Source organism: Nocardioides marmoriginsengisoli (assembly GCF_003725695.1).
GTDB classification, from domain to species: domain Bacteria; phylum Actinomycetota; class Actinomycetes; order Propionibacteriales; family Nocardioidaceae; genus Marmoricola; species Marmoricola marmoriginsengisoli.
In genome coordinates this window covers 1-111245 of sequence record NZ_RJSE01000002.1, presented here as the reverse complement: position 1 = coordinate 111245, position 111245 = coordinate 1, and the positions used below count along the sequence as shown (strand labels likewise).

The following is a 111245-nucleotide window of genomic DNA, read 5'->3' as shown; positions in this document are numbered from 1 at the left end:
AGGTCCGCCGACTGCACCGCGACATCGACGTTCTGGTGCGAGGCCTCCTCGGCCAGGATCGCCCGGAGCTTCTCCGGCGCGGCGCCCGAGACGTGCAGGTTGATCGCCGTGACCGGGTAGCGCGCCATCCGCTCGATCCGGTCGATGTTCGCGCCGATGTCGGCGATCCGGCCGGCGATCGCGGCGACTGCCGCCGAGCGCAGCGGGGTGCCGAGGACGGTGACGTGGCTGCGCCCGACCGGTCGGGGCTTGTTGTCGCCCGCGCCGCGTTCGACCTCGACGTTCATGCCGAGGTCGTCGGCCACCTTCTCGATGGCGTCGCGCAGCGGCTTCCACTCGTGCGGGGTGCTCACCAGCAGTCCGAGCACCAGTCGCCGGCGGAGGACGATCTGCTCGATGTCGATGACCTCGACGCCGAACCGGGCCAGGGTGGAGAAGACTGCCGAGGTGACACCCGGACGGTCCTTGCCGGTGAGGGTGATCAACAGGGTTTTCGGCCGCTCGTCGGCTCCGGGGCTCTGGCTCATGACGCAAGCAGGCTAGCGGAGCAGACGGCCACGATGGCGCGCCGGGCGGCAACGTCGAGATCCGTGAGACAGCGCGCCCGGGCACCGACCTCGTGTGCCGAGATCGCGCCGCCGTCGTCGGTGCGGGCCAGCTCGACGATCTCCAGGCAGAGCGTGGCCCGTTCCAGGGTCTCAATCGCCTGCGGAGGCGTGCGTCCCGGTACGGCGAGGCCCGGACGGTGCCGGAGGTTCATCAGCAGGTCCGGGATCTCCGGGCTCCAGCTGGCCACGTCGAGGCGGACCAGCTCGTTGGTGGCGTGCAGCAGCACCTGGCGGAGCTGACGACCCTCCTCGGCCGGATCGAGGAGCGGCGCCGGCGTCGCGGGCGTGCTCCGCCACAGGACGGTCCGGGCGTCGAGGACGGGGATCAGGCCCTGCGAGCCGATCAGCACCGCCTCGCCGGCCTCGACCGCCTCGGCGTTGAAGGGAGGCGGGCCGCCGAGTCCGAGCGGATCGCCGGCGGTGGGTAGCGCGAGCCGGGCACTGGTGCCCAGGCCAGTGACGAGGCTCGGCAGCTGTTCGAGCCGCACCGGTCCGTCGGTGCCCGGCCAGCCGAGCACCAGGTGCTGGGGGTCCTCGGCCCGAACCTCGACGGCGAAGTCGTCCACGCCGACCGTGCCGTCCAGGCAGGCGTTCAGCCAGAGGCTGAGCAACGCGCTGCGGGGGAGGGTCACGCGTCGAGGCTATCGAGCGCCCGAGCTCGCTCGAGGCCGAGTGGGCGAGATCGCGCTGCCGAGCGGAGCGAGGTACACGCGTCGAGGCTATCGAGCGCCCGAGCTTGCTCGAGGCCGAGTGGGCGAGATCGCGCTGCCGAGCGGAGCGAGGTACACGCGATGAGGGTAGTCACGCTAGGTTTGGTCCCGAATCGGGGAGCCCGCGACCGCTTGCACTGAGGGATTGATGAACACCGTTCTCGAACTGGCCGACGTGACCGTCCGCCGGGGTCAGGCGACGCTGCTCGATGCGATCAATTGGACCGTGAACGAGGGCGACCGCTGGATCGTCCTCGGTGCCAACGGCGCCGGCAAGACCACCTTGGTGCAGCTCTGCTCGGCCCAGATCCACCCGACCTCCGGGGTGGCCGGGATCCTCGGTGAGGTCCTGGGTGCCGTCGACGTGTTCGAGCTGCGCCCCCGGATCGGCTACACCAGCGCCGCCATCGCCGAGCGGATCCCGCGCGACGAGATCTCCCGGGACGTGGTCGTCTCCGCGTCGTACGGGGTGGTCGGCCGGTGGCGCGAGCAGTACGACGACCTGGACCACGACCGGGCGCGGGCGCTGCTCCTGGAGGTGGGAGCCGGCAAGCTGCTGGACCGGACCTTCGGCACCCTGAGCGAGGGCGAGCGCAAGCGGGTCCAGATCGCCCGGGCCCTGATGACCGACCCCGAGCTGCTGATCCTCGACGAGCCGGCCGCCGGTCTGGACCTGGGCGGCCGCGAGGACCTGGTCTCGACCATGTCCGTGCTCGCCACCGACTCGCTGTCGCCGGCGATCGTCCTCGTCTCGCACCACGTCGAGGAGATCCCGCCGGGCTTCACCCACGTGCTGATGCTCCGGGACGCCAAGGTCGTGGCGGCCGGACCGCTCGCCGAGGTGATGACCGAGGCCAACCTGTCGACCACCTTCGGGATGTCGCTCCAGCTCAGTGTCGAGGACGGCCGGTACGCCGCGCGACGACGTACCCGACGGCACCTGGTCTAGGGTTTCGCCATGGACTGGATTCGCGACCACGCGTGGGAGAGCTGGCTGATCGCCGCGATCGTGCTCGGCAGTCTTGAGCTGCTCAGCATGGACCTGGTCCTGATCATGCTCGCCGGCGGTGCGCTGAGTGCCATGGGCGTCGCGCTGCTGGGCGGCCCGTTCGTCGTGGCGATGCTGGTCGGGATCGGCGTGTCACTCGGCCTGCTGGTGCTGCTCCGCCCGGCGATGGTGCACAAGCTGCACGCCGGTCCGACGCTGGCGATCGGCGCCGAGGCACTGATCGGCAAGCGCGCCCTGGTGCTCGAGCCGCTCAGCCACGCGGCGCCCGGCCGGGTCAAGATCGGCGGCGACGTCTGGACCGCGCAGCCGTTCGACGAGGACGACCAGATCGAGGCGGGCGCGCAGGTCGACGTCGTCTCGATCAGGGGCGCGACCGCGTACGTCGTACGCCTGCAGACCCCAGCCTGATCACCCGACGAGAGAATCGAGACACCGATGTTCCTTCTTGTCCTGTTCCTGGTCCTGGCGCTCTTCGCGATCATCGTGCTCGCCAAGACCATCCGGATCATCCCGCAGGCGCGGGCCGGCATCGTCGAGCGGTTCGGCAAGTACCGCGCGACGCTGTCCCCGGGCCTCAACATGGTGACCCCGTTCGTGGACCGGGTCCGCTACGTGATCGACATGCGCGAGCAGGTGGTCTCGTTCCCGCCGCAGCCGGTGATCACCGAGGACAACCTGGTGGTCTCGATCGACACCGTCATCTACTTCCAGGTCACCGACCCGGTCGCGGCGACGTACGAGATCGCGAACTACATCTCGGCGATCGAGCAGCTCACCATGACCACGCTCCGCAACATCGTCGGTGGCATGACGCTCGAGCAGACGCTGACCTCCCGTGAGGACATCAACCGCGGGCTGTCCGGGGTCCTCGACGAGGCGACCGGGCGCTGGGGTGTCCGGGTCGGCCGGGTGGAGATCAAGGGGATCGACCCGCCGCCGTCCATCAAGGACTCGATGGAGAAGCAGATGCGGGCCGACCGTGACAAGCGCGCGGTCATCCTCACGGCCGAGGGTCAGCGCCAGTCGTCGATCCTGACCGCCGAGGGAAACAAGCAGGCGGCGATCCTCAACGCCGAGGGTTACCGCGAGTCGCTGATCCTGAATGCTCAGGGTGAGCGCGAGGCCGCGATCCTCAAGGCGCAGGGCGAGGGGCAGGCCATCCTGACCGTCTTCCAGGCGATCCACGACGGCCAGCCGGACCAGTCGCTGCTGGCCTACCAGTACCTGCAGATGATGCCGAAGATCGCGGAGGGCCAGGCCAGCAAGCTCTGGATCGTGCCGTCCGAGTTCACCAAGGCGCTCGAAGGTCTCGGGTCGACCATCGGCGACGTCGCCGGGATCCCGACCGAGACGGGCGGGCCGCGGGTTCGCGTCGACATGGGTGCGTCCGAGGCCGTCGAGGTCAGGGGCAGCGGCGAGCTCGCCGGCGCCCACGAGAGCGTCGAGGCGGCGCTGCGGGAGGCCCAGCAGGTCGCCAGCGACGTACCGCCGCCGGTCGAGCCGCCCGTGGACCCGCCGGCAGCGCCTGACGCAGGGCAGCAGCCTCCGCAGCAGTGACCTGGTTCGAATGCGTCACGATCCTGCTCGCGGGGGTCGCGGCCGGGACCATCAACACGGTGGTGGGGTCGGGAACGTTGATCACGTTCCCGACCCTGCTGGCGTTCGGCGTGCCGCCGGTGACCGCGAACGTCTCGAACACGATCGGGCTGGTGCCTGGATCGCTCTCCGGCGCGTGGGGCTACCGGGCTGAGCTGGCCGGGCAGCGCGGCCGGCTGCTCAAGCTCGGCTGTGCGTCACTGCTCGGCGGGATCATCGGGGCGGTGCTCCTGCTGGAGCTGCCGTCGTCCGCGTTCGACGCGATCGTGCCGGTCCTGATCGGGCTCGGCGTCGTGCTGGTGATCCTCGGTCCGCGGATCTCGGCGCGGGTCGCGGCGCGCGCGGCCGAGCGCGGCGGGCTGCCCGAGCACGGCGCCGGCTGGGTCTGGCCGGCCGTGGCCGGGACCGGCGTGTACGGCGGGTACTTCGGGGCAGCCCAGGGGGTGCTGCTGCTCGCCATCCTGGGGATCGGGGTGGACGACACCCTGCAACGGCACAACGCGACCAAGAACATCCTGGCGGCACTGGTGAACGGGGTCGCCGCGGTGATCTTCATCGTGGTCGCGGACGTGGACTGGAAGATCGTCGGCCTGATCGCGGCCGGCGCGATCGTGGGCGGTCAGGTCGGCGCGAGCGTCGGACGGAAGCTGCCGCCCCAGGTGCTGCGCGGGTTCATCGTGGTGGTGGGGATCGCGGCGCTGATCGGGTTCTTCGTCTGAGCCGGCGCGTCAGTCGGTGTTGGTGAAGGAGCGAAAGCGGTTCAGGAGCGCCCCGTCGAGGCCCTGACCGGCGAGCGCGTCGTCCGGGACGCGACGGAAGAGCCAGAGCAGCAACGTCGCGGGGTCGACCGGCGCAGGAGTCGACCCTGACCGGATCTCGTGGCGCAGGGTTCCGGGCACGTCACCGTCCGAGATCGTGATCACCGCCTCCCCGCCCGGGCGGGCGACTCCCAGCGAGATCGTCGTGCCTATCGGGTCGGCCATCGCCGGCCAGCGCGTGTTCGCGACGCTGTGGGTGAGGAACTCCTCGACCGCGTCCATCGCGACCACCGGGTCCATCGACCACGAACCCGTCCCCGCCGCGTTCACCGCGTCCCAGTGGTGCACGGCCGCCTCCTGCACCTGGTGACGGGTGACGAACCAGACGTTCTCCTCCAGGCCCCACGTCCAGCACGGCGCCGACTGGTCGGCCGCCTCCAGGCTGGCGAGCAACGTCTCCATGCCGGCGAGGAGCGTCAGGATCAGCTCGTCGTCCGGGGGACGGGTGTCGTCGGCCCCCTCCTGGTCCTCGTCCGGTAGCTCGGTGGGCAGCTCGGTCACGACCTGGTTCCAGAACCGGTGGACCGAGGCGAGGTGCCAGACCAGGTTCGCCATCGACCAGTCGGGGCAGTGCTCGATGCGCTTGTCCAGGTTGCCCTCGGCCGCTGCGGCCAGGCCCTCGGTGTGCGTCCGGATGGCGGCGGTGCAGTCGGCGACCGAGAGCGTCATGGTCAGCCCCGGGAGAAGAGGCCGATGGCGCCGGCGATCATCGCGCCGACGGCGGGCGCCACCAGGCCGATGCCGGTCTGGTTGGTGACCGCACCGCTGCGCATCGCGTCGTACCCGGCGAAGGCGTCGGCGCCGTCGACGGCGATGCCGACCGCGACCAGCTGGCGCCGGGCCTTGCCCTTCGAGGCCAGCGTCACCGCGCCGAGGACGATCTCCCGGGAGGCGAACATCCGGGTCATGTAGGGCAGCTGCTTGTTGTTCTCGCCGTCGAGGCGGAACACCTTGCTGGCGAGGTCGGGGGCGGCGAGGGCGCCGACGCCGATGACGATGCGGCCGAGGGCGAGTCCGGTGACAGGGTTCATGCCTAGAACCTAGCCATCGACGTACGCCGAGAGAAACACCGCCATCTCGTGGAAGACGACTTTTCGCACCTCGGGGCGCGACAGGGTCACGTCGTGCAGGGCGCCGTCGACCTGGGCCAGCGTGACGTGCCGGCCGAGCAGCGGAGCGCGGCGCCGGATCTGCTCGACGTCCAGCACGATGTCGGTCCGGTGGATGTCCGGGTGGTGGATCGAGTTCGGCTGGGTGGATCGTGACGAGGAGAGCACCAGGATCGGCGCGGGCACCTCGATGCCGCGGGAGATCCGGATCTGTCCCTCGCGGATCGCCCGGATCCAGCCCGCGTAGATCGGCCAGGACTCGAGCGGCTTCCAGGCCAGGTTGAAGTCCCACTCGCCGCCGTGGTCGCGGTGCAGGCTGCGGCCGTAGAACCCGTCGACCTTGCGGGGGATCTCCAGCTCGGGCTTGCGGGCGCCCAGGCGACGCAGCACCGGGACCGTCAGCTTCCGGGTCACCGGGTCGCCCTGCATGTCCAGCCACGGGGCGTTCAGCACCATCCCGTCGATGTCGAGCTTCCGCTCGGCGGCCCACAGCGGCACGGTCAGGCCGCCGGTCGAGTGCGCCGAGAGCACCAGGTGCCGGTAGTTGGCGCGGATCGCGTCGTACGCCTGGTCGAGCTCCTCGTGGTACGTCGCCAGCGACTCGACGTAGTTGGGCGTCTGGTGCGGCAGCAGCGAGCGCCCGTGCTTGCGCAGGTCGAGGGCGTAGAAGTCGTAGCCCCGCCGGCACCAGAAGTCGGCGACCGGCGTCTGGAAGAAGTAGTCCGCGAAGCCGTGCACGTGCAGCACCGCCTTGCCCGTCGGCGGCCCTTCGGCAGCGCGGTGCACGAGGGTCGCGACGACCTCGCCCTCGGAGTCCGGTTGGAGCGGCAGCGTGCGGGCGACGTACGGCGCTCCGAGGATGTCAGTGCTGGTAGGTGCCATGGAGGATCGCGCGACCGAGGGTCTTGAAGGCCAGGTTGAAGCTCACCACGGCGGCCGAGGCGTCCGAGTCGACGCCCAGGGTCGGCTCCTGCACCGCGTGCACGACGAAGTAGTAGCGGTGCACCTGGTCGCCCGGCGGGGGAGCCGCGCCCATGAACGCCTTGGGGCCGCCGTCGTTGCGGCACTGGAACGCGCCGCCCGGGAGGTTCGCGCCCAGCGCGCCGGCACCGGCCGGCAACGACGTGACGTCCGCCGGTACGTCGACCAGCACCCAGTGCCAGAACCCGGACGGGGTCGGGGCGTCCGGGTCGAAGCAGGTGATCGTGTAGCTCTGGGTGCCCTCGGGCGCGCCGGACCAGCTCAGCTGCGGCGAGGTGTCGCCGAAGGCGTTGACCTGGTCGTCCTTGAGCGGCTGGCCGTCGGTGACGTCGGCGCTGGTCACGGTGAAGCCGGCGACCTGGGGGAGCAGGCTGTACGGATCGGGATGTACCGGGCGTTCGATGCTCATGCGGCGACATTAGTCCGCTGGCTGAACCCAGGTAAGCACTTGGCCGGGGTGTTCAGCAGAATGGTCCCGTGACCGACTATCCGACGTACCCGTCCGGACTGAGGCTCGCGGGCCGCAAGGTGGTGGTCGTCGGGGGTGGCCAGGTCGCTCAGCGACGCATCCCCAGCCTGATCGCGGCCGGCGCCGAGGTGCTCGTCGTCTCGCCGGAGGTCACTCCGGCGATCGAGGGCCTGGTCGGTGGCGGCGAGGTGATCCTCGAGGCCCGGGCCTTCGTGGACAGCGACCTGGACGGCGCCTGGTACGTGATCGCCGCGACCGCCGACGCCGAGGTCAATGCGCAGGTGCTGGCTGCTGCCGAGGCCCGGCACACGTTCTGCGTGCGCTCCGATGACGCCCAGGCCGCGACCGCGTGGACGCCCGCCGTCGGCCGGCACGGGGCGGTCACCGTCGCGGTGCTCGGGGACCGGCGCGGCTACCGGGACTCCGGCAAGACGGCCGCGCTCCGCGACCGGATCCTGGACCGGCTCCAGGACGGCTCGCTGGACGCGCTGCCGGATGTCAAGGTTCCCGGCGTCGTGCTGATCGGCGGCGGCCCCGGCGACCCGAACCTGATCACCGTCGCCGGGCGCAAGGCGCTGATGGAGGCGGACGTGGTCGTGGCCGACCGGCTCGCTCCGCGCGAGCTCCTCGGCGAGCTCAGCCCGGACGTCGAGCTCGTCGATGTCGCCAAGCTGCCCCGCGGGCGCTCGGCCCAGCAGGAGGAGATCAACCGGATCATCGTCGAGGCGGCGCTGGCCGGGAAGCGGGTGGCCCGGTTCAAGGGCGGGGACAACTTCGTCTTCGGTCGCGGCTACGAGGAGATCCTGGCCTGCCGCGACGCCGGCGTACCGGTGACGGTGATCCCCGGGATCAGCAGCCCGATCGCGGTCCCGGGCATTGCGGGCATCCCGGTCACGCACCGGGGCGTCACCCACGAGTTCACGGTGATCTCCGGGCACCTGCCGCCCGGGCATCCCGAGTCGCTGGTCGCCTGGGACGGCGTCGCCCGGATGCGCGGCACCGTGGTCCTGATGATGGGCGTCGAGAACGCTCCGGTGATCGCCGAGACCCTGGTCGAGCTCGGCCGCGATCCGCGGACCCCGGTCGGCATCGTCTGCGACGGCACCATGCCGACCGAGCGGACCGTGCTGTCCAGGCTCGGCACGGTCGGCGCCGACATCGCCGAGCACCAGGTCAAGGCGCCGGCGATCATCGTGATCGGGGACGTCGTCGCGGTCGCGCACCCGGATCACTTCGCCGGCGGCTGACCGTGCCGCGGCTGATCCCGATCGACGATCCCGGCGACCCGCGGCTGGCGGACTACCGCGACCTGCGCGACGTCCAGCTGCGTCAGCACTTCGAGGTCGAGCACGGGGTGTTCCTCGCCGAGGGCGCCAAGGTCGTACGCCGGGCGGTGACTGCCGGGTTCGAGCCGCGCTCGTTCCTGATGGCACCGCGCTGGCTGGACGACCTGGACGACGTGCTCGAGCCCTCGGGAGCCCCGGTGTACGTGCTCTCCGAGGCGCTGGTCGAGCAGGTGACCGGCTTCCACGTGCACCGCGGCGCCCTGGCCTCGCTGGTACGACGCCCGCTGCCGTCGGTCGACGAGGTGCTGGACGGCGCGCGCTCGGTGCTGGTGGTCGAGGACGTCGTCGACCACACCAACATCGGCGCGATCTTCCGCTCGGGGGCGGCCCTCGGCTTCGACGCCGTGCTGCTCTCGCCGCGGTGCGCCGACCCGCTCTACCGGCGCTCGGTCAAAGTAGGGATGGGCGCGGTGTTCACGATGCCGTGGACCCGCCTCACCGACTGGTACGACGCCCTGCCGTCGCTGTCGGCGCGGGGATTCACCACCGTCGCGCTGACCCTCGCGCCGGACGCCACCCCGATCGAGGAGGCCGTCGCCGGCGTGGATCGGCTCGCGCTCGTCCTGGGTTCGGAAGGTCCCGGCATCTCCGACCGCTGGCAGCAGGCCGCGGACCGCCGCGCGATCATCCCGATGGCCCCGGAGATCGACTCCCTGAATGTCGCGGCCGCCACCGCTGTCGCCTGCTACGTCTCCACGCGTCGTTGAACAGGCCCGTTCTGTGCGTTGAGCAGGCCGGTCCGGACTGTTGAAATGCGCCTTACGTCTCGTTGACGCCGAGGGCGCTGCTGCACCCCTAGATTGACGGCCCGTTGAACCGACCAACCGGGCCTCTTGAACGGGTAAGTCGGGCCTCTTGAACGGGTCAGGCGGGCCAGCCGGGGGGATAGGACTCGGCCTCGGACTCCATCTGCTTGGTGAGCTTCTTGCGGAGCCGGGTGGAGAGGCGGTCGCCGAAGACCATGCCGGTGGTGTGGTCGGTCTCGTGCTGGAGGCACCGGGCGAGCAACCCGTCACCCTCGTACTCGACCGCGTTGCCGTCGAGGTCGAGTCCGGTCACCCGGGCGTAGTCGGGGCGGGCGCAGGCGACGAACGCGCCGGGGAAGGAGAGGCAGCCCTCGTCGCCGTCGTCGAGGCTGCGGTCCCGGCCCTCGGGGAGCTGGAGCACCGGGTTGCAGACGATGCCCTGGTGGGAGACGTCGTTGTCGTCGGGGCAGTCGAAGACGAAGATCGCCAGGTCCTCGCCGATCTGGCAGGCGGCCAGGCCGACGCCCTGGGCGGCGTACATCGTCGCGACCATGTCCGCGGCGAGCGCTCGCAGCGAGGCGTCGAAGGTGGTCACCGGTCGGGCCGGTCGGTGCATCACGGCCTCGCCCCAGCGGGTGATCGGGCGGACGGTCCCGCCGGTCGGGAGTACGGAGGCAGCATCGGCGGACATGGCCTCAACCCTAGAACGGCGATCTCGTGACCGGCGCCACGCCCCCGGGTGTAGCAATACGTGTAACTCGGAGTTACAGTTTCCCCATGGCATTCGACCCCGTGAAGAGCGTGCTCGCCGCCGGCGGCAAGCACGGACTCAGTGACAACGAGAAACGTGACCCGATCGGCCTTGCTGTCGTCGCGCTGAACAAGTTCGCGCAGAGCGACCTCATCGACCGGCTCGGCCTCCGCAAGACCAGCGAGCAGACGGTGTTCCGGGTGACCAGCGCGGGCTTCAAGACCGCCAGCGCCGCCGGACGCGCGTTCGCACGGGTGGGCGGCAAGGGCGGTGGCAAGCGGGTCCCGTCCGCGCAGGCGACCGGTCTGTTCGACCTGACCCCGAGCGAGGACGAGCAGATGCTCGTCGACGTGGTCACCGACTTCGCCGACGAGGTGGTTCGCCCCGCCGCGGCCGAGGCCAACGAGTCCTGCGTCGCCCCCGAGGAGCTGCTGAAGGCGTCCCTGGAGATCGGCCTGCCGATCCTCGGTGTCGCCGAGGATCTGGGCGGCATCGCGACCGAGCGCTCCGCGGTCGCGGGCGTCCTGGTCCACGAGGCGCTCGCGAAGGGCGACATGGGCCTGGCCGTCGCCTCGCTCGCCTCCGGTGCGGTCGCCACCGCGCTCTCGCTCTACGGCACCGACGAGCAGCAGTCGACCTTCCTGCCGGCCTTCGCCGGTGACGAGGTGCCGGCCGCGGCCCTGGTGCTCGCCGAGCCGACCGCGCTCTTCGACCCGCTGACCCCGGCGACGACCGCCACCCGCAAGGGTTCCGGATTCGTGCTCAACGGCCTGAAGTCCGGCGTCGTCCGCGGCGCCGAGGCGGAGCTGTTCCTGATCGGTGCCGAGCTCGACGGCAAGCCGCAGCTGTTCCTCGTCGAGTCCACCGCTCCGGGCATCACCGTGGTCTCCGACCCGTCGATGGGCGTCCGGGCCGCGGGCATCACCCGCCTGGAGCTCAAGGACGTCGCGCTCGAGGAGATCGCGCTCTTCGGCGACGAGGCTACTTACCGCGAGGTCGTCCAGAACTCCCGGCTCGCCTGGTGCGCGCTGTCGCTGGGCACTGCGCAGGCCGTGCTCGACTACGTGACGCCGTACGTGAAGGAGCGGCACGCGTTCGGCGAGCCGATCGCGCACCGCCAGTCGGTCGCGTTCAAGGTCGCCGACATCGCGATCGAGCTGCAGGGCATGCGCCTGGTCACCTACAAGGCGGCTTCGCGGGTGGCGCAGGGCAAGGACGCGTCCCGTGAGATCGCGCTGGCCCGCCGCCTCTGCGCCGAGCGCGGGATGGGCATCGGCAACGACGGCGTCCAGCTGCTCGGCGGACACGGCTTCGTCAAGGAGCACCCGGTCGAGCGGTGGTACCGCGACCTGAGAGCCATCGGAATCCTGGAAGGCGGTGTCCTCGTATGAGCATCAACCTCGAGACCCCGAAGAAGATCCGCCCGCTGATCGATCAGGCCCACCAGGTCGCGATGAACATGCTGCGGCCGATCTCCCGCAAGTACGACGAGGCCGAGCACGAGTACCCCAAGGAACTCGACATGCTCGCCGCGATGATCGACGGGCTCGCCGACTCGGGCGCCTCCGAAGGCGCCGGCGCGGCCGGTGTCCGGCGCGACGAGAAGGCTGCCGACAAGGGCAACAAGAACGGGGCCAACCTGGCGTCGGTGCTCTCCGTCCTGGAGATGTGCTGGGGCGACGTGGGCCTGACCCTGTCGATGCCGCGCCAGGGCCTGGGCAACTCGGCGATCGCGTCCGTCGCGACCGACGAGCAGCTCGCGCGCTTCGGCCCGACCTGGGCCGCGATGGCGATCACCGAGCCGTCCTTCGGCTCCGACTCGGCGGCCATCTCGACCACGGCCGTCAAGGACGGCGACGAGTACATCCTCAACGGCGAGAAGATCTTCGTGACCGCCGGCGAGCGCGCCGACAGCGTGGTCGTGTGGGCCACCCTGGACAAGTCGCTCGGCCGGGCCGCGATCAAGTCGTTCGTGGTCCAGAAGGGCACCCCGGGGATGAAGGTGGAGCGGCTCGAGCACAAGCTCGGCATCCGCGCCTCCGACACCGCGGTGATCATGTTCACCGACTGCCGGGTGCCGGCCGAGAACATCCTCGGTACGCCGGAGATCGACCTCAAGGGCGGCTTCGCCGGCGCGATGGCGACCTTCGACAACACCCGCCCGCTGGTGGCCGCGATGGCCGTCGGCTGCGCCCGGGCGTCGCTGGACCTGACCCGCGACGTGCTCAAGAACGCCGGCATCGAGATCGACTACGACAAGCCGGCCTTCAGCCAGTCGGCCGCGGCGGCGACGTTCCTGCAGCTCGAGGCGGACTGGGAGGCGGCGTACCTGCTGACCCTGCAGTCGGCCTGGATGGCGGACAACCGGGAGCCGAACTCGATGGAGGCCTCGATGGCCAAGGCCAAGGCCGGCCGGATGGGCAGCGACGTCACGCTGCGCTGCGTCGAGCTCGCCGGCACCCTGGGCTACTCCGAGACCGACCTGCTGGAGAAGTGGGGCCGGGACTCGAAGATCCTGGACATCTTCGAGGGCACCCAGCAGATCCAGCAGCTGATCGTGGCGCGCCGGATCCTCGGGCTCACCTCGGCCGAGCTGAAGTAGTCAGCCGACCAGCACCTCAGCGCCACCGGACGCCCCGACCACGAACATGGTCGGGGCGTTCGCGTTGGCGCCGGCGAACCCGTCGGCCACGGAGATTCGTACGGCGTCCAGCAGTCCGTCCGGGACCAGGGCGATCGCGCAGCCGCCGAACCCACCGCCGGTCATCCGCGCGCCGAGGGCGCCCGCTTCCAGCGCACGCTCCACGGCTAGGTCGAGCTCGGGGCAGGAGACCTCGTAGTCGTCCCGCAACGAGGCGTGCGACGCGGTCATCAGGGCGCCGGCTTCCTTCCAGTCGCCGACCTGCAGAGCGGTGACGAACCCTTGGACGCGCTGCTGCTCGGTGGCGACGTGCCGGGCGCGCCGTCCCAGCCTGCCGCCCGGGAGCGCGTCGATCTGCTCCGCGGTCGCGTGCGCGAGGTGCGTCAGGCGCAGGTGCGTCGCCGCTGCCTCGCAGTCCGCCCGGCGCGCGGCGTAGGCACCGTCGACCAGCGCGTGCCGGACTGCGGTGTCGATCACCAGGAGGCTCAGGTCCGGCGGCGCGAACGGCACCGGCGTCCGAGTGCCGGTCGCGAAGTCGAGGAGGAGCGCGGTCCCCGGCTCGGCGTACAGGGCGATCGTCTGGTCCATGCCGCCGGTGGGGACGCCGACATGGTCGTTCTCGGCACTGATCGTGGCGGCGCACAGCTCGTCCCGGGTGCGGCCGAGGCCGAGCAGGTCGTCGACGGCGAGCGCCACGCTGCAGGTCAGGGCCGCCGAGCTGGAGAGGCCGGCGCCGACCGGGACGTCGGAGGAGATGCTGATGTCGAGCGGTTCCTCGACCCCGAGGGCAGCCAAGACGCCGTCGACGTACGCGGTCCAGCCGGGTGTCGCGCGGTCGCTCCGGCGGGCACCGGTGCCGACGGCCACGCTGGCCGTGGTCGTCCGGTCGAGCGCGATCGGCAGGCACGACCCGCCGTTGTAGTCGAGGTGCTCACCGATCAGGTTCACCCGTCCGGGCGCGCGGGCGACGACGGTCCGGCTCATGGCGCCATCCTGCCCCACCGGTACGGCGGTAGATTCGCGACGTGCGCTTCCTCTCCGAGACCCTGCCGGCCCATGACCTGACCTACGACGACGTGTTCATGGTGCCGCGCCGCTCCGCGGTGTCCTCGCGCTACGACGTGGACCTGTCCGCCTCCGACGGCACCGGTACGACGATCCCGCTGGTCGTCGCGAACATGACCGCCGTCTCGGGGCGACGGATGGCCGAGACGATGGCGCGGCGCGGCGGGTTGGCGGTGCTCCCGCAGGACATTCCGCTCGACGTGGTCGCCGAGGTGGTCGCCTGGCTGAAGACCCGGCACCCGGTCTTCGAGACGCCGATCACCCTGGCGCCGTACGAGACGGTGAGCGACGCGCTCGCCCTGCTGCCGAAGCGTGCGCACCGGGCGGCGATCGTGGTCGAGGACGGCAAGCCGGTCGGGATCGTCACCGAGGCCGACTGCCAGGGCGTCGACCGGTTCACCCAGGTCGGCCAGGTGATGACCACCGACATGGTGACGCTGACCGACGACGTGCAGCCGCGCTCCGCGTTCGACACGCTGGCGGCCACCCGGCACCGGCTGGCGCCCGTCGTGGACGGCTCCGGGGCGCTGGTCGGCCTGCTCACGCGTACCGGTGCGCTGAGGTCCACGATCTACGGGCCGGCGGTGGACGCGGCCGGGCGGCTCCGGGTGGCGGCAGCGATCGGCGTCAACGGCGACGTCGCGGCCAAGACCGAGCGCCTGGCCGAGATCGGCGTGGACACGCTGGTCGTCGACACCGCGCACGGCCACCAGGAACGGATGATCGAGGCGCTGAAGGCGGTGCGGTCGGTGGCTCCGCGGGTGCCGGTCGTCGCGGGCAACGTGGTGGCGGCCGAGGGCGTCCACGACCTGGTCGACGCCGGCGCGGACATCATCAAGGTGGGAGTCGGTCCCGGTGCGATGTGCACCACCCGGATGATGACCGGGGTCGGCCGCCCGCAGTTCAGCGCGGTGCTGGAGTGCGTCGAAGCCGCCAAGGAGCACGGCAAGCACGTCTGGGCCGATGGGGGAGTGCGGCACCCGCGCGACGTCGCCCTCGCGCTGGCCGCGGGAGCCTCCCAGGTGATGATCGGTTCGTGGTTCGCCGGCACCTTCGAGTCGCCGGGAGACCTGCAGCGCAGCGCCGACGGTCGCGCCTACAAGGAGAGCTTCGGGATGGCCTCCGCCCGGGCGGTCGCCAACCGGACCGCCAGCGACGACGCGTTCGAGCGCGCCCGCAAGGGGCTCTACGAGGAGGGCATCTCGTCGTCGCGGATGTTCCTGGACCCGAAGCGCCCGGGGGTGGAGGACCTGATCGACGAGATCTGCTCGGGCGTCCGCTCCGCCTGCACGTACGCCGGCGCGCACGACCTGGCCGAGTTCGCCGGGCGCGCGGTGATCGGGATCCAGTCGGCCGCGGGCTACGCCGAGGGCCGGCCGCTGCCGGGTGGTTGGTGATGGCGGCGTTCCTGGTCGTCGCCGCGCTGCGCTCGGAGGCGGCGTACCTGCCTGAAGGCGTGCCGGTGGTGATCACCGGGATCGGCAAGACCAATGCGGCGATCGAGACCACCCGGGCGCTGCTCGCGTACGGCGACACGGCCGACCTGATCGTCCTCAACGTCGGCACCGCGGGGGCGCTCCAAGACGGTCTCACCGGGCTGCACCGGCCGAGTAGCGTCCTCAACCACGACCTGAGCGCCGACGCGATCCGGGCGCTGGGCATCGACCCCGAGGAACGCGTCGACCTGCGGACCGGTGACGGCACCGTGCTGGCTTCCGGCGACGTGTTCGTCAGCGATCCCGCCGTACGGGCGCGGCTGGCGCAGCACGCGGACCTGGTCGACATGGAGGCCTACGGCGTGGCGCTGGCCTGCCGCCGGCTCGGTGTCGACCTCGAGCTGGTCAAGCACGTCTCCGACAACGCTGACGAAGGCGCCTTCGACTGGCCGAGCGCGGTGGACGCGAGCGCCCAGGTCCTCGGCGCGTGGGTCACGCAGCGGCTAGGCTCGGGCTCATGAAGACCCGACTCAACTGCCCCTGCGGCGAGTACATCACCGGTGCCGACGAGGACGAGCTCGTCGAGAAGGTCCAGGCGCACCTGAAGGCCGAGCACGAGGGTCGTGAGTACGACCGCGAGGCCATCCTTTTCATGGCCAGCTGATCCTTCGAGACCGGCGCTGCGCGCCGTCCTCAGGGACCGACTACTTGTTGCGCTCGCTCGTCGAGCGCCCGAGCTGACGGACCTCCTCGTCCATCAGCGGCAGCAACCGCGGCACCTCCTTGAGGGTCGCCCGGTCGCCGAGCTTGGAGGACAGCAGGTTGCGGCGCGCCCGGATCAGGCCGACCCAGCCGGGCACGTAGATGCGCCGCTGACGTCGTTCGATGCCCCGGACGAACGCGGTGACGCACGCGTCGACGTCGGTGGTCTTGCTCAGCGGCCCGGGCAGCTTCTTGATCATCTCGGCGAACGCGGTCAGGTCCTTCTTCGCGTCCTGGACCAGGGGAGTGTCGATCCAGGACATGTGCGCGACGCCGACGTCGACTCCCTGGTGGGCGACCTCGAGCCGGAGTGCGTTGGCGAAGTGCTCGACGCCCGCCTTGCTGGCGTTGTAGGCCGCGAGACCGGGGGCAGCGGCGAAGGCCGCGAGCGAGGAGACCACCAGGACGTACCCGTTCCGCTCGACCAACGCGGGAAGCGCGGCGCGGACGGTGTGGAAGACCCCGAGGACGTTGATGTCGAGCACCCGCCGGAAGGTGGCCGGGTCGACGCCCATCACGGAGCCGTAGCTGGCGATCCCGGCATTGGCCAGAACGACGTCGATGCCGCCGAACTTCGTCACCCCGGCGGCGACGGCGGCCTCCATCGCGGCCAGGTCGGTGACGTCGGCGAGGACGGTCAGCGCGCTGTCCGATCCGAGCTCGGCGCCGAGGTCGTCGAGCGGGGCCTGGTCGACGTCGGTCAGCACGACGCGGCCGCCCTTCGCCACGATCGCGCGGGCGGTGGCGGCGCCGATCCCGCGGGCGCCACCGGTGATCAGGACGGTCTTGTTCTTGAGGTCGGCCACGGCCCCAATCTAGCGGTGACCGGGGTCACGGGGCAGGGGTGACGCTGGTCATGGGCCACGCGGGGAACGGTGATTTCGGGGTGACGGCGGTCACCCGGAATTTTGATCCGGCCACGGTTGCCGTGTCTGACTAGTCGGCGGTGCTTGCAACAGCAAGCACCGTTTCGCTTGTCAGGAGAACCTTCCCATGCTGGACAGACTTCGCACCTTGAAGCCTGCCGCCGCCCGCACCGTCGCGGCCGGCGTGGTCGCGCTCGGCGTGTCCGTCGTCCCCGGTACGACGCCGCCGGCGCACGCCGACCAGGTCGTCGACTACCGGGTGCTGCCCGGAACCGTGCTGACCCCGCTCCCGCCGACGTGGGTCCTCCCGGTGCGCGGCTACCGGCTGACCGGCCGTTTCGGCGACGTCAGCGGGCTGTGGAGCTCGGTGCACACGGGGCTGGACTTCGCCGCGCCGGCCGGTACGCCGATCCGGGCGGTCGGTGCCGGCGTGATCACCAGCGCCGGGTACGACGGCAGCTACGGCCAGAAGACCGTCCTCACCCTCGCGTCCGGCACCGAGCTGTGGTTCTGCCACCAGAGCGCGGTCGACGTGGTCGTGGGGCAGTGGGTCGTGCCGGGTCAGGTGATCGGCGCGGTCGGCTCCACCGGGAACGTGACCGGACCGCACCTCCACCTCGAGGTGCGCCCCGCGGTGGACGACCCGATCGATCCGGACGCCTGGCTGCACCGGCACGCGCTGCGCCCCTGAGCCGGTCGCCGGCGACTACTTGATGATGATCTTGAAGACGTCGCCGCGTCGCATCGTCACGACGGCCCGCTTCGCCCAGGCCCGGTCGAAGGTCTGCCCGTTGACCCGCTGCAGACGTGCGTGCAGCTTGTCGATCGCGACCTCGACGTCCTCGTCGGCGGTGGCCAGGACGATCTCGTTGACGATGTCGCTGACCTGCCGGCCGATCCGCGCGCGGCGCTTGTCGTCCGCCGGTGTGGACTTGCCCTTCGCCATGTCCTGATTCTCGCACGGGACGCTGGTGCCGCCGGGACCGTAGTGTCGTCGGCATGAGTGACGAGGGTGCTTCCCGTTTTGCCGCCGCTGCGACCGCGGCGCAGGAGGCGCTCGGGGCGCATGCACGCGCTGTAGCGGGTGCGAGCGGGGACCACGACACCGTGGTCCGGGCCGGCGAGGAGCTACTGCCCGTGCTCCTCGAGTACGTCGATGCACAGTTCGAGCTCACCGGGATCGGCTACCCGCTCGGGATCCTGATGGAGCTCGAGGACGAGGAAGTCGACGAAGGAGATGCCGAGGAGTGGCCGGTGGAGGGCATCTCCGTTCTCCAGCGCCACGACTACGTGGTCACGGACGAGGACGCCGTCCTCGCTGCCGGGAGGCAGGCGTACCTCCAGGCCTGGCCGGAGGACGACGAAGCAGCGGCCGCTGCCGACGTGAACCATGTGGGCCGAGCGCTCTACCAGGTGGCCCACGCCGAAGGCTGGGGCAGCCTCCGCAAGGTACCCGGACTGGCTCCCGTGGGCGGGTTCACCGGCGTGGTCCGGCAGGACGAGCTGCTCGGCCCCGACCCCGACGACTGGGCGGCCGAGGTGCTCGACGAGGATGCCGAGCTTCTGTACTGCCAAGAGGACGTCTTCCGGGCGCCGTGATGGTCTCCGCTCAGGCGCTGGACACGAGGTGGAGAGTGGCGGCGTAGTCGTCGCCGACATCGATGCGCGTGATGTCGTCGAGATCGAACGTGCGGGGTTTCTGGAGCCATTCGGCGGTGGCACTGATCTCGCGGATCGTCAGGACGTCCAGATCGGTGGAGATCACCGAGCCGATCCAGCAGGCGTCAGGTTCCCGGAACTCCGTGAAGACCGCGAGAAGCGGACCTGCTGCAGCGGCGGCGTCGGTGATTGCGGACGCTGTATCGCCGAGGCTGATCTCGGCTTCGGGCGACGCAGGCGGCCAGAGCCCCTTCAACTTCAATGCCTTCTCTTCAAGGTGCTCGCTGGCTACATGAAGCTGCACGGCTTGAATGTCCCTGATGCGAAGGAGCGTCCAACCATCTGGCTGGGCGCCGCCGATGTGGGTCGCGACGAGAACCCACTTCTTGCCGTGTCCGACGACGAACCCGCGAATGGAGTCCGAGTTGGGAATCCAGCGGCAGATCCACACGAGGAGGTGTTCGGCCCGGGCGCGTTCGAGGCGTTCGCGGATCGCCGCCTTGTCGATCGGCGGCTTCCTGGGCTTCGGGGACATGCGCCAAAGGATGCCTGAGCTGCGGCGCGTGGTCATGGCATTTTCTGCGGGTAGCAAGTGCGCTGAGATGAAGGAGCCCAGGTCCCTGCTGGGCTTACGAAGAGGCTGAACCGTTCTGGCAGAGCCGCACCTAGCCGATCCTCGATGGACATGACCCGTCCGTGCCCCTTGAACCCCGGTGTTACGCGGGAAATGGCCCGAAAATGACTGAAGCCCCACCGAAAGGTGGGGCTTGAATCATGGTGTCCGAGGGGGGACTTGAACCCCCACGTCCGTTAAAGGACACTAGCACCTCAAGCTAGCGCGTCTGCCATTCCGCCACTCGGACGAGCGGGCGCAAGACTAGCAAAGTGCGGCCCCAGTTCCGAATCGGGGTGCCTGCCGCTCGCACTAGTCTCGGCGCATGGATCGCCCGCCTGCCCCGGACCTTGCCTGGAAAGACGCTGACCTCACCGCGAAGCGCTTCCGGATCTCCTACGCGGCCCGCCCGGAACCCCGGCTTCCCGTGGTCGAGGGACTGCTCGCAGGGGCGGCCGAGGTCGACCTGACGCCGCCGCCGGGGATGCCGAAGGCGGGGCACTCCAAGAACGCGCAGGACGGCGTCGGGTTCCGGACGCGGCTCAAGGCCCGGGTGGTGCACCTGCGGAGCGGGGAGTCGTCGATCGCCCTGGTCGCGCTGGACCTTTTGGCCGGCTCCGCGCTGATCCAGCAGGCCGTGGCCGAAGCGGTGGCCGACACCGACGTACCGCTGTCGGGGATCTTCCTAGCGGCGACGCACACGCACGCCGGACCGGGGCAGTACAGCGGCAGCTCCTTCTACAACGACTGGGCCTCGAACCGGCCCGGCTTCGACCCGGGGTACGCCGGGTTCCTGGTGGCGCAGCTCACGAGTGCGGTCCGGGAGGCGGTCGCTTCCCGGAGGCCGGCGACGGCAGCCATCGGCAGCACGGAGGTCTGGGGGCTGACCCGGAACCGCTCCCTCGGCGCGTTCGTGCGTAACCCGGACCTGGCCGACCGGCGGATCGAGGACCAGCGCAAGTACGCCGCGATCGATCCGCGCCTGCACCTGCTGCGGGTGGACGACGCCGACGGCCCGCTCGCTTCGTTCAGCTGGTTCTCCATCCACGGCACCGGGATCAGCCACCACGATCCGTCGTACAACGCTGACGTCTGGGCCTACGTCAACGGCGAGCTCGAGCAGCGGGTGTCCGGTAGGCGCCGGCTGATCAGCGGCGCCGTGGTGGCGTCGCACGGCGATATGACACCCGCGGTGCGGCCGGGGATGCTGGTCTTCCCGGAGGCCGAGCGGGTCGGTCGGGGCATCGGAGCGGCCGCTGCGGGCCTGCACGCCAAACTGGGGGAGCGGTTGACGGCCGACCTTCCGGTGGCGGTGGCGCTGCGCCAGCTCGACACCGCGGACGTCATCGACGGCCTTCAGCTCGCCTCGCCGCGGATCGGCTGGGCCAAGACCGCCGGCGCGGGCGAGAACACGACACCGGTGCTGCACCTGATCCCGCCGTTCAAGGCCGGTCATCCCCGCCGTCCGCGCGGCCCGCACGCCGAGAAGCGGATCGCGGGCACCGAGCTCGGCCACGGGCGCTTCGTCGGCCGTCCCGAGGACTTCCCGACGATCATCCCGGTGCACCTACTGCGGCTCGGCGACACGGCCGTCGTCGGGCTCCCGTTCGAGACCACGGCCGAGGCGGGTCGTCGGATCGGTGCCGCCGTGCTCGACTCGGACCTGGACGTCACCGCCGCCTTCGTCTCCTCGCTGGTCGACGACCACACCGATTACCTGACGACGCCCGAGGAGTACACCGCCCAGTACTACGAGGGCGCCTCGGTGCTCTTCGGCCCGCAGCAGCAGGAATGGGTGGCCGGGCAGGCCCGGGAGCTCGCGTCCGACCTGGCGGCAGGTGTCCGGACACCTCCGCGTGACCGGACCTTCGACTTCGCGGTACGGCGCTACCTGGCTGCTGCTACCGGCGTCGCCGCGGAGCGGACGGTCGGGGCGGTCCGGTTCATCGAGGCCACCGGTGTCGAGGACGCGTTCTGGGAGTTCTCCTGGACCGACGTCGCTCCCGGGGACCTGGTGTGGCACGAGCCGTTGGTGCGGGTGGAGGTCTCCGAGGGCGACGGCTGGCGCCCGGCCGAGTACGACGGCCGCCCGGTCGACGACCAGGGCTGGCACCTCGGCGTCACCTACGCCGGACGCCGCCGAGGCGCCCACCAGTACCGGGCCCGGTGGTTCGCGCCGCCGCTGGGCCGGCCTGTCAAGCACCGGTTCGTGCTGCTCGCCAACGGCGCTCAGCCCGAGACGGCGGGTCCGGCGTTCGACTGAGCCCCGTGGGGCAGGATGGGTGCATGACCGACCTCGCGTACGACCCGGCCGCCGAAGTGGTCTCGATCTGCAGCGACCTGATCCGGATCGACACCACCAACTACGGTGACGAGACCGGGCCCGGGGAGCGGAAGGCCGCGGAGCACGTCGCGACCCTCCTGGACGAGGTCGGCATCGCCTCCGAGGTGTTCGAGTCCGAGCACGGCCGGACCTCGCTGATCGCCCGCTGGGGCGGAACGGACGGCGAGCCGGTGCTGCTGCACGGCCACCTGGACGTCGTACCGGCGAACGCCGCGGACTGGCGGGTCGACCCGTTCTCGGGCGAGGTGGCCGGCGGCCTGGTCTGGGGCCGCGGCGCGGTCGACATGAAGGACTTCGACGCGATGCTGCTCTCCAGCGTCCGGGCCCGCGCCCGGGCCGGCGTCGTCCCGGACCGTCCGCTGGTGCTCTGCTTCACCGCCGACGAGGAGGCCGGCGGGGCGAAGGGGGCCGGCTACCTGGCCCGTGAGCACCGGGAACTCCTCGACGACTGCACCGTCGCAGTCGGTGAGGTCGGCGGCTTCAGCACGACCGTGCGCGGTCGCCGGGTCTACCTGATCGAGGCCGCCGAGAAGGGGATGGCCTGGATGCGGCTCACCGCGCGCGGCACGGCCGGGCACGGCTCGATGCGGCACCCGGACAACGCCGTCACGCGGCTCTCCACCGCCGTCGCCCGGATCGGACAGCACCAGTGGCCGGTCCGGCTGACCCCGACGATGGAGGTGCTGCTGGCCGCGGTCGCCGAGCTGGCCGGGACGACCGCCACCCCGGAGAACGCGGAAGCCCTCGTCGAGGAGTTCGGTGCCGCCTCCCGGATGCTCGGCGCGGTGATCCGCAACACCACCAACCCGACGATGCTCGAGGCCGGCTACAAGGTCAACGTGGTCCCCGGCGACGCCACCGCCCGGGTCGACGGCCGGTTCCTGCCCGGGTACGAGGACGAGTTCTGGGACACCCTGGCGGAGCTGGCAGGCCCGGACATCGAGATCACCAAGGACGCCCACATGCGCGGCCTGGAGAACCCGTACGACGGCCCGGTGGCCGCTGCGATGACGGCGTCGCTACTCGCCGAGGACCCGGACGCGATCGTGGCGCCGTACCTGATGAGCGGCGGGACCGACGCGAAGTACTGGGCCGACCTGGGGATGACCTGCTTCGGGTTCACCCCGCTGCGACTACCCGAGGACCTGGATTTCACCGGGCTGTTCCACGGCGTCGACGAGCGGGTGCCGGTGGACTCGCTGGAGTTCGGGGCGCGGGTCTTCGACAGGTTCCTGGGCAGCCTGTAGCTACCAGGCGAACCAGAGCTGCTGCTGGCGGATGATCTTCCGGCGCAGCACCACCCGGCGGTTTCCGTCCGGGCCGATCCGCAACCGGTCGAGCTCCCAGCCGCCCGCCTCGGCTCGCTGCACCAGCAACCGGGTGACGAAGTTGCGGGACTCGTCGCGGGAGATCAGCAGCTGGTCGTACTCGTACTCCACCCCGGGACGCAGGGCGCGGCGCTGGCGTTGTGGAGCGGCGGTCACGGTTCTCCTCAGGTCTCCGGGGCGTTCGTGCTCGAGACGTCGTCGAGTGCTTGCCTGATCTCCGGCGGGAGCTCGCACTCCTCCACCAGCAGCGAGGCTTTCAGCTGCTCGGCGGTCCGGGCACCGATGATCGGCGCGGTGACGCCGGGAGCGTCCCGGACCCAGGCCAGGGCGACCTCCAGGGCCGACCAGCCGAGCCCTTCGCCGGCGCGGACGATCGCCTCGACGATCCGCTCCGAGCGGTCGTTCAGGTGCCGGCCGACGAAGGAGGCGAAGTGCGGGGACGCGGCGCGGGAGTCCGCCGGGGTGCCGGTGCGGTACTTGCCGGTGAGCACGCCGCGGCCCAGCGGCGACCAGGGCAGGATCCCGAGCCCCAGGGCCTGGGCTGCCGGCACGACCTCCGCCTCGACCCCGCGACTGAGCAGCGAGTACTCGACCTGGTTGGAGATCGGCACCGCCCGCCCGGGCACGGCGCGCTGCCAGGTGGCCGCCTGCGCGGACTGCCAGCCGGTGTAGTTGGAGATGCCGACGTACCGGACCCGGCCGGAGGAGACGGCGTGGTCGAGGGCTCCCAGGGTCTCCTCGAGGGGGCAGTCGTCGACCCAGGTGTGCACTTGCCACAGGTCGACGTGGTCGACCTTGAGGCGGCGCAGCGACGCGTCCAGGTTGCTGAGCAGGAACCCGCGGGAGGCGTTGGTCTCGCGCTCGCCGCGCAGGTGCGCGATGCCGGCCTTGGTCGCGAGCACGATCTCGTCGCGCGGCACCACGTCGCCGAGCAGCGAGCCGATCACCCGCTCCGAGTCGCCGTTCGCGTAGCCGGCCGCGGTGTCGAGCAGGGTGCCGCCCGCCTCGACGAAGGACACCAGCTGGTCGCGGGCCTCGTGCTCGTCGGTGTCGCGGCCCCAGGTCATCGAGCCGAGTCCGAGACGGGACACCTTGAGACCGGTGCTGCCGAGGTGCCGCTGCTGCATGCCGAAAGATTAGCCAGCCGGAGGGGAGTGCGGGCGTCCGGCTCGCCGGGGACCTGCCAGTCAGGTGGGAGTCAGGTGGTGCGGCGTAGGCTCACGCCCCGTGATCGAGTTCTTGAAAGCGGTGTTCCTCGGAACCCTGCAGGGTCTGACCGAATTCCTGCCGATCTCCAGCAGCGCGCACCTGCGGATCTTCCCCGAGCTGTTCGGCTGGGACGACCCCGGCGCTGCCTTCACCGCCGTGATCCAGATCGGTACCGAGCTCGCCGTGCTGATCTACTTCCGCAAGGACATCTGGCGGATCGCGAGCATGTGGCTGAAGTCGCTGTTCAACGCGGAGTACCGCGGACACGTCGACGCCCGGATGGGGTGGTACGTGATCGTCGGCTCGGTCCCCATCGTCGTCCTCGGGGTCGCCCTCAAGGACATCATCGAGAGCGACTTCCGCAACCTGTGGGTGATCGGCACGATGCTGATCGTGCTCGGCGTCGTGCTCGGCGTCGCCGACCGGATCAGCCGGAACAACCGCACCCAGGCCGACCTCGGCCTCAAGGACGCGGTGCTGATGGGGGCCGCCCAGGCGGCTGCGCTGATCCCCGGGGTCTCCCGGTCGGGAGCCACGATCTCGATGGGCCGCTTCCTCGGGTTCGACCGCGAGGCCGCGACCCGGTTCGCCTTCCTGCTCGCCATCCCGGCCGTGGTCGGCGCCGGGATCTTCCAGCTCGGCGACATCCCGAACGGGGACAACGCCTACGGCTGGGGGCCGACGATCACCGCGACCGTGGTCGCGTTCATCGTGGGGTACGCCTCGATCGCGTGGTTGCTCCGGTACGTGTCGACGAAGTCGTACACGCCGTTCGTCGTCTACCGGGTGCTGCTCGGCGCCGGGGTGCTGATCCTGGTGGCAACCGGGGTCATGAACGCCTGATCGCCTACAACCAACCCGAACGCCGGGCGATGATCCAGATCGCCAGCGAGCTGCAGGCCATCAGCAGCAACGACAGCGGGTACCCCAGGACCCAGTTCAGCTCGGGCATGTGGGTGAAGTTCATCCCGTAGATGCCGGCGACCAGCGTCGGGGCTGCGACCAGGCCGACCGCGGCGGAGATCTTCCGCATGTCGTCGTTCTGCTGGATGCTGATCTGCGCCAGGTGCGCCTGGAACGCGGCGGTCAGCAACGTTTCCAGGTCCTCCATCGTCTCAGCCACCCGGTTGAGGTGGTCGGCCACGTCCCGGAAGTACGGCGCCGCTTCGGCATGCACGCCGCGGACCGCTCCCTGGGCGAACCTGTTCACCGGGTCGCGCAACGGCTGGACCGCCCGGCGCATCTCGGCCAGCTCGCGCTTGAGCACGTAGATCCGGGCCGAGTCGTTGGTGCGCTCCGAGCCGAACACGGACGCCTCGACCTCGTCCACGTCGGTGACCAGCTCGCGGGCGACGTCCTCGTAGGCGTCGACCACCTGGTCGCAGACCGCGTAGACCACCGCGGACGGCCCGTGGGCGAGGACGCTCTGCATGCCCTCCAGGGCGATCCGGGCGTCGTGCAGGCCGCCGCCCTTGCCGTGCCGGACGGTGACCACGAAGTTCTCACCGATGAAGACGTTGATCTCGCCGGTCTCGACCGCGTCGTCCTCGTCGACGTACCAGAGGGTCTTGAGGGACAGGAACAGCGATTCCTCGTAGCGCTCCAGCTTGGGGCGCTGGTGGGCGGTCAGCGCGTCCTCGACGGCGAGCGGGTGCAGGTCGTAGAGGGCAGCGACGGTGTCCAGCTCGTGCTTGGTCGGCTCGTGCAGGCCGACCCAGACGAAGTCGCCGTCGGTCGCCCGGGCCCGGACGCCGGAGAGGTCGGAGGCGGAGGTGCCGCAGTCGACCCGGACCCCTTGCCGGTACAGCGCGTTGTCGACGATCACAGGTCGAGGTTAGAACTCCCGACGGCAACACCCCCGCAGGCTCTCCGGGATGATCCGCGCTTCGCTCGTCGACGCGCTGTCGTCCACGCGGCACCGAGCAAGCTCGGGCGATCGATAGACTCCGCGCGTGGCAACGGTGATCCTCGCGCGGCACGGCCGGACCTCGGCGAACGCGACCGGCGTGCTCGCCGGGCGCACCCCCGGGATCCAGCTCGACGAGGTCGGGGTGGAGCAGGCGACCCGCGCCGCCGAACGGCTGGACGGGCTCGCGCTCTCGGCCGCGTTCACCTCGCCGCTGGAGCGCTGCAAGCAGACCTCGGCGATCCTCCTCCGCGGGACCAGCCTCAAGGCCCGGGTCGAGCGCGGTCTCAACGAGTGCGACTACGGCACCTGGTCCGGACAGCCGATGAAGAAGCTGGTCAAGGAGGACCTCTGGAAGGTCATCCAGGCCCACCCGGCCGGGGTGCGCTTCCCGGGCGGCGAATCGATGGCGGAGATGTCGGCGCGCTCGATCGCCGCGATCCGCGACCGGGACGTGCAGGTGACCGCCGAGCACGGCGACGCGGCGGTCTGGCTCGCGGTCGCGCACGGCGACGTGATCAAGGCGATCCTGGCCGACGCGCTCGGGATGCACCTGGACGCGTTCCAGCGGATCGTCGTCGACCCGGCCAGCCTCTCGGTGATCCGGTACAGCCCGACGCGCTCCTTCGTGCTGGCGATGAACACCCACGAGGGTTCGCTCGCGCACCTCGCGGCGCAGACCGAGAAGCCGGACGAGAAGCTCGGCGGAGGGACCGGCCCGGGCCGCGGGTAGGCCCCAGTAGGCTCGTCCGCATGGCGCCTCTCGTCCACAAATTCGACCCGCCCGAGCGGTTCATCGCCGGCACCGTCGGCGAGCCGGGCCAGCGCGCCTTCTTCCTCCAGGCACGCGCCGGCGCCCGGGTCACGAGCGTCGCGCTGGAGAAGCAGCAGGTCCAGATCCTGGGGGAGCGGATCGACGAGCTCCTCGACGAGCTGCTCGGGTCCGGCGGCGTCGCCGTGGTGATCCCGGCGATCACCCCGATCGACCTGATCGACAACGGCCCGCTCGACCAGCCCATCGTCGAGGAGTTCCGGGCCGGCACGATCACGCTGTCCTGGGACGTCGAGGACGAGCGCGTGGTCGTCGAGGTGTTCCCGGTGGTCGAGGTGGACGCCCCGATCGAGGCCGACGAGGACGACCTGGTCGACCTGCCGATCGAGGAGCCCGAGCCGGACGAGATCTTCGTCGTCCGGATCTCGCCCACGCAGGCCCGGGTCTTCGCCACCCGAGCCGGTTCGGTGGTCCAGGCCGGCCGACCGGCGTGCCAGTTCTGCGGCGGCCCGATCGACCCGGCCGGGCACCTCTGCCCGCGCGCGAACGGCTACCGGCGGACCCAGAGCTGAACGTGGACACCGGGCTCGACGTCCTCGCCACCGGCGAGATGACCCTGCTCGGCAGGATCATGCCCGCCTCCAACCACACCTACCTCTGCCGGCTCGGCCCCGAGGAGGGCGGTGTCCAGGGCGTCTACAAGCCGGTCTCCGGCGAGAAGCCGCTCTGGGACTTCGACGAGGGCACCCTGGCCGGCCGCGAGTACGCCGCCTGGCTGGTCTCCGAGGCGCTCGGCTGGTCCGTCGTACCGCCGACGCTGCTGCGCGACGGGCTCTCCGGCCCCGGGATGGTCCAGCTCTGGTGCGAGCCCGATCCGGACCAGGCACCCGTCGACATCCTCCCGCAGGGGCCGCTCCAGCCCGGCCAGCTGCACGTGCTGGACGCCTTCGACAACCACGAGCGCCCGGTGATGCTGGTGCACGAGAACACCGCGGCGCTGCGGCGGATGGCCCTGTTCGACCTCGTCGTGAACAACACCGACCGCAAGGGCGGGCACGTGCTCGCGATGCCGGACGGCCACCGGTACGGCGTCGACCACGGCGTCTGCTTCCACGTCGACGACAAGCTCCGGACGGTGCTGTGGGGCTGGGCCGGCGAGGCGCTGAACCTCGACGAGGTCGCCGGCCTGGTCGGTCTGGCCGCTGAGCTGGACGGTCCGCTGGACGACGAGCTCGCGGCCCTGCTCACGGTGCCGGAACGCCGGGCGACCCGCGGCCGGCTGCAGACGCTGCTGCGCGAGGGCCGCTTCCCGCAGCCCGGCGAGGGCTGGCCCTCCCTCCCGTGGCCCGCCTTCTGAACCCTCCCGGATACTCTTCCTCGCATGCGTGCCTGGTCTGCCCCCGACGTCCCCCCGCTGCCCGTCCGGGCGCCCGAGGTGCGGGTGCACGACTCGGCGACCGGAGGTCTGGTCGAGCTGGTGCCGCCGTCCGGGGTGGCGCGGATGTACGTCTGCGGCATCACGCCGTACGACGCCACCCACCTGGGCCACGCCGCCACCTATGTCGCCTTCGACCTGCTCAACCGCGCCTGGCGCGGCGCCGGCCACGACGTCCGCTACGTCCAGAACGTCACCGACGTCGACGACCCGCTGCTCGAGCGTGCGACCGCGACCGGCGAGGACTGGGTCGAGCTCGCCGAGCGGGAGACCGAGCTCTTCCGCACCGACATGGAGGCGCTCCGGGTGCTTCCGCCGAGCGCGTACGTCGGCGCCGTCGAGGCGATCCCGCTCGTCGTCACGATGATCGAGCAGCTCCAGAAGGCCGGAGCGGTCTACCCGGTCGGACGCGATCTCTACTTCTCGGTGACGGCCGACGACACCTTCGGCTCGGTCTCCGGCTGGGACCGCGACCAGATGCTCGCGATCTTCGCCGAGCGCGGCGGCGACCCCGACCGACCCGGCAAGCGCGATCCGCTGGACTGCCTGCTGTGGCAGGGCGAGGACCTGGAGGCGCGCCCGGACGACCCGGCTTGGGACTCGTCCCTGGGGCGCGGACGTCCCGGGTGGCACATCGAGTGCTCGGCGATCGCCCGTGACCACCTCGGCGCGGGCCTCGACGTTCAGGGCGGCGGCAGCGACCTGGTCTTCCCGCACCACGAGATGAGCGCCTCCGAGGCCCAGGTGGCCGAGCCCGACGTACGGTTCGCTCGGGCGTACGTGCACGCCGGGATGGTCGCGCTGGACGGCGAGAAGATGTCCAAGTCCAAGGGCAACCTCGAGCTGGTGTCGCGGCTGCGCGGGCAGGGGGTCGACCCGATGGCGATCCGGCTGGCCCTGCTCGGCCACCACTACCGGAGCGACTGGGAGTGGACGGCCGCCGACCTCGCCGGCGCGGTCGACCTGCTAGGCCGGCTCCGGGAGGCCGTCGCGGCTCCGACGGGCGCCGAGGCGGGTCCGGTGATCGAAGCCGTGCACCGTGCGCTCGCGACCGACCTGGACGCTCCGGCCGCGCTGGCCGTGCTCCGCGACTGGGCGGACTCCACCCTGGCGGGCGCCGGCGACGAGGCGGGTGCGGGCAAGGTCGTCGCGGACCTCGCCGACGCCGCCCTCGGCCTCAGGCTCTAGACGGGACTGTCTCCCGGGTTCTCGCGGCGCTTCAGGTACCGCTCGAACTCGGCGGCGATCGCCTCGCCGCTGGCCTCGGGGAGATCCGCGGTGTCCTTGGACTCCTCCAGGCTGCGGACGTACTCGGCGACGTCCTCGTCCTCCTCGGCGAGCTCGGCGACACCGCGTTCCCAGGCGCGGCTCTCCTCGGGCAGGTCGCCGAGCGGGACCGCGATCTCCAGCAGGTCCTCGACCTGGGCGAGCAGCGCGAGGGTGCCTTTCGGGCAGGGTGCCTGCGGTAGGTAGTGCGGGACCGCCGCCCAGAACGAGACCGCCGGGATGTCCAACCGGGCGCAAGCGTCCTGGAGGACGCCGACGATGCCGGTCGGACCCTCGTAGGTCGAGGGCTCCAGCTTGATCCGGTCGTCCAGGTCGAGCTCGGTCGCGGTCCCGGTCACCGGGATCGGCCGGGTGTGCGGCGTCTCGGCGAGGAGCGCGCCCAGGGTCACGACCTGGGCTACCTCGAGGTCGTCGGCCGCGGCCAGCAGTTCGCCGCAGAATCCGCGCCAGCGCATGTTCGGCTCGATGCCGCGCAGCAGCACCACGTCGCGGTGCGACCCCGGCGGGCGGGCGACGTAGATCTGGGTGGTCGGCCAGGTGATCCGGCGCATGCCCTCGTCGTTGGTGCCGACGACGGGCCGGTTCACCTGGAAGTCGTAGTAGTCCTCCGGGTCGATCGCCGCGACCAGCTGGGCGTCCCAGACCTCGATCAGGTGGTCGATGACGCCGGTCGCCGCGCCGGCCGCGTCGTTCCAGCCCTCGAAGGCGCTGATCATGACGGGGTTGACCAACGGGCGAACCACATCGATTTCGATCACGCGTCCAGCCTAGCCACGACCGTTGTCCGTTCTGGTGAAATGTCCGACAGGAGTTCGCGCGGACCCCGTAGACTTGTCGCCGTCGAGAGGCGTTGCAAGGGACTGCCGGTCTGAGGTTCAGTTCCCCCACGCTCGGCAGAGCTAAGGACGCCTTCCGCTACGGAAGGAACGCACGTGAACGCCGCTTGGGAGCCGAACCTCCGCCCTGACTGCACCGACGAGCTCGCCCGTGCGCTGGGGGAGCGGATCATGGTCATCGACGGGGCGATGGGGACGGCGATCCAGCGGGACCGGCCCGACGAGGCCGGCTACCGAGGGGAGCGCTTCAAGGACTGGCCCAGCGACGTGCAGGGCAACAACGAGCTGCTCACGCTGACCCAGCCCCAGATCATCAGCGACATCCACCGCGAGTACCTCGAGGCGGGCGCCGACATCATCGAGACCAACACGTTCAGCGCGAACACGGTCTCGATGGGCGACTACGACATGCAGGAGCTCTGCTTCGAGCTCAACTACGAGTCGGCCCGGCTGGCGCGGGAGGCCTGTGACGCCTTCTCGACCCCGGAGCGCCCGCGCTACGTCGCCGGCGCGATCGGGCCGACCACCCGGACCGCCACGATCTCCCCGGACGTCAACGACCCCGGTGCCCGCAACATCTCCTACGACCAGCTGGTGGCGGCGTACCTCGAGGCGGCCAACGGGCTGGTCGACGGCGGTTCGGACATCCTGCTGATCGAGACGATCTTCGACTCGCTGAACGCCAAGGCGGCGATCTTCGCCGTCGAGACGCTCTTCGAGGAGCGCGGCCGGCGGTGGCCGGTGATCATCTCCGGCACCATCACCGACGCGTCCGGGCGCACGTTGTCGGGTCAGACCACCGAGGCCTTCTGGAACGCGATGCGGCACGCGAAGCCGATCGCCGTCGGCCTGAACTGCGCGCTGGGCGCACCGGAGATGAGGCCGTACCTCGCCGAGATGGGTCGGATCTCCGAGACGTTCGTGTCGGCGTACCCGAACGCGGGCCTGCCGAACGCGTTCGGCGAGTACGACGAGTCCCCGGACGCGCAGGCGGCGTACATCGCCGAGTTCGCCGACGCCGGCCTGGTCAACCTGGTCGGCGGCTGCTGCGGGACGACGCCCGAGCACATCGCCGCGATCGCGAAGGTCGTCGAGGGCAAGCCGCACCGGGTGGTGCCGACCATCGAGACCGCGACCCGGCTCTCCGGCCTGGAGCCGCTGAACATCACCGAGGGCTCGCTCTTCGTGAACATCGGCGAGCGCACCAACATCACCGGCTCGGCGCGGTTCCGCAACCTGATCAAGGCCGAGGACTACGACACCGCGCTCTCGGTCGCCCTGCAGCAGGTCGAGGTCGGTGCCCAGGTCATCGACATCAACATGGACGAGGGCATGATCGACGGCATCGCCGCGATGGACCGGTTCACCAAGCTGATCGCCGCCGAGCCGGACATCAGTCGCGTCCCGGTGATGATCGACTCCTCCAAGTGGGAGGTCATCGAGGCCGGCCTGAAGAACGTCCAGGGCAAGCCGATCGTGAACTCGATCTCGATGAAGGAGGGCGAGGAGAAGTTCGTCCGCGAGGCCCGGTTGTGCCGCAAGTACGGTGCCGCCGTGGTCGTGATGGCCTTCGACGAGGAGGGGCAGGCGGACAACCTGGAGCGCCGCAAGGAGATCTGCGGCCGCGCCTACCGGATCCTCACCGAGGAGGTCGGCTTCCCGCCCGAGGACATCATCTTCGACCCGAACTGCTTCGCGCTGGCCACCGGCATCGAGGAGCACGCGACGTACGGGATCGACTTCATCGAGGCCTGCGCCTGGATCAAGGAGAACCTGCCCGGGGTGCACATCTCCGGAGGCATCTCGAACGTGTCGTTCTCGTTCCGGGGCAACAACCCGGTCCGCGAGGCCATCCACGCGGTGTTCCTCTTCCACGCCATCAAGGCCGGCCTGGACATGGGCATCGTCAACGCGGGCGCACTGGTCGTGTACGACGAGATCGACCCGGAGCTGCGGGACCGGATCGAGGACGTGGTCCTCAACCGGCGCCCGGATGCCGCCGAGCGGCTGCTGGAGATCGCCGAGCGGTTCAACCTCAAGGGCGAAGAGGTCGACCCGGTCGCCGCCGAGTGGCGCAGCCTCCCGGTCCGCGAACGGATCACGCACGCCCTGGTCAAGGGTCTGGACGCGGACGTCGAGACCGACACCGAGGAGCTGCGGGCCGAGATCGCCGCTGCCGGCGGTCGTCCGATCGAGGTCATCGAGGGCCCGCTGATGGACGGCATGAACGTCGTCGGCGACCTGTTCGGTGCCGGCAAGATGTTCCTGCCCCAGGTGGTGAAGTCGGCCCGGGTGATGAAGAAGGCCGTCGCCTACCTGCTGCCGTTCATCGAGGCCGAGAAGAAGCCCGGGGACGCCGCGACCAACAACGGCACCATCGTGATGGCGACCGTGAAGGGTGACGTGCACGACATCGGCAAGAACATCGTCGGGGTCGTGCTGCAGTGCAACAACTACGAGGTCATCGACCTCGGAGTGATGGTGCCTGCCCAGAAGATCATCGACAAGGCCGTCGAGGTCGGCGCCGACATGATCGGGCTCTCCGGCCTGATCACGCCGTCGCTCGACGAGATGGTGAACTTCGCCGTCGAGATGGAGCGCCAGGGACTCGAGATCCCGCTGCTGATCGGCGGGGCGACCACGTCGCGGGCGCACACCGCGGTGAAGGTCTCGCCGCGCCGCAACGGTCCGGTGATCTGGGTCAAGGACGCCTCCCGCTCGGTCCCGGTGGCCGCGGCGCTGCTCTCCGACGCCCAGCGACCGGCGCTGCTGGAGGCCACCGAGGCCGACTACGCCAACCTGCGCGAGCGGCACGCCCAGAAGAACGAGCGGCCGACGCTGACCCTGGAGAAGGCGCGCGCGAACCGCACGCCGATCGACTGGGAGGGCTACGTCCCGCCGGTGCCGAACCAGGACGGCGTCCGGGTCTTCACCGACTACGACCTGGCCGAGCTGCGCGAGTACATCGACTGGCAGCCGTTCTTCAACGCCTGGGAGATGAAGGGCAAGTTCCCCGACATCCTCAACAACCCGGTCTCCGGCGACGCCGCGCGCAAGCTGTACGACGACGCCCAGGACATGCTCGACAAGCTGATCAAGGAGAAGTGGCTGACCGCCAACGGCGTGATCGGGTTCTTCCCGGCGAGCGCAGTCGGCGACGACATCGAGGTCTACACCGACGAGTCCAGGACGACGGTGCTGCAGACGCTGCGCAACCTGCGCCAGCAGGGCGAGCACCGCGACGGCGTCCCGAACCGCTCGCTGGGTGACTTCATCGCGCCCAAGGAGACCGGGCTGGCCGACCACGTCGGAGCGTTCGCGGTCACCGCCGGACTCGGCAGCCAGGACAAGATCGTGGAGTTCAAGGCCGCGCTGGACGACTACAGCGCGATCCTGCTCGAGTCGATCGCCGACCGTCTCGCCGAGGCGTTCGCCGAGCGGATGCACGAGCGGGTCCGCAAGGAGTTCTGGGGCTACCAGCCCGACGAGGAGCTGGACAACGAGGCGCTGATCGGGGAGCGGTACGTCGGGATCCGCCCGGCTCCCGGCTACCCGGCCTGTCCCGAGCACACCGAGAAGCAGACCCTGTGGGAGCTGCTGGACGTGCAGGCGAACACCGGCATCGAGCTCACCGACTCGATGGCGATGTGGCCCGGCGCGGCCGTCAGCGGCTGGTACTACTCGCACCCGCAGTCGCAGTACTTCGTGGTGGGCCGACTGGCCCAGGACCAGGTCGCCGACTACGCCACCCGGAAGGGCTGGACGTTGAAGGAGGCCGAGCGCTGGCTCGGCTCGAACCTGGCCTACAACCCGGAGGACTGAGCCGGTGAAGGCTGTCCTCTGGGACATGGACGGCACCCTGGTCGACACCGAGCCGTACTGGATGGACGTCGAGTACGCCCTGGTGGCCGAGTACGGCGGCAGCTGGAGCCTGGAGCACGCCCTGAAGCTGGTCGGCAACGACCTGCTGGTCTCCGCGGAGTACCTCCGCGAGCACGGCAGCGTCGACCTGCCGGCGCCGGTGATCGTCGAACGCCTGCTGGACGGCGTGATCGAGCGGATCAACGAGAGCGTGCCCTGGCGCCCCGGTGCCGTCGAGCTGCTGGCGGAGCTGGGCGCGGCCGGCGTCCCGTGCGGGTTGGTGACGATGTCCTACGAGCGCTTCGTCGCGCCGGTGCTGGCTGCCCTGCCGGAGGGCACCTTCCGCACGATCGTGACCGGGGACCGGGTGACCGTAGGCAAGCCCCATCCCGAGCCCTACCTGCGGGCCGCCGCTGAGCTGGGCGTCGAGCCGGGGGAGTGCATCGCGATCGAGGACTCCAACACCGGCGCCAAGTCAGCCGAGGCTGCTGGCTGCACCGTCCTGGTGGTGCCGAACCACGTCCCGGTCCTCGAGGGTGACCGCCGCGTCTTCGTCGACACCCTGGCCGGGCTGGACGTCGACGGACTCGGCCGGCTGCTGCTCGGGTAGCGGGAGGATCTCGCCGCCGAACTCCGAGCAGTGCTGCTTGTAGCTGCACCAGCCGCACATCGGGCTCCGGCGCGGCAACCACTCTCCGGTACGCCGCGCCTCGCGAATCGCGTCCCAGAGCGCTTCCACCTGGCGCTGGGTGGCCAGCAGGTCCTGCTCGTCCGGGACGTAGCTGAGGATCTCGGAGTTGCCCAGGTAGACCAGGCGGAGCATGGCCGGGATCACCCCGCGGGTGCGCCAGAGCACCAGGGCGTAGAACCGCATCTGGAAGAGCGCCGTTGCCTCGTACGCCTCCCCGGGGCTGGAGCTGGTCTTGTAGTCCACCACCCGGATCGCCCCGTCGGGGGCGATGTCGATCCGGTCGACCACACCGCGCAGCAGCAACTTCGAGTCGAGCAGCGCCTCGACGTACAGCTCGCGCTCGGCCGGTTCCAGTCGCCGGGGGTCCTCCAGGTCGAAGTAGGTCGCCAGCAGCGGTCGGCAGGCGGCCAGCCAGTCCTCCTCGTCCTGATCCAGCTGGGCCAGGAGCTCGGCGGCCTCCGGCCGTGCGGCCTGAAGCTTCTCCCAAGCCCGGGGAACCAGCTCCTCGGCGCGCTCCGGAGTCCGCTCGGCGGCGGGCAGGTCGAAGAGGTCCTCGAGCACCTGGTGCACCAGCGAGCCGCGGACAGCGGCGGACGAGGGCGCCTCGGGGAGCTTGTCGATGGTCCGGTACCGGTACATCAGCGGGCAGGACTTGAATTCACCGGCACGGCTCGGCGAGATGGCCCCGAGGACGTGGACGCCGTCGACGCGGGTGCCCTCCACCGTCTGTTCTGCCGGATCGGTCATGAGTCGACCCTAGGTCGCGGCGGGGACACTTCCGCGACGCCCTAGTCTTTCTGCGTGAGCCCTCCCGATCCGCAGCCGCTGCGCACCCCGCCGGGAAGCATCCGGATCGGGCGGGTGGCGGGCGTCGCGGTCTACGTCCGGGCCTCCTGGGTGGTGATCGCGGTGGTGATCGCGATCCTCCTGGAACCGCGGGTGGAGCACGTGCAGCCCGGGCTCGGCGCCTGGAAGTACGTCGCCGGCTTCGTCTTCGCGGGGCTGCTCTACTCCTCGATCCTGCTGCACGAGATGTCGCACGCGGTCGTCGCCCAGCGAGTTGGACTGCGGGTCCGGTCGATCAGCCTGCACTTCCTCGGCGGTTCGACGGAGATCGAGGGCGAGTCCCGGACGGCGGCCGAGGAGTTCAAGATCGCCGTCGTCGGTCCGCTGACCTCGTTCGCCGTCGGCCTGGCTGCGCTGGGGCTGCTGTTCCTCGACCCGAGCGGACTGACCCGGCTGGCACTGGAGGGGATCGCCGGGGCGAACCTGGTGATCGGGGTGCTCAACCTCGTGCCGGGGCTGCCGCTCGACGGCGGGCGGGTGCTGAAGTCCGCGGTCTGGCAGGTCAGCGGGAACATGCACCGCGGCACCATCGTGGCGGCCTGGGGCGGCCGGGTCGTCGGCCTGCTGGCGCTGCTCTGGCCGTTCGTCGCGGAGCGCATCACCGGTGTCGAGCAGAGCACCTACAGCTACCTGTTCGCCTTCATGATCGCCGCATTCCTCTGGACGGGCGCGACCGCCTCGATGATGAACGCCCGGCTACGGATCCGGCTGCCCTCGCTCCAGGCTCGCCGGCTGGCTCGGCGGGCGGTCGCCGTACCGGACGACCTGTCGGTCTCCGAAGCGGTACGCCGGGCCCAGGAGGCCGCGGCCGGCGGCATCGTCGCGCAGGCCGGCAGCGGGGCGCTCGTGAGCATCGTCAACGAGGCGGCGCTGCTGGCGCTCCCGGAGGACCGACGCCCCTGGGTACCGGTCAGCTCGGTCGCGCGGACCCTCACCGACGGCCTGGTGCTGCCGGCCGACCTGGGCGGTGAGGACCTGATCCGGGCGATGTCGCGCACCCCCGCCGCGGAGTACGTGTTGGTCGAGCCGGACGGTTCCCTCTACGGTCTGCTGGTTACCGCAGACGTCGACGAAGCATTCGAAGCAGGAGCAGGACGATGACAGAACGAGAAGATGCCTGGTCGGGCGTCAGCCGCGGGCCGCTCAAGGTCGGCGAATGGGTACGGATGGTCGACGGGAAGGGCCGCCGGCACAACATCTGCCTCGAGGCGGGCAAGTCGTTCCACACCAACCGCGGCGGTATCGAGCACGACGAGCTGATCGGCCGCGAGGAGGGGTTCACGGTGACGTCGACCTCGGGCGGCGAGTACCTGGTCTTTCGCCCGCTGCTCAACGAGTTCGTGGTCTCGATGCCCCGTGGTGCCGCGGTCGTCTACCCCAAGGACGCCGCCCAGATCGTCGCGATGGCCGACATCTTCCCGGGCGCACGCGTGGTCGAGGCCGGCGTCGGCTCCGGGGCGCTGACCTGCTCCCTGCTCCGGGCCGTCGGGCCCACCGGCCGGGTGTCGTCGTTCGAGCGCCGCGAGGAGTTCGCCGACGTCGCCCGCAAGAACGTCACCCAGTTCTTCGGCGGCGACCACCCGGCCTGGGAGCTGACCGTCGGCGACCTGGTCGAGGAGCTGGCCGGGGTGGAGGCGTCCGGCACGGTCGACCGGGTGGTCCTGGACATGCTGGCGCCGTGGGAGTGCATCGACGCGGTGGCCGAGGCCCTGGTACCCGGGGGAGTCGTGGTCGCGTACGTCGCCACCACCACCCAGCTGGGCAAGGTCGTCGAGACGCTGCGGGCGCACGGCGAGTTCACCGAGCCGCAGCCCTGGGAGACCCTGGTCCGCGAGTGGCACGTCGAGGGCCTGGCGATCCGGCCGAGCCACAAGATGAACGGCCACACCGGGTTCCTGGTGACCGCGCGGCGGATGGCCCCGGGCAACCTCGCACCTCGCAAGAAGCGCCGTCCGGCGCCGGGCGCGTACGGCGAGGACTACTCCGGGCCGCGGCCGGCGGACGTGCTGGAGGAGCAGCCCGAGGCAACCTCGGACTGATTTCTCCTACAGCGTGGCCAACACGTGACGAATCTCTAGGGAAAGTAGTCGCCCTCGCGGGTAGGGTCGAAAGTGACGAACTCTCTTGACGGAGGTGAGGTCCGATGACAAGCCACGGCTCTGAAGGCCAGGACAAGGCCCAGCTGCTCAGCCAGGTCTCCTACCTGGAGGCCGAGGTCGGCGAGCTCCGACGCCGTCTTGCGGACGCACCCCAGGACTCGCTGGAGGGCACCCGCCAGCTGGACCAGCGACTCGTCGACACCCAGCGGTCGCTGGCGGCCGTCACCGCCCAGAACGAGCGCCTGGCGAGCACGCTGCGCGAGGCCCGCGACCAGATCCTGACCCTCAAGGAGGAGGTCGACCGGCTGGCTCAGCCGCCGACCGGCTTCGGCACCTTCCTGGCGCGCAACGACGACGACTCCGTGGACGTCTTCACCGGTGGCCGCAAGCTGCGGGTGACCGTCAGCCCGGCGGTCGACCTGGACGAGCTCACCAAGGGCCAGGAGGTGATGCTCAACGAGGCGCTCAACGTCGTCGCCGCCCTCCGGTTCGAGGAGATCGGCGAGGTGGTGATGTTCAAGGAGCTGCTGGCCGACGGCGAGCGCGCGCTGATCATCGCGAACGCCGACGAGGAGCGGGTGGTGCGGCTGGCCGAGCCGCTGCGCCACGACAAGCTGCGCGCGGGGGACTCGCTGCTGCTCGACGGGCGCTCCGGCTACGTCTACGAGAAGGTCCCGAAGTCCGAGGTCGAGGAGCTCGTCCTCGAAGAGGTCCCGGACATCGACTACAACGACATCGGCGGCCTCGGCGGCCAGATCGACCAGATCCGGGATGCCGTCGAGCTGCCGTACCTGCACCCGGAGCTCTTCAAGGAGCACCAGCTGAAGCCGCCCAAGGGCGTGCTGCTCTACGGCCCTCCGGGCTGCGGCAAGACCCTGATCGCCAAGGCCGTCGCGAACAGCCTGGCCAAGAAGGTCGCTGCCAAGACCGGCCAGGAGGGGAAGTCCTACTTCCTGAATATCAAGGGCCCCGAGCTGCTCAACAAGTACGTGGGCGAGACCGAGCGGCACATCCGGCTGGTCTTCCAGCGTGCCCGCGAGAAGGCCAGCGAGGGCACGCCGGTCATCGTCTTCTTCGACGAGATGGACTCGTTGTTCCGCACCCGCGGCTCCGGCGTCTCGTCCGACGTCGAGAACACGATCGTGCCGCAGCTGCTCTCCGAGATCGACGGCGTCGAGCTGCTGGAGAACGTGCTGGTGATCGGTGCCTCCAACCGCGAGGACATGATCGACCCGGCGATCCTGCGGCCGGGCCGGCTGGACGTGAAGATCAAGATCGAGCGCCCGGACGCCGAGTCCGCACGGGACATCTTCTCCAAGTACCTGCTGCCCGACCTGCCGCTGCACGCCGACGACCTCGCCGAGTTCGGGGGAGACCGGAACGCCACGGTGGCCGGCATGATCACCGCCACCGTCGAGCGGATGTACACCGAGACCGACGAGAACAGGTTCCTGGAGGTCACCTACGCCAACGGCGACAAGGAGGTCCTGTACTTCAAGGACTTCAACTCCGGCGCGATGATCCAGAACATCGTCGACCGGGCCAAGAAGATGGCGATCAAGGACCTCCTGGACAACGACCAGAAGGGTCTGCGGGTGCAGCACATGCTCCAGGCCTGCGTGGACGAGTTCAAGGAGAACGAGGACCTGCCGAACACCACCAACCCGGACGACTGGGCCCGGATCTCCGGCAAGAAGGGCGAGCGGATCGTCTTCATCCGCACGCTGATCACCGGCAAGCAGGGCACCGAGCCGGGCCGGTCCATCGACACGGTGGCCAACACCGGGCAGTACCTGTAGGCGGGGCGCGCCGTAGCTAGACTCTGCGGCCTATGTGGAAATATCTGCCGCAGCTCGATGGTCTTCGCGCGATCGCGGTCTACCTGGTCCTGATCTACCACGCGAACCACGTCCCGGGCGGCCCCGGCTACCTGTCGGGCGGCTTCATCGGCGTCGACCTGTTCTTCGTGCTCTCCGGGTTCCTGGTCTCGAACGTCATCCTCAGCGAGATCGACAAGCGCGGGACGTTCGACCTGGGCGGGTTCTACGCCCGCCGGGTACGGCGCCTGCTCCCGGCCGCCGTCCTGGTGATCGTGGCCACGATGATCGCGTTCGTGGTCGTCGCGGACGTCGTCCGCCGGATCGAGATGATCGGGGACGCCCGCTCCGCGCTGCTGTACGTCGCCAACTGGCACTTCCTCGGCCAGCAGACCGACTACTTCTCCCAGGACCTCGAGCCGAGCCCGTTCCTGCACTTCTGGTCGCTGGCCATCGAGGAGCAGTTCTACGTCTTCTTCCCGCTGCTGCTGATCCTGCTGGTCAAGGCCGGGAAGAGCGTCACCCGCCGACTGACGGTGATCCTGACCGTGCTGCTGGTCGCCTCGGTGGCCTCGCAGCTGTACTGGAGCTCGGAGAACCCCACGCACGCCTACTACGGCAGTGACAGCCGGCTCTACCAGCTCCTCGCCGGCGTCCTGCTGGCGCTCGCGCTGCGGCACAGCACCAAGCTGTTCGAGGGACGCCGCGGCGCGGTGATCATGCTCGGCGGGATCGTCGGGCTGCTGGTCTTCGCCTCCGGGCTGATCGACGCGTCCGCGACCTGGCGCGGCTTCGGCGGCACGGTGGCCTCGGTCGCCCTGATCGGGAGCATGACGGTGCTGCCGACCGCCTGGCTGAGTCGGCTCCTCAGCGGCTCGGTCCCGGTCTACCTGGGCAAGATCTCCTACGGCACCTACCTGTGGCACTGGCCGGTGATCCTGGTGCTCCGCGAGGTGCTGCCGGGTCTCGGCGGCAACGGTGTCGCGCTCTTCGCGTTCGTGCTCAGCAGCGGTCTGGCGGCGCTGAGCTACCAGGTGTTCGAGATGCCGATCCGGACCAACAAGCGGCTGGTCAAGGTGACCTGGCCGACCGTCGTCGCGGGCCTGACCACCTCGGCCCTGGTGGCGGTGTTCGTGGTCAGCCCGGTCCTGGACACCGACCGTCGTCCCGCCCTGGTCGCCAGCACGGGCGCTCCGGTGGTCAGCACGAAGATCCCCGGTGACGGCCCGGTGCCCGGCGGCATCGACTGGAAGAAGGAGGTCAAGGACGTCGGCAAGAGCAAGTACTGCACCGCCGACGACCTCGACGCCTGCATGGTCGTCAAGGACAACGGGCCGCTGGTGCTCGTGGTGGGGGACTCGTTCGCCAACATGCTCGGCCCGATGTTCGTCCAGCTCGCCAAGGACCACCACTTCTCGTTGGCGCAGAACGTCGTCCAGGGCTGCCCGTGGCCGAACGACCTCGCCGACCACGGCCAGCAGCCCGAGCTCGTCACCCGCTGCGCCGCCAGCCGGGGGGACTGGATGGCCAAGGCGCTCGCCGAGCTCAAGCCCGCCCTCGTGGTGACGGTGATGAAGCCCCGCGACCCCAAGGGCGAGTACACCGGGAAGAGCCGACTGGTCAGGACCCGGTCAGGTGCCCTGGCGGACGCCCCGCTGAGCGAGGTGATGTGGTCGACCATGAAGCAGACCGTCGATCAGATCCAGGCCGCCGGCGCCGATGTCCTGATGGTCCAGTCCGTGATGGACGCCTACCCCGACCGTCCGCTGGAGTGCCTCGCCAAGGCGACCCGGCTCAGCCAGTGCGCCGTGAAGTACCCGACGACGCTGCCGCCCAGCGACGGCTACATGCAGGCACTCGCCGCGGCGGTCCCGGGTGCGTCCACGATCAGCCTCAACAAGGTGGTCTGCCCGACCCCGCCGACCTGCGTTCCCTACCGGAACGGTCAGATCGTCTTCCGGGACCGGCACCACATCATGACCGGGTTCGCGGTAGCCAACCGGAAGAAGATCTGGGCGCTGATGACAGCGGCCGGTGCGACCCGGGGCCTCGGCTGACCCCGGGTCATCGGACCTGGATCAGTTCGGCTCCATGTACTTGTAGCGGCCGGTACCGAGGCGCTCCAGCTGGAGGACGTAGCTGTTCGGGTTGGGCGCCCGGGTCTCGCGCTGGCGCCAGACCTGGTTGAAGTCGGTGATGTAGGGCTTGTAGTTGACGTAGCCCTGGACGCGCTGCATGTTCTCGTCCGAGCGCATCCCCAGGTCGGAGAAGTTGAACGAGCCCTGGTAGACCTGGAAGTCCTTGGTGCTGGCACCGATCCGGCCGCCGATGGCGACGTACTTCTGGTGCAGGTACCAGACCGGGCGGTGGTCCTCGTCGACCTGCAGCGTCTGCCGCATCGGGATCCGGCCGCGGCCCTTCGGCGAGTACAGGATCGCCTTGTTCCGGTTGCCCATGATCGCGTAGATGATCCGGACGTCGCAGCCCTCGTTCCAGAGCTTGCGGACCTGGCGGGCCATCCAGTCGCCGCGGTTGTCGCGCCAGACGTACATGGCGATCCGGATCTTGGTCCGGCCGCCCGGGGTCGTGGCACCCTTGCAGGTGACGCCGCGCAGCGCGTTGTAGACGAAGTCGGCCTTCGGCGCGAACGTGTACAACGGGGTGAAGAAGTAGGTCGTGTTGGGGAAGTTGAGCGTCAACTGGCGCGGCCGCTGCGGTCGGTCGTACTTCATCTGCATGAAGACCTTCAGCACCGCGTCGTAGACCGCCTTGTCGTTGGTGGTCGTGTACAGCTGGTTCCACTGGCCCTGGGCCGCGAAGTCGGTGAAGTTGCCCGACCCGGACATGGTGATCCAGCGGGTGTTGTACGCCTGGCTGAACAGGAAGGTCTTCGCGTGCATGGTCCCGCCGCTGCCACGGCACGAGCGGTAGCACTTGTAGACCCAGCTGCCGCGCAGCGGGTGCTTCTTGTACCGGGTGCCGCCGAACGCCTTCTGGAGCTTGCCGAAGTCGGAGTTGAACCGGGTGTTGCGGGCGGCGAGCACGATCTGCACGCTGACGCCGCGGTTCTTGGCGGCCACCAGGGCCTTGAGGTAGCCGGGGCTGGCGAACGACCAGCTCATCACCCGGATCTGGCCGCCGCGCGGGACGCTGTTGATGGTCCGGATGATGTGCGACTTGATCCGGCCGTTGGCGTCCCTCTGGAACGCATGGCTGAACTTGGAGCCCTGCGGCGGGTTGTAGTGCCCGGGCGTCGGCGGCAGGGTCACCCGGACCCGCAGGTACGACGAGCTGGAGCCGCTCAGGTCGGTGATGGTGTACGGCACCTGGTAGTACCCGGCCATCGTTCCGGACGGCACGAAGACCTTGAGACGACCGTTCTCCACCAGCACGGTCCAGCCCGGCGGGTTGGTAGCGGTCATCGCGGTCAGGCTGGCCCGCGAGCACGGCGTGGCGTTGTTGCAGACGTCGTTGGCGAGGACGGTGACGAGCTTGGCGGAGAACGCCTGGATCGTCGCGTTGTCCGGGTTCGCGGTGAGCGGCCCGCCGGTGGTCGGCTTGTTGACCGTGCCGGGGTCGGGCTCGTCGACGGCAGCGGCCGCGGGGGAGCTGTCCGGCGCGGCGGGCTGCTCGACGGCACCTGCCTGCGCACCGAGACCGCTGAGTACCAGGGCCGCGAGGAGCAGTGCGATCGTCGTCAGAACGGTCCCAGCCCGTCGGGCGGTTCCTGTGCGCAGCAAGAGGTGCTCCCATTCGTCGTACCGGTTCCGAGCGACGTCGAAAGTAACATGATCCGTCCCGCGGGGAGGTCCGGCCGCCGCGCAGGTGTGGAGCGCCGCGTACTCTCGCCGCATGACCGTGCGCAGGATCATGGGGACCGAGACCGAGTTCGGCATCTCCGTTGTCGGTCAGCCGCACGCCAACCCGATGGTCGCTAGCACCCGCCTGGTCAATGCCTACGCGTCCGCCGAGCTCCACGTCCGCCGGGCGCGCTGGGACTTCGAGGAGGAGTCGCCGTTGCGCGACGCACGGGGCTTCGACCTCGCCCGGGAAGCGGCGGATCCGAGCCAGCTCACCGACGAGGACCTGGGCCTGGCCAACGTCATCCTGACCAACGGTGCCCGCCTGTACGTCGACCACGCCCACCCGGAGTACTCCTCGCCGGAGGTCACCAACCCGCTGGACGCGGTGCTCTGGGACAAGGCCGGCGAGCAGGTCGCCCTGGACGCCTGCCGGTTCGCCTCGGTCACCGGCGAGCCGGACATCGTGCTGTACAAGAACAACACCGACAACAAGGGCGCCTCCTACGGCGCGCACGAGAACTACCTGATGAAGCGGTCGACGCCGTTCGGCGACATCGTCCGGCACCTGATCCCGTTCTTCGTCTCCCGGCAGGTGGTCTGCGGCGCCGGGCGGGTCGGGATCGGCCAGGACGGACGCGAGCACGGCTTCCAGATCGCCCAGCGCTCGGACTTCTTCGAGGTCGAGGTCGGTCTGGAGACCACCCTGAAGCGCCCGATCATCAACACCCGCGACGAGCCGCACGCCGACCCGGAGAAGTCCCGGCGGCTGCACGTGATCATCGGCGACGCGAACCTCTCGGAGATCTCGACGTACCTGAAGGTCGGGACCACCGCGCTGGTCCTGGACATGATCGAGAACGGCTACCTCACCACGGAGCTGACGGTGGCCAACTCGGTGGCCTCGCTGCGCGCCGTCTCCCACGACCCGACGCTCACCCACCTGCTCGAGCGCGAGGGCGGCAAGACCCTGACCGCCGTCCAGCTGCAGTGGGAGTACCTGCACCTCGCCGCCGCCTACGTCGCGGACCGGTACGGCGCCGACGTCGACCCGCAGACCGCCGACGTGCTGGCGCGCTGGGAGTCGGTGCTGACCCGGCTCGAGCGGGACCCGTTCGAGTGCGCGACGGAGCTGGACTGGGTCGCCAAGCTGCGGCTGCTCGAGTCCTACCGGGAGCGGGACGGCCTCGACTGGGACGACGCCAAGCTGCACCTGATCGACCTCCAGTACGCCGATCTCCGGCCGGAGAAGGGGCTCTACCACCGGCTGCTGCGTCTGGGCCGGATGGAGCGCCTGCTCGACGACGGGGCCGTCACCGCGGCGATGCACGAGCCGCCGGACGACACCCGCGCCTACTTCCGCGGACGCTGCCTGGAGAAGTACCCGGACAGCGTCGCGGCCGCGTCCTGGGACTCGGTGATCTTCGACCTGCCGGGCCACGACTCGTTGCAGCGGGTCCCGACGATCGACCCGCTGCGGGGCAGCAAGGCGCACGTCGGCGAATTGATCGACCGAAGTGACACCGCTCTGGCCTTGTTCTCAGCCCTGACTCGATAGGGTCGTAGCAGGAGTGGAAGGAGAAGCGGATGGCACAGGAGCACAAGCAGCCGCGCAAGTCGACCGAGGCCGAGGAGTCCGTCGAGGAGACCACCGCCGTTGAGGGCGGTGTCGCCGAGCGCAAGGAGAAGCTCGACGAGGACATCGACGCGATCCTGGACGAGATCGACGACGTGCTGGAGGTCAACGCCGAGGACTTCGTGAAGTCGTTCATCCAGAAGGGCGGCCAGTGAGCACCGCATCCTCCTCGCCGGGCGTGGGACGTCTTCCGGACGCCTTCCTCAGCCCCGGCACGTCCTCGTTCGCCGACTTCCTCGGGGACGTCGCGCCCGACCTGCTGCCGGCCCGCCGCTCGCTCCCGCCCGGGAGTGCTGCCGAGCTGGCGCCGCACGGCACCACGATCGTGGCGGCGACCTTCCCCGACGGTGTCGTGATGGCCGGTGACCGGCGCGCGACGATGGGGAACGTGATCGCCCAGCGCGACATCGAGAAGGTCTTCCCGGCCGACGAATTCTCCTGCGTCGGCATCGCCGGCACCGCGGGTCTCGCGGTCGAGATGGTCCGGCTCTTCCAGACCGAGCTCGAGCACTACGAGAAGATCGAGGGCAGCACGCTCTCGATCGACGGCAAGGCCAACCGGCTCTCCGCGCTGATCCGCAACAACCTGGCGCTGGCGATGCAGGGCCTCGCGGTGGTGCCGCTCTTCGCCGGCTACGACCAGCGCGCGGCCCAGGGGCGGATCTTCAGCTACGACGTCACCGGCGGACGCTACGAGGAGACGGCTTTCCACTCGGTCGGCTCCGGGTCGATGTTCGCCCGCGGGTCGCTGAAGAAACTCTACCGCAACGACTTCACCGCCGACGAGTGCGTGACGGCGGCCGTCCAGGCTCTGTACGACGCCGCCGACGACGACTCCGCGACCGGCGGTCCCGACCTGACCCGCCGGATCTTCCCGGTCGTGCACATCATCACCGGAGACGGCCAGCACCGGATGGCGGACAGCGAGGTCGCGACGATCGCGGACCGTGTGGTCGGAGCCCGGATGCAGCGCCCCGACGGCCCCAACGCGGCCCTGACCTGATCGGAGACTCGTCATGAGCATGCCCTTTTACGTGAGTCCCGAGCAGCTGATGAAGGACCGGGCGGACTTCGCCCGGAAGGGCATCGCCCGCGGCCGCTCGGTCGCCCTGGTGCAGTACGCCGACGGGATCGTCTTCGTCTCCGAGAACCCGTCCCAGGCGCTGCACAAGGTCTCCGAGATCTACGACCGGATCGCGTTCGCCGCGGTCGGCCGCTACAACGAGTTCGAGAACCTGCGCATCGCCGGCGTGCGGCTGGCCGACATGCGCGGCTACTCCTACGACCGGCGCGACGTCACCGGCCGCGGGCTCGCCAACGCGTACGCGCAGACCCTCGGCTCGATCTTCTCCTCGGGCGGGGAGAAGCCCTACGAGGTGGAGATCTTCGTGGCCGAGGTCGGCGACCAGGCCGCGGACGACCAGATCTTCCGGCTGACCTACGACGGCCAGGTCGCGGACGAGCAGGACTTCGCGGCGATGGGCGGGGCGGCGGAGTCGGTGGCGGCGTACCTCAAGGAGCACTTCACGCCCGGGCTGCCGCTCGACGGTGCGCTCCGGCTCGCGGTCGCCGCGCTCGGCCACACCGAGACCGACCAGCGGACGATCCCGGCCGACGACCTCGAGGTCGCCGTCCTGGACCGGACCCGGACCCTGCCGCGGAAGTTCCGCCGACTCAACGGCGATTCCCTCTCCGGGATGTTGTCCGGGGCATAGGCTCGTCGCGTGGACCGTCGAATCTTCGGCATCGAGAACGAGTACGGCGTCACCTGCACCTTCAAGGGGCAGCGGCGTCTCTCGCCGGACGAGGTCGCCCGCTACCTGTTCCGCAAGGTCGTCAGCTGGGGTCGGAGCAGCAACGTCTTCCTCCGCAACGGTGCCCGGCTCTACCTCGACGTCGGCAGCCACCCGGAGTACGCCACTCCGGAGTGCGACGACATCGTCGACCTGGTCACCCACGACAAGGCGGGGGAGCGGATCCTCGAGGGTCTGCTGATCGACGCCGAGAAGCGGCTGCACGACGAGGGCATTGCCGGCGACGTCTACCTGTTCAAGAACAACACCGACTCCGCCGGGAACTCCTACGGCTGCCACGAGAACTACCTGGTCAGCCGGAACGGGGAGTTCTCCAAGCTGGCCGACGTACTGATCCCGTTCCTGGTGACCCGGCAGGTGATCGTCGGCGCCGGCAAGGTGATCCAGACCCCGCGCGGAGCGTCGTACTCGCTGAGCCAGCGCGCCGAGCACATCTGGGAGGGCGTCTCCAGCGCCACCACCCGGTCGCGCCCGATCATCAACACCCGCGACGAGCCGCACGCCGATGCCGAGCGGTTCCGCCGGCTGCACGTGATCGTCGGCGACTCGAACATGTCCGAGACGACCACGTTGCTCAAGGTGGCCAGCTGCGACCTGGTGCTGCGGATGATCGAGGAGGGCGTGGTGATGCGCGACCTCACGATGGAGAACCCGATCCGGGCGATCCGGGAGATCTCGCACGACATGACCGGCCGGAAGAAGGTCCTGCTCGCCAACGGCCGCGAGGCCAGCGTGCTGGAGATCCAGTCCGAGTACCTGTCCCGGGCGCGCGACTTCGTCGACCGTCGTGAGCTGCACACGCCGACCATCGAGCGGGCGCTGGACCTGTGGGAGCGCGGCCTCAAGGCCGTCGAGTCCGGCGACCTGTCGCTCGTCGAGCGCGAGATCGACTGGGTGATCAAGTGGAAGCTGATCGAGCGGTACCGAGCCCAGCACGACCTGTCGCTGGGCCACCCGCGGATCGCCCAGCTCGACCTCGCGTACCACGACATCCACCGCGACCGCGGGCTCTACTACCTGCTGGAGAAGCGCGGGGCGGTCGCCCGGGTCACCAACGACCTGGACGTCTTCGCGGCCAAGTCGATCCCGCCGCAGAGCACCCGGGCCCGGCTGCGCGGCAACTTCATCAAGCGTGCCCAGGAGCGCCGGCGCGACTTCACCGTCGACTGGGTGCACCTGAAGCTGAACGACCAGGCCCAGCGCACCGTCCTGTGCAAGGACCCGTTCCGGTCCCACGACGAGCGGGTGGAGCGGCTGATCGAGGGCATGTGAATCCGGTTCGCATCTCGGCCCGATCTCGCTAACCTGTGCCGGTGCCTCGACCGTCCCTGCTCCGCGCCGCCGCGGTGCTGGGCACCCTGGCTCTGCTGGCCGGCTGCTCCGGCACGGTGAGCGGCAAGCACGGCGATCGTTCGCTCCCGGGGCTCGGCGTGAGCGGCGCGGTCGGCACCATGCCCGGCGTCCGGATCGCCGCCCCGCTGGACGTGCCGCGGACGCGAAGCGAGGTGGTCGTGACCGGGAACGGCCCGGCCGTCCAGATCGACCAGCTGTTCGTGCTCCAGCTCTCCCTGTACGACGCCCGTACCGGCGAGCGGGTCCTCTCCACCTACGACGGCAGGACCGCTCCGGTGGTCGCGAAGAGCTCCGACGACACCCTGTTCCCGGCGCTCACCGACGCGATCGTCGGCCAGCGCCAGGGCAGCAGGATCGTGGTCGCCCTGACCGGCGCCGATGCCTACGGCGCGGGCGGAGTACCGCCGGAGGGTGTCCGCGCCGAGGACGACCTGGTCGTGGTGGCCGACGTGGTCTCGGTGCCTCCGTCGAAGGCTCTGACCCTGGCGAACGGCAAGGTCGAGGGACCGGTGGCCGACGCTCCGCAGGTGCAGACGGTCGAGGATCTCCCGGTCGGGGTGCTCTTCCCCGGCGGGAAGCGGCCCACCGCGACCCGGGTGGTACCGCTGATCACCGGGGAGGGTCCGCGGGTGCGCGACCACAGCCTGGTGACGCTGCACTTCCTCGGCCAGGTGTGGGGCGCCGGAGCGCCGTACGCGGACACGTACTTCAAGGAGCCGGTGGTGGTCCCGATCGGGGCCGAGGGCTCGGCCGCCGCCTGGGACGACGCCCTGGTGGGCGTCCGGCAGGGGAGCAGGGTGCTGGTGATCGGCCGAGCCGGACCGCCCAGCGTGGCGACCGGTCCGCGGGTCGCCGAGAATGAAATAGTCGCTTGGGTCGTTGACGTGCTGGGCGTCAGTTGATTCCGAGATCCCGGGGCAGCAGGAGAGGAGCAGCATGACCGCGACCAAGTCGGAACGCCTGTTGAACCTCGTGATCATGCTGCTGGTCTCGCGCAACTACGTGACCAAGGAGCGCATCCGCGAGGTCATCGAGGGCTACCGCGGCTCCGAGGACGAGGCGTTCGAGAAGATGTTCGAGCGCGACAAGGCGGAGCTGCGCGCCCTCGGCATCCCGCTCGAGCTCGGTCATGTCGACAAGTTCTTCGAGGACGAGCAGGGCTACCGGATCGCGCGGGACGCCTTCGAGCTCCCCGATCTCGCCCTGGAGCCCGACGAGGTCGCCGTCCTCGGACTGGCGGCCCGGGTCTGGCAGCACGCCGGACTGGCCTCCGCCACCTCCCAGGCGCTGGTGAAGCTGCGCGCCGCCGGCCACGAGGTCGACCGCCGCGCGCTGGACGTGCTGCAGCCGCGGGTCGAGGCGGAGGAGCCCTCCTTCGACGCGATGTGGTCGAGCACGATCAGCCGGACGCCGGTCCGCTTCCAGTACCGGCGCCCGAAGGACACCGAACCGCTGCTGCGGCACCTGGAACCGTGGGGCGTCGTCACCTCGCGGGAGCGCTGGTACGTGCTCGGTTTCGACCGAGATCGGCAGGCGCCGCGACTCTTCCGGCTCAGTCGGGTCGAGGGCGAGGTCGTCGCCGACGGCCGCCCCGGATCGTTCGAGGTGCCGCCCGGGACCGACATCCGGGCACTGACCGCCAACCTCACCCCGGTCCGGCCGACCGTCGAGGCCACCGTGCTCGCCCGGCACGGGACGGCGGTCCTGCTGCGTCGCCTGGCCGTCGCCGTGGAGGGTCCCGTGCCCGGCCCGGACGAGGCCAGCGCCTGGGACCGGCTGCGGGTCTCCACGTTCTCCTACGAGCAGCTGGCCGGCGACGTCGTCTCGCACCTGGGTGACGTGGTCGCGGTCGATCCGCCGGAACTTCGCGACCTGGTGCTGAGCCGGTTGTCGCTGCTGGCGGGGGTCGAGCGATGAGCAGCGCGTCGACCAAGGACCAGCTGGCCCGGCTGCTGGCGCTGGCGCCGTACCTGCAGGCGCGGGGAGAGGTCCCCCTGCGCGAGGTGGCCGCCGACTTCTCGGTCAGCCCCGACCAGATCCTCAAGGACCTGCGGGTTCTGTACATGTGCGGTCTGCCCGGGTTCGGTCCCGGCGAGCTGATCGACATCAACGTCGAGGCGCTGCTGGACGACCCCGACGGGTTGGTCCGGATCGACAACGCCGAGTACCTGGCGCGGCCGCTTCGCCTGGGCAGCAACGAGGCGTCCGCGCTGATCGTCGCGCTACGGGCGCTGCTGGACTCCAGCACAGTGGCCTCCCGCGAGGTCGTCGAGCGCACGCTCGCCAAGCTCGAGGCGGCCACCGAGGCGGGGGCGCTGCCCCTGGTCGACGTACGGGTCCCCGAGCAGCGGCCGGCGCTGACCAAGGCGCGCAACGAGCTCGAGTGGGCGCTGCGCACCAACAAGCAGGCCCGGATCCAGTACGTCGTCCCGAGTCGCGACGAGACCACCGACCGGGTGGTCGACCCGATCGCCCTGCTGCTGCAGGACGGCAAGACCTACCTGGACGCCTGGTGCCACCAGGCCGAGGCCCGCCGGCTCTTCCGGGTGGACCGGATCAGCTCGGTCAGCGTCCTGGAGACCGATCGCGAGCGCCACGACCTGACCCCGCGGGACCTCGCGGAGGGGTTGTTCGAGTCGAGCCCCGACGACCTGGTGGTCCGGCTCCGGCTAACCGCCCGGATGCGGTGGTTCGCCGAGTACTACCCGGTGCTCAGCGTCACCGACACCCCTGACGACGGCCTCGAGGTCACCCTGGCGGTCTCCGACGAGCTGTGGTTGCTGCGCCTGGCGATGCGCTTCGGGCACGGGCTGACCGTCCTCGAGCCTGCGGAGCTCAGCGACCGGATTCGGGGCGTTGCCCAGGATGCGCTCCGGTTGCAGCGAGCCACGGCGTACGATGAAACCGACAGCACCACCAGCCGAGCGGAATGAGGCAGCACAGTGTTCAGAGGCGGAATCGGCGCCCCCGAGATCATCCTGGTTCTGGCCGTGGTGGTCCTCCTGTTCGGTGCCAAGAAGCTCCCTGAGCTCGCCCGCGGCTCCGGCCGGGCGCTGCGCATCTTCAAGGCCGAGACCAAGGGCCTGATCGACGATGACGACGAGACCCCGGCCGAGGCCAAGCCGCTCGAGGGACGTGAGGCGGATGCTGCTCGCGCCGAAGCGGAGCGCCAGGCCGACAAGACCGACTGAGTCGGCGCACCCGTGTCTCTAGTCGGTGCCGCACGCCTGTTTCAGGTCAGGACCAGCACCGGTTCCGGCGAAGGCGGCCGGATGGCGCTCGCGGATCACTTCCGGGAGCTGCGCGGACGGCTGATGCGGTCCTTGGCCGTCTTCCTGGTCCTGCTGATCGTGTCGTTCTTCTTCTACGACCGGCTGCTCGACCTGGTCATGAACCCGTACAACGACGCGCGCAAGGCACTGGGCGCCGACGTTCAGACCAAGGCCTACATCAAGGGTGCCACCGGCCCGTTGATGCTCAACCTGAAGCTCTGCTCGATGGCCGCCCTGGTGGTCTCGGCCCCGTTCTGGCTGTACCAGATCTGGGCGTTCATCCTGCCGGGACTGCACTCCAACGAGAAGCGCTGGACCCGGGTGTTCGTCGCGATCGCGGGCCCGCTCTTCCTGGGCGGCGTCGGCGTCGGCTACTACGTCCTGCCGAAGGGCCTCGAGGTGCTGATCGGCTTCACGCCGAGCGGTCTGGACAACCTGGTCGAGTTCGGCGAGTACTTCAGCTTCCTGACCCGGATGCTGCTGGTGTTCGGCATCGCCTTCGAGATCCCGCTCTTCGTCGTCCTGCTCAACCTCGCGGGCGTGGTCAAGGGATCGACCCTGGGCCAGCACCGATCCTGGATCATCGTCGGCACCTTCATCTTCGCCGCCGTGGCGACGCCGTCGACCGACCCGATCTCGATGCTGTTCCTGGCGGTACCGATGACCGGGCTGTTCATCTTCTCCGAGGTGATCGCCCGGACCATCGACCGGCGCCGCGGCCGGAGCGCGGCCGAGGCTGCCCTGGACGACGACACCGCGTCGCCGCTCTAGCCGGCGTCCTCTCCCGATAGGGTCGAACCGTGCGCAAGCAGATCGCCGTCCTCACGAACCCGACGTCGGGCAAGGGCAAGGGGAGCCGGATCACCGACCAGGTGACGCCGCGCCTCCGCGACGCCGGGTACGACGTCACCGAGCTCGTCGGGCGCGACGGGGACGAGGCGCTCGACCTGGCGCGGAAGGCGGTCGCGGACGACCTGGAGACGCTGGTGGTCGTCGGCGGCGACGGGATGGTGCACCTGGCCGTCCAGGCGCTCGCCGGCAGCGACACGCGACTCGGACTGGTCCCGGCCGGCACCGGGAACGACGTGGCCCGCAACCTGGACCTGCCCCGGAAGGACCCGGCCGCGGCCACCGACGTGATCATCGGCGGGCGGGAACGCCAGATCGACCTGGCCCGGATCGGGCACCGGTACTACGTGACCGTGCTCGCCGCCGGGTTCGACGCGATCGTCAACGAGCGGGCCAACGAGATGTCCTGGCCGAAGGGCCAGATGCGCTACAACCTCGCCACCCTGGCCGAGCTGCGCACCTTCACCCCGATCCCGTACGTGCTCGAGGTCGACGGGGTCCAGCACCGCTTCGACGCGATGATGGTGGCCGTCAGCAACGGGCCCTCCTTCGGCGGCGGCATGCAGATCACCAAGGGCGCGCTGATGGACGACGGCCTGCTCGACGTGATCGCCATCGACCCGATGAGCAAGCTCGACCTGATCCGGACCTTCCCGAAGCTCCGCACCGGGAGCCACATCGGGCACCCGAAGGTGCACCACTTCTCCGGCCGCACCGTCACGGTGGCGGCCCCCGGGATCGTCGCCTACGCGGACGGCGAGCGGATCGCCGCGCTCCCGCTCACCGTTGAGGTCGTGCCCGGGGCGCTGCGGGTCCTGGTGCCATGAGCGAGCCGGGCCCGGCCGAGCAGTACGCCCGGTACCGGCGCAACAAGGACCACCCGCAGGTGGCCGACTTCGCGGCGCACTACGACTTCGGCCTCGACGACTTCCAGCTGCGTGCCTGCCGGGTGCTCGAGGAGGGCCGGTCGGTGCTGGTCGCCGCGCCGACCGGATCGGGCAAGACCATCGTCGGCGAGTTCGCAGTGCACCTGGCGCTGGAGAGCAGCCGGAAGTGCTTCTACACGACCCCGATCAAGGCGCTGTCCAACCAGAAGTTCAACGACCTCGTCGACCGGTACGGCGCGGAGAACGTCGGTCTGCTGACCGGGGACAACAGCATCAACGGTGACGCCCCGGTCGTCGTGATGACCACCGAGGTCCTCCGCAACATGCTGTACGCCGGTTCGCGGGCCCTCACCGGTCTTGGCTTCGTCGTGATGGACGAGGTGCACTACCTCGCCGATCGTTCCCGCGGCGCGGTCTGGGAGGAGGTGATCATCCACCTGCCCGAGTCGGTGGGTCTGGTCTCCCTCTCCGCCACGGTCAGCAACGCCGAGGAGTTCGGCGAGTGGCTCGGGACGGTGCGCGGCGAGACGGTCACCATCGTCGAGGAGAAGCGGCCGGTACCGCTCTACCAGCACGTGCTGGTCGGCCGGAAGATGCTCGACCTGTTCTCCAGCGAGCACCGTGGCGACGGGGCGCCCGCTCCCGACGAGGGCACCGTCAACCCCGAGCTGCTCCGGGTCGCCCGTGACGACCACATGTCCGGCCGGATGCGCGACCGCCGATCACCCAAGGGCCAGCGCCGCCCGGACCGGTCGCGACAGTCCGGGAACGGGCGCCGGGTCTGGGTGCCCAGCCGTGCCGACGTCGTCGAGCAGCTGGACCGCGCCGGTCTGCTCCCCGCGATCGTCTTCATCTTCAGCCGCGTCGGGTGCGACGCGGCGGTCCAGCAGTGCCTCAACGCCAACCTCAAGCTCACGACCCCCGAGGAGCGCGACGAGATCCGCGCCTTCGTCCAGGACCACTGCTCGCACCTGCCCGACGAGGATCTCCAGGTGCTGGGCTACCACGAGTTCCTGGACGGGCTCACCCGCGGGATCGCGGCCCACCACGCCGGGATGCTGCCGACCTTCAAGGAGTGCGTCGAGGAGTTGTTCCTCCGCGGGCTCTGCCGGGTCGTCTTCGCCACCGAGACGCTGGCGCTGGGCATCAACATGCCGGCCCGGTCCGTGGTGATCGAGAAGCTGTCCAAGTGGAACGGCGAGACCCACGCCGACATCACGCCGGGGGAGTACACGCAGCTCACCGGCCGGGCCGGTCGCCGCGGGATCGACGTCGAAGGGCATGGTGTCGTCCTCTGGCAGCCGGGCCTGGAGCCCAAGTCGGTGGCCGGCCTGGCCTCGACGCGAACGTACCCGCTCAAGTCGTCGTTCGCGCCGTCGTACAACATGGCGGTGAACCTGGTGCACCAGTTCGGCCGGGAACGCGCCCGCGAGCTGCTGGAGTCGTCGTTCGCGCAGTTCCAGGCCGACAAGGCCGTGGTCGGCCTGGCCCGCCAGCTGCGGAAGAGCGACGACGCGCTGGACGGCTACGCCGCGTCAGCGTCCTGCCACCTGGGCGACTTCGCCGAGTACGCCCGGTTGCGCCGCGAGCTCTCCGACACCGAGGCCGGTCTGGCCAAGTCCCGCCGGCAGGATCGCCGGGCCGACGTGCTCGCCTCGCTGGACGCCCTCAAGCCCGGTGACGTGATCGACGTCCCGTCCGGGCGCTATTCGGGGATGGCCGTCGTGATCGACCCCGGGCACAGCTCGGACCGGGAGGGCCCGCGGCCCTACGTACTCACCCAGGACCGGAGCGCCCGCCGACTGAGCCTCACCGACTTCCCGACGCCGGTAGTGCCGTTCACCCGGATGCGGATCCCGAAGAGCTTCAACGGCCGCAACCCGCAGTCGCGCCGGGACCTGGCCAGCACCCTGAAGATCAAGACGCACGGGTTCACCCCGCCGCCGGGAGGTACCAACCCGACCTCCCGCAGCGCCGCCGGCAGCGACGGCTCCGAGCAGATCGATCGGCTCCGCAAGGAGCTGCGCCAGCACCCCTGCCACGCGTGCCCGGACCGGGAGGACCACGCCCGCTGGATGGAGCGGTGGTACAAGCTCGACCGGGACTCCCGGACGCTGCGCCGCCGGATCGAGCAGCGCACCAACACGATCGCCCGGCAGTTCGACCGGGTCTGCGAGGTGCTCACCGCGCTGGAGTACCTGGACGGCGACCCGGCGAACCCGACCGTGACCAAGCGCGGGCGCGCGCTGATGCGGATCTACAACGAGATGGACCTGCTCACCGCGGAGTCGCTGCGACTCGGGCTCTGGAAGGGCCTCGACCCCAGCCAGCTGGCGGCGGTGCTCTCCAGCCTGGTCTTCGAGTCCCGCAAGGCCGACGACGCGGCCTCCCCGAAGCTGCCCGGCGGTCCGGTCCGCGACGTGCTCAAGGAGATGACGTCGGTCTGGTCCGACCTGGACGCCCTCGAGCGGCAGCACAAGCTGGAGCAGCTCCGCGAGCCGGACTTCGGGTTCTGCTGGGCGGCGTACCGGTGGGCCGAGGGCGACGACCTCGACGAGGTCCTGGACGCGACCGGGCTGGCGGCCGGCGACTTCGTCCGGTGGATCAAGCAGCTGCTGGACCTGGCCGGTCAGGTGGCCGACGCCACCGGCGACGCGGTCGTCCGCGACAACGCCCGGGAGGCGGTCGTCCGGCTGCGACGCGGAGTCGTCTCCTACACGTCCGTGACGGACTGACTCAGCCGATCGGCCGGTTCTCGTACGCCGTCGAGAGCACGATCGTGGTCCGCGTCGAGACGTTCGCCATCGTCCGGACCCGGGCGAGCAGCGCCTCCAGGTCGGCCGGGGTGGCGACCCGGACCTTGAGGATGTACGACTCGTCACCAGCCACCGACCAGCAGCTCTCGATCTCCTCGACGTCGGCGAGCCGGTCCGGGTAGTCGTCCGGCGCAGCCGGGTCGAAGGGGGTGATCGAGATGAACGCGGTCAGCGGGCGCCCGGCCTGGGCGTGGTCGATCGAGGCGCCGTACCCGGTGATCAGGCCGCGCTCCTCGAGACGCTTGACGCGCTGGTGGACGGCCGAGGTCGACAACCCGGTGGCCTTGCCGAGATCGGTGTAGGACATCCGGCCATCGTCGGCGAGCAGGCGCAGGATCTTTCGATCGATCTTCTCCACGGCGCCGAGCCTACTGCGGCGAGCCGACGTCGCGCCTGTTTGTTCCACAGCGCACTCCAGGCCCTATGTTGGTCCGGTGAGCTCCCTGATGCTGCTGGACACCGCCTCGCTGTACTTCCGGGCCTTCTACGGGGTGCCGGACACCATGCGCGCACCCGACGGCACACCGGTCAACGCGGTCCGCGGGCTGCTCGACTTCATCAGCCGGCTGGTGGAGGAGTACGAGCCGACGCACCTGGCCTGCTGCTGGGACAACGACTGGCGGCCGCAGTGGCGGGTGGACCTGATCCCGACGTACAAGGCGCACCGGGTCGAGGAGGAGGTGCCGGGCGGTTCGGACGTCGAGGAGGTGCCCGACCCGCTGCAGGTGCAGATCCCGATCATCGTGGACGTGCTCGCGGCGTTCGGGATCGCCGTCGTGGGGGCGGACGAGTACGAGGCCGACGACGTGATCGGCACCCTGGCGACCGGGGCCGGGATGCCGGTCGAGATCGTCACCGGTGACCGGGACCTGTTCCAGCTCGTCGACGACACCGCGGGGGTCCGGGTGCTCTACACCGCGCGCGGTGTCGGCAAGCACGAGCGCGTCACCGAGGACGTGATCCTGGAGAAGTACGCCGTCCGGGCAGACCAGTACGCCGATTTCGCCACCCTGCGCGGCGACAACTCCGACGGCCTGCCCGGCGTCGCGGGCGTGGGGGAGAAGACCGCCGCCACCCTGCTGAACCGGTTCGGGGACCTCGACGGGATCAGGGCTGCCGCGCTGGACCCGGAGAGCGACCTCGGTCCGGGGCCGCGCCGCAAGCTCCTGGACGCCGCTCCCTACCTGGACGTCGCGCCCGAGGTGGTCGCGGTGGCGCGGACGATCGACCTGGGCTCCCCGGAGCTCGCGCTGCCGTCGGTCCCCGCCGACATCGACGGCCTCAAGGTGCTCGCCGAGCGGTGGGGGCTGGACACCCCGATCGCCCGGCTGGTCAACGTGTTGACCGACAACAATCGTCAGTGAGCCTGCAGGGCCGCCAGCCGGCGTGACGCCTCGGCCATCTCGGCGGCCTTGAGCGCGGTCTCGTCCAGCGAGCCGTGCGTGCGCCACCAGTCCTGCCCGGCCTCGGGCAGGGTGTGGATCGGGTCGTAGTACTCGTAGAAGCGGGTCAGCGCGTCGGCGTCCGCGGCCTCGATCGAGGTCCGGTAGTTCTTGGTCCAGTAGGAGATGCCGCGCTCGGCGTCGTACTCGGCCACCTGGTGCACCCAGCGCTTGCCGACGAACGGCACGTCGCAGACGATCCTGGGGGTGGCGAAACCGGGCAGGTAGCCCATCAGGTCGTGCTGCAGTCGCTGCGCCTTCGCCACCGAGACCCGCCAGTGCTCCGAGTACGGGATCAGGTCGCACATGTAGAAGTAGTACGGCATCACCCCGGCGCCGTCGAGCAGGGCGAAGCAGAGGTCCAGCAGGGTGTGCTGATCGGCGTTGACGCCCTCCATCAGCACGCCCTGGTTGCGCACGTCGCGGACCCCGGCCTCGAACATCGCCGCGGTCGCCCGGGCCACCAGCGGCGTCACCGAGCTCGCGTGGTTGACGTGGGTGTGGATGGCCAGCGAGACGTTCCGGCTGCGGGCCAGGGTTGCCACCCGCTCGATGCCGGCGCGGACGTCGTCCTGGAGCCAGTGCTGGGGGAGTCCCATCAGTGCCTTGGTGGCGAGCCTGATGTCACGGATGTTCTCGATCTCCAGGAGCTTGGTCAGGAAGTCCTCGAGCCGGGCGATCGGCATGTTCGCGACGTCTCCGCCGGAGACCACGACGTCGCGGACCTCCGGCGTGCCCCGCAGGTAGTCGAGCATCGCGTCGAGCCGGTCGTTGGGCTTCGCGGCGAACTTGAGCTTGGTGACCTGCGGCGTCGAGTTCCCGACCAGGTCCATCCGGGTGCAGTGCCCGCAGTACTGGGGGCAGGTCGGCAGCAGCTCGGCGAGGACCTTGGTGGGGTAGCGGTGGGTGAGCCCCTCGGCCGCCCACATGTCGTGCTCGTGCAGCGAGTCCCGGGTGGCGTGCGGGTGGGACGGCCAGTCGGTACGGCGGTCCGAGAAGACCGGCAGCATGTAGCGACGTACCGGGTCGGCGTACAGCGCCTCGGTGAGCGAACCGGCGCCGCCCGCCTGGACCCCGGACATCATCGTGTTGAGCATCTGCGGCGGCACCAGCATCGACATCGTGGCGCGCTCGGCCTGATCCCGTTCGAGGTCCGCGTAGAACCGGTCGTCGACGAGATCACCGAGGAGGTCCTTGAGCTGTTGGACGGTCTTCACGCAGTGCGAGCGCTGCCACTGGGCCGATTCCCAGTCGGCGGCGCTGACGTCGCGCCAGCCCGGGAAGCGCCGCCAGTCCGGTTCGACCAGCTCGACGTGGCGGTACCGGTACGGCTGGCCGCCGGCGATCTCGGGCATGGTGTCCAGAGTCATCATTCCTCCGTCAGTTGTGTGACGCCGGTCTCAAGTGCCAGAGTAGGAGAAACTGTTCGGCAAATCCACCTCTCAACAGGAAGTCTTACGGCTGAGGTGGCACTAGAAGGGATGTTTGAGCGTGGTGGGCGTACTCGTCGAAAGTGATCCAGTCGGGACGCACCGTGTCCTGGAGCCGCGCGGCGCCCTGCCGCAGGCTGCTGCCCGCCTGGACGCCCGCCCGGAGCTCTGGCCCGACGAGGTCCGGATCCGGGTCGAACGCCTCAACCTGGACGCAGCGTCGTACCGGCAGCTCGCCGAGAAGCACGGCGAGGACCGCGACGCGCTGCGTGCCGAGGTGCTCGACATCGTGGCCACCCGCGGCAAGATGCAGAACCCGGTCACCGGATCCGGCGGGATGCTGATCGGCGTCGTCGAGGAGGTCGGCCCCAGCTCGCCGCTGGGACTCTCGGTCGGCGACCGGGTCGCCACCCTCGTCTCGCTGACGCTGACGCCGTTGGTGATCACCGACGGGCTCACCGCCTGGGACGGAGCGGGGGAGCAGGTCCCGACCGCCGGGCACGCGATCCTCTTCGGCCGCTCGATCGCCGCAGTCCTGCCTGCCGACCTCGCCACCGAGGACGCGCTCTCGGTGATGGACGTCTGCGGCGCGCCCGCGCTCACCGCACGGGTCGTCGCCCAGTATGCGGAAGGGGACGCCGTCGTCACCGTGATCGGTGCGGCAGGTAAGTCCGGGTCGCTGAGCCTGGCGGCGGCGCGGGCTGCCGGCGCCACCCGCCTGATCGGGGTCGTTCCGCACGAGGCCGAGGCGGCCGCGTTGCGCGCCAGCGGCCTGGCCGACGAGATCGTGGTCGCCGACGCCCGGGATCCGCAGGGACTGCGCGCGGGCGTCGCGATGGCCGGGGGGCCCGGGCAGGTGACCGTCGTCTGCGTGGACGTGCCCGGCTGCGAGGGCGGGGCGATCCTCGCCACCCGCGCCGGCGGCACCGTGATCTTCTTCTCGATGGCCACCTCGTTCTCCGCCGCCGCGCTCGGGGCGGAGGGTCTGGCCGCCGACGTCACCATGCTGGTCGGCAACGGCTACGTGCCCGGTCACGCCGACCTGGCGCTGGACCTGTACCGGTCCTCACCCGGGGTCCGCGCGCTGTTCGCGAGCCGGCGATGACGGGCAAGCTCGACCTCGACCCGGTGGTGGTGCGCAAGGCGCGCACCCTGGCGCGCAGCATCGGCAGGCCGATCGTCCGGACGGCGAAGGCGCACACCACCACCTCGGTCGAACGAGCCACCCTCCGGCTCGGCGGGGTCACCGGCGCCGACCCGGACGGCACGCCGTGGGTCAACCGGCTCACCGACGCCGTCCAGGGTGACGTCGGCCTGGAGCACGGGGTCGCGCTTCCCGCCTGGGACGCGCTGGTCCGCGGCGAGGCCGAGGACCTGGTCACCCTGGCCCGGAAGGCCGCTGCCGGCTCTGTCCGTTTCCGGCTGCCGGAGGGTCGCGACCTGGTGCGGGCCCGGTCAGCGGCCCGCAAGCAGATCGGCGCCGGCGTACGACGGATCGATGCGCAGCGCCGTACCCGGGAACGGATGGTCGCGCGCATCGGCGACGCGCCGCGGACGCCGTGGATCTACCTGATCGTGGCCACCGGCGACATCTACGAGGACATCCCGCAGGCTCAGGCGGCGGCCCGCGCGGGTGCCGACGTGATCGCGGTGATCCGCTCGACCGGGCAGTCGCTGCTCGACTACGTGCCCGAGGGCGCGACCCGGGAGGGGTTCGCGGGCACCTACGCGACCCAGGAGAACTTCCGGCTGATGCGCGCCGCCCTGGACGAGACCAGCCGAGAGCTCGGTCGCTACATCCGGCTCACCAACTACGCCTCCGGCCTCTGCATGCCGGAGATGGCGGCGATGGCCGGGCTGGAACGGCTCGACATGATGCTCAACGACTCCATGTACGGGATCCTCTTCCGCGACATCAACCCGATCCGGACCTTCGTCGACCAGCGCTTCAGCCGGCAGGTGCACGCGCGCGCCGGGATCATCATCAACACCGGCGAGGACAACTACCTGACCACCGCGGACGCGGTCGAGGCCGCGCACACGGTGACCACCAGCCAGCTGCTCAACGAGTACTTCGCCAAGGAGGCGGGGCTCGCGGACTGGCAGCTCGGCCTGGGGCACGCCTTCGAGATCGACCCGGACGTGCCCGACTCGTTCCGCCTCGAGCTGGCGCACGCGATGCTGGCCCGGGAGCTGTTCCCCCAGGCACCGCTGAAGTGGATGCCGCCCACCCGGCACATGACCGGAGACGTCTTCCGCGGCTACCTGCTCGACGGGTTCTTCAACCTGATCGGCTCGCTGACCGGCCAGGGCATCCTGCTGGTCGGGATGATGACCGAAGCCGTGGTGACGCCGTGGCTCTCGGACCGCGACCTCGCGCTGCAGAACGTCCGGTACGTGCTGAATGCCACCGGTGACCTGCACGAGGATCTCCAGCCGGCCCCGGGGGGATTCCTGCAGCGCCGAGCGTCCGCTGTGCTGGAGGAGACCGTGGACCTGCTCCAGGCGATCGCCGACCACGAGCACGGGCTGCTCGACGCGATCGCCGACGGCACCTTCGGGTTGATGAAGCGCCCAGCGGACGCCGGGCGCGGAATGGACGGCGTGGTGAAGAAGTCAGCGGGGTACTGCAACCCGGCGAGCGAGCTGCTGGAGGCGACGTCATGACAAGCGAGCCGAAGCGCCTCTTGGTCCCGTACGGCGACACCACCGGCGACGGGATGGTCCAGGTGTCGTTCACGCTGCCGATGGCGCACTCCAAGGTTGCCGAGGGGACCGCGGCCCAGCTCGCCCAGAAGATGGGCATCGACCCTGCCCTGGTGGTGCACGCCAAGCCGATGGGCCCGGACTTCACCTTCTTCGTCGTCTACGGCCGGGTCAACCACACCGTGGACCCGAGCGTGGTCGAGGTGGTCGAGCGGGACTACCCGCTGCTGACGCCGAAGGAGGTCAACGCCGCGGTGAAGACCGGCCTGCGCCGCCGCCTGGTGGTCGTCGGCGGCTGTATCGGCACCGACGCGCACACCGTCGGCATCGACGCGATCCTGAACATCAAGGGCTTCGCGGGGGAGAAGGGCCTGGAGTACTACCGCGAGCTCAAGGTGGTGAACCTGGGCGCCCAGGTGTCGGTGCCGGACCTCGTCGAGCAGGCGCTCGCGGAGAAGGCCGATGCCGTCCTGGTCAGCCAGGTCGTCACGCAGCGGGACGCGCACCTGCTCAACACCCGGGAGATGTCCGCGGCGTTCCGCGAAGCCTTCCCGGCGGCCAGGCGCCCGCTCCTCGTCGTCGGCGGCCCGCGCTTCGACGAGTCGAAGTCGGCCGAGCTCGGCGTCGACCGGATCTTCACCCGCGGGACCACGCCCGGCGAGGTCGCCAGCTACCTGGTGCACCGCCTGATCGAGAGGAGAGCCTCATGAGCCGCACGTCTGCTTGCGAGCCCGGGTTGAGGATCACCCATCGCCGCTACGTCCCGTACTCGCACGCGCACTATGCCGGGAACCTGGTCGACGGCGCCTACAGCCTCGGCCTGTTCGGGGACGTCGCCACCGAGCTCTGCATCGCCACCGACGAGGACGAGGGCTTGTTCGCGTCGTACTCGGACGTCCAGTTCCGCGCACCGGTGCGTGCCGGCGACGTGATCGAGGTCGTCGCCGAGCTGGTCCGGGTCGGTGCGCGCTCGCGGGTCATCGACTTCACCGCGACGGTCGTGGCCCGGGGTGACGGCGACGGGTCGTCCTCGCGGATGCTCGCCGAGCCGCTGCTGGCGACCACTGCGACGGGGACCTGCGTCGTACCGGCCTGAACCCTCAAGCAGCACTTCAAGCGTGTCATCGGGGACACGCCGGGAAGCAAGAATTCTTTCACCGAAAATTGGTTCTCGGGCCATCGCGTTGACCTGCGTATTTGCAGCGTCTGCGCAGGTCACGGGCCGGTTGACAGAAGCCTTGATGATGGGTTGGGTTACCTCGTTCCTCCAGGCAGATCGTCCTCGTCACGGTCTCCGACATGAGGGGTAAAGCCTCACCGACCGCCGCGGTGTGGGCCGACCCCAACGGCTGAGTCGGAGTCCCGCGTCGAGGGTGGGAGAACACGGGGGGAGTGCGGCACCAGTAGACAACGGTCGTTCGGTGACATCCAGCCATCGAGCGGGCGGTCCGAAGGTCCCGTTCCTCCCCCCGCCGCCTTCCTCGGCGGGTCCCGCACCGCGTGCGGTTGACCCGGACGGCTAGCGTTGGTCGCATGTCAGGTCAGGTGCGGCGCCGCCGGTTCCCGTGGTGGTTGCTGCTGGTCGCGTTCATCGGCATCCCGATCGTCGAGATCTACGTCCTGATCCAGGTCGGCCAGGTCATCGGGCCGTGGTGGACGATCCTGCTGCTGATCGCCGACAGCATCTTGGGCTCGTGGTTGCTCAAGCGCGAAGGGGCGCGAGCCTGGCGGGCGCTGCAGGTGGCGCTGGCCGAGGGCAGGATGCCGGCGCGCGAGCTGGCCGACGGCATCCTGATCGTGCTCGGCGGCACCCTGATGATCAGCCCCGGGTTCGTCACCGACATCTTCGGGGTGCTGGCGATCCTGCCGCTGACCAGGCCGCTGGGCCGGAAGGTGCTGGCCGGGTTCATCAGCAAGCGACTGGTGGTCAGCGGGGTGCCGGGGATGCCCAGGAATGCTCCCGGAAGTGCACCCAGAAATGCACCCGGAAATGCACAACGCCCCGGACCGTCGGGTGACGTGGTCCAGGGCGACGTGATCGAGAGCGACTAGGCAGTCGCCTTCTTCTTGGTCTTCTTCGCCGGACGGTGCAGGTGCGCCGGGCCGATCTCGCCGCCGCGGAGCAGCTCGAGCCGCTCGGTGAGGATGTCCTCGAGCTCACTGATCGAGCGCCGCTCCAGCAGCATGTCCCAGTGCGTGCGGGCCGGCTTCTCGACCTTCTGCTCCGGGAGGATGCCGTCGACGCTCAGGCCCTCGGCGCCGCATCGCGGGCACTCCCAGTTCGCCGGGACGTCCGCCTCGACGGACATCGTGATCTCGAACTTGTGTCCGCGGGTGCACTGGTAGCCGACCTGCTGACGAGCAGCGAACTCGATCCCGCGCTCGTCCTCGAAGCTCTGTCCACCGAGGCGTGCGCCTCGCAGGGTGCGGTCTCCCATGGAATCCTCCAAATGTCTGGGTGAGCCAGATCGTGGCTCTCCTCATGCGTACAACCTCAAGGACGCTCACGCAAGCCGAACATGATGCCATTGCTGCCGGCCGGACGTGAGATCCGGTGGGTTTGTCCCTCAGGATCGACAACGAACGACCCACCCTGAGGATTCCCGGAACCCGGGCAGGAGACGGGTCTCACGTCACACTGCGGCGGGTACCTGGTTACCAGCGTCCCGGATACCGCGCTCCGGGTCCAATCGGAGCAGGAAGAAGGCTCCGAGGACGAAGAAGACGATCAGCGCCAGGATCGCCGGGCGGTAGGAGCCGGTGAGCTGGAACGTCACCCCGAAGAGCAGGGTCCCGAACCACGACGTACCGCGCTCTGCGGCGCCGTAGAGCGCGAAGTACTCGCCCTCGCGACCCCGGGGGATCAGCAGGCTGAAGAACGACCGGGAGAGCGCCTGGGTGCCGCCCATCACCACGCCGATGGCGATCGCGACCGCGATGAACAGGAACACGTTCTTCCGGGGCAGGACCAGCGCGGCGACGACGATCGCCATCCAGGCGTAGGTGCCCCACAGGATGCAGCGGTAGGCCCCGTGACGGGCGGCGAGCCGGCCGAAGACCAGGGCACCGCCGAACGCGACGAACTGGATCAGCAGGATCGTCCCGATCAGCACTGAGGTGCCGAAGCCGAGCTGCTTCTCGCCGTACGTCGACGCCGCGTAGATCACCGTCTGGATGCCGTCGTTGTAGAACAGGTACGCCAGCAGGAAGGTCAGCGTCATCGGGTAGTTCCGCAGGTCCTTCAGGGTGCGGAAGAGCTGGCCGAAGCTCCGCGCCACGACGCTCCCGGGGACTTCCTCGACGGCGACCGGCGCGTAGTCGCGGAGCTTGACGAACGGGATGATCGTGAATGCCGCCCACCAGATCGCGGCCGAGAGCAGCGAGATCCGGACCGACATCCCCTTGGAGAGCCCGAAGGCGTCGTGACCGAGGAAGAGCACCAGGTTCAGCGCCAGCAGCACGCCGCCGCCGAGGTAGCCCCAGGCCCACCCGCGCGAGGAGACCCGGTCCCGCTCGTCCTCGGTGGAGATGTCGGCGAGGATCGCGTAGTAGCTGACCAGCGAGCAACCGGCCAGGATGCTGGCCAGCACCACGGCGACGGCGCCGAGCTGCCAGTTGTCGCCGGCGACGAAGAAGAGCAGCGAGCCGACGGCGGCCCCTGCCCAGGCGTACCCGGCCATGTGCCGCTTCTTGTGCGCGGACCGGTCCACGTAGGCGCCCACGATCGGCAGCAGGAACGCGCTGCTGATCGTGGCGAAGCTGGTCAGGTAGCTCGGCAGCGAGCCGGCGGCCAGGTGCAGACCGAGCACCTCGACGGTCTTCTTGCAGGTCTCGTCGGCGTCGACGCAGCCGGCCGCCTTGCCTGCGACGGTGATCATGTACGGCGCGAACATCACCGAGAGCACGGTCGTGTAGAACGCCGAGTTCGCCCAGTCGTACCAGTTCCAGGCACGCTGCTGCCGGAGCCGGTCGGCTTGGATCTCGTCGAGGCTCATGGGTGGTCCCTCCAGAGTCCGCGGGTGACGAGCAGGTCCTTGAGGACGTCGGTGCGGTCGGTGATCAGCCCGTCGACGCCGAGGTCGAGGAGCTCCTCCATCTCGGCTCGCTCGTCGATCGTCCAGACGTGCACCTGGACGCCCGCACGGTGCGCCCGGCGTACGAGGGCGTCGGTCACCACCGGCAACGGCCCGCGGCGGTGCGGCACCTGGAGGGCGGCGACCCGTCCTCCGGTGAGCCGGCGGGCGATCTCCGCCGTCGGAGCCGCCAGGTACGCCGCCACCTCGACCGGTGCGGCCGAGGTCGCCACGGCTCCGGCGGTACGGCGACGGAACTCCTGGATCCGGGCCCGCGAGAAGGACCCGACGCAGACCCGGTCGTGCGCCCCGGTGGCGTCGAGCAGGTCCGCCAGCGCGTTCCCGGCGCCGTCGCCCTTCAGGTCGATGTTGAAGCGGCAGTGCGCGAACTCGTCGAGCAGGTCGGCCATCGTCGGGATCGCGTGCGCGCCACCGATCCGGGCTCGGCGCAAGGTCGCCTCGGAAGCCGTGGCCACCGGGCCGCTCTGGTCGGTGACCCGGTCCAGCACGTCGTCGTGGAAGGCGATCAGCCCGCCGTCGCGGGTGGCGTGCACGTCGGTCTCCAGGTAGCGGTAGCCGAGGCCCACAGCATGGCGGAAGGCGTGCGCGGTGTTCTCGGTCCCGAGCAGGTCGGGGTGCCGGGCACCGCCGCGGTGCGCCATCGCGATCACCCCGCCCGACGACACCGCGTCGTCGAGATAGGCGTGGCCGGTCGTCGGTCGATCCATGGCTCCTCCATCCCCCTGCGGGACAGTATTCACCGGCCGACTCCGTTTCGGGGCAAGTCGGGCATCCGACACGGAGAGAAAGCGACCCCGGTCCGGGGGAGCGGGTCCTGCGGGGAGTACCTTCGAGAGGTGGACGACATGACCTGCCCGCAGTGCGGGGAATCGATGGCCGAGCGGACTCTCGGTCACGTGACGATCCAGCGGTGCACCGGCTGCTCCGGGGTCTTCCTCGGTCGCGCCGACCTGGGAGCGCTGATCGAGGCCGAGAACGACTGGCACGCCCACCAGTCGGCCAACACCGCGGCGCTGCCGCGGATCACCTCGGAGATGTCCCGGCCGCCTGTCGTCCCGGAGCGCAGCCGCGCCTTCGTCGAGACGCTCTTCAAGTCCTGAGCGCGGGCGCTCCCGTCAGCGCAGGTCGGTGAAGGTCTCGATCTTCGCGCCGAGCTGGTTCAGCCGCTCGGCGAGGTCCTCGTAGCCGCGGTTGATCACGTAGACCGAGCGCAGCACCGAGGTTCCCTTGGAGGCGAGCATCGCGAGCAGGATCACTACCGCCGGCCGGAGCGCGGGCGGGCAGACGATCTCGGCGCCGGACCAGTGCGTGGGGCCGTCGATCATCACCCGGTGCGGGTCCAGGAGGGTGACCTTCCCCCCGAGCTTGCTGAGCTCGGTGAGGTAGATCGCCCGGTTCTCGTAGACCCAGTCGTGCAGCATCGTCTGGCCGGTGGCCACCGCGGCGATCACCGCGAAGAACGGCAGGTTGTCGATGTTGAGGCCGGGGAACGGCATCGGGTGGATCTTGTCGATGGGGGAGTGCAGCGCCGAGACCGCGGTGGTCAGGTCCAGCAACCGGGTGTGCCCGTTGGCCGCCCGGTACTCCTCGGAGCGCTCGTAGCGGAAACCCATCTCCTCGAGCAGGGCGAGCTCGATCTCCAGGAACTCGATCGGGACCCGGCGGATGGTGATCTCGGAGCCGGTGACGATCGCGGCGGCCAGCAGCGACATCGCCTCGATCGGGTCCTCGCTGGGGGAGTACTCGACATCGACGTCGATCACGGCGCAGCCGGTGACGGTGAGGGTGGTGCTGCCGATCCCCTCGATCACCACGCCGAGCTTCTGCAGGTAGAAGCAGAGGTCCTGGACCATGTAGTTCGGGCTGGCGTTGCGGATCACGGTGGTGCCGTCGTACAGGGCGGCGGCCATCAGGGCGTTCTCGGTCACGGTGTCGCCGCGCTCGGTCAGCACGATCGGACGCTTCGGCGCGGAGTCCTCGGCGACCACCGCGTGGTAGCTGCCCTCGGTCGCCTTCACCTCGAGGCCGAAGTGCCGTAGCGCGGTCAGGTGCGGCTCGACGGTGCGGGTGCCGAGGTCGCAGCCGCCGGCGTACGGGAGCTCGAAATCGTTGCTGCGGTGCAGCAGCGGGCCGAGGAACATGATGATCGACCGGGTACGGCGGGCCGCCTCGTCGTCGATCGCCGCCAGGTCGAGCGTGGCCGGCGGGACGATCTCGAGGTCGTTCTCCTCGTTGAGCCACCGGGTCCGGACGCCCATGCTGCCGAGGACCTCGAGCAGCCGGTTGACCTCCTCGATCCGGGCGACCTTGCGCAGGACCGTGCGGCCGTTGTTGAGCAGGGCGGCGCACAGCAGCGCGACGCCGGCGTTCTTCGAGGTCTTCACGTCGATGCTGCCGGTCAGGGTGGTCGGGCCGGTCACCCGCAGGTGCACGGGTCCGGCGCCGATGCTGACGAGCTGCTCGTCGAGAGCCTCGCCGATCCGGGCCAGCATCTCCATGGAGACGTTCTGGTGGCCGCGTTCGATACGGTTGACCGCGCTCTGGCTCGTGCTCAGCGCGTCGGCGAGCTGCTGCTGGGTCCAGCCCCGGTGCCGGCGTGCGCTGCGGATCAGGGTCCCGATCTGGCTCAGGTAGTCGACAGTCACCCGGCGGACGCTATCTCAGATATGAGATGAAGCCAACGCGGCGCGTGCTGGCAGGATCGACCCATGCGAGTCACCACCATCCACGCCGCCGGGGACATCCGCCTCGAGGAGCGCCCGGTGCCGGTCATCGGTGCACCGACCGACGCTGTCATCAAGATCACTGCCGGCTGCATCTGCGGCTCGGACCTGTGGCCGTACCGGGGCGAGAACCCGATCACCGCGGGCTCCACGATCGGCCACGAGATGGTTGGCGTGATCGAGGAGGTCGGTTCCGAGGTCCGGTCGTTCAAGCCCGGTGACTTCGTGATCGTGCCCTTCTGCACCTGCGACAACACCTGTCCGAACTGCGACAACGGCGCACACTCGGCGTGCGTCAACGGCGGCTTCACCACCGGCGGCCAGGGGGAGTACGGCCTGGTCGGCCAGGCCGACGGAAGCCTGGTCAAGACCGACGGGATGCCGGACCCCTCGATGATCCCGTCCTTGCTGACGCTCTCCGACGTCTTCCCGACCGGCTGGCACTGCGCCGTGTCGGCAGGAGTGCGGAAGGGGCACACGGCGGTGGTCGTCGGCGACGGTGCCGTCGGCCTGTGCGGCGTGTTGGCGGCGGTGCAGCTCGGCGCGGAGAAGGTGATCGCGATGTCGCGGCACGAGTCGCGTCAGGAGATCGCCCGCGCGTTCGGCGCGACCCACATCGTCGCCGAACGGGGTGCCGACGGCGCGAAGCGGATCAAGGAGATCACCGACGGGGTCGGTGCCGACGCGGTCCTCGAGTGCGTGGGTACCGACGACGCGATGCGGATGGCGTTCCAGGCGGCGCGACCGGGCGCGATGGTCGGGTTCGTCGGCGTACCGCACGGCGTGAAGCTGCCGGTCGAGCGGATGTTCGCCAAGAACGTCGGCCTCGCCGGCGGCGTGGCTCCGGTACGCCGCTACCTGCCCGAGCTGCTCGACCTGGTGACCTCGGGAACGGTCAACCCCGGCCTGGTGTTCGACTCGGTGATGCCCCTGGCGGACGTCGCCGAGGGGTACCGCGCGATGGACGAGCGGCGCGCGATCAAAGTCCTGCTCCAACCGTGAGGAGAGAAACCGTGACGAACGCAGATCTCAAGACCAAGGCCCGGGCGCTGCTCGCGCTGCACGTCCCCGGAACGCCCGGCGTGCTGCCGACGGTATGGGATGCCTGGAGCGCGAACGTGGCCGTCTCCGCCGGCTTCACCGGGCTGACCGTCGGGAGCCACCCGCTGGCCGACTCGATCGGCCGGCCGGACGGCGAGGGGATGACCTTCACCGAGCTGACCACCCGGGTCGCGCAAATCACCGAGTCGGTCGACGTACCGGTGTCGGTGGACATCGAGTCCGGGTACGGCGAATCGGCCGGCACCCTGATCGACGGGTTGCTCGCCGCCGGTGCGGTCGGTCTGAACATCGAGGACACCGTGCACAGCGAGGGCGGCCGGATGCGCTCGTCGGAGGAGCACGCTGCTCTGATCGGCGAGCTGCGGGCGGCCGCCGATGCGGCGGGCGTGCACGTCGTCCTGAACGCCCGCACCGACACCTTCAAGAACAAGCTCGGCGAGGACGCGGAGCGCGTCGACCTGGCGATCGCCCGGATGATCGCCTGCGCCGAGGCCGGGGCGGATTCGCTCTACCCGGTGGGCTTCCACGACGAGGAGACGTTGAAGCGGATCTGCGACGCGTTGCCGTTGCCGGTGAACGCGATCGCGAACCCGGTCGACGGGGACCTGGCGATGTACGCCCGGGCCGGTGCCGGCCGGATCAGCTTCGGTCCGATCTGGCAGATGTCGCTGGCGAAGATCTCGGCGGACTGGCTGGCGCGCTGGCGCTAGGCGCGTCGCATCCCGAGGAGTCCGCGGATCGACCCGGCGAGCAGGTTGCCCATCGAGAAGTGGTCGTCCCACAACGTGATCAGGCCGTCTCGCACCTCGAACGTCCCGCAGACCCAGAAGGCCGACTCCCAGCGCTTGTAGGAGAGGTAGTCGATGCGGTCGGTCAGCACGATCGGCCCGTTGGCGGCGATGTGGTGCATGTCGACACGGAAGCCGATGCTGCGCCGCTCCATGTCGCGGAGCATCCCGCGGACCTTGTGACCGCGGAAGGTCGGCATGCCCGTGTTGCGCCACTCGACGTCGGGGGCGAGCAGCTCGCAGGCAGCCTCGGCCTCACCGTGCTCGAGCAGGGTCAGGAACGATTCCACGATCACGGCGGCGTCGGTCATGGGCCGTAGATTACCGACCATGGATTCACCGAGCCTCCAGGAGACCTACTTCCCGAACCTGCCGTGCTTCGGGTGCGGGCCCGCCAACGAGAAGGGCCTCCAGCTGCGCAGTCGGGTCGCCGACGACGGCCTGGTCCGGGCATCGTTCACGCCGTGGCCCGAGCACGACAACGGCCTCGGCTTCCTGAACGGCGGCATCATCGCCACCATCCTGGACTGCCACAGTGCGGCCGCAGTGACCCACGAAGCGTTCTCCCGCGGCTGGCCGCCGCTGCCGGGGGCTGCGCTGCCGTACGTCACCGCCGGCCTGGAGGTGCGCTACCTCCGACCGGCGCCGTTGGACGCCACCGTCACCCTGGGAGCCCGGGTCACCGCGGCGTCGGAGGCCGAGATCACCGCCGAGGTCTGGATCGAGTGGGACGGCAAGGAGCGGGCCGCTGCCAGCGCGCTCTGGAAGCGCTGGCGACCTCGCTAGGGAGGTGTATTCTTGGTGTATGGCACGCACAAACATCGATCTTGACGAGAGCCTCGTCAACGAGGTCATGCGCCGGTTCGGCGTGACCACCAAGAAGGACGCGGTGGACCTCGCGCTCCGCCGCCTGGTGGGAACGCCGCTGACGGTCGACTTCGTGCTGGGTTTGGAGGGGATCGGCTGGGACGGCGACCTAGACGCCCTGCGCGACTCGCCGGTCGAGACCTTCTGATGATCCTGGTCGACACGTCCTGCTGGGTCGACTACCTCCGGAGCAACGACACCCCGGCGCGGACCGAAGTACGGAGACTGATCACCGAGGATCTCGGGAGCGTGGTCACCTGCGAGCCAGTCGCGATGGAGCTGCTGGCGGGGACGACGTCGCCGCAGGTGAATGCCCGGGTCGAACAGCTCGTCAACGGACTTCCGTCGCTTCGGCTCGACCCGGTGGTCGACTTCCGCAGCGCTGCCGCCGTACAACGAGCAGCGCGGGCGGAGGGCCACGTCGTGCGCAGCATAATCGACTGCCTCATTGCCGCGGTCGCGATACGTCACGACGTCGAGCTTCTGCACAAGGACGGCGACTTCGAGACGATCACCCGGGTGACCACCCTCCGAGCCCGTTCCCTGCGGTGAGTCGCCGCTGCTAGGTTCGCGAGCATGCGTGGATCCGTGACCGTCCAGATGGCCGCCAGTCCCGACGTCGTCTGGGACCTGGTCAGCGACGTGACCCGGATCGGCGAGTTCTCCCCGGAGACGTTCGAGGCGGTCTGGCTGGGTGACGCCACCGGCCCGGTGGCCGGCGCCCGGTTCAAGGGCCACGTGAAGCGCAACGGGGTCGGTCCGATCTACTGGACCGTCTGCGAGGTGCTCGACGCCAAGCCGCTGGAACGCTTCGAGTTCGCGGTGGTGATCAAGGACGAGAAGGTCAACACCTGGTGCTACGAGCTCGTGGCGAAGGACGGCGGCACCGCGGTCACCGAGTCGTACTCCTTGCAACCGAACCCGATCACCCGGGCGTACTGGGCGCTGCTCGGCCGGCGCCGGGGCAAGACGAACGAGCGCGGCATGCGGCAGACGCTGGAACGCATCAAGGCGATCGCAGAGGCTGCGTGAGCATGGAGATCCACCTCCGTCCGCTCGAGGCAGGCGAGAACCCGAACAGCCGGACGCCGCACTCGGAGTACGACGACTTCGGTCCGTACGAGCCGAGCGATCCGCCGCCCTGCCGGGTGGACGCGGACGGTTCGGTCGGCATCGTCGTCGACGACCAGGTCGTCGGGACCGTCGGCTGGCACTGGGTGCAGTGGGGCCCGAGCCAGGGCTCGCACTGCCCGATGCTCGGCATCTCGCTGGTACCCGAGGCCCGGGGGAGAGGCATCGGCACCCGGGCCCAGGTGCTCGCCGTCGACCTGCTGTTCCGGCACACCACGTCGAACCGGATCGAGGCGCACACCGACGTCACCAACGTCGCCGAGCAACGTGCCCTGGAGAAGGCCGGCTTCACCCAGGAGGGCGTCGTCCGGGGGAGCCAGTGGCGCAACGGCGCCTACCACGACGGATACCTGTACTCGATCCTGCGCAACGAATGGGAGCAGTCATGAAGGCAGTCACGGTCTCGAACGCCGAGCTGAGTGTCGGGGAGGTCGACCTGCCGACGCCCGAGCGGGGCCAGCTGGTGCTCGACGTGGTCCGGTGCGGCATCTGCGGCTCCGACCTGCACGCCCGGCACCACGCTGATGCGTTGGCCGACATCGCCGGCGAGATCGGGTACGACGGCCTGATGCGCTCGAGCGAGCGGATCGTCCTCGGGCACGAGTTCTCGGGCATCGTGACCGAGCGCGGCAAGGGCACCCGGTTGGCTGAAGGCACCCCGGTGGTCTCGTTCCCGCTGCTGCGGCGCGGCAAGGAGGTGCACACAACGGGTCTGTCCGTGCACGCACCCGGCGGGTACGCCGAGAAAGTCCTGGTCCAAGACGCGCTCACCCTGGAGATCCCGAACGGCCTGCCGACGGACCTGGCGGCGCTCACCGAGCCGATGGCGGTCGGCCTGCACGCCGTACGGCGCGGCGAGGTCGGCAAGGGCCAGGTGGCGATCGTGATCGGTTGCGGTCCGGTCGGCCTGTCAGTGATCTCGATGCTCAAAGCCCAGGGCGTGAAGACGGTCGTGGCGAGCGACTTCTCCGCGGGTCGGCGCGCGCTCGCGAAGGTCTCCGGAGCAGATGTGGTGGTGGACCCGGCCACCGAGTCGCCGTACTCGGCCGCCAACGGGCTCGGTCACGGCCACCTGACGGCCGCCCAGGACGTCTTCGAGCTCGGGGTCTCGACCGTGGAGAAGCTCCGCAAGGTGCCGGTGCTGCCGTGGCACGCGGTCTGGCGGGCGGCCGACAAGGTCGGGGCCGCCGACCCCAAGCACCCGGTGATCTTCGAGTGCGTCGGCGTGCCGGGCGTGATCGAGGAGATCATCAGCACCGCCCCGGTCTTCTCCCGCGTGGTAGTGGTCGGCGTCTGCATGGAGCCGGACAAGTTCCGGCCGGCGATGGCGATCAACAAGGAGATCGACCTGCGTTTCGTCCTCGGCTACACGCCGCTGGAGTTCCACGACGCACTGATGCTGCTCGCCGACGGCAAGGCCGACCCGGAACCGCTGGTGACCGGCGTAGTCGGCCTGGGGGGAGTGGCCGGAGCGTTCGACGCCCTGAAGGACCCCGAGACGCACGCAAAGATCCTGATCGACCCGCAGAGCGCAGCGGTGGCGCCCGAGCCGCGCTGATCCTGTACGTCGACACCTTGGCTTTGGTGCCGTTTCTCGTCGACGAACGCCACCGACGTCGACCAGCTTGCGTGACGTTTAGGCGACACCGGTGTCCCTAGGCATGTAAGGACATGCCCATCCACACCGGAGAGATCATGCTCATTCGCTACTGCCGGCCCATGGTTGTCATTCCCGTCATGACGAGTGCCGCCGTTCTCGTCGGGGTCGCGTAGTGCTCGTGGCTGACAGCCTCGGAACCTCGTTCCGCGACATAGCGTTGAGCGGTTCGATGCTGCTGGCAGTTCCGGTCGCTGTTGCAGCTGGCCTGGTCTCGTTCCTGAGCCCTTGCGTGGTTCCGCTACTGCCTGGCTACTTGTCGTACATGACCGGACTTGCGGGTCTTGACCTCAACTCAGCGAACCGCGGTCGGATGCTTGCCGGGTCAACGTTGTTCGTCTTCGGCTTCTCAGTCGTGTTCGTCTCCTACGGCGCCGCCTTCGGATCGTTGGGAGCCTGGCTCTGGCGCTTTCAGGACACGATCTCGGTCGTTCTCGGCGCAATGACAGTGCTGGTCGGCGTTGCCTTCCTTGGCAGGCTCAGCTGGCTCCAACGAGACGTCCGGTTCCACCGCCTACCCGCAGTCGGAGTCGCCGCAGCCCCGTTGCTGGGCGTGCTCTTCGGATTGGGATGGACGCCGTGCATCGGCCCAACTCTCAGCGCCATCACCTGGCTGGCGATGAACGAAGGCAGTGCGCAACGAGGAGCTGCTTTGGGATTGGCCTACTGCCTGGGACTAGGGCTTCCCTTCATCGCGGCAGCAGTCGCCTACCAGCGCATGCTCGGCGCCATCTCCTGGGTACGGCGGCACCAAAGGATCGTGAGCACCTCGGGCGGCGTCATGCTGATCGCGGTTGGTCTGCTCCTGGTCACCGGCCTGTGGGATCGGGCCGTGGACGCGGTCAGAGGGGGCTTCTTCGCCGACTTCACCGTGGACCTGTGAGAAGGGGTGGAACGCTACGTGGTTGAAGTCGACCCCAACGCACGAGGTAGGCCCTCCCGATACCTGTTGATACTGTCGGTCTCGATTCTCGTGGGGTCATGCCCCGCGAACCGATTCTCGGAGGTTCGATGTTGAGAAGGCGACCCATGACTGGCGCGATCGCGCTCCTAGTCGTGACCCTGGCCATGACCCTGCTCACCGGCCCGGCCCAGGCAGCCCGGCGGGACCCGGACGGCCGCTACAAGGGCTCGCTCAGCTACCCGTTGGCCGTCGACAGCGGACCCGTGACCTTCAGGATCGCTCGGGACGGGAAACGGCTCACCAAGTGGCGCGCCACCTTCACGGCCGTCTGCAACTACGACCCGTACGTCGCCCTGACGACGGTGACGCTGCCAACCACCAAGATCAGGCGCGACGGCACGTTCCGCGGAGTCGTCCGCACGACGCACAACGGCAAGGTGCTCAAGTTGACCGTGACTGGTCAACTTCGCGGCAAGCGCGTCACCAAGGGTCGGATCAACTACGACATCGGCAGCTGCTCCCGCAAGGCGAACTGGACGGCGCGGCGCGTCGGCGCGTAGCTCTCGTGCGTGGGCGTTCGGGAGGGCCACACGGTGAGGGTCGGTTCGGAGATGCTGGTTAAGCCACGGGGCGAACAGCGTGCGGAGTAGCCACCAAAGCAGGTTCCATATCGCCGATAAGGAACATTGTCGGGCGTGTCGAAATTGGGCGATAGCGGCGGACGGATGCGGTCGAACGGGGGGTCGGGTTCGACGAGGTAGCGCGGGCCCCGGGCGAGGGCTGCTGGCTCGCGCCGCGCGCGCCACACGGAGATGGTCGGAAGGTCGCCAACGAGCTCGACTGCTGAGACCGAGAGAGCGGCCCCGATCAGGTCGAGGTCGGAGGTTGTCCAGTCGTTCCGACCGCGCATCTTGTGCGTGATCGTGGTTGCAGCGAGGCCGGTCTGACGCCCCAGTTCGCGCTGGCTCCAGTCGGCCAGGTGGAGCAGTGTGGCGACGTTGGCGGCGATCCTGTCGTTGATGGCGTTCATGCGTCGAGCGTACGTCTCTAGGCCGCCGACATCAGCGTTGCCTGTTGCACTGGTTCCAAATCACTGTCATTGTCGTTCCACGTGAAACAGTCAAAGAGGCTGCACGGTGAGCAGGAGGTAGTGACATGGCGGCAGTGTTGTGCGGGAAGTTCCGGGGGTTCAAGAACCGGTCGGGCGTGAAGAACGACAAGTCGTGGTCGATGGACTTCGCGGGCGTCGAGATCGACGGCGAGGTCTGCGAGGTGCTTCTCGGGGACGGCGACGAGAAGGCGCCGTGGCCCGCGATCGGCGAGCTCGTGGCGGTGGCCGTGAAGGTGTCGGCGCGGGGCAACTTCCCGTCGTACAACCTTCGCGCCGTCCTTCCGGACCCGGAGATGCACCAGGTGCACCAGCCGCTCGGCGTGGCCTGGTAGACGGCCATGTCGGTTGTTGTGCAGGCGTCGTTGTTCGGCTGGGGTGCCCGGCTGGACTGCGACGCCTGCCGCGGCGTGTGGGACCTGGACGAGGCGTACTCCAACGAGGACGTCCGGGTCGCGGCGGAGTTGCATGACGCGCTCTGCAAGCCGGTGGGTCGCGTGCTCGGTCAGGCCTTGGCTGAGGTCGGCAGCGCGTGATGGGTCTTCGTCCGCGTGGTCGTGTGACGTGGCTGGGTGTCGCGTTCTTGATGGTCGCGGTGGCGAGGCTGCTGTATGGGTCGGGGTGGCTTCGGTGAAGCGCTTCCTGGTGGCCTTGGTCATGGCGCTGGGGTGCGTCGTCTGCTCGGACGTGGCTTCGTACGCGTCGTACGAGGACGACCCGTGTTCGGCGTTGTCGCCGGGGTATGTGAGTACTCCTGCGGAGCCTCCGGCGGGCTGGGTTGTGCCGCCGGGGGTGGTGTGGGCGGACATGCCGGATTGCGTGTATCCGGTGCTCTCGGTGGTGCAGCTCGACAACCCAGCGGCGGCGGGGTCGGGGGAGACGCCGGAGGCGGGTCCGCTGGAGTTGTCGACCGATGACCGGGCGTTGCTGCTCGCGGGCCTTGGCCTGTTGGTCGCGTTGAGCGCTGCCCGGTTGGTGTCGGGGTGGTCGCGTGGTTGACCTGGCGAATGTTTGGACTCTGCTGGTCGGGGCCCTCGGGGTTATCCGGTGCTGGCAGTTGATGACGCACCTCGGGCGGGGGTGACTCGGATGGTGACGTTCATCTTCGAGTGCCTTGCCGGCGGCGTCGCGGTTGGGCTGCTTGCGGCCCTGACGCAGGGGAGGGGGTGATTCACATGAGTACTCCCACTCCCGTGTCCGTGGTCTCGGACGCCGCGGACGGCATGTCCTCGGACCTGCTCGGCGTTGCCGGGGTCGGTCTCGGCATCGGGGCGACGATCTTCGTCCTCCGGAAGGGCTGGCGTCTGCTCAAGGGCTTCACGTCCTGAGTCCGTCCGGCGCGGTCACCTTGTTTGCCGGGGTGGCCGCGCCGGAGCGGTCGAGGACGAGAGGTTGTGAGTAGGATGATTGAGGACGCTTGGTCGTACACACTGGTCGGGTTCGTCGTGCTGGTCGCGGTCGCGGTCTGGACGTACGACATCGTGATGCTGGTGGCGTTGTGCGCTGGCTCCTAGCGCGGCTGCCGTTCCGGCGAGCGTTGGCCGGGTCGGGGGCGGTCGGTGTCTTCGCGCTGAGCATGGTGCTGGTCGCGCCGACTCCGGCGGTCGCTTACGTCCCGCCGAAGCCGCCGTTGCCGACGTTCTTGACGCAGCTGCTCAGCGGGTCCGGGGTCTATGCGTTGCCTGCTGGTGCGGCGGTGGGCGACGGGCTGATCTTGGTCCAAGCCGGTGCTGGTGCGTACCAGGGCACGTGTATGGCGTTGGAGGGGGCCGCGCAGGTCCTCGGGTTTGAGGGCGAGTGCGACGCTGGCAGTGCGGTGGAGTCGATCTACAACCTGTTGACGACGGGCTCGTGGCAGGGCCGGATTCCGTCGTACGAGGGTCCGGCGAGCATCGTCGGGCACGACGCAGCGACGTGGTCACCGACGTCGACGACGTCGCCGCTGAGGCTGTTCCAGACGGCACTGCCGACACCGCCGACGTACCAGTGGCGGCTGATCTACCGGTCGAACGTGAACGGCTACACGGCCAACGTGGTCCTCCCGTCGAACATCTGGGAGTGGTACCAGAACCTCAAGACGCTGGTGATCCCGAATGCGAACGACCCGGCGTCGGCGGTTGATGCTTACAACCTCAAGGTCGCGATCCCAGGTGGTGCGCCCGTCGTGGGCTATGAGGAAGTGCTTACCGGCTCGGAGAAGTGGGTGCTGGTGCAGTCTGGTCTCTGCTCGGATCACCTGGCGTACGGGCTGATGGACGGCTGCTATTCGCAGTGGACGACGGGCTACGGGCCAGCGGTGCCGGTGACGGCGACGTTCACCCAGACGTGCAAGAGCTCGACGGGCACGACCTTCACGACCAGCGGTTCGGTGACGTACACGCCGGTGCCGGGGATGAAGTCGCCGGACGTCACCTTGCCGAGCTGCTGGGACATCGAGCCGGGTGCGGTGAAGACCCAGGTGGGTGTCGGGGTGACGACGGGCACGGGTCAGGTGATCGAGACTGCGACGGTCCCGATGGTCGATCCGGGCATTGCAACGAAGTACCCGGATTGCGCGAGCGCGAAGTGCTTGCTGACCCCGTTGTACGTGCCGACGAACACGAGGTGCTTCGACGGCGAGACCGCGAGTCCGTCGGACGACTGCGTTGACTACTGGCCGGACCGGGAGAGGAACCCGTCGGCCTGGCGGTGCTACTGGGGCACGTATCGGGTGCCGATGTCGTTCTGCACGGACGCCTACAAGCCGAAGTTCTTCACCGATGGTGAACGCCCGCCGACGGCGCCGGTGGACCCGGTCGATCCGAACAGGCCTTGCTACAACGGCTGCACTCGACCCTCGATCCCGCCAGGGCCTGGCATCCCCACCGAGGGTGAAGAGTCGTGCATCTCGGACGCGTTCTCGTTGAACCCGATCGACTGGGTCTACGTGCCGGTGAAGTGTGCTTTCAAGTGGGCCTTCATCCCTCCACCTGGTACGTGGGAGGCGGCGATGGACCGGATTACGGACCCTCTCGACGGCGCGGTGGGGCCGTGGACGGACGCGATCGGTGACGGTTGGACGTCGGTGAATCCGGGCGCATCGGGCGGGTGCAACGGACCCGGGTTCTCGATGCCCGCGGTGATGACGGATGCGGGCATGCCGTCCACGTTCTATCCGGTGAAGGCGTGCTCGGGGGCGGCGGCGACCGCGGCCGGATATTCGCGGATGCTCGCGACCGCGGGACTGGTCGTGTTGACGGTGGTGAAGACGATCTCGCTGGTGCAGTCCGGTCTGGGTCTGAGCAGCGGTGTGCCGATCTACGGGAAGGGGCAGGCGGCGTGATCATCAAGTGGCTCTTGGACGCGTTCACGATCGTCCTCGGGGGCATCCTGAGCGGTCTCGAAGCGCTGGTTCCCGACCCTCCCGGGTGGGTGTCGTCGGGCATGGCGCAACTCGCGAATGTCTACGACAAGGCTGGCCTGTTCGACACGTGGATCCCGGTCGCGCTCGCGCTGACGCTGGTCGGGTGGATCCTCGCTGCACATGCGATCGCGGCGATCATGCGACTGACCCGGGTGGCGGCCTCCTACGCCACGCTCGGCGGCGGAGCGGTGGCCGACTGATGACGGTCCTGATCGGAGTCGGCAGCCTGCTCGCCGTCGTCGGGCTGCTGCGGCTGCGCCGGCGCAGCAAGCGAGCACTCGTCGCTGGGCTCGACCGTCCGGCGATCTGGCGCGAGCCAGCACCAGGACGGGTCGGTCGCCCGAAGGACCGGCGGTTGTGATGCCGGGGTGGTACGGCGACCGCGTCGAGCAGGTGCAGGGCTGGATGCAGACGGACCAGTACCCGGAGGTGCTGGTCGTCATCTGCTGGTCTGCGTTCTGGGTGATCGTCGGCGTGGGCTACGGGATCTGGCTGGGTTGGACGTGGTACGAGCGGATGGGGAGATGGGCAGATGGAGCGATCGAGGCACAGCGACTTGCTGATCGGAGCGGCACTGATGCTGGCGGGGATGCTGCTGGGGCGGCGGTGGGGCCGTCAGGCGGCCTACGACGCCGGGGTGCGGGCGTTCGTGCAGTACACGGGCTACTGACAAGCGAGAGGAAGTCAACGTCGTGAAGGCACTAACAGAAGACGCGCCGGTTGTAGAGATGATCCGCGACGCATCGGCACCGGTCCTGGAGTGGCTGCTGGTGCTCTCCGCGCTGGGCATCTCGATCTGGATGATCACGGTCTTCGTCGGCTGGCTCTGGGGGGTCTTCCAGGACATGACGACGGACTTCGAGGCTGAGGCGCGTCGGGCTGGCTACAAGAATGCCGCCGAGCGCGATCGGGACCACTGGTGATGTTCCAGAACCCCAAGAAGCGGGCCAGTCGCAGGGGCTGGCCGATCCACGCGTACGTGGGTGCGAATGGTGGCGGCAAGACGGCGGCGATGGTGTGGGACACGATCCCGTCGCTGCTTGCCGGCAGGGCGGTCCTCTCGACGGTGCGGCTGTTGGACTTCGAGAACCCGCGTCCGTGCGACGACGAGGAATGCGACCACCCGGAGCACGACGGGCTTGGTGCGCACGGCCAGGTGAAGCATCTGGCCGCGCACCCGTTGTGGGTGCCGTTCACGGACTGGCAGCAGCTGCTGGACGCTGAGCACACCGACGTGCTGATGGACGAGGTCACCGGCGTCGCCTCGTCGCGGGAGTCGATGTCGATGCCGGGCGTCGTGGGCAACGTTCTGAACCAGTTGCGGCGCTCGGATCTGGTGGTTCGGTGGACGGCCCCGAACTGGCGTCGGGCGGACATCATCATCCGGGAGTGCACGCAGGCCGCGACGTTCTGTCGAGGCTTCATGCCGAAGCGGGTCGAGGCCGAGGATGGTCAGGAGTTGGCGTGGTCGCAGCGACGGTTGTTCAAGTGGAAGACGTACGACGCGAACGATTTCGATGACTTCCAGCAGGGCAAGCGCGAGCAGCTCGAAGCGTGGTTGACGGACTGGCACTACGGGCCGAAGTCCCCGGTGTTCGACGCGTACGACACCTATGACTCGGTGATGAGCATCGGGACGGTGTCGGACTCGGGCGCGTGCTACCGGTGTGGGGGTCAGCGGCCCAGGCCGAAGTGCTCGTGTCCTCCTGGTGCGGTGTCTGCGGTGGCGGTGGCCGGGGAGGGCGTTGCGGAGCAGCCCGACCGGCTGCCGCTTCGGAGTGTCGGACAGGTGTTGCAGGAACTCGGGGCGGGCGAGGACCAGCACCACGTAGAATCGGCAGGTGTCGGCCCGAGGGGCCTGAGCCGTTGACCGCGGTCGTTGAGGTCGGCTCCCGGACGCTGGGGCCGATCGAGGCGGGGCGCTCGGTTCGGATCGGCTACCGGTCGAGCGAGTTGGTGTCGTCGGCTGCGTCGATGTTCGCCGGGTACCGGCAGCCTGACCGGTTCGAGCGCACGCGCGTCGGGGTCGATGCGATCGCGAGTCACGAGCTACGCCGGGTGGAGTGGTTCCGATCAGAGCATCGGATCACCAAGGTCCGCGACAGCGCGACGGGTAGCTACGTGGACGTCCCGGAGGTGTTGCCGTGGCTGGGGGAGTTCGAGGGCCAGGAGCAGACGGTCCGCACGACTGTCGAGGGCCCGCGGTGGCGCATCGAGATCAGCCCGGGGACCGTGCGGATCGCAGCAACGGACCCGGTGAAGCGCGAACGGGCTCTAGCTCGTGCACGTGTGGCCGCGGCGCTGAAGGAACGGGATCGGCAGCGGCGCGAGCAGTTCGAACCGTGCTGGGACGGCTGCTTCCGTGTGAACTGTGAGGGCTGTCGTCGCTACGACGTGCCGCCGGCAGGCAAGATCCGGTGCTTCTCGAGGTCGAGCCGGCGGATGATGACGCTGCGGCTGGCGACGCTCGACTACGCGCCGTTGTTCGTCAACGCGATGGGCGAGCAGACGGTCCCAGCGATGGTGACGCTGACGTACCCGGGGGACTGGCTCGCTGTCGCGCCGACGAACCGGGCCGTCCGCCGACATGTCGAGCAGCTGCGCAAGCGCTGGGATCGGGAGTACGCGTTCTGGGGGTTTCCCCTTGTGGGGGTCTGGAAGCGCGAGTTCCAGGAACGCGGCGCGCCGCACTTTCACATCTTGTGTGTGCCGCCGGCGATGCCGGGTTTCCAGCAGTGGCTCTCGGAGACGTGGGCGGACATCGTCTCGGCCGAGTGGTGCGGAGAACGGTGCTGGGAGGACGAGCACGGGCGCACCATCAAGGGTGGTGCGTGCTGCGAACGGGGCCGTCACGTCGCTGTCGGCACGGGTGTCGACTTCCGCGAAGGTGCGCGGGCGACGGACCCGCGACGTCTCGCGATCTACTTCTCGAAGCACGGCGGCTACGCGGCCAAGGACTACCAGAACGACGCGCCCGCCGAGTGGCTGGCGCGCGGCGGCGTAGGGCGCTTCTGGGGCGTCTGGGGCCTGCGTAGGGCGGTGGCGACCGTCGGACTCTCGCCAGATGTGGCCCTGGCCGTTGCCAGGGCGCTACGCGGCTACCAGCGAACCCAGCGGTTCCAGAAGCGCGTTCGCGTCCTGCGGTGTGTTCGGAACGAGGTGGATCCGAACACCGGCGAGCTGCTGCACGAGCACAGCCGCGGCTGCTTCCGATCGACGTCGGTCACCGTGCAGCGCTTCAAGGGCTCGGCAGGGTTCGTGCTCGTCAACGATGCACCGTCGCTCGCGGCTGACCTTGCCCGCGTCGCTGACCAGGTGCAGGGGAGACCAGACCGGTACTACACGACTGCGAGCGGCATCAGGTCGAAGGGAACTTCAGGTCTCGGACCGGTGGGGTTCTTACCCCCGTAGAAAAACGCGCGCAAGATCTTGCACGGAAAACACAGCCCGTCGCCCGTTTGGGTGAGCGGGCTTAGTGGCGTTCTCGGACGCTGATGTTCGTTGTGGAAGCACCTCGGGGGCCGTGTATGGCGGCTTCCTGGCCCCGTACGAAGGCGCGTGGTCAATCGATCCGATCGAAGGAGCGCCCCAACTCGGTCGTGAGCATCTGGATCAACTGCCACGCGGCCTCGTCGGCGTTCTCGTGCCTGAAGGAGAGTACGCAGGTACTGCCGAGGAAGACGTCAACGTTGTGGCCGTCGCTGTGAACGGTGGTGTCCGAGGCGTTTGCGCCGTAGGCGATCATGGTGGACTTTCCCCTTATTCTTAGGCGCTTTTGGTGACGATGGTGATGGTGGTGTAGCCGCAGGCGCCAGGTGTGACCTGCTTGTCCGTGATCCGAGCTCCTGCGGCGCCGAGCGCCTTCTGGACGTCGTTGACGCTGGTTGTTGCGATGTCGATGGTCGTGGTGGCCATGGTTCCTCCGGTGGCTTGTTGGTGGTGGGTCGAACGAGGTTTCGACGGAGTCGCGCCTCGTTCGGCGCAGCCGCGGAGCTACTGCCCCGTCCGGGGTGGGTCAAGGGCCGGAGAGCAAAGAACTTTGGGCGAAATAAGCGACGCAGGAGCGCGCCCGAAGTTGTTTGTGTGCCCTTGACGCGGCCCGGTCGGGGTGGCACTGGCCTAGGTGGGTCCGGCAGAGTCCGGAATGCCGTGAATGTCGGTTAGTCGGCGGAGCCGATTCGAGTCGGGTGCGGCGGCTGGCGGCGCTGGGCTTGTCATATGTGTCGTAACTTTCCGCGCAGTCCTAGGTGGCGCTCATCGAAAGTAGTTGAGCCCGAAGGATCTGGTAGTGCGCAGCGAGGCGGGCGGTCTCGCGGGAGTGCGCTTCGACGAGAGCGCCGGTTGTGAGTTTCCGGCATACGTGTGCGTGCTCGACGTAGGTCGCGAGGGTGGTTTCCAGGGCGACCATGACCTCGTCGCGGGATGCGCCCGCTCGTGGCGTCAGCAGGGGTCGGGCGGCGAAGTCGCGCTCGCGCCGCTCTGCGGCGCGACGGGTAGTGACGAGGTTGTAGAGCGTTGTGACGAGCCAGATCACGAACCAGGTGAAGACGGCCAGCATGACGACGCCGCCGCCGGTGTTGTTGTCCATGTCAACGAGTGTTGTCGTTTGCGAGACCTCTAGGGGTCGTTTTGACGACAAGAGGCGTTGACGTGCGCGACCATCTCCAGATGAGTCGTGAGGCTGCGGAGGCTGGGTCGAACGCGCGGGTGCGCGTTCGGTGGGCTCGTCAGCGGTTGGACGGCTGGGGACGCGGGCCGGCGGATCCGATCAACGAGCTGCGGGCCGTTGTCTACGCAACGAACGAGTTAGAGAGCGCAGCGGTTCTGTACGTGGCGGCGGCGCGTGATCGCGGCTGCTCGTGGGCCGTGATTGCGGAGGCGTTGGGGGTTTCTCGGCAGGCGGCGCAGCAGCGTTACGCGGGCGCGGTTCGTCGTCGTGAGGCGCACGTGGCTGACTGGCGTCGGGAGTGGTTCGCGGGGACGACGGGTCTCCAGGTCGAGGACGTTCGGGGCGTGTGGGAGGGCTACACGGTGCGCGTCGGGTCCGGGATGCTGGCGAAGCCACGGGGCAAACACCGCGCGGATTAGCCAGACGAGTACGAGCATGAAGCGCCGATAAGGAACATTATGTCAACGAATGTAGCCCGGAAGCCGAGAAGGTCACTCGCCCACTGCTGTGCTCACCCGAGCCACGGCGTCGAGCCACTTGCCCAGTCTCTTCTCGCCGTAGATGCGCTGAAGCGACCTCAGGCCGAGCGGCACTTCGATCGACATCGTGTACATCAGGACGCAACCCACGCCGTCAGGCTCGAGGTGCGCTTCCTGCGAACCTCGTGTGCGGCCGTTCCACTCGATGGCCACGACGTGCCGCTCGCCTGCTACCGCATCGGTGACGTGCAGACGCATCGGCAGCCGTCCACGCATCGACAGCTCGTAGCCCGAATCCACCGTCCCCGGCTCACCCCATTCGCTGATCAGTCGAACCCGCTGATCCACTACCGACTGCTGGCTGGGTGTCGCCAGGACTGACCAAACGACCGCAGGTGGCGCGGGGATCCGAATCTCGCGACTGATCGTCACCGTCGACATGGGCGGGACCTTAGCAATCGGCCCGGGGCGAGTCAGTGCCAGTCGCTGATCATCACGTCGTACGGCGCCGGGGCACCCTTCCCGGTCTCCACGAGCTGCTTCAGGCTGAGCAGGTACGACGCCCACTTGGTGCTGCAGTGGTACATGAACTCGACCTGGTCCGCCCAGCCGCGGTGCTCGAAGAGCACGATCGCGTACTCCCCTTCCTGCTTGAGCTCGAACGACACCTCCGTGCCGAGCCACTCCGGCGGTCCCTCGACGACCTCCCACAGCACTGCCTTGCCCGGCACCAGCTCCTTGACCTTCATGTCGAACCCTCCGGGGATGAAGCGGAAGGCGATGACGCCGCCGACCTCGGCATCTCCGGTGGTGTCCGTCGTCCACCAGCCGGCCAGACCTTCGATCGTGGTCAGTGCCGCGTAGACGTCCTCGGTGGTGGCGTCCTTGACGCCGATCCTGTGCACGATGTCCATGGTCAGTTCCCTTCGCGTTGATTGACTTCTGCCTGGATCGCTTCTGCGATCGTCTTGATCCGCTGCAGACGGGCATCCCAGGCGGATCCGACCGCCGTGAGCTGCGCGACCGCGCGGGCGAACTGCTCGTCGTCCACGACGTACCGCCTCTCCCTGCCGGACGGCGTGACCGTGACCAGTCCGACCCGGTCCAAGACGCCGAGGTGCTTCGAGACCGCTTGCCGGGTCACCGGCAGCCGGCCGCTCAGGCTGGTCGCGGTCCCGCCGCCGTCGGCGAGGAGCAGGTCGAGCATTCGGCGCCGGGTCGGGTCGCCGATCGCGGACCAGAGGTCGTCGTCGACCTGGACGCTCACGACGCGACCAGCCGGGTCACGTAGGTGTCCAGGCGCGGGAGGAAGAAGTCCCAGCCGCTGACGTGGTCGGCGTACTCGGCAGCCACCTTCGCGGCCTCCCAGCCCATCTCCCGGAATCCGGTTTCGGTGAGCTTCACCAGCGTTCCGCTCCCCTGCGGCACCAGCTCGAAGGTGACCAGCAACGAGTTGCCGGTGATCGCTTCCGTGCCGGCGTCCTGGGTCCAGCGGAACGTGAACGTCCGGGGCGGATCCGAGACGATCACCGTCAGCGGCACCTGGAAGGTCTCCCCGTCCTGGCGGAAGCCGATCGTGCCGCTCTCCCCCGGCTCTCCCGAGAAGTCCGCCTCGTCCGGCCACCACTCCTTCAGGTGCTCGGGTCGGCTGACCACCTCGAACGTGATCTCCGGGCTGGCCTCGACGTAGAGCTCGCGCTCGATGCTTGCGTATTCCATGGGATCCAGCCTTTCGCAACGTTTGGTTGCGTAACGCTAACCCCTGTTCTGTCTTTACGCAACCTTTGGTTGCTTCAAGGGCCTCGACAGCCAGAGCAACGGCCATGCGACCAGCGATCCGATCAGCCCACCGAGGCTGTTGTGCTGGACATCGGCGATCGTCGGCACCCTGCTCGGAAGCCACTGCTGCTGCGCCAGCTCGATGCACGCGGACCCGAGCACGCACAGCACGATGCTCATCACCGGCCGGCCCAGGACCACCGTGAGGAGGAATCCGATCGGCACGAACAGGGCCACGTTCGCCAGCACCTCCGTCTCGCTCCAGTCGAGCTCACCGCCCGAGTACCGGGTCGCCAGCGAATCCGCCAAGGAGAACACGGACTGTCCGGCGGACGGGTCGGCCAGGGTGAGCCGTGCGACGAAGACGAGGTAGAGACCGAGGAGGACGAGAGCAAAGCAGCGCATGCTTCGACGCTAGGCAGCGACTTCCGCCCAGCACTCCCCCGGAGGTGCCGATCGACGGCACCTCCGGCTGGTTCCACCGCCTTCACGTGCCCAGGACTCCCCACCCTCGTTCGGCGCAATGTCCAAGAATTCCGAATTCTCCGTTCTTGAATGCGTGTCAGGAGCCGCCAATCTCGCTAGGGTTTGATCCTGAGCCCGGCCACCGGGGAGAGAGCACCACGAAGTGGCCGAGCGAAACCGTGTTGTTGCCCGCGAGCAGAAACGTGAGAGTTCGATGGATATCCCGATTTATGACCTCAATGACGGCACCGAGCTGCCCGCAGTCGGCTTCGGCACCACCGGTCTCCAGGGCGCCGACGGCCTCGACGCCCTCCTGAGCGCCGTCGAGTCCGGCTACCGGCTGATCGACACGGCCGTGAACTACGGCAACGAGATGACCGTCGGCGAGGCGATCCGCCGTTCCGGCGTCCCGCGTCCGGAGTTCCGCGTCGCCAGCAAGCTGCCCGGGCGCCACCACGCGTACGACGACGCGATCGTCTCAACGCACGAGTCGATCGGCCGTCTCGGCCTCGACCACATCGACCTGCACATGATCCACTGGCCGAACCCGAAGCGCGACGAGTACAGCGAGGCCTGGCGCGCCCTGGTCGACCTGCAGCGCGACGGCCTGGTCACCACGATCGGGGTCTCGAACTTCACCGCCGAGCACCTCGACCGGATCATGGACACCAGCGGCGTCGTCCCAGCCGTGAACCAGATCGAGATGCACCCGTACTTCCCGCAGGACGAGCTGCGCGCGGTCCACGACTCGCTCGGCATCCGGACCATCGCATGGAGCCCGCTGGCCCGCGCGAAGGGACTCTTCGAGGAGGACGCGGTCCGCAACGCGGCCGAGGCGCACGGGGTCTCCCCCGCCCAGGTCGTCCTGCGCTGGCACTTCCAGCTCGGCTCGGTGCCGATCCCGAAGGCGACCGCGCCGGACCACCAGCTGACCAACGGCGACATCTTCGAGTTCGAGCTCAGCGACGAGCAGGTCGACGCGATCACCGCGCTCGGCCGCGAGGACGGGCGCCTCTTCGACGGCGATCCCAACGAGCACTACGAGATGTGACGCTGCGTCAGTCGATGTTCCACGAGAAGGGCCACGGACCGATGTCCGTGGCCCTTCTCGCTACGCTCTCCCGGTGATTCGGATGCGTACCGCTCTCGTGCTGACCCTGGCCGCACTCGTCCTCAGCGGCTGCGGCTCCACCGACGACTCCTCCGACCCGGACACCCAGGCGGCGGGCTCGTGCTCGTACCCGGCGTTCGACGACGCCGCGAAGTCGGTGAAGGCACCGCCGGCCGATCCTCCGAGTCCGGCGCCGACGACGATCACGATCACCACGAACAGCGGCGTGATCCCGCTGACCCTGGAACCCGACCTGGCTCCGTGCACGGTGAACTCGTTCGTCTCGCTCGCCCAGCAGGGCTTCTACGACAACACCAGCTGCCACCGGATGCTCACCGTCGGCGACTACATCCTGCAGTGCGGCGACCCCAACGGGGACGGCCGCGGTGGTCCCGGTTACACGATCCCGGACGAGCTGGTGGCCAACGATCCCCGGCTGCAGCCGTGCGACGCCGGCGGGACCTGCACCTATCCCGGCGGCACCATCGCGATGGCCAACCGCTCCCAGCCCGACACCGGTGGTTCGCAGTTCTTCCTGATGTACGAGGACTCGCCGTTCCCGCCGAACTACACCGTCTTCGGGCGGACCAACGCGAGCGGCCTCAAGGTGCTCAAGGCAATCGGTGCCAAGGGCACCGCGGGCGGGGCCCCGGACGGCGCGCCGATCGAGCCGGTCACCATCACCAGCGTCAAGTAGCGGCTACTTCTTCTCCATCTCGACCGGCGACGCTACCGCCACCGTGCGGCTGACGGTGCAGAGCCGGTCGCGGGACTGCTCGATCGCCCGTTGCAGCACGTCCCGGGCCGCGTCGCCGCCCTCGCCGTCGGGGAAGACCAGGTCGAAGGTGACCCGGAGGTTGGTCATCCGGTTGCCCTGGTCGTCGCGGATCTTGTCGCCCTCGGCATGGACCTCGAACGACGTCGGCTGAGCCCGCTTGCCGGTGATCAGGTCGACGTCGATGGCGCTGCAGCCGGCGATCGCGGTCAGGAGCAGCTCCACCGGCGTGAAGTCCGGGTCGCTGCCGCTCCCCACCGGGAGCACGCCGCCCCGGGCGTTGGTGGCCTTGTAGCGGCCCTCACCGATCCGGGTGAGGTCGATGGAGCGCAGGGTCTCACGTTCAGCGGTCATGACTCGGACCTTAGTGTGTGTGGTGTGCGCAGTCTGCAGCTGAACGAGGCCCGGGACCGTTTCGACCTGCTCGAGATCACGTCGTACGACGTCACGCTCGACCTGCGCGAGGAGACCACCTTCGCCAGCACCACCGTGATCGAGGTGACCTCGAAGGGCGGGGACACCTTCCTCGACCTGAAGCCGGTGGCCCTGGGGCGCATCGAGCTCGACGGCACCGACCTCCCGGTCGACGCCCTCGACGACGGCCGCTACCCGCTGACTCTCCCCGCGGGCGAGCACCGGATCGTGGTCGAGTCCGCGATGCCGTTCCGCAACGACGGCGAGGGCCTGCACCGGGCGGTTGATCCTGCCGACGGACGCCCGTACGTCTACCAGATGAGCTTCATGAGCGCCGCTCCGTCGGTGTTCGCGTGCTTCGACCAGCCCGACCTCAAGGCGCCGTACACGCTGCGGGTCGCTGCTCCGGACGACTGGATCGTGGTCGCGAACGCAGCCGGCACCGAGGTCGACCGCGGCCGCTGGGAGTTCGAGCAGAGCCAGCCGCTGTCGACGTACTTCGTCAGCCTGGTCGCCGGTCCCTACCACCGGATCGCCGACCACCACGACGGCATCGACCTGGGGTTGCTGGCGCGTCGGTCGCTCGCGCCGGCCCTGGAGAAGGACGCCGAGGAGCTGCTCACCCTCACCCGCCAGTGCTTCGACGAGTTCCACCGGCTCTTCGGCATCCGGTACGCCTTCGGCAAGTACGACCAGGCCTTCGTGCCGGAGTTCAACGCCGGCGCGATGGAGAACCCGGGCTGCGTGACGTTCCGGGACCCGTTGCTCTTCTCGACCAGGGTCCCGCGGAGCATGCGGATCCAGCGCGCTACCACCGTCGCGCACGAGATGGCGCATCAGTGGTTCGGCAACCTGGTGACCCCGAAGTGGTGGGACGACCTCTGGCTCAACGAGGCCTTCGCCGAGTACATGGGCAACCGGGTCACGGCCGAGGTCACCGAGTTCGACGACGCCCTCGTCTGGGCCGCGGTCGCCCGGAAGAACTGGGGCCTGACGGCGGACTCGCGCCCGTCCACCCACCCGGTGGCGGGCAACGGAGCCCTGGACGCCGACGCGGCGCTCCAGGACTTCGACGGCATCTCGTACTCCAAGGGCCATGCGGTCCTGACCCAGCTCGCTCACCAAGTCGGTGACGACGTCTTCCTCGGGGGCGTCCGCGACCACTTCACCCGGCACCGGTTCGGGAACGCCACCATGCGCGACCTGTTCGGCTCCTGGGAGGCGGCAGGCGCCGGCGACCTCGAGCCGTGGACGGCCGCCTGGTTGCGCAAGGCCGGGCTCGATCGGATCGAGCTCGACCGGCAGGCCGGCGCCGTGGTCCGCACTCCCCCGGCCGACCCCGCGGACCGGACCCACGTGCTCGGGGTCGCTGCCTGGAACGGCACCGCCTGGGAGCGCGGCGAGGTCCGGGTCGAGACCGAGCGGACGCCGTACGTGGTCGCCCCGGGAACTCCGGTGATCCTCGACCCCGACGACACCGCCTGGGCCGATCTGACGATCGACCCGGTCACCGCGGCGGCATTGCCCGGCCTGCTGCCCACGATGACCGACCCGCTGCTGCGCGCCACGACCTGGATCACCCTGCGCAACGGCGTCCACCACGCGCGACTGGACCCCGACGCGGCGGTCGCGATGATCTGCGCAGGTGTCCCGGCCGAGGACCAGGACGCGGCCGTCGGCACGCTCGGCGTCTGGGTCGGCGACGACGGCGAAGGGGCCCGTGGCGTCGTCCACGAGAAGCTGCTCGCCACGGTGCGCGATCCGGAACGCTCCCGCGCCGACGTGCACCAGACCTTCCTCGCGCGCGCCGCCACGGCACCGGCCGGCTCCGACCTCCAACTGGCCGCCTACCAGGCCGCCACCGGGACGGCGACGTCCACGGACTGGTTGCGGGCCCTGCTCGCCGGCACCGAGACGCCCGGCCTCGAGGTCGACGCCGGGATGCGCTGGCGGGTCCTCAAGCGGCTCGCCTCCCTGGGAGCGACCGACCTGGACGAGCTGGATCGCGAGCTGGCGCGCGAGAACGACGCCAAGACGCAGATCGCGCACGCCTGGTCGCACGCCCGATTGCCCGATCCGGACGCGAAGGCCTGGGCCTGGCAGCGCTTCACCGGCGAGGCGGCCGCGTCGAACTACGAGATCGAGGCCATCGGGACCGGCTTCTGGGCGAGCGGCCAGGACGAGCTGCTGATGCCGTACGTCGACCGCTACCTCGCCGAGGTTAAGGGCACCACGGCGGTACGATCGGGCTGGGGCCTGGCCGACGGGGCGTTGTTCTTCTACCCGATCACGATGGCCGGGCCGGACCTGCTCGCCGGGACCGAGCAGCTGATCGGCGATCCGGAGCTCAACCTGAGCATCCGCCGGGTCCTGGTCGACGCCGGGGACGAGGTGCGTTCGCGGTTGCGGACCCGGGAACGGTACGGCGCGTCGTGACCGCGAAGACCCGCCGCCCGGGCCCGACGGTCCGCACCGACGTCATCGAGGTGCGCGGCACTGAGATCCTCCGGCACGAGGACCGGCTCGCCACCGAGGAGCCCCTGGAGATCCGGCTGGCCTGGCCGGGTTCGCCTGCTCAGCGGGTGGTCGTCACGATGCGGACGCCGGGTCACGACTTCGAGCTCGCGGCCGGCTGGCTCGTCGGCGAGCAGATCCTCGGACGCGAGCAGGTCGCTGCGGTCCGGTACTGCACCGACGAGGACCTGGCCCCCGACGAGGAGTTCAACGTGGTCACCGTCGAGGCGACCGCTCCCCCGGCGTACCTGCCGCAGCCGCGGTTGATGAACTCGGCCTGCGGCGTCTGCGGCACCACCTCGATCGACGAGGCGCTCCGGTCGGTGCCGGCTCCGACGAGCGGCGTCGTCGTACCGCTGGACCTGGTCCGCAGCCTGCCGGCACTGCTGGAGCAGGGGCAGCCCGGGTTCGCCCGCACCGGCGGGTTGCACGCCGCCGGGCTCTTCGACCTCGACGGCGTGCCGCAGGCGGTCCGCGAGGACGTCGGCCGGCACAACGCGGTCGACAAGGTGATCGGGGCCGGGGTACTCGGACGGATGCCGGTCGCCCCGATCCTGGTGCTCTCCGGGCGGGTCGGCTTCGAACTCGTGCACAAGGCCGCCGCAGCGGGCGTCGCCGCTGTCGTGGCCGTCGGGGCTCCGTCCTCGCTGGCGGTCGGGCTGGCTGCCGAGGCCGGCATCGGACTGGCCGGGTTCACCCGCCCGGAACGGTGCGTCATCTACGCCGGAAGCGATCGATTCGGCGTGTGAGCCGGGGTTTGTCGGGCCCCTCTCCTAGCGTGGGGACGTGCGCATCCTCCATACCTCCGACTGGCACCTGGGACGGCAGTTCCACGGTCAGGGGATGCTCACCCACCAGGCCGATTTCGTCGACCACCTGCTCGAGGTCGTCGAGCGCGAGCAGGTCGACCTGGTCGTCGTCGCCGGGGACGTCTACGACCGCGCGCTGCCACCGGTCGACGCCGTCGCGCTCGCGGACGACGCGTTCACCCGGCTCGCCGCGTCCCGCGCCCGGGTCGTCCTCACCAGCGGCAACCACGATTCCGCCCAGCGTCTCGGCTTCAACGCCCGGCTGGCCGACGCGGCCGGCTTCCACCTGCGCACCCACCTCGATCGGATCGCCGAGCCGGTCCTGATCCCGGACGAGCACGGCCAGGTCGCCGTGTACGGCATCCCGTACCTCGAGCCCGACCAGGTCAAGCGCGCCTGGGACCTGCCCGCTCGATCTCACCACGCAGCGCTGTCCGCGGCGATGGACCTGATCCGGGCCGACTTCGCCGCGCGCCCCGACGGCACCCGATCGGTCGTGCTGGCCCATGCCTTCGTGATCGGCGGCAGCGCCAGCGACAGCGAGCGCGACATCGCCGTCGGTGGCGTCTCGGCCGTGCCCACCGGCACCTTCGACGGGATCGACTACGTCGCGCTCGGCCACCTGCACGGGCGGCACACGCTGACCGAGTCGATCCGCTACTCCGGGTCGCCGCTCGCCTACTCGTTCTCCGAGGCTGCTCACGTCAAGGGGTGCTGGCTGATCGACCTCGGCGCCGACGGGATCACGGCCGCCTCGTTCATCGAGGCGCCCGTTCCCCGCCGCCTGGCGCGGCTGACCGGCACCATCGACGAGCTCCTGCACGACCCGCGGTACGCCGACCACGAGGACTCCTGGGTCCAGGCCACCCTGACCGACCCGGTGCGACCGGTCCAGGCGATGATCCGCTTGCAGGCCCGCTTCCCGCACGCGATCGCGCTGCAGTTCGCGCCGGCCGGCGAGCGCGAGCGGGCCGCACGCACCCTGCTGGAGGGTCGCACCGACCACGAGGTCGCCCTGCAGTTCGTCGCGGCGATGCGGTCCGAGCCGGCCACCGACGAGGAGAGCGACCTGCTCCGCGACGCCTGCGAGTGCGCCGCCCGCGACCCCGAGGTCGATGTCGTGGTGGGTGCCTGATGCGCCTCCACGAGCTGCAGGTCACCGCGTTCGGACCGTTCGCCTCCACCGTGGAGGTCGACTTCGACGAGCTCTCGGCGAGCGGACTCTTCCTGCTCACCGGAGCGACCGGGTCCGGCAAGACCAGCGTGCTCGACGCCGTCTGCTTCGCCCTGTACGGCGTCGTCCCCGGCGATCGCGCCGGCGCCAAGCACCTGCGCAGCGACCACGCCTCCCCGCAGACGCCGCCGTCGGTCCGGCTGCGGTTCAGCGTCGGCGAGCGTCAGCTCGTGTTCACCCGCTCGCCCTCGTGGACGCGGCCGAAGCTGCGCGGCCACGGTGAGACGAAGGTGCAGGCCCACGTCCTGGTCGAGGAGCTCACGGACGGCACCTGGACCACCCTGACCAACCGTCTCGACGACGCCGGTCTCTTCGTGACCCGGCTGCTCGGGATGACCAGCACCCAGTTCACCCAGGTGGCGATGCTGCCGCAGGGCCGGTTTCAGGCCTTCCTGCGGGCGACCTCCGCCGAGCGGCACGCGGTGCTCCAGCAGCTCTTCCGGACCGATCGGTTCGAGCGGGTCGAGCACTGGCTCGTGGAGCGTCGTACCGAGACCCGGCGGGCTGCCGAGGCAGCCGAGGCGGTGGTCGCCGAGACGGTGCACCGGCTCCACGAGGCATCGGCCCTGGATCGTCCCGCCGATACCGACGACCTCCGCCGCTGGATCGAGGAGGTCAGCGCGAGCACCGCCGCGGCCGCGGTGACGAGCGAGCAGCAGGTGATCGCCGCGGATCGCGTCCTCGCCGGTGCCCAGCAGGGCCTCCTCGCCGGGCGGCTCACCTGGGAGCGCCGGACCCGCGGCGCCGCCGCACGGGCGGACCTCGACGCGCTCGCCGAGCAGGAACCCGTGCTCGCCCGACGCCGGGAGCAACTCCGTGCCCACCAGCTGGCGCTCCCGCTCTCCGGCCTGGTCGCTGGACGGGCAGCCGCCGTCGCCGACGCAGCCACGGCTCAGGACGAGTGGGTGGCGACCTGCCGCGGGCTCACCGAGCTCCTGGAGGCTAGTGCCGACGAGCTCGCTGAGCAGCTCCCCGGTGCGGCCAGGGACGCGCGCGCGGCGCACACCCTCGCTGTTGCGTTCGAGCCGCGGGCCGAGACCTACCGGCAGGCGGTCGCGCGCCTCGCCACCGGGCGCACCGCGCTCCAGGCACTGGAGACGAGTGTCGCCGAGCTCGACCTGACCATCGCTGCGCAACCGGCGGTCATCGCCGAGGCCGCAGCGGCCGTCCAGGAAGCCCGGGACGCCGCGGCCCGACTCCCCCAGGCACTCGCTGCGGTGGCGCGCTGGGACCAGCTGATCAAGGTCGCGGAACGAGCAGAGGTCGTCACCCTGGAGCTGGTGGCCGCCCGGACCGACGTCCTGACCGCGACCGACGCGGCCCAGACCGCCAAGGAGCACTACCTGGACGTCCGCGAGACCCGGATCAACGGGATGGCCGGTGAGCTCGCCGGTCAGCTGGCCAGCGGCTGCTCCTGCCCGGTCTGCGGGAGCGCCGAGCACCCGGCTCCGGCGGTCCAGCCGCAGAGCGCCGTGGGGCGCGCCGACGAGGACGAGGCCCGCAGGAGCAGCGAGGACGCCGCCTTCGAGGTCCAGGCCCGCAAGGTAGGTCTGGCCACGCTCGAAGGCGAGCTGATCCGTCTCGAGGAGCAGCTCGCCGGCGTCGACCGGGCCGGCCTCCCGGCGCGTGCGGACCTGGCGCAGCTCGACGTGGAGCGCTTGGAGCCGCTGGTGGCGGCGCTCGACGTCCTGGTGACCCGCGAGCATGAGTGCCGGGAACGGCTCGTCGCCGCTGAAGCGGCCCGCACGGCGGCACTCCTCGAGCGGGCCGCGCTCAACGCCGAGATCGACCAGACCCAGGAGCTCGCCGCTGCGGTCCACAGCGAGCGCGCGGCGCTGCAGGAGGTCCCCGGCGCCGGACCCGGCGAGAGCCCGGACCTGGAGCTCGCCGACCTGATCGGACTGCGTGCCCGCCGAGCCGCCCTGCTCGACTCGGCCCTGGGCGTCCTCGAGACGGCCTCCCGGACCGCAACGAGCGCCCACCGCGCAGATCAGGACCTGCGCACAGCAGCGTCCCGCGCTGGGTTCGCGGACGTCGACGCGGCTGCGGCGGCACTGCTCGACGACACGACCGCGACCGTCGTGAGCGAGGAGGTCCGGGACGCCGAGCTGCGTGCCCATGCGGCCACCCTGACCACGTCGGACCCCGAGGTGGTCGCCGCGCTGGCCGTCGCCGAACCCGACCTCGTGGGGTTGGCGGCGGTGGCACGACAAGCGGACGACGCGGCCCGCGCGGCGACCTCCGCGCACGATGCCGCGCTCGCGCGCCAGGAACGCGTCGCTGCGCTGGTGGAGCAGCTGGATCGACAGCTTGCCGCCTGGGCGCCGCTGCGCGAGCGGCACCGTACGGTGGCCGAGCTCGCCGCGCTGGTCGAGGGCAAGAGCCTGGACAACCCGCTCCGGATGCGGCTGGCGGCGTACGTGCTCGCGGAGCGCCTGCGCCAGGTGGTGGCGGCGGCCAACGAGCGCCTGGCCCGGATGACCGACCAGCGCTACGCCCTGGAGCACTCCGAGGACCGGGCGTACGGCGAGCAGCGGGGAGGTCTCAGCCTCCGGGTCCGCGACGACTGGAACGGTGTCCAGCGCGACCCCGCGACGCTGTCCGGCGGCGAGACCTTCGTGGTCTCCCTCGCGCTCGCCCTGGGGTTGGCCGACACCGTCGCGCACGAGGCCGGCGGTGCCGATATCGACACCCTGTTCATCGACGAGGGCTTCGGATCACTCGACGCGGACACCCTCGAGGACGTGATGGACACGCTCGACAGCCTGCGCGACGGCGGCCGGGTCGTGGGACTGGTCAGCCACGTGCCGGAACTGCGCAGCCGTATCACCACCCAGCTCGAGGTGACCAAGGCCCGGAACGGATCGACCGTCCGGACAGCCTTCACGACGATGTGAGGCCGGCTGGATAGGGTCGATCGCATGGCCGACGCCGATCGCATTGACCCGACCTTCACCGCCCTCCCGTACCGCCGCCTGGCCGAAGCCGCGCTCTCCCGTGCTCGTGACCTCGGAGTCACCCACGCGGACTTCCGGTTCGAGCGCGTCCGGTACCAGCACTTCTCGGTGCGCGACGGCCTGCTCCAGGGGGCCGAGGACGCCGAGGACCTCGGGTTCGCCGTCCGGGTGATCCACCGCGGTGCGTGGGGGTTCGCCTCCGGCGTCCTGCTCAGCGCGTCGGAGGCCGTCACGGTGACCGAGCAGGCAGTCAACGTCGCGCTGGTCGCCGCCGAGATGACCCGGACCCCGATCGCGCTGGCCCCGGAACCGATCTACCCCGACGCGGTCTGGTCCTCGGAGTACGTCACCAACCCGTTCGAGGTGCCGCTCGCCGACAAGACCCGGCTGCTCTGCGACTGGACCTCCCGGCTGCTGCGCTCCGACGCGGTCGAGCACGCGAGCGCCAGCCTCCAGCAGGTCCAGGAGAACAAGTTCTACGCGGACCTGAACGGCACCACGACCACCCAGCAGCGGGTCCGGCTGATGCCGAGCGTCGAGGCGCACGGTTCCCTCGGGGACAAGTTCGACTCGATGGCCTCGATCGCTCCCCCGGTCGCCCGGGGCTGGGAGTACCTCGTCGACGGGAGCTACGACTTCGACGCCGAGCTGGACCAGCTGCCGGGCCTGCTGGCGGAGAAGCTGGCCGCGCCCAGCGTCCGGGCCGGCACCTACGACCTGGTGATCGACCCCTCCAACCTCTGGCTGACCATCCACGAGTCGATCGGGCACGCCACCGAGCTGGACCGGGCCCTCGGCTACGAGGCGAACTACGCCGGCACCTCGTTCGCGACCCCGGACAACCTCGACCGGCTCCAGTACGGCTCCCCGATCATGCACGTCACCGGTGACCGGACCACGCCGCACGGCCTTGCCACCGTCGGGTACGACGACGAAGGCGTCGCCGGACAGAGCTGGGACATCGTCCGGGACGGGGTCCTCGTCGGCTACCAGCTCGACCGGCCGATGGCCCACAACTTCGGGTCCTTGAACGGCGGCCGCTCCAACGGCTGCGCCTACGCGGACTCCCCCGGGCACATCCCGATCCAGCGGATGGCCAACGTGTCCTTGCAACCCGATCCGGACGGCCCGGACACGGACGGCCTGATCAGCCAGGTCGAGCGCGGCATCTACATCGTCGGCGACAAGTCCTGGTCGATCGACATGCAACGGTTCAACTTCCAGTTCACCGGCCAGCGCTTCTACGCGATCGAGAACGGCCGGCTCGCCGGTCAGCTCCGCGACGTGGCCTACCAGGCGACGACCACCGACTTCTGGAACTCGATGAGCGCGGTCGGCGGACCCGAGACGTACGTGCTCGGCGGGGCGTTCAACTGCGGCAAGGCCCAGCCGGGACAGGTCGCTGCCGTCTCCCACGGCTGTCCCAGCGCGCTGTTCCGCGACATCCGGGTCCTCAACGTGACCCAGGAAGCCACCGAAGGAGAGGAGCTCTGATGGCGACCGTCCGCCCGTACCAGCTGGTCGAGCACGGCCTGGCGAAGTCGACCTCGGACGCCTGCGTCGTGATCGTCCAGGACTCGACGACGACGAACCTCCGGTGGGCCAACAACACCCTGACCACGAACGGCGTCATGCACGGCGTCGGCGTCACGGTGATCGCGTTCCAGGGCGCCGCGAACGCCTCGGTGAGCGGGACCGCGGCCTCGCCCGAGCAGGTCACCGCGCTGGTCGAGCAGGCCGACGCAGCCGCCCGTGTCGCCGACGCGGCCGAGGACCGTGCGGACCTGCTCGCCGACCAGGTGTCCGCCGACTGGGAGGCAGCCGCGGAGTCGACGTCGATCGAGGTCTTCCGGGACTTCGCCGGCGAGCTCGGTGATGCGTTCGACCAGGCCGAGGCGGAGAGCCGGATCCTCTACGGGTTCGTCAGCCACGACGTCACCACGACGTACCTCGGTTCCAGCACCGGCCTGCGGCTGCGGCACGTCCAGCCGACCGGTCACTACGGCTGCACCGGCAAGACCGCCGACCTGACCAACAGCGCCTGGGTGGGTGGCGCGACCCGCGACTTCAGCGACGTCTCCGCCCGGTCGATGGCCGCCGAGCTGACCACCCGGCTCGGGTGGGGTGCCCGGCGGTTCGACCTGCCGGCAGGACGGTACGACACGGTTCTGCCGCCGACCGCGGTGGCGGACCTGATGATCGACGTCTACTGGAGCGCCGGAGCCCGGGTCGCGCACGAGGGCCAGTCGGTCTACTCGCGTCCGGGCGGCGGTACCCGGATCGGCGAGACGATCGTCGCCCCGGCGGTGAACCTCTCCTCCGACCCGGCCCGCGCCGGCCTGGAGTGCGCGCCGTTCGTCGTCGCCAGCGGGTCCTCGAACGAGAGCAGCGTCTACGACAACGGGATCGCCCTGGGCTCGACCCCGTGGATCAAGGACGGCGTCCTCACCTCGCTGATCCAGACCCGGCAGACGGCCGGGCTCACCGGACAGCCCACGACGCCGAGCATCGACAACCTGGTCCTGGACGTCACCGGCGGGGACGGCTCGACGCTCGACCTGGTCGCCGGCATGGACGACGGACTGCTGCTGACCTGCCTCTGGTACATCCGGGAGGTCGATCCCCAGACGCTGCTGCTCACCGGGCTGACCCGCGACGGGGTCTATCGGGTGCAGGGCGGCGAGATCACCGGCGCGGTGAACAACTTCCGCTTCAACGAGAGCCCCGTTGAGCTGCTGCGCCGGTTCACCGCGGCCTCGGCGACCGTGCCGAGCTTCTCCCGCGAGTGGGGCGACGACTACTTCTCGCGGACGGCGACGCCGGCACTCCGGGTGCCGGACTTCAACATGAGCTCGGTGTCGCAGGCCCTCTAGGCGTCGTACGGCGTGCGGGTGAAGCGGAAGGTCGCGCACTCCCAGGAGTCGACGGACCCGTCGCCCGCACGTCGTACCTGCAGGGTCTCCCCCAGCAGGTAGCCCTCGACGCCGCGGATCCGGTCCGGCTCGATCACGAACCTGTCGGAGAGCTCGGCCGGTTGCAGGGTGCGCAGCTCGAGCTGCTGGTTCGTCCAGCGGAGCTCGTGCGCGGTGTTGCCCCAGAACCAGAGTCCGAGCAGCTCCCGGGCCCGCTCGGGGACCTCGTACGACGGGCTCCAGCGCTCCCCGTCGTACGGGTCCTGGCCGGCGAGAAGATCGAGCGCGATCTGGTCCGAGCGCAGGCCGGTGGTGGCGTTCGCCAGCACGATCCCGCCCTCGCGGGTCCCGCGGTCGACGAACGCGCAGGCCTGGAACCCGGGCATCGAGCCGGTGTGCCCGATCAGCAGCCGGCCGCCTGCGGCCAGGCGTCGCAGGCCGAGCCCGTACTCCGGGAACGGCGCCGGTTCGCTCATCTCGGTCAGCGTCGCCGCGCTCAGGATCTCCGGGTGTCCAACCGCCAGGAAGTCGACCCAGCGGGCGAGGTCGGCGAGCGTGCTCCACAGCTGTCCGGCCGGCGCCATCGCTCCGGTGTCCTCGTGCGGTTCCCGGGTGAGGGTGCCGGCGAAGTGGCCGACGCTGTAGCCCTGGGCGTGCTCACCGGTCGGCTGGTAGCCCGTCCTGGACATGCCCAGCGGCGTGAGCAGCCGGTCCTGGACGAGATCCGTCCAGGACGCACCGCGGCACCGGCTGACGACCTCGCCCAGGAGCGCGAACGCCAGGTTGCTGTAGTGGAACGCCACCCCGGCCGGGAGGACCTGGCCGCTGCCGTCGTTCGCGGCGAGCAGGGCCGGCAGGTCGACACCCGGCGAGCGCTCCCACCACGGCCCGACCGGTTCGGCCTGCATCCCCGAGGCGTGGCCGAGCAGCGTGCGGATCGTCGCCGCGCCGTACCCGCTCCCCGGAAGGTGCCGGGACAGCGGATCGTCCAGGTCGAGCAGGCCGTCGTCGCGGCACTGGAGCACCAGCACCGCGGTCAGCGTCTTGGTGATCGAGCCGATCCGGTACTGCGCGTCGACCGCGCCGGCGTCCCCGGCCACGCCGTGCCAGGTGAGCTCACCTGCGTGGCTGAGCGCGCCGACGACGGACGGCAGCCGGCCCTCGGCCTGGGCCCGGTCGAGGACCGCCTGCCGGCGCGGGGCGTCCGTGGTCGTCAGGCGAACGCCTCGGGCGGCGGGCACGAGCAGACCAGGTTGCGGTCGCCGTACGCCTGGTCGATCCGGTTCACCGGCGGCCAGTACTTGTCCGGGTCGAAGCCGGTCGGGAAGACCGCGGTGGCGACGTCGTACCGGAGGTCCTGGTTGATCGCGTCCGCGGTGTGCGGTGCGCCGGTGAGCGGGTTCGCCTCGGCGTTCCACTCCCCCGCGGCGACCTTGGCGATCTCGGCGCGGATCGCGACCATCGCGTCGATGAACCGGTCCAGCTCGACCAGGTCCTCGCTCTCGGTCGGCTCCACCATCAGCGTGCCGGCGACCGGGAAGCTCATCGTCGGCGCGTGGAAGCCGTAGTCGATCAGCCGCTTGGCGACGTCGTCGACGCTGACGCCCGTGTCCTTGGAGATCCCGCGGAGATCGAGAATGCACTCGTGGGCCACCAGGCCGTTGTGGCCGCGGTAGAGCACCGGGAAGTGCTCGTCGAGCCGCGCGGCGACGTAGTTGGCAGTCAGCACCGCCACCGCGGTCGCCCGGGTCAGGCCGGCAGCCCCCATCATCCGGACGTAGGCCCACGAGATCGGCAGGATCCCGGCCGACCCGTACGGCGCCGCGCTGATCGGGCCGATGCCGGTGCGCTTGTCGGCCTCGGGGTGCATCGGGTGCGTCGGCAGGTACGGCGCCAGGTGCGCCCGCACCGCCACCGGCCCCACGCCCGGTCCGCCGCCGCCGTGCGGGATGCAGAACGTCTTGTGCAGGTTCAGGTGGCTGACGTCGCCGCCGAACTGTCCCGGCTTGGCGTGGCCGAGCAGGGCGTTGAAGTTGGCCCCGTCGATGTAGACCTGGCCGCCCGCCTCGTGCACCAGCCCGCAGATCTCCGAGATGGTGTCCTCGTAGGCGCCGTGCGTGGACGGGTAGGTCACCATGATCGCGGCGAGGTCGGCAGCGTGCGCCTCCACCTGGGCGCGCAGGTCGACCAGGTCCACCGAGCCGTCGTCGGCCGACTTGACCACGACGACCTTCATGCCGGCCATCACCGCGGATGCGGCGTTGGTGCCGTGCGCGGAGGACGGGATCAGGCAGACGTTGCGCTCGGTGTCGCCGTTGGCCAGGTGGTAGCCGCGGATCGCCAGCAGCCCGGCGAGCTCGCCCTGGGAGCCCGCGTTCGGCTGGATCGAGACCCGGTCGTAGCCGGTGACCTCGGCGAGCCAGCCCTCCAGGTCGGCGACCAGGTCGGCGTACCCGCCGGCGTCCTCCGCCGGAACGAACGGGTGCAGGTCGGCGAAGCCGGGCAGGCTGATCGGCTCCATCTCGGCGGTCGCGTTCAACTTCATCGTGCACGAGCCGAGCGGGATCATGCCGCGGTCGAGCGCGTAGTCGCGCGCCGAGAGCCGCCGCAGGTAGCGCAGCATCGACGTCTCGGACCGGTGCGTGTTGAAGACCGGGTGGGCCAGGAAGTCGGTGGTCCGGTTGAGGGCCTCCGGAAGCGCACACCCCGGCTCGGTCCGGGCCGGGGTGACCCCGAACGCGGTGTGGATCGCGCGCAGCGTCGTCGCCGTCGCGGTCTCGCCGAAGGAGAGCCCCACCGTGTCGGCGTCGACCCGGAGCAGGTGCACGCCCTCGGCACGCGCCGCCGCGACGATCTCGTCGGCACGTCCCGGCACCGAGACCCGGAAGGTGTCGAAGAAGGCGTCGGTGAGGACCGCGAAGCCGGCCGCGGACAAGGAGGCCGCTGCCCGGGCCGCGAGGTCGTGGACCTGGCGCGCGATCGCCCGCAGCCCGTCCGGGCCGTGGTAGACGGCGTACATCCCGGCGGTGACGGCGAGGAGCACCTGGGCGGTGCAGATGTTCGAGGTGGCCCGGTCCCGGCGGATGTGCTGCTCCCGGGTCTGCAGCGAGAGCCGGTACGCCGGCCGCCCGGCCGCGTCGAGCGAGACCCCGACGAGCCGACCCGGCAGGTGCCGCTCCAGCCCGGCCCGGACCGACATGTAGCCGGCGTGCGGGCCGCCGTAGAAGAGCGGGACGCCGAAGCGCTGCGAGGAGCCGACGACCACGTCCGCACCGAGCGTGCCGGGCGCCTCGATCAGGGTGAGTGCCAGCAGGTCGGCCGCCACCACGGCGAGCGCGCCGCGCTCGTGGGCCGCGTCGATCACCGGGCGCGGGTCGACGATCCGGCCGGAGGCGCCGGGGTACTGCAGCAGCACGCCGCTGATCGGCCCCTCGGGGAGGCCGGCGGTCAGGTCCGCGACGACGACGTCGATCCCCATCGCCTCGGCACGAGTGCGGACCACCTCGATGGTCTGCGGCAGCGCGTCGGCGTCGACCACGAACGGGCCGTCGGCCTTGGGCGCCGCACGCCGGGCCAGCGTCATCGCCTCGGCCGCGGCGGTGCCCTCGTCGAGCAGGGACGCGTTGGACGTCGGCAGGCCGGTGAGGTCGGCGATCATGGTCTGGAAGTTCAGCAGCGCCTCCAGGCGGCCCTGGCTGATCTCCGGCTGGTACGGCGTGTACGCGGTGTACCAGGACGGGTCCTCGAGCACGTTGCGCCGGATCACGCCAGGGGTGATGGTGCCGTGGTAGCCGAGCCCGATCAGCGCCGTACCGGGCACGTTCCGGCCGGCCAGGGCGACCAGCTCAGCGCCGGCCTCGGCCTCGCTGGCGGCGTGCGGGAGGGAGAGCGCGTCGGTCAGCCGGATCCGGCCCGGGACGGCCGCTTCCATCAGCGCGTCGAGCGAGTCGAAGCCGACCACCTTCAGCATCTCGGCGATGGCGGCGTCGTCGGGTCCGATGTGGCGGTCGACGAAGGGTCGCGCGCCGAGCGAATCGGTCGGGACGAGGACAGGCTGCTCTGACATGAGGCTCCCATGCGATATCTGCAATTGCAGGTGGCGGGTCACCTCCCCCTCTGTCGGACACGTGTCCTCCAGAGTTGCCTGATCCGCATGGTCCTTGCGCCTGAGAGGTTCCGGGGAGGAATTGCCCCTTCGGCGCTCCGGCTCGGTGCCCACCAGGTGGTCACCGCCGAAGGCTCTCCCATGCGGGATTGTCAGCATTCTTCAATTCGTGCAGACCAAAAATACCAGCCCCGGCCCGGCCGCAGGGCCGGAACGGGGCTGGTTGAGACTGGAGAGGCTGAAATCAGCCGGAGAGGCGGGCCTGCCGGCGTGCCGCGAGCTCGTCGCTGGCGTCGTTGCGGGCCGTGAGGTCCTCGGCGGTGCGCTCGGAGGGCAGTTCGGAGAGCGACCCCTCGATCTCGCGCCAGACGCCGCCGATCGCGATGCCGAAGACGCCCTGGCCGCCCTGGAGCAGGTCGATGACCTCGTCGTTGGTGGTGCACTCGTAGACCGAGGCGCCGTCGCTCATCAGCGTGACCCGGGTCAGGTCGTCGGTGCCCCGGGCGCGGAGGTGGGCGACCGCCGTACGGATCTGCTGGAGGGAGACACCGGCGTCGAGCAGCCGCTTGATCACCTTGAGCAGCAGGATGTCGCGGAAGCCGTAGAGGCGCTGCGTGCCGGAGCCGGTGGCGCTCCGCACGGTGGGCTCCACCAGGCCGGTACGGGCCCAGTAGTCGAGCTGCCGGTAGGTGATGCCGGCCGCGTTGCACGCGGTCGGACCCCTATAGCCCTGGTCGTCGGGCAGCGGCGACACGTCGTCGCTGAACAGCAGACCTTGCTGGTCCGCCGCTTCCGCGGCCTGTTCGGCGGCGTGCAGCGCAGCCGCGTCGATCTCGGCCACGGACTTGCCGTCTCCATTGTTGGTGCCCACTACGACCTCCAAGTCTCGCTTCACTGAGCGTAACCCCTGGGGAAGGGTGGTGAGGCCTCTGCGGGACAGAAGTTTCACCGGTGGAGTTACAGCGAAGACACCTGAAAGGTAAACCTCAGGTTGAGGGTTTGGCAAAGACGCTCTCGGCGTGTCGCGGAACCTTAAATATCAACTTGAGGGTTTGCCGGCACCCGGCGTCAGGAATCCGGGGACTCGAAGTCTTCCGGTGACACGTGGTCGAGGAATTCGCGGAACTTCTCGACCTCCTCCTCGCGCTCGTCCGGTACGGCGATCCCCGCCTCGTCGAGCAGCTCCTCGGCGCAGACGATCCGGGCGCCGGTGCGCATCGCGAGCGCGATCGAGTCCGACGGACGCGCCTCGATCTCCACTCCGGAGGAGAGCGCGATCACCGCGAAGAACACGCCGTCGTTCATCTCGGTGATCCGGACCTCGTCCAGCGTGTTCCCGGTGCCCTCCAGGAGCAGCTTCAACAGGTCGTGGGTGAGCGGGCGCGGCGGTACGACGCCCTGCTGGGCGAAGGCGATCGCGGTGGCTTCGACCGCGCCGATCCAGATCGGCAGGTAGCGCTCCCCGTCCACCTCGCGCAGCAGCACGATGGGTTGGTTCGAGGGCATCTCGACCCGGACTCCGACGACCTCGACAGCGATCACGGTGCGAGCCTACCGAGTGCCCGAGCTTGCTCGAGGCCGAGTCGGCGGAGCAGCGTTGAGGAGCGAAGCGACGATCACGGAGTCAGCCTAGTCCGATCAACGCAAGGACCGCAGACCCGTACGGACCAGGGTCGCGTGCAGGCGCAACGACAGCGCGGCGATCTCCTCGACCGCCTGGGCCGCCCGCCCTTCGGCACCGTCCTCGCGGCTGCGCCGGATCGGCGACACCACCTGCTCGACGAGACCGATCTCCCGGTCGGCGGCGGTCTTGAACGCGCGCAGGTGCCGCGGCTCGATCCCGAAAGCGGCCAGCTCCCCCGCGGCCTGGGCGACGACTACCGCGTCGGCGTCGTAGTGCTTCGAACCGGACCGGGTCCGGACCAGGCCGAACCCCTCCAGCTGGACCAGCAGCTCCTCGGTGATCTGCGCGGTCTTGATCAGCTCGCGCCGGGAGACCCGGACGTCGCTGCGGTCGCTGCGGAGCAGATCGGCAGCGGTGTCGTTGCGGACACCGGTGGGAACCGTCGGTCCCCCGCTCAGCGCCGGCGGCTCCAGCCCGCGGTCGATCGCGTCGAGGTGCTCCCGGATCACCTTCAGCGGCAGGTAGTACTCCCGCTGCGCCCGGATGATGTAGCGGAGCCGCTCCATGTCCTCGACCGAGTACTTCCGGTACCCCGAGGGGCTGCGCTCGGGCTCGACCAGTCCTTCGGCCTCGAGGAAGCGGAGCTTGGACTCCTTGATCTCCTCCTCGGGGAACTCCGCCGAGAGGTCGGCGAGCGCCTGCCCGATGCTCTTCCGGGCAGTCTGCCGCACCTCAGTCCTCCGCCGCGGCGCTGGCGAAGAAGACCAACCGGAACTTGCCGATCCGGACCTCGTCACCGTTCTGGAGCAGTGCGTCGTCGATCCGGTCCCGGTTGACGTAGGTCCCGTTCAGGCTGCCGACGTCGTGCACGCTGTACGTCGTGCCTTCGCGGCGGAACTCGACGTGGCGCCGCGAGACGGTGATGTCGTCGAGGAAGATGTCCGCCTCGGGGTGCCGCCCGGCGCTGACCAGCTCGGTGTCCAGCAGGTACCGGCTGCCGGCCCCCGGGCCGCGCTGCACGATCAGCAGCGCGCTCCCGACCGGGAGCGCGTCGGCGGCGGCCGCGTCGGCCTCGTTCAGCGTCCCGCGCTCGTCGGCATCCGGGCGCGGGACCGCCGAGCCGAAGGTGATCGTCGCGGTGGTCTCCGCCGGCACCGAGGCCGACTCCAGGGCATGGCCGCAGTGCGAGCAGAATCGCGCTTCGTCAACGTTCTGACTCCCGCATTGCGAGCACATCTGCATCTGGTGCGCCTCCCGTGTCACGTTCCGCATTCTCGCCTGCGTTGGGCCTGGACGAACTCTCAACGCTCAGTGGAGGTTCAAAGTTCGTGCGGCCAACCTACCAGCGTCGGACAACCAGATTGAGCCCGAATCGGTCAGGAAGCAACGGTGGATTCGTAGGTCGCCGCATCCATCAGCTCGGAGGTGGCGGCACCCTCGTCCGGAACGACCTCGAAGAGCCAGCCTGCGCCGTACGGGTCGCTGTTCACGAGCTCGGGCGTCGCGTCCAGCGCGTCGTTGCGGGCCACTACCTGGCCGGTCACCGGCGAGTACACGTCGCTGACCGACTTGGTCGACTCGAGCTCGCCGATCGCCGCGCCCGCGGCCACTGCGTCACCGACGTCGGGCAGCTGCACGTAGACGATGTCGCCGAGGGCGTCCTGGGCGTAGTCGGTGATGCCGATCCGGACCGAACCAGCGGCCTCGCCCGGGGTGCGCACCCACTCGTGCTCGGCGGTGTACTTCAAGTCATCGGGAAACACGGGCGCTCCTCGGGGTGTGCGTGGGCAACTGATCGCTGTGACCCTATCGTCCGCGATCAGCTCCCTCCGGTCGACTCCGCATATCGGGGCTTGGTGATCTTGCGGAGGACGGTGACCTCGATCTTCTGGCTCCGCTTGATGCTGACCTTGCCGTCGTCCAGGGCCAGGTCGTCGACGAATCCGCCCGGGAACCGCAGCGCCGTGGTCAGCCCGTCCGGGTCACCGATGGCGTCGATCGTGAACGGCGCGGTGAGCACCCGGCCGTCCACGCTGATCCCGCCCTCGGCGTTCTCGAACGACGTCTGCGCCACCACTCGGACCTGGTCGTTGATCTCCATCGCCTCGGCGCCGGCGTCACGGAGCTCCTCGATCCCGTCGAGGAGGTAGTTGAGGCTGATCTCCGAGTCCGGGATGGTCACGGTGATCCGAACGCCGGGTCCGGTGGCCGGCAGGGTCCCGGCGAGCACGCCGAGTGCGCCGATCTCGTTGCGGGCCTGCTCGAGCGCGGTGGCGGTCTTGTCGTTGTTGTCCCGCAGCGCGTCTCGGGTGGTCTCCAGGTCGCGGATGTCCTGCTCGTTGCGGCGTGAGGCGGCCTGCAGACCGTTGAGCGCCTGGATCAGGTCGGCCTGCCGCATCCCGGCGTACTCGTCGTCGCTGCCGGCCAGGCGTACCTGGGTGACACCGGCGACGCCGAGCACGACCAGGAGCACCGCGGCCGAGATCTGGCCCCGGCCGGGCTTGAGCAGCGCCCGGACGATCCGCTGGTGCGGCGACGGCTCGACCGGGGACTCCCCTGCCGCCGCGGCGGCCGGATCGACGATCGGATCGTCGTCGTCGAACGGCTGGTCGCTGGTCATGCGTGGAAGATGTGCCGTCGGATGGCGGCGACGTTGGCGAAGATCCGGATGCCCAGGACCACGATCACGCCGGTGGACAGCTGCGCGCCGACACCGAGCTTGTCACCGAGGAAGACGATCAGCGCCGCGATGAAGACGTTGCTGATGAACGAGACCACGAAGACCTTGTCGTCGAAGAGCCCGTCGAGGAACGCCCGCAACGCGCCGAAGACGGCGTCCAGCGCGGCGACCACGGCGATCGGCAGGTACGGCTCGAGGCCGATCGGTACGTCGGGCTTCAGGATCAGACCCAGGCCGACTCCGACCAGCAGGCCGATGATCGCGATCACGGGCTTTCCTTCCTTGTCTCCGGGGCGTCGTCCTCGATGTACCTCAGCGTCGGCACCGCCCGCCCCGGCAACCGGAGCGAGGACTGGGTCCGCATCGAGAACTTCAGGCCGACCTGTGATTTCAGATCCAACCATGCTTGCCCGCTGGTGGACGCGAGGAAACGGCTGGGCATGGTGTCCGGGTTCCCGATCGCGAGCACCCGGTACGGCGGGCTCAGCGAGACGAAGTTGACCGCGATCGCCGAGCCGGCGAACCGGATCGCGCTCAGTGCGGTGAGCCGCTGGCCGTTGATCGAGATCGCCTCGGCCCCCGCGTGCCAGAGACCGTTGACCAGCTTCTGCAGGTCGCTGTCGAGGACCTTCTGCCGATCGCTGGTCGCGTTGGGGGCGTCGTCGGCGACCACCTCGACCCCGGGACCGCGCGCGGGCGTCGTACCGCTGCGCAGGCCGAGCAGGGCGAGGTCCCCGAGGACTCCCGTGGAGTCGTCGTTCGTCGCCAGCAGCGCGGTCTCGAGCCGGCGGTTCTCGGCCAGCAGACTCGCGATCGTGCGGCGCTGCGCCGACACCGAGTCGCGTCCGGCCGACACCTGGCTGATCAGCGCCCGGCGCTCCTTCTCCTCGGAGGCCGCGTCCTTGTTCGTCTGGACCGCCGCGGTGATCGCCAGGATCGCGAACACGGCGAGCACGGCCGCGCCGCCCTTGCCGACCCGGCGGCGCTTGCCGGGGACGATCCCGTAGCGGCGTGCCGCCGCCTGGGCGTAGTCCTCGTCGAGGGCGTGCGCGTTCAGGTACGGCAGCAGCCCCATCGTGACCCGCTCGGGCAGCGGGCGCTCCACCGGATCGGGGCCGGACACGTCAGGCCGCCCCGGCTCCGGGATCGGCGGGCTTGCTCGGCGCGTTCAGGTCCGGTGCCCGGCGGTCGCGGTCGGCCAGTAGCTTGCGGACCTGCCAGGCGTAGAGGAGCCCGGCCCACCAGTACAGACCGATCCCCCAGATCGCGAACGCCCACCCGAAGACCTTCGCCAGCGTCTCGAAGGTGCTGACCCCGTCGCCGACGAAGAGCAGCGGGAATGCGTACAACAGGTTCGCCGTCGCCGCCTTGCCGAGGAAGTGCACCGGCAGTGCGCTGTACCCGCGGGTGCGCAGGAACGGGACCAGGCACCAGAGGAAGAGGTCCCGGGCCGGCAGGATCACCACCACCCACCAGGGCACGATCTCGCGGACGCCGAGACCGATGACCACGGCCAGGATGTAGAGCCGGTCGGCCACCGGGTCCAGGATCTCGCCGAGCTTGGAGGTCTGGTTGAGGCGCCGGGCCAGGTAGCCGTCGAGCCAGTCGGTGAAGCCGGAGATCATCAGCACGACCAGCGCCCAGACGTCAGCCTCCGGTCCGAGCACCAGCCAGAGGAAGAGCGGGACGCCGAGGAGCCGGAGGCCGCTGATCGCGTTGGGCAGCGTCCAGACGGCGGCACGCTGCTCGTCGTCGGTCGTCATCCGGGCACCCCTGGTCTCGCTCATGTCGGGGCAACCCTATCCGTGCCGGAGCCGCGGAGCCGACGCGCCACGAGCATCACGTACCCGGCCCCTGCGCGGCCCCGCCGTCACCGGTCCACCTGCCCCGGCCTAGGATTCGGAACTCACCGGTCTCGTCGGAGACCTGTCGACGTTGCCCTCGGGAGGCCACGATGAACGGTCCTGTGTCCAAGCGTTCTGCCGTCTCGGTGGTGATCGCGATCTGCCTGGCGGTCACCGGCCTCACGATGGGGTCGGCACAGGCCGCGGGCACCGGGTCGATCACCGGCCAGGTCTTCACCAAGGCGCTCGGCGCGAGCGCCGTTCCCGCCGAGACCACGTACCTCTACGTCGCGTACTCCGCGACCCCGGACGGCCACTACGACAACGTCGACTCGGACCCGTCCACCCCTGGCACCGACGGATTCTTCTTCGACGGCAGCACCTACGCACTCACAGGTCTCGACGCGGGCTACTACAAGTTCGAGGTCGCCGGTGTCGGGATCGCCGGCTACCAGCGCGAGTACTACAACGATGCCGCATACCTCGCCGACGCGACGCCCATCCAGGTCGGGTCGGGGCCGGTCCAGGCCGACGACATGGTGATCGAGCCCGCCGGGCAGATCTCGGGGCGGGTCACCGACACGGCCGGGACGCCGCTCGCGAACGCCAGCGTCTCCTTCGAGCGCACCAAGTTCGGCGGATCGTTCGGCGTCCAGACCGACGCCAACGGCTACTACTCCACGACGACCGTCTTCGGCGGAGGTCTGGTCAAGGGCGACTTCCGGGTCTCGGCCCGGCACGACGACTACTCGGACCCCGACGCTGCGTCCCACGAGCTCGAGTACTGGAACAACGCGACGTCCTACGACACCGCGACGCCGGTAACGGTCAGCCCCGGCGCGACCACCGGAAGCATCGACTTCACGCTCGACGTCGCGCCCCGTCTCCGGCTCACGGTCAAGGACCCGGACGGCAACCCCGTCCCCAACGCCGGCGTCGGCATCTGGGTCTTCTACGACGGCGCCTGGGGTCCCTACCAGGCCGGCCCGAACCTGACCGACGACGACGGGATCTACCGCCGCAACCTGCGCATCGGCGACCGCTTCAAGTTCTTCATCGACCCGCCGGCAGGTGTCGGCGGCGTCAAGGAGTGGTACGACAACGCCTACACCGAAGCCACCGCGAGCGAGGTCTCCGCGACCGCGCACGGGCAGGTCGTCATCATCGAGATCAAGCTCGGTCCTGCTCCCGCGGTGACCGGGACGACGCCGACGATCAGCGGAACGCCTCAGGTCGACCAGGTCCTCACCGCGACACCTGGGGCCTGGGGACCGTCCGGGGTCTCGCTCGCGTACCAGTGGTTCGCCGGTGCCGACGAGATCACCGGTGCCACCAACCCGACCTACACGCCTGTCACCGGTGACATCGGCGAGGCCATCACCGTCGAGGTCACCCGCACCCTGGCCGGACACACCACGACCGTGAAGACCTCCTCGCCCACCACCGCCGTGACCGCCGCTCCGGTTCCCCCGGTCACCGGGACGACGCCGACGATCAGCGGAACGCCTCAGGTCGA

At 69.8% G+C, this 111245-nt stretch carries 120 protein-coding genes, 1 tRNA gene, 1 pseudogene and 1 riboswitch (1 of these 123 running past the window's edge); of the genes and pseudogenes, 76 read left to right on the top strand and 46 right to left on the bottom strand.

Going from position 1 to position 111245, the window contains the following annotated elements:
* Both serB and EFK50_RS01810 read right to left on the bottom strand, forming a co-directional pair.
* Positions 1–527 carry the beginning of a phosphoserine phosphatase SerB gene (gene serB / locus EFK50_RS01815; RefSeq protein WP_123225845.1) on the bottom strand. It extends 706 nt beyond the left edge of the window, so 527 of the gene's 1233 nt are visible here — the first part of the coding sequence; it begins with the start codon at positions 525–527; its stop codon lies beyond the left edge, outside the window.
* Complete coding sequence (locus EFK50_RS01810; protein ID WP_123225844.1) at positions 524–1240, bottom strand: hypothetical protein; 717 nt, start codon at positions 1238–1240, stop codon at positions 524–526. The genes serB and EFK50_RS01810 overlap by 4 nt, the downstream gene beginning before the upstream one ends.
* Before the next feature lie 226 nt (positions 1241–1466).
* Here EFK50_RS01810 and EFK50_RS01805 point away from each other — a divergent pair, with 226 nt between their 5' ends.
* From EFK50_RS01805 to EFK50_RS01790, 4 genes are read left to right on the top strand one after another with little or no spacing between them, the layout of a single operon-like run.
* Positions 1467–2267, top strand: coding sequence for an ABC transporter ATP-binding protein (locus EFK50_RS01805; RefSeq protein WP_123225843.1), 801 nt, complete (start codon positions 1467–1469; stop codon positions 2265–2267).
* A gap of 9 nt (positions 2268–2276) precedes the next feature.
* Positions 2277–2735, top strand: a complete 459-nt coding sequence (locus EFK50_RS01800) for an NfeD family protein (RefSeq protein WP_123225842.1) — start codon at positions 2277–2279, stop codon at positions 2733–2735.
* Between the two features lie 27 nt (positions 2736–2762).
* Positions 2763–3884, top strand: a complete 1122-nt coding sequence (locus EFK50_RS01795; protein ID WP_123225841.1) for an SPFH domain-containing protein — start codon at positions 2763–2765, stop codon at positions 3882–3884.
* Positions 3881–4642 carry a sulfite exporter TauE/SafE family protein gene (locus tag EFK50_RS01790; RefSeq protein ID WP_123225840.1) on the top strand — a complete coding sequence of 254 codons (762 nt, stop codon included), beginning with the start codon at positions 3881–3883 and terminating at the stop codon, positions 4640–4642. The genes EFK50_RS01795 and EFK50_RS01790 overlap by 4 nt, the downstream gene beginning before the upstream one ends.
* A gap of 9 nt (positions 4643–4651) precedes the next feature.
* Here the strand turns inward: EFK50_RS01790 and EFK50_RS01785 are convergent, their stop codons facing one another.
* Genes EFK50_RS01785 through EFK50_RS01770 form a run of 4 tightly spaced genes read right to left on the bottom strand, consistent with a single transcriptional unit; the run spans position 4652 to position 7240 of the window.
* A complete protein-coding gene (locus tag EFK50_RS01785; protein ID WP_123225839.1) occupies positions 4652–5410 on the bottom strand; it encodes a maleylpyruvate isomerase N-terminal domain-containing protein in 759 nt (252 codons plus the stop codon).
* 2 nt (positions 5411–5412) lie between these two features.
* Positions 5413–5772: a hypothetical protein gene (locus EFK50_RS01780; protein ID WP_123225838.1), complete on the bottom strand. Its 360-nt coding sequence runs from the start codon at positions 5770–5772 to the stop codon at positions 5413–5415.
* Between the two features lie 9 nt (positions 5773–5781).
* The gene (locus EFK50_RS01775; protein ID WP_123225837.1) at positions 5782–6732 is read right to left on the bottom strand and encodes an alpha/beta hydrolase; all 951 of its coding nucleotides are present in this window, start codon (positions 6730–6732) and stop codon (positions 5782–5784) included.
* Positions 6713–7240, bottom strand: coding sequence for a YbhB/YbcL family Raf kinase inhibitor-like protein (locus EFK50_RS01770; protein WP_123225836.1), 528 nt, complete (start codon positions 7238–7240; stop codon positions 6713–6715). Before EFK50_RS01770 ends, EFK50_RS01775 begins: the two co-directional genes overlap by 20 nt.
* 68 nt (positions 7241–7308) lie before the next feature.
* On the opposite strand from EFK50_RS01770, the gene cobA reads away from it, so the two are divergent.
* Together cobA and EFK50_RS01760 are read left to right on the top strand one after the other, a co-directional pair.
* Positions 7309–8547, top strand: a complete 1239-nt coding sequence (cobA, locus tag EFK50_RS01765) for a uroporphyrinogen-III C-methyltransferase (protein ID WP_123225835.1) — start codon at positions 7309–7311, stop codon at positions 8545–8547.
* 2 nt (positions 8548–8549) lie between these two features.
* Positions 8550–9353, top strand: a complete 804-nt coding sequence (locus tag EFK50_RS01760) for a TrmH family RNA methyltransferase (RefSeq protein ID WP_123225834.1) — start codon at positions 8550–8552, stop codon at positions 9351–9353.
* 157 nt (positions 9354–9510) lie between these two features.
* On the opposite strand, the gene def is transcribed toward EFK50_RS01760, so the two are convergent.
* Positions 9511–10083 carry a peptide deformylase gene (def, locus tag EFK50_RS01755; RefSeq protein WP_123225833.1) on the bottom strand — a complete coding sequence of 191 codons (573 nt, stop codon included), beginning with the start codon at positions 10081–10083 and terminating at the stop codon, positions 9511–9513.
* An 86-nt stretch (positions 10084–10169) separates the two neighbouring features.
* Between def and EFK50_RS01750 the strand changes: the two genes are divergently transcribed.
* Both EFK50_RS01750 and EFK50_RS01745 read left to right on the top strand, forming a co-directional pair.
* Positions 10170–11534, top strand: a complete 1365-nt coding sequence (locus EFK50_RS01750) for an acyl-CoA dehydrogenase family protein (protein WP_123225832.1) — start codon at positions 10170–10172, stop codon at positions 11532–11534.
* Positions 11531–12745 carry an acyl-CoA dehydrogenase family protein gene (locus EFK50_RS01745; RefSeq protein WP_123225831.1) on the top strand — a complete coding sequence of 405 codons (1215 nt, stop codon included), beginning with the start codon at positions 11531–11533 and terminating at the stop codon, positions 12743–12745. Before EFK50_RS01750 ends, EFK50_RS01745 begins: the two co-directional genes overlap by 4 nt.
* Here the strand turns inward: EFK50_RS01745 and EFK50_RS01740 are convergent, their stop codons facing one another.
* Positions 12746–13768, bottom strand: coding sequence for a galactokinase (locus EFK50_RS01740; protein ID WP_123225830.1), 1023 nt, complete (start codon positions 13766–13768; stop codon positions 12746–12748).
* A 41-nt stretch (positions 13769–13809) separates the two neighbouring features.
* On the opposite strand from EFK50_RS01740, the gene EFK50_RS01735 reads away from it, so the two are divergent.
* From EFK50_RS01735 to EFK50_RS01725, 3 genes are read left to right on the top strand one after another with little or no spacing between them, the layout of a single operon-like run.
* Positions 13810–15246 carry a GuaB1 family IMP dehydrogenase-related protein gene (locus EFK50_RS01735; protein WP_123225829.1) on the top strand — a complete coding sequence of 479 codons (1437 nt, stop codon included), beginning with the start codon at positions 13810–13812 and terminating at the stop codon, positions 15244–15246.
* Positions 15246–15806: a nucleosidase gene (locus EFK50_RS01730; protein ID WP_123225828.1), complete on the top strand. Its 561-nt coding sequence runs from the start codon at positions 15246–15248 to the stop codon at positions 15804–15806. The genes EFK50_RS01735 and EFK50_RS01730 overlap by 1 nt, the downstream gene beginning before the upstream one ends.
* Positions 15803–15949, top strand: a complete 147-nt coding sequence (locus EFK50_RS01725; protein WP_123225827.1) for a DUF1059 domain-containing protein — start codon at positions 15803–15805, stop codon at positions 15947–15949. Before EFK50_RS01730 ends, EFK50_RS01725 begins: the two co-directional genes overlap by 4 nt.
* Positions 15950–15989: 40 nt before the next feature.
* On the opposite strand, the gene EFK50_RS01720 is transcribed toward EFK50_RS01725, so the two are convergent.
* A complete protein-coding gene (locus tag EFK50_RS01720; protein ID WP_123225826.1) occupies positions 15990–16853 on the bottom strand; it encodes an SDR family oxidoreductase in 864 nt (287 codons plus the stop codon).
* 187 nt (positions 16854–17040) lie between these two features.
* Here EFK50_RS01720 and EFK50_RS01715 point away from each other — a divergent pair, with 187 nt between their 5' ends.
* Positions 17041–17604, top strand: a complete 564-nt coding sequence (locus tag EFK50_RS01715; protein WP_123225825.1) for a M23 family metallopeptidase — start codon at positions 17041–17043, stop codon at positions 17602–17604.
* 15 nt (positions 17605–17619) lie between these two features.
* Here EFK50_RS01715 and EFK50_RS01710 read toward each other — a convergent pair whose 3' ends face one another.
* Positions 17620–17859 (bottom strand): hypothetical protein, encoded by a 240-nt coding sequence (locus EFK50_RS01710; protein ID WP_123225824.1) that lies wholly within the window; start codon positions 17857–17859, stop codon positions 17620–17622.
* 53 nt (positions 17860–17912) lie between these two features.
* Between EFK50_RS01710 and EFK50_RS01705 the strand changes: the two genes are divergently transcribed.
* Positions 17913–18512, top strand: a complete 600-nt coding sequence (locus EFK50_RS01705) for a hypothetical protein (protein WP_148046020.1) — start codon at positions 17913–17915, stop codon at positions 18510–18512.
* Positions 18513–18522: 10 nt separating this feature from the next.
* On the opposite strand, the gene EFK50_RS01700 is transcribed toward EFK50_RS01705, so the two are convergent.
* The gene (locus EFK50_RS01700; protein ID WP_221177237.1) at positions 18523–19143 is read right to left on the bottom strand and encodes a hypothetical protein; all 621 of its coding nucleotides are present in this window, start codon (positions 19141–19143) and stop codon (positions 18523–18525) included.
* Between the two features lie 204 nt (positions 19144–19347).
* Positions 19348–19435 (bottom strand) — tRNA-Leu (locus tag EFK50_RS01695).
* Positions 19436–19510: 75 nt separating this feature from the next.
* Between EFK50_RS01695 and EFK50_RS01690 the strand changes: the two genes are divergently transcribed.
* Entirely contained in the window at positions 19511–21448 is a 1938-nt protein-coding gene (locus EFK50_RS01690; protein WP_123225821.1) for a neutral/alkaline non-lysosomal ceramidase N-terminal domain-containing protein, read from the top strand.
* A 23-nt stretch (positions 21449–21471) separates the two neighbouring features.
* Positions 21472–22776, top strand: coding sequence for a M20/M25/M40 family metallo-hydrolase (locus EFK50_RS01685; RefSeq protein ID WP_123225820.1), 1305 nt, complete (start codon positions 21472–21474; stop codon positions 22774–22776).
* On the opposite strand, the gene EFK50_RS01680 is transcribed toward EFK50_RS01685, so the two are convergent.
* Both EFK50_RS01680 and EFK50_RS01675 read right to left on the bottom strand, forming a co-directional pair.
* Positions 22777–23013, bottom strand: coding sequence for a DUF5703 family protein (locus EFK50_RS01680; RefSeq protein ID WP_246003979.1), 237 nt, complete (start codon positions 23011–23013; stop codon positions 22777–22779).
* An 8-nt stretch (positions 23014–23021) separates the two neighbouring features.
* Positions 23022–23984, bottom strand: a complete 963-nt coding sequence (locus tag EFK50_RS01675) for an aldo/keto reductase (protein WP_123225818.1) — start codon at positions 23982–23984, stop codon at positions 23022–23024.
* A gap of 100 nt (positions 23985–24084) precedes the next feature.
* On the opposite strand from EFK50_RS01675, the gene EFK50_RS01670 reads away from it, so the two are divergent.
* Positions 24085–24909 carry an undecaprenyl-diphosphate phosphatase gene (locus EFK50_RS01670; protein WP_425454363.1) on the top strand — a complete coding sequence of 275 codons (825 nt, stop codon included), beginning with the start codon at positions 24085–24087 and terminating at the stop codon, positions 24907–24909.
* A gap of 4 nt (positions 24910–24913) precedes the next feature.
* Here the strand turns inward: EFK50_RS01670 and corA are convergent, their stop codons facing one another.
* The gene (gene corA / locus EFK50_RS01665; RefSeq protein WP_123225817.1) at positions 24914–25891 is read right to left on the bottom strand and encodes a magnesium/cobalt transporter CorA; all 978 of its coding nucleotides are present in this window, start codon (positions 25889–25891) and stop codon (positions 24914–24916) included.
* 127 nt (positions 25892–26018) lie between these two features.
* On the opposite strand from corA, the gene EFK50_RS01660 reads away from it, so the two are divergent.
* Genes EFK50_RS01660 through mshC form a run of 4 tightly spaced genes read left to right on the top strand, consistent with a single transcriptional unit; the run spans position 26019 to position 29367 of the window.
* A complete protein-coding gene (locus EFK50_RS01660; RefSeq protein WP_123225816.1) occupies positions 26019–26705 on the top strand; it encodes an MSMEG_4193 family putative phosphomutase in 687 nt (228 codons plus the stop codon).
* Positions 26706–26725: 20 nt separating this feature from the next.
* A complete protein-coding gene (locus EFK50_RS01655) occupies positions 26726–27316 on the top strand; it encodes a DUF3090 family protein (RefSeq protein ID WP_123225815.1) in 591 nt (196 codons plus the stop codon).
* Between the two features lie 2 nt (positions 27317–27318).
* Positions 27319–28101, top strand: a complete 783-nt coding sequence (locus tag EFK50_RS01650; RefSeq protein ID WP_342772354.1) for an SCO1664 family protein — start codon at positions 27319–27321, stop codon at positions 28099–28101.
* Positions 28102–28125: 24 nt separating this feature from the next.
* Positions 28126–29367 carry a cysteine--1-D-myo-inosityl 2-amino-2-deoxy-alpha-D-glucopyranoside ligase gene (mshC, locus tag EFK50_RS01645; RefSeq protein ID WP_123225814.1) on the top strand — a complete coding sequence of 414 codons (1242 nt, stop codon included), beginning with the start codon at positions 28126–28128 and terminating at the stop codon, positions 29365–29367.
* Here the strand turns inward: mshC and EFK50_RS01640 are convergent.
* Positions 29364–30224 carry a PAC2 family protein gene (locus EFK50_RS01640; protein ID WP_123225813.1) on the bottom strand — a complete coding sequence of 287 codons (861 nt, stop codon included), beginning with the start codon at positions 30222–30224 and terminating at the stop codon, positions 29364–29366. The two genes, mshC and EFK50_RS01640, sit on opposite strands and share 4 nt — an antisense overlap.
* Before the next feature lie 249 nt (positions 30225–30473).
* Here EFK50_RS01640 and metH point away from each other — a divergent pair, with 249 nt between their 5' ends.
* Together metH and EFK50_RS01630 are read left to right on the top strand one after the other, a co-directional pair.
* Positions 30474–34124: a methionine synthase gene (metH, locus tag EFK50_RS01635; protein ID WP_221177243.1), complete on the top strand. Its 3651-nt coding sequence runs from the start codon at positions 30474–30476 to the stop codon at positions 34122–34124.
* Positions 34125–34149: 25 nt separating this feature from the next.
* Positions 34150–34617 (top strand): annotated as a pseudogene (locus tag EFK50_RS01630) (HAD family hydrolase); the annotation flags it as partial.
* Positions 34618–34638: 21 nt separating this feature from the next.
* Here EFK50_RS01630 and EFK50_RS01625 read toward each other — a convergent pair.
* Positions 34639–35601, bottom strand: a complete 963-nt coding sequence (locus EFK50_RS01625; RefSeq protein ID WP_246003978.1) for a RecB family exonuclease — start codon at positions 35599–35601, stop codon at positions 34639–34641.
* 54 nt (positions 35602–35655) lie between these two features.
* On the opposite strand from EFK50_RS01625, the gene EFK50_RS01620 reads away from it, so the two are divergent.
* The 4 genes from EFK50_RS01620 to EFK50_RS01605 all read left to right on the top strand — a co-directional run bounded on the left by EFK50_RS01620 (position 35656) and on the right by EFK50_RS01605 (position 41673).
* Positions 35656–36801, top strand: a complete 1146-nt coding sequence (locus tag EFK50_RS01620; protein WP_246003977.1) for a site-2 protease family protein — start codon at positions 35656–35658, stop codon at positions 36799–36801.
* On the top strand, positions 36798–37739 hold the full coding sequence (locus tag EFK50_RS01615) for a tRNA (adenine-N1)-methyltransferase (protein ID WP_123225810.1): 942 nt from the start codon (positions 36798–36800) through the stop codon (positions 37737–37739). The genes EFK50_RS01620 and EFK50_RS01615 overlap by 4 nt, the downstream gene beginning before the upstream one ends.
* Positions 37740–37843: 104 nt before the next feature.
* A complete protein-coding gene (gene arc / locus EFK50_RS01610) occupies positions 37844–39598 on the top strand; it encodes a proteasome ATPase (RefSeq protein WP_123225809.1) in 1755 nt (584 codons plus the stop codon).
* A 32-nt stretch (positions 39599–39630) separates the two neighbouring features.
* On the top strand, positions 39631–41673 hold the full coding sequence (locus tag EFK50_RS01605; protein ID WP_123225808.1) for an acyltransferase family protein: 2043 nt from the start codon (positions 39631–39633) through the stop codon (positions 41671–41673).
* A 21-nt stretch (positions 41674–41694) separates the two neighbouring features.
* Here EFK50_RS01605 and EFK50_RS01600 read toward each other — a convergent pair whose 3' ends face one another.
* On the bottom strand, positions 41695–43356 hold the full coding sequence (locus EFK50_RS01600; protein WP_183407646.1) for a phospholipase D-like domain-containing protein: 1662 nt from the start codon (positions 43354–43356) through the stop codon (positions 41695–41697).
* A gap of 112 nt (positions 43357–43468) precedes the next feature.
* Here EFK50_RS01600 and dop point away from each other — a divergent pair, with 112 nt between their 5' ends.
* From dop to EFK50_RS01540, 12 genes are all read left to right on the top strand, one after another.
* On the top strand, positions 43469–44974 hold the full coding sequence (gene dop / locus EFK50_RS01595) for a depupylase/deamidase Dop (protein ID WP_123225806.1): 1506 nt from the start codon (positions 43469–43471) through the stop codon (positions 44972–44974).
* Positions 44975–45003: 29 nt separating this feature from the next.
* Complete coding sequence (locus tag EFK50_RS01590; RefSeq protein ID WP_123225805.1) at positions 45004–45207, top strand: ubiquitin-like protein Pup; 204 nt, start codon at positions 45004–45006, stop codon at positions 45205–45207.
* Positions 45204–46055, top strand: a complete 852-nt coding sequence (gene prcB, locus EFK50_RS01585; protein ID WP_123225804.1) for a proteasome subunit beta — start codon at positions 45204–45206, stop codon at positions 46053–46055. The genes EFK50_RS01590 and prcB overlap by 4 nt, the downstream gene beginning before the upstream one ends.
* A gap of 13 nt (positions 46056–46068) precedes the next feature.
* On the top strand, positions 46069–46767 hold the full coding sequence (prcA, locus tag EFK50_RS01580) for a proteasome subunit alpha (RefSeq protein ID WP_123225803.1): 699 nt from the start codon (positions 46069–46071) through the stop codon (positions 46765–46767).
* A gap of 9 nt (positions 46768–46776) precedes the next feature.
* On the top strand, positions 46777–48138 hold the full coding sequence (pafA, locus tag EFK50_RS01575) for a Pup--protein ligase (protein ID WP_123225802.1): 1362 nt from the start codon (positions 46777–46779) through the stop codon (positions 48136–48138).
* Positions 48139–48179: 41 nt separating this feature from the next.
* A complete protein-coding gene (locus EFK50_RS01570) occupies positions 48180–49121 on the top strand; it encodes an FKBP-type peptidyl-prolyl cis-trans isomerase (RefSeq protein WP_148046019.1) in 942 nt (313 codons plus the stop codon).
* Positions 49122–49155: 34 nt separating this feature from the next.
* Positions 49156–50136 carry a helix-turn-helix transcriptional regulator gene (locus tag EFK50_RS01565; protein ID WP_123225800.1) on the top strand — a complete coding sequence of 327 codons (981 nt, stop codon included), beginning with the start codon at positions 49156–49158 and terminating at the stop codon, positions 50134–50136.
* Entirely contained in the window at positions 50133–51152 is a 1020-nt protein-coding gene (locus EFK50_RS01560; protein ID WP_123225799.1) for a helix-turn-helix transcriptional regulator, read from the top strand. Before EFK50_RS01565 ends, EFK50_RS01560 begins: the two co-directional genes overlap by 4 nt.
* A 9-nt stretch (positions 51153–51161) precedes the next feature.
* Positions 51162–51410 (top strand): Sec-independent protein translocase subunit TatA, encoded by a 249-nt coding sequence (gene tatA / locus EFK50_RS01555; RefSeq protein WP_123225798.1) that lies wholly within the window; start codon positions 51162–51164, stop codon positions 51408–51410.
* A gap of 81 nt (positions 51411–51491) precedes the next feature.
* Positions 51492–52262 (top strand): twin-arginine translocase subunit TatC, encoded by a 771-nt coding sequence (gene tatC, locus EFK50_RS01550; RefSeq protein WP_123225797.1) that lies wholly within the window; start codon positions 51492–51494, stop codon positions 52260–52262.
* 29 nt (positions 52263–52291) lie between these two features.
* Positions 52292–53167, top strand: a complete 876-nt coding sequence (locus tag EFK50_RS01545; RefSeq protein WP_123225796.1) for a diacylglycerol kinase — start codon at positions 52292–52294, stop codon at positions 53165–53167.
* Complete coding sequence (locus EFK50_RS01540; protein WP_123225795.1) at positions 53164–55962, top strand: DEAD/DEAH box helicase; 2799 nt, start codon at positions 53164–53166, stop codon at positions 55960–55962. The genes EFK50_RS01545 and EFK50_RS01540 overlap by 4 nt, the downstream gene beginning before the upstream one ends.
* Before the next feature lies 1 nt (position 55963).
* Here the strand turns inward: EFK50_RS01540 and EFK50_RS01535 are convergent, their stop codons facing one another.
* On the bottom strand, positions 55964–56401 hold the full coding sequence (locus EFK50_RS01535; RefSeq protein ID WP_123225794.1) for an Lrp/AsnC family transcriptional regulator: 438 nt from the start codon (positions 56399–56401) through the stop codon (positions 55964–55966).
* A gap of 88 nt (positions 56402–56489) precedes the next feature.
* Here EFK50_RS01535 and EFK50_RS01530 point away from each other — a divergent pair, with 88 nt between their 5' ends.
* Entirely contained in the window at positions 56490–57407 is a 918-nt protein-coding gene (locus EFK50_RS01530; protein ID WP_123225882.1) for a 5'-3' exonuclease, read from the top strand.
* On the opposite strand, the gene EFK50_RS01525 is transcribed toward EFK50_RS01530, so the two are convergent.
* Positions 57401–58855: a KamA family radical SAM protein gene (locus EFK50_RS01525; protein ID WP_246003976.1), complete on the bottom strand. Its 1455-nt coding sequence runs from the start codon at positions 58853–58855 to the stop codon at positions 57401–57403. The two genes, EFK50_RS01530 and EFK50_RS01525, sit on opposite strands and share 7 nt — an antisense overlap.
* Positions 58856–58976: 121 nt before the next feature.
* On the opposite strand from EFK50_RS01525, the gene kdd reads away from it, so the two are divergent.
* From kdd to EFK50_RS01500, 5 genes are all read left to right on the top strand, one after another.
* The gene (gene kdd, locus EFK50_RS01520; RefSeq protein ID WP_246003975.1) at positions 58977–60020 is read left to right on the top strand and encodes an L-erythro-3,5-diaminohexanoate dehydrogenase; all 1044 of its coding nucleotides are present in this window, start codon (positions 58977–58979) and stop codon (positions 60018–60020) included.
* Positions 60017–61582, top strand: a complete 1566-nt coding sequence (gene kamD, locus EFK50_RS01515) for a lysine 5,6-aminomutase subunit alpha (RefSeq protein ID WP_123225793.1) — start codon at positions 60017–60019, stop codon at positions 61580–61582. Before kdd ends, kamD begins: the two co-directional genes overlap by 4 nt.
* Positions 61579–62331 carry a lysine 5,6-aminomutase subunit beta gene (gene kamE, locus EFK50_RS01510; protein WP_123225792.1) on the top strand — a complete coding sequence of 251 codons (753 nt, stop codon included), beginning with the start codon at positions 61579–61581 and terminating at the stop codon, positions 62329–62331. Before kamD ends, kamE begins: the two co-directional genes overlap by 4 nt.
* Positions 62328–62717, top strand: a complete 390-nt coding sequence (kal, locus tag EFK50_RS01505) for a 3-aminobutyryl-CoA ammonia lyase (protein WP_123225791.1) — start codon at positions 62328–62330, stop codon at positions 62715–62717. Before kamE ends, kal begins: the two co-directional genes overlap by 4 nt.
* Positions 62718–63154: 437 nt before the next feature.
* The gene (locus tag EFK50_RS01500) at positions 63155–63673 is read left to right on the top strand and encodes an FxsA family protein (RefSeq protein WP_123225790.1); all 519 of its coding nucleotides are present in this window, start codon (positions 63155–63157) and stop codon (positions 63671–63673) included.
* Here the strand turns inward: EFK50_RS01500 and EFK50_RS01495 are convergent.
* From EFK50_RS01495 to EFK50_RS01485, 3 genes are all read right to left on the bottom strand, one after another.
* Complete coding sequence (locus EFK50_RS01495; protein WP_123225789.1) at positions 63670–64059, bottom strand: RNA polymerase-binding protein RbpA; 390 nt, start codon at positions 64057–64059, stop codon at positions 63670–63672. The genes EFK50_RS01500 and EFK50_RS01495 overlap by 4 nt on opposite strands.
* A 195-nt stretch (positions 64060–64254) precedes the next feature.
* Positions 64255–65616 (bottom strand): MFS transporter, encoded by a 1362-nt coding sequence (locus EFK50_RS01490; protein WP_123225788.1) that lies wholly within the window; start codon positions 65614–65616, stop codon positions 64255–64257.
* On the bottom strand, positions 65613–66422 hold the full coding sequence (locus tag EFK50_RS01485) for a glycerophosphodiester phosphodiesterase family protein (protein ID WP_123225787.1): 810 nt from the start codon (positions 66420–66422) through the stop codon (positions 65613–65615). The genes EFK50_RS01490 and EFK50_RS01485 overlap by 4 nt, the downstream gene beginning before the upstream one ends.
* A gap of 138 nt (positions 66423–66560) precedes the next feature.
* Between EFK50_RS01485 and EFK50_RS01480 the strand changes: the two genes are divergently transcribed.
* Positions 66561–66815, top strand: a complete 255-nt coding sequence (locus EFK50_RS01480; protein WP_246003984.1) for a TFIIB-type zinc ribbon-containing protein — start codon at positions 66561–66563, stop codon at positions 66813–66815.
* 15 nt (positions 66816–66830) lie between these two features.
* On the opposite strand, the gene EFK50_RS01475 is transcribed toward EFK50_RS01480, so the two are convergent.
* Positions 66831–68360, bottom strand: a complete 1530-nt coding sequence (locus EFK50_RS01475) for a helix-turn-helix domain-containing protein (protein ID WP_123225785.1) — start codon at positions 68358–68360, stop codon at positions 66831–66833.
* Between the two features lie 63 nt (positions 68361–68423).
* Between EFK50_RS01475 and EFK50_RS01470 the strand changes: the two genes are divergently transcribed.
* Positions 68424–69440 (top strand): zinc-dependent alcohol dehydrogenase family protein, encoded by a 1017-nt coding sequence (locus EFK50_RS01470; RefSeq protein WP_123225784.1) that lies wholly within the window; start codon positions 68424–68426, stop codon positions 69438–69440.
* An 11-nt stretch (positions 69441–69451) separates the two neighbouring features.
* Complete coding sequence (locus EFK50_RS01465) at positions 69452–70210, top strand: isocitrate lyase/PEP mutase family protein (protein WP_123225783.1); 759 nt, start codon at positions 69452–69454, stop codon at positions 70208–70210.
* Here the strand turns inward: EFK50_RS01465 and EFK50_RS01460 are convergent.
* The gene (locus EFK50_RS01460; protein ID WP_123225782.1) at positions 70207–70599 is read right to left on the bottom strand and encodes a limonene-1,2-epoxide hydrolase family protein; all 393 of its coding nucleotides are present in this window, start codon (positions 70597–70599) and stop codon (positions 70207–70209) included. The genes EFK50_RS01465 and EFK50_RS01460 overlap by 4 nt on opposite strands.
* Positions 70600–70618: 19 nt before the next feature.
* On the opposite strand from EFK50_RS01460, the gene EFK50_RS01455 reads away from it, so the two are divergent.
* From EFK50_RS01455 to EFK50_RS01420, 8 genes are all read left to right on the top strand, one after another.
* Entirely contained in the window at positions 70619–71074 is a 456-nt protein-coding gene (locus EFK50_RS01455; protein WP_123225781.1) for a PaaI family thioesterase, read from the top strand.
* A 19-nt stretch (positions 71075–71093) separates the two neighbouring features.
* On the top strand, positions 71094–71303 hold the full coding sequence (locus tag EFK50_RS01450) for a type II toxin-antitoxin system VapB family antitoxin (RefSeq protein WP_123225780.1): 210 nt from the start codon (positions 71094–71096) through the stop codon (positions 71301–71303).
* A complete protein-coding gene (vapC, locus tag EFK50_RS01445) occupies positions 71303–71707 on the top strand; it encodes a type II toxin-antitoxin system VapC family toxin (RefSeq protein WP_123225779.1) in 405 nt (134 codons plus the stop codon). Before EFK50_RS01450 ends, vapC begins: the two co-directional genes overlap by 1 nt.
* 24 nt (positions 71708–71731) lie before the next feature.
* A complete protein-coding gene (locus tag EFK50_RS01440; RefSeq protein ID WP_123225778.1) occupies positions 71732–72187 on the top strand; it encodes an SRPBCC family protein in 456 nt (151 codons plus the stop codon).
* Positions 72188–72189: 2 nt separating this feature from the next.
* Positions 72190–72675: a GNAT family N-acetyltransferase gene (locus EFK50_RS01435; RefSeq protein WP_123225777.1), complete on the top strand. Its 486-nt coding sequence runs from the start codon at positions 72190–72192 to the stop codon at positions 72673–72675.
* Positions 72672–73844 carry a zinc-binding dehydrogenase gene (locus EFK50_RS01430; protein WP_123225776.1) on the top strand — a complete coding sequence of 391 codons (1173 nt, stop codon included), beginning with the start codon at positions 72672–72674 and terminating at the stop codon, positions 73842–73844. The genes EFK50_RS01435 and EFK50_RS01430 overlap by 4 nt, the downstream gene beginning before the upstream one ends.
* 271 nt (positions 73845–74115) lie before the next feature.
* On the top strand, positions 74116–74826 hold the full coding sequence (locus EFK50_RS01425; protein WP_123225879.1) for a cytochrome c biogenesis CcdA family protein: 711 nt from the start codon (positions 74116–74118) through the stop codon (positions 74824–74826).
* Between the two features lie 146 nt (positions 74827–74972).
* Positions 74973–75407, top strand: coding sequence for a hypothetical protein (locus EFK50_RS01420; RefSeq protein WP_123225775.1), 435 nt, complete (start codon positions 74973–74975; stop codon positions 75405–75407).
* Here the strand turns inward: EFK50_RS01420 and EFK50_RS21780 are convergent.
* Entirely contained in the window at positions 75347–75877 is a 531-nt protein-coding gene (locus EFK50_RS21780) for a helix-turn-helix domain-containing protein (protein WP_148046018.1), read from the bottom strand. The genes EFK50_RS01420 and EFK50_RS21780 overlap by 61 nt on opposite strands.
* Before the next feature lie 125 nt (positions 75878–76002).
* On the opposite strand from EFK50_RS21780, the gene EFK50_RS01415 reads away from it, so the two are divergent.
* From EFK50_RS01415 to EFK50_RS01380, 11 genes are all read left to right on the top strand, one after another.
* The gene (locus EFK50_RS01415; protein ID WP_123225774.1) at positions 76003–76290 is read left to right on the top strand and encodes a hypothetical protein; all 288 of its coding nucleotides are present in this window, start codon (positions 76003–76005) and stop codon (positions 76288–76290) included.
* A 6-nt stretch (positions 76291–76296) separates the two neighbouring features.
* A complete protein-coding gene (locus tag EFK50_RS01410) occupies positions 76297–76491 on the top strand; it encodes a hypothetical protein (protein WP_123225773.1) in 195 nt (64 codons plus the stop codon).
* A gap of 94 nt (positions 76492–76585) precedes the next feature.
* A complete protein-coding gene (locus EFK50_RS01405; protein ID WP_148046017.1) occupies positions 76586–76954 on the top strand; it encodes a hypothetical protein in 369 nt (122 codons plus the stop codon).
* A gap of 176 nt (positions 76955–77130) precedes the next feature.
* On the top strand, positions 77131–77283 hold the full coding sequence (locus tag EFK50_RS22015; RefSeq protein ID WP_183407645.1) for a hypothetical protein: 153 nt from the start codon (positions 77131–77133) through the stop codon (positions 77281–77283).
* A gap of 248 nt (positions 77284–77531) precedes the next feature.
* The gene (locus tag EFK50_RS01400; protein ID WP_148046016.1) at positions 77532–79277 is read left to right on the top strand and encodes a hypothetical protein; all 1746 of its coding nucleotides are present in this window, start codon (positions 77532–77534) and stop codon (positions 79275–79277) included.
* Positions 79274–79558 (top strand): hypothetical protein, encoded by a 285-nt coding sequence (locus EFK50_RS01395; RefSeq protein WP_123225770.1) that lies wholly within the window; start codon positions 79274–79276, stop codon positions 79556–79558. Before EFK50_RS01400 ends, EFK50_RS01395 begins: the two co-directional genes overlap by 4 nt.
* A complete protein-coding gene (locus tag EFK50_RS22010) occupies positions 79558–79719 on the top strand; it encodes a hypothetical protein (RefSeq protein ID WP_183407644.1) in 162 nt (53 codons plus the stop codon). Before EFK50_RS01395 ends, EFK50_RS22010 begins: the two co-directional genes overlap by 1 nt.
* A gap of 171 nt (positions 79720–79890) precedes the next feature.
* The gene (locus EFK50_RS22005; protein WP_183407643.1) at positions 79891–80028 is read left to right on the top strand and encodes a hypothetical protein; all 138 of its coding nucleotides are present in this window, start codon (positions 79891–79893) and stop codon (positions 80026–80028) included.
* A gap of 58 nt (positions 80029–80086) precedes the next feature.
* The gene (locus EFK50_RS01390) at positions 80087–80281 is read left to right on the top strand and encodes a hypothetical protein (RefSeq protein ID WP_123225769.1); all 195 of its coding nucleotides are present in this window, start codon (positions 80087–80089) and stop codon (positions 80279–80281) included.
* Complete coding sequence (locus EFK50_RS01385) at positions 80278–81228, top strand: P-loop NTPase family protein (protein ID WP_123225768.1); 951 nt, start codon at positions 80278–80280, stop codon at positions 81226–81228. The genes EFK50_RS01390 and EFK50_RS01385 overlap by 4 nt, the downstream gene beginning before the upstream one ends.
* A gap of 104 nt (positions 81229–81332) precedes the next feature.
* On the top strand, positions 81333–82769 hold the full coding sequence (locus EFK50_RS01380) for a rolling circle replication-associated protein (protein WP_148046015.1): 1437 nt from the start codon (positions 81333–81335) through the stop codon (positions 82767–82769).
* A gap of 151 nt (positions 82770–82920) precedes the next feature.
* On the opposite strand, the gene EFK50_RS01375 is transcribed toward EFK50_RS01380, so the two are convergent.
* From EFK50_RS01375 to EFK50_RS01370, 3 genes are all read right to left on the bottom strand, one after another.
* On the bottom strand, positions 82921–83103 hold the full coding sequence (locus EFK50_RS01375; RefSeq protein ID WP_123225766.1) for a hypothetical protein: 183 nt from the start codon (positions 83101–83103) through the stop codon (positions 82921–82923).
* Between the two features lie 20 nt (positions 83104–83123).
* Positions 83124–83273 (bottom strand): hypothetical protein, encoded by a 150-nt coding sequence (locus EFK50_RS22000; protein WP_183407642.1) that lies wholly within the window; start codon positions 83271–83273, stop codon positions 83124–83126.
* Positions 83274–83601: 328 nt separating this feature from the next.
* The gene (locus tag EFK50_RS01370) at positions 83602–83946 is read right to left on the bottom strand and encodes a hypothetical protein (protein WP_123225765.1); all 345 of its coding nucleotides are present in this window, start codon (positions 83944–83946) and stop codon (positions 83602–83604) included.
* A gap of 62 nt (positions 83947–84008) precedes the next feature.
* Between EFK50_RS01370 and EFK50_RS01365 the strand changes: the two genes are divergently transcribed.
* On the top strand, positions 84009–84446 hold the full coding sequence (locus EFK50_RS01365; RefSeq protein WP_123225764.1) for a hypothetical protein: 438 nt from the start codon (positions 84009–84011) through the stop codon (positions 84444–84446).
* A 72-nt stretch (positions 84447–84518) separates the two neighbouring features.
* Here the strand turns inward: EFK50_RS01365 and EFK50_RS01360 are convergent, their stop codons facing one another.
* Genes EFK50_RS01360 through EFK50_RS01340 form a run of 5 tightly spaced genes read right to left on the bottom strand, consistent with a single transcriptional unit; the run spans position 84519 to position 86690 of the window.
* The gene (locus EFK50_RS01360) at positions 84519–84947 is read right to left on the bottom strand and encodes an SRPBCC family protein (protein ID WP_123225763.1); all 429 of its coding nucleotides are present in this window, start codon (positions 84945–84947) and stop codon (positions 84519–84521) included.
* A gap of 32 nt (positions 84948–84979) precedes the next feature.
* Entirely contained in the window at positions 84980–85420 is a 441-nt protein-coding gene (locus tag EFK50_RS01355) for an SRPBCC family protein (protein ID WP_123225762.1), read from the bottom strand.
* A gap of 2 nt (positions 85421–85422) precedes the next feature.
* Complete coding sequence (locus EFK50_RS01350) at positions 85423–85773, bottom strand: ArsR/SmtB family transcription factor (protein WP_123225761.1); 351 nt, start codon at positions 85771–85773, stop codon at positions 85423–85425.
* Positions 85770–86225 (bottom strand): SRPBCC domain-containing protein, encoded by a 456-nt coding sequence (locus EFK50_RS01345; protein WP_123225760.1) that lies wholly within the window; start codon positions 86223–86225, stop codon positions 85770–85772. The genes EFK50_RS01350 and EFK50_RS01345 overlap by 4 nt, the downstream gene beginning before the upstream one ends.
* Positions 86226–86279: 54 nt before the next feature.
* Positions 86280–86690 (bottom strand): VanZ family protein, encoded by a 411-nt coding sequence (locus tag EFK50_RS01340; RefSeq protein WP_123225759.1) that lies wholly within the window; start codon positions 86688–86690, stop codon positions 86280–86282.
* A 274-nt stretch (positions 86691–86964) separates the two neighbouring features.
* Between EFK50_RS01340 and EFK50_RS01335 the strand changes: the two genes are divergently transcribed.
* Entirely contained in the window at positions 86965–87801 is an 837-nt protein-coding gene (locus EFK50_RS01335) for an aldo/keto reductase (RefSeq protein WP_123225758.1), read from the top strand.
* Between the two features lie 82 nt (positions 87802–87883).
* A complete protein-coding gene (locus EFK50_RS01330) occupies positions 87884–88558 on the top strand; it encodes a peptidylprolyl isomerase (RefSeq protein ID WP_123225757.1) in 675 nt (224 codons plus the stop codon).
* Between the two features lie 3 nt (positions 88559–88561).
* Here EFK50_RS01330 and EFK50_RS01325 read toward each other — a convergent pair whose 3' ends face one another.
* On the bottom strand, positions 88562–88990 hold the full coding sequence (locus tag EFK50_RS01325) for an OsmC family protein (protein ID WP_123225756.1): 429 nt from the start codon (positions 88988–88990) through the stop codon (positions 88562–88564).
* Positions 88991–89014: 24 nt separating this feature from the next.
* Between EFK50_RS01325 and pepN the strand changes: the two genes are divergently transcribed.
* From pepN to EFK50_RS01295, 6 genes are read left to right on the top strand one after another with little or no spacing between them, the layout of a single operon-like run.
* Positions 89015–91486 (top strand): aminopeptidase N, encoded by a 2472-nt coding sequence (pepN, locus tag EFK50_RS01320; RefSeq protein WP_246003974.1) that lies wholly within the window; start codon positions 89015–89017, stop codon positions 91484–91486.
* Positions 91483–92313 carry a formate dehydrogenase accessory sulfurtransferase FdhD gene (locus EFK50_RS01315; RefSeq protein ID WP_183407641.1) on the top strand — a complete coding sequence of 277 codons (831 nt, stop codon included), beginning with the start codon at positions 91483–91485 and terminating at the stop codon, positions 92311–92313. Before pepN ends, EFK50_RS01315 begins: the two co-directional genes overlap by 4 nt.
* A gap of 37 nt (positions 92314–92350) precedes the next feature.
* A complete protein-coding gene (locus tag EFK50_RS01310; protein WP_123225754.1) occupies positions 92351–93508 on the top strand; it encodes an exonuclease SbcCD subunit D in 1158 nt (385 codons plus the stop codon).
* Complete coding sequence (locus EFK50_RS01305; RefSeq protein WP_123225753.1) at positions 93508–96504, top strand: AAA family ATPase; 2997 nt, start codon at positions 93508–93510, stop codon at positions 96502–96504. The genes EFK50_RS01310 and EFK50_RS01305 overlap by 1 nt, the downstream gene beginning before the upstream one ends.
* Before the next feature lie 24 nt (positions 96505–96528).
* Complete coding sequence (locus EFK50_RS01300) at positions 96529–98058, top strand: TldD/PmbA family protein (RefSeq protein ID WP_123225752.1); 1530 nt, start codon at positions 96529–96531, stop codon at positions 98056–98058.
* Positions 98058–99437: a metallopeptidase TldD-related protein gene (locus EFK50_RS01295; protein ID WP_123225751.1), complete on the top strand. Its 1380-nt coding sequence runs from the start codon at positions 98058–98060 to the stop codon at positions 99435–99437. The genes EFK50_RS01300 and EFK50_RS01295 overlap by 1 nt, the downstream gene beginning before the upstream one ends.
* On the opposite strand, the gene EFK50_RS01290 is transcribed toward EFK50_RS01295, so the two are convergent.
* From EFK50_RS01290 to clsA, 11 genes are all read right to left on the bottom strand, one after another.
* Positions 99434–100717, bottom strand: a complete 1284-nt coding sequence (locus tag EFK50_RS01290; RefSeq protein ID WP_221177235.1) for a serine hydrolase domain-containing protein — start codon at positions 100715–100717, stop codon at positions 99434–99436. The two genes, EFK50_RS01295 and EFK50_RS01290, sit on opposite strands and share 4 nt — an antisense overlap.
* Positions 100690–103542, bottom strand: a complete 2853-nt coding sequence (gene gcvP / locus EFK50_RS01285) for an aminomethyl-transferring glycine dehydrogenase (protein WP_123225750.1) — start codon at positions 103540–103542, stop codon at positions 100690–100692. The genes EFK50_RS01290 and gcvP overlap by 28 nt, the downstream gene beginning before the upstream one ends.
* Positions 103543–103620: 78 nt before the next feature.
* A riboswitch (glycine riboswitch) is annotated at positions 103621–103733 on the bottom strand.
* A gap of 92 nt (positions 103734–103825) precedes the next feature.
* On the bottom strand, positions 103826–104413 hold the full coding sequence (locus tag EFK50_RS01280) for a MerR family transcriptional regulator (protein WP_281273974.1): 588 nt from the start codon (positions 104411–104413) through the stop codon (positions 103826–103828).
* Positions 104414–104649: 236 nt separating this feature from the next.
* A complete protein-coding gene (locus EFK50_RS01275) occupies positions 104650–105087 on the bottom strand; it encodes a bifunctional nuclease family protein (protein ID WP_425454365.1) in 438 nt (145 codons plus the stop codon).
* A gap of 132 nt (positions 105088–105219) precedes the next feature.
* Complete coding sequence (ftsR, locus tag EFK50_RS01270) at positions 105220–105936, bottom strand: transcriptional regulator FtsR (protein WP_123225748.1); 717 nt, start codon at positions 105934–105936, stop codon at positions 105220–105222.
* Between the two features lies 1 nt (position 105937).
* Entirely contained in the window at positions 105938–106441 is a 504-nt protein-coding gene (locus EFK50_RS01265) for a zinc-ribbon and FHA domain-containing protein (RefSeq protein ID WP_425454364.1), read from the bottom strand.
* Positions 106442–106581: 140 nt separating this feature from the next.
* A complete protein-coding gene (gene gcvH, locus EFK50_RS01260; protein ID WP_123225747.1) occupies positions 106582–106968 on the bottom strand; it encodes a glycine cleavage system protein GcvH in 387 nt (128 codons plus the stop codon).
* Between the two features lie 56 nt (positions 106969–107024).
* A complete protein-coding gene (locus tag EFK50_RS01255) occupies positions 107025–107825 on the bottom strand; it encodes a DUF881 domain-containing protein (protein ID WP_123225746.1) in 801 nt (266 codons plus the stop codon).
* Positions 107822–108154: a small basic family protein gene (locus tag EFK50_RS01250; protein WP_123225745.1), complete on the bottom strand. Its 333-nt coding sequence runs from the start codon at positions 108152–108154 to the stop codon at positions 107822–107824. Before EFK50_RS01250 ends, EFK50_RS01255 begins: the two co-directional genes overlap by 4 nt.
* Positions 108151–109008 carry a DUF881 domain-containing protein gene (locus EFK50_RS01245; protein WP_123225744.1) on the bottom strand — a complete coding sequence of 286 codons (858 nt, stop codon included), beginning with the start codon at positions 109006–109008 and terminating at the stop codon, positions 108151–108153. The genes EFK50_RS01250 and EFK50_RS01245 overlap by 4 nt, the downstream gene beginning before the upstream one ends.
* Before the next feature lies 1 nt (position 109009).
* On the bottom strand, positions 109010–109672 hold the full coding sequence (gene clsA, locus EFK50_RS01240) for a cardiolipin synthase ClsA (protein ID WP_246003973.1): 663 nt from the start codon (positions 109670–109672) through the stop codon (positions 109010–109012).
* A gap of 179 nt (positions 109673–109851) precedes the next feature.
* Here clsA and EFK50_RS01235 point away from each other — a divergent pair.
* Positions 109852–111245 (top strand): carboxypeptidase regulatory-like domain-containing protein (locus EFK50_RS01235; RefSeq protein ID WP_221177234.1); only part of this gene is annotated, 1394 nt, incomplete at its 3' end.

What these genes read in the sequence shown, in the direction of transcription:
- EFK50_RS01370 (WP_123225765.1), bottom strand. Translation starts at nt 83,946, where the DNA reads ATGGACAACAACACCGGCGGCGGCGTCGTCATGCTGGCCGTCTTCACC.
- EFK50_RS22015 (WP_183407645.1), top strand. Translation starts at nt 77,131, where the DNA reads ATGAGTACTCCCACTCCCGTGTCCGTGGTCTCGGACGCCGCGGACGGC.
- EFK50_RS01725 (WP_123225827.1), top strand. Translation starts at nt 15,803, where the DNA reads ATGAAGACCCGACTCAACTGCCCCTGCGGCGAGTACATCACCGGTGCC.
- EFK50_RS01325 (WP_123225756.1), bottom strand. Translation starts at nt 88,990, where the DNA reads ATGACCGCTGAACGTGAGACCCTGCGCTCCATCGACCTCACCCGGATC.
- EFK50_RS22000 (WP_183407642.1), bottom strand. Translation starts at nt 83,273, where the DNA reads ATGGCCACCACGACCATCGACATCGCAACAACCAGCGTCAACGACGTC.
- EFK50_RS01795 (WP_123225841.1), top strand. Translation starts at nt 2,763, where the DNA reads ATGTTCCTTCTTGTCCTGTTCCTGGTCCTGGCGCTCTTCGCGATCATC.
- arc (WP_123225809.1), top strand. Translation starts at nt 37,844, where the DNA reads ATGACAAGCCACGGCTCTGAAGGCCAGGACAAGGCCCAGCTGCTCAGC.
- EFK50_RS01775 (WP_123225837.1), bottom strand. Translation starts at nt 6,732, where the DNA reads ATGGCACCTACCAGCACTGACATCCTCGGAGCGCCGTACGTCGCCCGC.
- EFK50_RS01400 (WP_148046016.1), top strand. Translation starts at nt 77,532, where the DNA reads ATGGTGCTGGTCGCGCCGACTCCGGCGGTCGCTTACGTCCCGCCGAAG.
- EFK50_RS01420 (WP_123225775.1), top strand. Translation starts at nt 74,973, where the DNA reads ATGACTGGCGCGATCGCGCTCCTAGTCGTGACCCTGGCCATGACCCTG.
- EFK50_RS01265 (WP_425454364.1), bottom strand. Translation starts at nt 106,441, where the DNA reads ATGTGCTCGCAATGCGGGAGTCAGAACGTTGACGAAGCGCGATTCTGC.
- EFK50_RS01450 (WP_123225780.1), top strand. Translation starts at nt 71,094, where the DNA reads ATGGCACGCACAAACATCGATCTTGACGAGAGCCTCGTCAACGAGGTC.
- EFK50_RS01500 (WP_123225790.1), top strand. Translation starts at nt 63,155, where the DNA reads ATGTCAGGTCAGGTGCGGCGCCGCCGGTTCCCGTGGTGGTTGCTGCTG.
- EFK50_RS01295 (WP_123225751.1), top strand. Translation starts at nt 98,058, where the DNA reads ATGGCGACCGTCCGCCCGTACCAGCTGGTCGAGCACGGCCTGGCGAAG.
- EFK50_RS01625 (WP_246003978.1), bottom strand. Translation starts at nt 35,601, where the DNA reads ATGACCGATCCGGCAGAACAGACGGTGGAGGGCACCCGCGTCGACGGC.
- EFK50_RS01705 (WP_148046020.1), top strand. Translation starts at nt 17,913, where the DNA reads ATGAGTGACGAGGGTGCTTCCCGTTTTGCCGCCGCTGCGACCGCGGCG.
- EFK50_RS01425 (WP_123225879.1), top strand. Translation starts at nt 74,116, where the DNA reads ATGCTGCTGGCAGTTCCGGTCGCTGTTGCAGCTGGCCTGGTCTCGTTC.
- metH (WP_221177243.1), top strand. Translation starts at nt 30,474, where the DNA reads ATGGTCATCGACGGGGCGATGGGGACGGCGATCCAGCGGGACCGGCCC.
- EFK50_RS01375 (WP_123225766.1), bottom strand. Translation starts at nt 83,103, where the DNA reads ATGATCGCCTACGGCGCAAACGCCTCGGACACCACCGTTCACAGCGAC.
- EFK50_RS01255 (WP_123225746.1), bottom strand. Translation starts at nt 107,825, where the DNA reads ATGACCAGCGACCAGCCGTTCGACGACGACGATCCGATCGTCGATCCG.
- EFK50_RS01495 (WP_123225789.1), bottom strand. Translation starts at nt 64,059, where the DNA reads ATGGGAGACCGCACCCTGCGAGGCGCACGCCTCGGTGGACAGAGCTTC.
- EFK50_RS21780 (WP_148046018.1), bottom strand. Translation starts at nt 75,877, where the DNA reads ATGAACGCCATCAACGACAGGATCGCCGCCAACGTCGCCACACTGCTC.
- EFK50_RS01530 (WP_123225882.1), top strand. Translation starts at nt 56,490, where the DNA reads ATGCTGCTGGACACCGCCTCGCTGTACTTCCGGGCCTTCTACGGGGTG.
- EFK50_RS22005 (WP_183407643.1), top strand. Translation starts at nt 79,891, where the DNA reads ATGGAGCGATCGAGGCACAGCGACTTGCTGATCGGAGCGGCACTGATG.
- dop (WP_123225806.1), top strand. Translation starts at nt 43,469, where the DNA reads ATGACCGTGCGCAGGATCATGGGGACCGAGACCGAGTTCGGCATCTCC.
- EFK50_RS01540 (WP_123225795.1), top strand. Translation starts at nt 53,164, where the DNA reads ATGAGCGAGCCGGGCCCGGCCGAGCAGTACGCCCGGTACCGGCGCAAC.
- EFK50_RS01470 (WP_123225784.1), top strand. Translation starts at nt 68,424, where the DNA reads ATGCGAGTCACCACCATCCACGCCGCCGGGGACATCCGCCTCGAGGAG.
- kamE (WP_123225792.1), top strand. Translation starts at nt 61,579, where the DNA reads ATGACAAGCGAGCCGAAGCGCCTCTTGGTCCCGTACGGCGACACCACC.
- EFK50_RS01710 (WP_123225824.1), bottom strand. Translation starts at nt 17,859, where the DNA reads ATGGCGAAGGGCAAGTCCACACCGGCGGACGACAAGCGCCGCGCGCGG.
- EFK50_RS01780 (WP_123225838.1), bottom strand. Translation starts at nt 5,772, where the DNA reads ATGAACCCTGTCACCGGACTCGCCCTCGGCCGCATCGTCATCGGCGTC.
- kal (WP_123225791.1), top strand. Translation starts at nt 62,328, where the DNA reads ATGAGCCGCACGTCTGCTTGCGAGCCCGGGTTGAGGATCACCCATCGC.
- EFK50_RS22010 (WP_183407644.1), top strand. Translation starts at nt 79,558, where the DNA reads ATGACGGTCCTGATCGGAGTCGGCAGCCTGCTCGCCGTCGTCGGGCTG.
- EFK50_RS01770 (WP_123225836.1), bottom strand. Translation starts at nt 7,240, where the DNA reads ATGAGCATCGAACGCCCGGTACATCCCGATCCGTACAGCCTGCTCCCC.
- EFK50_RS01440 (WP_123225778.1), top strand. Translation starts at nt 71,732, where the DNA reads ATGCGTGGATCCGTGACCGTCCAGATGGCCGCCAGTCCCGACGTCGTC.
- EFK50_RS01305 (WP_123225753.1), top strand. Translation starts at nt 93,508, where the DNA reads ATGCGCCTCCACGAGCTGCAGGTCACCGCGTTCGGACCGTTCGCCTCC.
- EFK50_RS01745 (WP_123225831.1), top strand. Translation starts at nt 11,531, where the DNA reads ATGAGCATCAACCTCGAGACCCCGAAGAAGATCCGCCCGCTGATCGAT.
- EFK50_RS01800 (WP_123225842.1), top strand. Translation starts at nt 2,277, where the DNA reads ATGGACTGGATTCGCGACCACGCGTGGGAGAGCTGGCTGATCGCCGCG.
- EFK50_RS01525 (WP_246003976.1), bottom strand. Translation starts at nt 58,855, where the DNA reads ATGACTCTGGACACCATGCCCGAGATCGCCGGCGGCCAGCCGTACCGG.
- EFK50_RS01430 (WP_123225776.1), top strand. Translation starts at nt 72,672, where the DNA reads ATGAAGGCAGTCACGGTCTCGAACGCCGAGCTGAGTGTCGGGGAGGTC.
- gcvP (WP_123225750.1), bottom strand. Translation starts at nt 103,542, where the DNA reads ATGTCAGAGCAGCCTGTCCTCGTCCCGACCGATTCGCTCGGCGCGCGA.
- def (WP_123225833.1), bottom strand. Translation starts at nt 10,083, where the DNA reads ATGTCCGCCGATGCTGCCTCCGTACTCCCGACCGGCGGGACCGTCCGC.
- EFK50_RS01345 (WP_123225760.1), bottom strand. Translation starts at nt 86,225, where the DNA reads ATGGAATACGCAAGCATCGAGCGCGAGCTCTACGTCGAGGCCAGCCCG.
- EFK50_RS01360 (WP_123225763.1), bottom strand. Translation starts at nt 84,947, where the DNA reads ATGTCGACGGTGACGATCAGTCGCGAGATTCGGATCCCCGCGCCACCT.
- prcA (WP_123225803.1), top strand. Translation starts at nt 46,069, where the DNA reads ATGAGCATGCCCTTTTACGTGAGTCCCGAGCAGCTGATGAAGGACCGG.
- EFK50_RS01415 (WP_123225774.1), top strand. Translation starts at nt 76,003, where the DNA reads ATGGCGGCAGTGTTGTGCGGGAAGTTCCGGGGGTTCAAGAACCGGTCG.
- EFK50_RS01730 (WP_123225828.1), top strand. Translation starts at nt 15,246, where the DNA reads ATGGCGGCGTTCCTGGTCGTCGCCGCGCTGCGCTCGGAGGCGGCGTAC.
- EFK50_RS01340 (WP_123225759.1), bottom strand. Translation starts at nt 86,690, where the DNA reads ATGCGCTGCTTTGCTCTCGTCCTCCTCGGTCTCTACCTCGTCTTCGTC.
- EFK50_RS01490 (WP_123225788.1), bottom strand. Translation starts at nt 65,616, where the DNA reads ATGAGCCTCGACGAGATCCAAGCCGACCGGCTCCGGCAGCAGCGTGCC.
- EFK50_RS01785 (WP_123225839.1), bottom strand. Translation starts at nt 5,410, where the DNA reads ATGACGCTCTCGGTCGCCGACTGCACCGCCGCCATCCGGACGCACACC.
- EFK50_RS01455 (WP_123225781.1), top strand. Translation starts at nt 70,619, where the DNA reads ATGGATTCACCGAGCCTCCAGGAGACCTACTTCCCGAACCTGCCGTGC.
- kamD (WP_123225793.1), top strand. Translation starts at nt 60,017, where the DNA reads ATGACGGGCAAGCTCGACCTCGACCCGGTGGTGGTGCGCAAGGCGCGC.
- EFK50_RS01300 (WP_123225752.1), top strand. Translation starts at nt 96,529, where the DNA reads ATGGCCGACGCCGATCGCATTGACCCGACCTTCACCGCCCTCCCGTAC.
- mshC (WP_123225814.1), top strand. Translation starts at nt 28,126, where the DNA reads ATGCGTGCCTGGTCTGCCCCCGACGTCCCCCCGCTGCCCGTCCGGGCG.
- EFK50_RS01740 (WP_123225830.1), bottom strand. Translation starts at nt 13,768, where the DNA reads ATGAGCCGGACCGTCGTCGCCCGCGCGCCCGGACGGGTGAACCTGATC.
- tatC (WP_123225797.1), top strand. Translation starts at nt 51,492, where the DNA reads ATGGCGCTCGCGGATCACTTCCGGGAGCTGCGCGGACGGCTGATGCGG.
- EFK50_RS01435 (WP_123225777.1), top strand. Translation starts at nt 72,190, where the DNA reads ATGGAGATCCACCTCCGTCCGCTCGAGGCAGGCGAGAACCCGAACAGC.
- EFK50_RS01485 (WP_123225787.1), bottom strand. Translation starts at nt 66,422, where the DNA reads ATGGATCGACCGACGACCGGCCACGCCTATCTCGACGACGCGGTGTCG.
- EFK50_RS01715 (WP_123225825.1), top strand. Translation starts at nt 17,041, where the DNA reads ATGCTGGACAGACTTCGCACCTTGAAGCCTGCCGCCGCCCGCACCGTC.
- vapC (WP_123225779.1), top strand. Translation starts at nt 71,303, where the DNA reads ATGATCCTGGTCGACACGTCCTGCTGGGTCGACTACCTCCGGAGCAAC.
- EFK50_RS01605 (WP_123225808.1), top strand. Translation starts at nt 39,631, where the DNA reads ATGTGGAAATATCTGCCGCAGCTCGATGGTCTTCGCGCGATCGCGGTC.
- EFK50_RS01560 (WP_123225799.1), top strand. Translation starts at nt 50,133, where the DNA reads ATGAGCAGCGCGTCGACCAAGGACCAGCTGGCCCGGCTGCTGGCGCTG.
- EFK50_RS01355 (WP_123225762.1), bottom strand. Translation starts at nt 85,420, where the DNA reads ATGGACATCGTGCACAGGATCGGCGTCAAGGACGCCACCACCGAGGAC.
- EFK50_RS01655 (WP_123225815.1), top strand. Translation starts at nt 26,726, where the DNA reads ATGGCGCCTCTCGTCCACAAATTCGACCCGCCCGAGCGGTTCATCGCC.
- EFK50_RS01615 (WP_123225810.1), top strand. Translation starts at nt 36,798, where the DNA reads ATGACAGAACGAGAAGATGCCTGGTCGGGCGTCAGCCGCGGGCCGCTC.
- EFK50_RS01685 (WP_123225820.1), top strand. Translation starts at nt 21,472, where the DNA reads ATGACCGACCTCGCGTACGACCCGGCCGCCGAAGTGGTCTCGATCTGC.
- EFK50_RS01690 (WP_123225821.1), top strand. Translation starts at nt 19,511, where the DNA reads ATGGATCGCCCGCCTGCCCCGGACCTTGCCTGGAAAGACGCTGACCTC.
- EFK50_RS01460 (WP_123225782.1), bottom strand. Translation starts at nt 70,599, where the DNA reads ATGACCGACGCCGCCGTGATCGTGGAATCGTTCCTGACCCTGCTCGAG.
- EFK50_RS01805 (WP_123225843.1), top strand. Translation starts at nt 1,467, where the DNA reads ATGAACACCGTTCTCGAACTGGCCGACGTGACCGTCCGCCGGGGTCAG.
- EFK50_RS01480 (WP_246003984.1), top strand. Translation starts at nt 66,561, where the DNA reads ATGACCTGCCCGCAGTGCGGGGAATCGATGGCCGAGCGGACTCTCGGT.
- EFK50_RS01390 (WP_123225769.1), top strand. Translation starts at nt 80,087, where the DNA reads ATGATCCGCGACGCATCGGCACCGGTCCTGGAGTGGCTGCTGGTGCTC.
- EFK50_RS01275 (WP_425454365.1), bottom strand. Translation starts at nt 105,087, where the DNA reads ATGCCCTCGAACCAACCCATCGTGCTGCTGCGCGAGGTGGACGGGGAG.
- EFK50_RS01410 (WP_123225773.1), top strand. Translation starts at nt 76,297, where the DNA reads ATGTCGGTTGTTGTGCAGGCGTCGTTGTTCGGCTGGGGTGCCCGGCTG.
- EFK50_RS01565 (WP_123225800.1), top strand. Translation starts at nt 49,156, where the DNA reads ATGACCGCGACCAAGTCGGAACGCCTGTTGAACCTCGTGATCATGCTG.
- EFK50_RS01330 (WP_123225757.1), top strand. Translation starts at nt 87,884, where the DNA reads ATGCGTACCGCTCTCGTGCTGACCCTGGCCGCACTCGTCCTCAGCGGC.
- EFK50_RS01675 (WP_123225818.1), bottom strand. Translation starts at nt 23,984, where the DNA reads ATGCAGCAGCGGCACCTCGGCAGCACCGGTCTCAAGGTGTCCCGTCTC.
- EFK50_RS01380 (WP_148046015.1), top strand. Translation starts at nt 81,333, where the DNA reads ATGTTCGCCGGGTACCGGCAGCCTGACCGGTTCGAGCGCACGCGCGTC.
- EFK50_RS01335 (WP_123225758.1), top strand. Translation starts at nt 86,965, where the DNA reads ATGGATATCCCGATTTATGACCTCAATGACGGCACCGAGCTGCCCGCA.
- EFK50_RS01590 (WP_123225805.1), top strand. Translation starts at nt 45,004, where the DNA reads ATGGCACAGGAGCACAAGCAGCCGCGCAAGTCGACCGAGGCCGAGGAG.
- EFK50_RS01700 (WP_221177237.1), bottom strand. Translation starts at nt 19,143, where the DNA reads ATGACCACGCGCCGCAGCTCAGGCATCCTTTGGCGCATGTCCCCGAAG.
- EFK50_RS01750 (WP_123225832.1), top strand. Translation starts at nt 10,170, where the DNA reads ATGGCATTCGACCCCGTGAAGAGCGTGCTCGCCGCCGGCGGCAAGCAC.
- clsA (WP_246003973.1), bottom strand. Translation starts at nt 109,672, where the DNA reads ATGAGCGAGACCAGGGGTGCCCGGATGACGACCGACGACGAGCAGCGT.